The organism is Luteococcus japonicus (genome assembly GCF_003752415.1).
In the GTDB taxonomy this organism is placed as follows: Bacteria; Actinomycetota; Actinomycetes; order Propionibacteriales; family Propionibacteriaceae; genus Luteococcus; species Luteococcus japonicus.
On sequence record NZ_RKHG01000001.1, the window covers coordinates 1,131,138 to 1,245,694 of the forward strand.

The 114,557-nt window shown below is 67.9% G+C and carries 99 protein-coding genes, 3 tRNA genes and 1 pseudogene (1 of these 103 only partly in view); 36 read left to right on the forward strand and 67 right to left on the reverse strand.

Annotation, left to right across the window (positions count from 1 at the left end):
• A protein-coding gene (gene nhaC, locus EDD41_RS05550) for a Na+/H+ antiporter NhaC (protein WP_123575221.1) crosses the window boundary here: on the forward strand, positions 1–1,368 show its 3' portion. Its footprint begins 135 nt before the window's first position; 1,368 of the gene's 1,503 nt are visible here — the last part of the coding sequence; its start codon lies beyond the left edge, outside the window; its stop codon occupies positions 1,366–1,368.
• Positions 1,369–1,372: 4 nt separating this feature from the next.
• Here nhaC and EDD41_RS05555 read toward each other — a convergent pair whose 3' ends face one another.
• The 4 genes from EDD41_RS05555 to EDD41_RS05570 form a co-directional block, all read right to left on the reverse strand.
• Positions 1,373–2,626 (reverse strand): DUF2254 domain-containing protein, encoded by a 1,254-nt coding sequence (locus EDD41_RS05555; RefSeq protein WP_123575222.1) that lies wholly within the window; start codon positions 2,624–2,626, stop codon positions 1,373–1,375.
• 107 nt (positions 2,627–2,733) lie between these two features.
• Positions 2,734–2,904 (reverse strand): 50S ribosomal protein L33, encoded by a 171-nt coding sequence (gene rpmG / locus EDD41_RS05560; RefSeq protein WP_123575223.1) that lies wholly within the window; start codon positions 2,902–2,904, stop codon positions 2,734–2,736.
• Positions 2,905–2,961: 57 nt separating this feature from the next.
• Positions 2,962–3,036, reverse strand: a tRNA-Met gene (locus EDD41_RS05565).
• Positions 3,037–3,101: 65 nt separating this feature from the next.
• Positions 3,102–3,174 (reverse strand) — tRNA-Thr (locus tag EDD41_RS05570).
• A 248-nt stretch (positions 3,175–3,422) separates the two neighbouring features.
• On the opposite strand from EDD41_RS05570, the gene EDD41_RS05575 reads away from it, so the two are divergent.
• Both EDD41_RS05575 and EDD41_RS05580 read left to right on the forward strand, forming a co-directional pair.
• Positions 3,423–6,086 carry a GNAT family N-acetyltransferase gene (locus EDD41_RS05575; protein ID WP_123575224.1) on the forward strand — a complete coding sequence of 888 codons (2,664 nt, stop codon included), beginning with the start codon at positions 3,423–3,425 and terminating at the stop codon, positions 6,084–6,086.
• The gene (locus EDD41_RS05580) at positions 6,083–7,252 is read left to right on the forward strand and encodes an acetoin utilization protein AcuC (protein WP_123575225.1); all 1,170 of its coding nucleotides are present in this window, start codon (positions 6,083–6,085) and stop codon (positions 7,250–7,252) included. Before EDD41_RS05575 ends, EDD41_RS05580 begins: the two co-directional genes overlap by 4 nt.
• On the opposite strand, the gene EDD41_RS05585 is transcribed toward EDD41_RS05580, so the two are convergent.
• Together EDD41_RS05585 and EDD41_RS05590 are read right to left on the reverse strand one after the other, a co-directional pair.
• Positions 7,249–8,028 carry an SDR family NAD(P)-dependent oxidoreductase gene (locus EDD41_RS05585; protein ID WP_123575226.1) on the reverse strand — a complete coding sequence of 260 codons (780 nt, stop codon included), beginning with the start codon at positions 8,026–8,028 and terminating at the stop codon, positions 7,249–7,251. The genes EDD41_RS05580 and EDD41_RS05585 overlap by 4 nt on opposite strands.
• 28 nt (positions 8,029–8,056) lie before the next feature.
• The gene (locus EDD41_RS05590) at positions 8,057–9,253 is read right to left on the reverse strand and encodes an acyl-CoA dehydrogenase family protein (protein WP_123575227.1); all 1,197 of its coding nucleotides are present in this window, start codon (positions 9,251–9,253) and stop codon (positions 8,057–8,059) included.
• Positions 9,254–9,422: 169 nt separating this feature from the next.
• On the opposite strand from EDD41_RS05590, the gene EDD41_RS05595 reads away from it, so the two are divergent.
• The 4 genes from EDD41_RS05595 to EDD41_RS05610 all read left to right on the forward strand — a co-directional run bounded on the left by EDD41_RS05595 (position 9,423) and on the right by EDD41_RS05610 (position 13,441).
• A complete protein-coding gene (locus tag EDD41_RS05595) occupies positions 9,423–10,013 on the forward strand; it encodes a TetR/AcrR family transcriptional regulator (RefSeq protein WP_123575228.1) in 591 nt (196 codons plus the stop codon).
• 129 nt (positions 10,014–10,142) lie between these two features.
• On the forward strand, positions 10,143–11,882 hold the full coding sequence (locus EDD41_RS05600) for an AMP-binding protein (RefSeq protein WP_123575229.1): 1,740 nt from the start codon (positions 10,143–10,145) through the stop codon (positions 11,880–11,882).
• 85 nt (positions 11,883–11,967) lie between these two features.
• Positions 11,968–12,471 carry a MarR family winged helix-turn-helix transcriptional regulator gene (locus EDD41_RS05605; protein ID WP_123575230.1) on the forward strand — a complete coding sequence of 168 codons (504 nt, stop codon included), beginning with the start codon at positions 11,968–11,970 and terminating at the stop codon, positions 12,469–12,471.
• Positions 12,472–12,553: 82 nt separating this feature from the next.
• Entirely contained in the window at positions 12,554–13,441 is an 888-nt protein-coding gene (locus EDD41_RS05610) for a fructose bisphosphate aldolase (RefSeq protein ID WP_123575231.1), read from the forward strand.
• Positions 13,442–13,495: 54 nt separating this feature from the next.
• On the opposite strand, the gene EDD41_RS05615 is transcribed toward EDD41_RS05610, so the two are convergent.
• The 5 genes from EDD41_RS05615 to EDD41_RS05635 all read right to left on the reverse strand — a co-directional run bounded on the left by EDD41_RS05615 (position 13,496) and on the right by EDD41_RS05635 (position 19,162).
• Complete coding sequence (locus EDD41_RS05615) at positions 13,496–14,272, reverse strand: enoyl-CoA hydratase (RefSeq protein ID WP_123575232.1); 777 nt, start codon at positions 14,270–14,272, stop codon at positions 13,496–13,498.
• Positions 14,273–15,178 carry a 3-hydroxyisobutyrate dehydrogenase gene (gene mmsB, locus EDD41_RS05620; RefSeq protein WP_123575233.1) on the reverse strand — a complete coding sequence of 302 codons (906 nt, stop codon included), beginning with the start codon at positions 15,176–15,178 and terminating at the stop codon, positions 14,273–14,275.
• Between the two features lie 26 nt (positions 15,179–15,204).
• The gene (locus tag EDD41_RS05625) at positions 15,205–16,260 is read right to left on the reverse strand and encodes an enoyl-CoA hydratase/isomerase family protein (protein WP_123575234.1); all 1,056 of its coding nucleotides are present in this window, start codon (positions 16,258–16,260) and stop codon (positions 15,205–15,207) included.
• Positions 16,257–17,762 (reverse strand): CoA-acylating methylmalonate-semialdehyde dehydrogenase, encoded by a 1,506-nt coding sequence (locus tag EDD41_RS05630; RefSeq protein ID WP_123575235.1) that lies wholly within the window; start codon positions 17,760–17,762, stop codon positions 16,257–16,259. Before EDD41_RS05630 ends, EDD41_RS05625 begins: the two co-directional genes overlap by 4 nt.
• 176 nt (positions 17,763–17,938) lie before the next feature.
• Positions 17,939–19,162, reverse strand: a complete 1,224-nt coding sequence (locus tag EDD41_RS05635; RefSeq protein ID WP_123575236.1) for an acetyl-CoA C-acyltransferase — start codon at positions 19,160–19,162, stop codon at positions 17,939–17,941.
• Between the two features lie 158 nt (positions 19,163–19,320).
• Here EDD41_RS05635 and deoD point away from each other — a divergent pair, with 158 nt between their 5' ends.
• Positions 19,321–20,043, forward strand: a complete 723-nt coding sequence (gene deoD / locus EDD41_RS05640; RefSeq protein ID WP_094764138.1) for a purine-nucleoside phosphorylase — start codon at positions 19,321–19,323, stop codon at positions 20,041–20,043.
• Between the two features lie 198 nt (positions 20,044–20,241).
• On the opposite strand, the gene ahpF is transcribed toward deoD, so the two are convergent.
• The 4 genes from ahpF to EDD41_RS05660 all read right to left on the reverse strand — a co-directional run bounded on the left by ahpF (position 20,242) and on the right by EDD41_RS05660 (position 23,287).
• A complete protein-coding gene (gene ahpF, locus EDD41_RS05645) occupies positions 20,242–21,822 on the reverse strand; it encodes an alkyl hydroperoxide reductase subunit F (RefSeq protein WP_123575237.1) in 1,581 nt (526 codons plus the stop codon).
• Positions 21,823–21,960: 138 nt separating this feature from the next.
• Complete coding sequence (ahpC, locus tag EDD41_RS05650) at positions 21,961–22,524, reverse strand: alkyl hydroperoxide reductase subunit C (protein ID WP_094764136.1); 564 nt, start codon at positions 22,522–22,524, stop codon at positions 21,961–21,963.
• Positions 22,525–22,709: 185 nt separating this feature from the next.
• Positions 22,710–23,129, reverse strand: a complete 420-nt coding sequence (locus EDD41_RS05655; RefSeq protein ID WP_094764135.1) for a Fur family transcriptional regulator — start codon at positions 23,127–23,129, stop codon at positions 22,710–22,712.
• A gap of 75 nt (positions 23,130–23,204) precedes the next feature.
• Positions 23,205–23,287, reverse strand: a tRNA-Tyr gene (locus tag EDD41_RS05660).
• Positions 23,288–23,430: 143 nt separating this feature from the next.
• On the opposite strand from EDD41_RS05660, the gene EDD41_RS05665 reads away from it, so the two are divergent.
• The 3 genes from EDD41_RS05665 (at position 23,431) to EDD41_RS05680 (ending at position 25,469) form a co-directional block, all read left to right on the forward strand.
• Positions 23,431–23,925, forward strand: coding sequence for a YajQ family cyclic di-GMP-binding protein (locus tag EDD41_RS05665; protein ID WP_123575238.1), 495 nt, complete (start codon positions 23,431–23,433; stop codon positions 23,923–23,925).
• A gap of 257 nt (positions 23,926–24,182) precedes the next feature.
• Positions 24,183–24,473: a DUF2249 domain-containing protein gene (locus EDD41_RS05675; protein WP_094764133.1), complete on the forward strand. Its 291-nt coding sequence runs from the start codon at positions 24,183–24,185 to the stop codon at positions 24,471–24,473.
• A gap of 75 nt (positions 24,474–24,548) precedes the next feature.
• A complete protein-coding gene (locus EDD41_RS05680) occupies positions 24,549–25,469 on the forward strand; it encodes an exodeoxyribonuclease III (protein WP_123576878.1) in 921 nt (306 codons plus the stop codon).
• Here the strand turns inward: EDD41_RS05680 and EDD41_RS05685 are convergent.
• From EDD41_RS05685 to EDD41_RS05705, 5 genes are read right to left on the reverse strand one after another with little or no spacing between them, the layout of a single operon-like run.
• Entirely contained in the window at positions 25,457–26,395 is a 939-nt protein-coding gene (locus EDD41_RS05685; RefSeq protein WP_245995544.1) for an enoyl-CoA hydratase/isomerase family protein, read from the reverse strand. The genes EDD41_RS05680 and EDD41_RS05685 overlap by 13 nt on opposite strands.
• Before the next feature lie 23 nt (positions 26,396–26,418).
• Complete coding sequence (mptB, locus tag EDD41_RS05690) at positions 26,419–27,948, reverse strand: polyprenol phosphomannose-dependent alpha 1,6 mannosyltransferase MptB (protein WP_123575240.1); 1,530 nt, start codon at positions 27,946–27,948, stop codon at positions 26,419–26,421.
• The gene (locus tag EDD41_RS05695; RefSeq protein WP_094764131.1) at positions 27,945–28,340 is read right to left on the reverse strand and encodes an NADH-quinone oxidoreductase subunit I; all 396 of its coding nucleotides are present in this window, start codon (positions 28,338–28,340) and stop codon (positions 27,945–27,947) included. The genes mptB and EDD41_RS05695 overlap by 4 nt, the downstream gene beginning before the upstream one ends.
• A complete protein-coding gene (locus EDD41_RS05700) occupies positions 28,337–28,933 on the reverse strand; it encodes an NADH-quinone oxidoreductase subunit C (RefSeq protein WP_123575241.1) in 597 nt (198 codons plus the stop codon). The genes EDD41_RS05695 and EDD41_RS05700 overlap by 4 nt, the downstream gene beginning before the upstream one ends.
• The gene (locus EDD41_RS05705) at positions 28,930–29,325 is read right to left on the reverse strand and encodes an NADH-quinone oxidoreductase subunit B family protein (RefSeq protein ID WP_123575242.1); all 396 of its coding nucleotides are present in this window, start codon (positions 29,323–29,325) and stop codon (positions 28,930–28,932) included. Before EDD41_RS05705 ends, EDD41_RS05700 begins: the two co-directional genes overlap by 4 nt.
• A gap of 67 nt (positions 29,326–29,392) precedes the next feature.
• Here EDD41_RS05705 and EDD41_RS05710 point away from each other — a divergent pair, with 67 nt between their 5' ends.
• The 3 genes from EDD41_RS05710 (at position 29,393) to EDD41_RS05720 (ending at position 34,444) form a co-directional block, all read left to right on the forward strand.
• Positions 29,393–31,354, forward strand: a complete 1,962-nt coding sequence (locus EDD41_RS05710; RefSeq protein ID WP_245995545.1) for a 2-oxoacid:acceptor oxidoreductase subunit alpha — start codon at positions 29,393–29,395, stop codon at positions 31,352–31,354.
• A complete protein-coding gene (locus EDD41_RS05715) occupies positions 31,351–32,418 on the forward strand; it encodes a 2-oxoacid:ferredoxin oxidoreductase subunit beta (protein WP_094764128.1) in 1,068 nt (355 codons plus the stop codon). Before EDD41_RS05710 ends, EDD41_RS05715 begins: the two co-directional genes overlap by 4 nt.
• Positions 32,419–32,509: 91 nt before the next feature.
• Positions 32,510–34,444, forward strand: a complete 1,935-nt coding sequence (locus EDD41_RS05720; protein ID WP_123575243.1) for a M13 family metallopeptidase — start codon at positions 32,510–32,512, stop codon at positions 34,442–34,444.
• A gap of 68 nt (positions 34,445–34,512) precedes the next feature.
• Here the strand turns inward: EDD41_RS05720 and EDD41_RS05725 are convergent, their stop codons facing one another.
• The 17 genes from EDD41_RS05725 to EDD41_RS05805 form a co-directional block, all read right to left on the reverse strand.
• Positions 34,513–35,487 carry a polyprenyl synthetase family protein gene (locus EDD41_RS05725; RefSeq protein WP_370596989.1) on the reverse strand — a complete coding sequence of 325 codons (975 nt, stop codon included), beginning with the start codon at positions 35,485–35,487 and terminating at the stop codon, positions 34,513–34,515.
• 101 nt (positions 35,488–35,588) lie between these two features.
• Positions 35,589–36,527: a DUF2207 family protein gene (locus tag EDD41_RS05730; protein WP_094764125.1), complete on the reverse strand. Its 939-nt coding sequence runs from the start codon at positions 36,525–36,527 to the stop codon at positions 35,589–35,591.
• 88 nt (positions 36,528–36,615) lie between these two features.
• Complete coding sequence (gene nuoN / locus EDD41_RS05735; RefSeq protein ID WP_245995546.1) at positions 36,616–38,211, reverse strand: NADH-quinone oxidoreductase subunit NuoN; 1,596 nt, start codon at positions 38,209–38,211, stop codon at positions 36,616–36,618.
• Positions 38,211–39,713: an NADH-quinone oxidoreductase subunit M gene (locus tag EDD41_RS05740; RefSeq protein WP_094764124.1), complete on the reverse strand. Its 1,503-nt coding sequence runs from the start codon at positions 39,711–39,713 to the stop codon at positions 38,211–38,213. Before EDD41_RS05740 ends, nuoN begins: the two co-directional genes overlap by 1 nt.
• 14 nt (positions 39,714–39,727) lie before the next feature.
• Entirely contained in the window at positions 39,728–41,593 is a 1,866-nt protein-coding gene (gene nuoL / locus EDD41_RS05745) for an NADH-quinone oxidoreductase subunit L (protein WP_094764123.1), read from the reverse strand.
• Between the two features lie 52 nt (positions 41,594–41,645).
• Entirely contained in the window at positions 41,646–41,945 is a 300-nt protein-coding gene (gene nuoK / locus EDD41_RS05750; RefSeq protein WP_094764122.1) for an NADH-quinone oxidoreductase subunit NuoK, read from the reverse strand.
• Positions 41,942–42,754 carry an NADH-quinone oxidoreductase subunit J gene (locus tag EDD41_RS05755; RefSeq protein WP_094764121.1) on the reverse strand — a complete coding sequence of 271 codons (813 nt, stop codon included), beginning with the start codon at positions 42,752–42,754 and terminating at the stop codon, positions 41,942–41,944. The genes nuoK and EDD41_RS05755 overlap by 4 nt, the downstream gene beginning before the upstream one ends.
• Positions 42,751–43,311, reverse strand: coding sequence for an NADH-quinone oxidoreductase subunit NuoI (nuoI, locus tag EDD41_RS05760; protein WP_094764120.1), 561 nt, complete (start codon positions 43,309–43,311; stop codon positions 42,751–42,753). Before nuoI ends, EDD41_RS05755 begins: the two co-directional genes overlap by 4 nt.
• Positions 43,311–44,648 carry an NADH-quinone oxidoreductase subunit NuoH gene (gene nuoH / locus EDD41_RS05765; RefSeq protein WP_123575244.1) on the reverse strand — a complete coding sequence of 446 codons (1,338 nt, stop codon included), beginning with the start codon at positions 44,646–44,648 and terminating at the stop codon, positions 43,311–43,313. The genes nuoI and nuoH overlap by 1 nt, the downstream gene beginning before the upstream one ends.
• Entirely contained in the window at positions 44,645–47,062 is a 2,418-nt protein-coding gene (locus EDD41_RS05770) for an NADH-quinone oxidoreductase subunit G (RefSeq protein ID WP_123575245.1), read from the reverse strand. Before EDD41_RS05770 ends, nuoH begins: the two co-directional genes overlap by 4 nt.
• Entirely contained in the window at positions 47,059–48,396 is a 1,338-nt protein-coding gene (gene nuoF, locus EDD41_RS05775; RefSeq protein WP_094764117.1) for an NADH-quinone oxidoreductase subunit NuoF, read from the reverse strand. The genes EDD41_RS05770 and nuoF overlap by 4 nt, the downstream gene beginning before the upstream one ends.
• A complete protein-coding gene (gene nuoE / locus EDD41_RS05780; RefSeq protein WP_094764116.1) occupies positions 48,393–49,142 on the reverse strand; it encodes an NADH-quinone oxidoreductase subunit NuoE in 750 nt (249 codons plus the stop codon). Before nuoE ends, nuoF begins: the two co-directional genes overlap by 4 nt.
• A 37-nt stretch (positions 49,143–49,179) precedes the next feature.
• Complete coding sequence (locus tag EDD41_RS05785) at positions 49,180–50,532, reverse strand: NADH-quinone oxidoreductase subunit D (protein WP_094764115.1); 1,353 nt, start codon at positions 50,530–50,532, stop codon at positions 49,180–49,182.
• Positions 50,532–51,293, reverse strand: coding sequence for an NADH-quinone oxidoreductase subunit C (locus tag EDD41_RS05790; RefSeq protein WP_094764114.1), 762 nt, complete (start codon positions 51,291–51,293; stop codon positions 50,532–50,534). The genes EDD41_RS05785 and EDD41_RS05790 overlap by 1 nt, the downstream gene beginning before the upstream one ends.
• The gene (locus EDD41_RS05795) at positions 51,290–51,838 is read right to left on the reverse strand and encodes an NADH-quinone oxidoreductase subunit B (protein ID WP_094764113.1); all 549 of its coding nucleotides are present in this window, start codon (positions 51,836–51,838) and stop codon (positions 51,290–51,292) included. Before EDD41_RS05795 ends, EDD41_RS05790 begins: the two co-directional genes overlap by 4 nt.
• Before the next feature lie 31 nt (positions 51,839–51,869).
• Complete coding sequence (locus EDD41_RS05800) at positions 51,870–52,229, reverse strand: NADH-quinone oxidoreductase subunit A (RefSeq protein WP_094764112.1); 360 nt, start codon at positions 52,227–52,229, stop codon at positions 51,870–51,872.
• A 58-nt stretch (positions 52,230–52,287) separates the two neighbouring features.
• Complete coding sequence (locus EDD41_RS05805; RefSeq protein WP_123575246.1) at positions 52,288–53,628, reverse strand: geranylgeranyl reductase family protein; 1,341 nt, start codon at positions 53,626–53,628, stop codon at positions 52,288–52,290.
• Between the two features lie 242 nt (positions 53,629–53,870).
• Here EDD41_RS05805 and EDD41_RS05810 point away from each other — a divergent pair, with 242 nt between their 5' ends.
• A complete protein-coding gene (locus EDD41_RS05810; protein ID WP_123575247.1) occupies positions 53,871–55,118 on the forward strand; it encodes an isochorismate synthase in 1,248 nt (415 codons plus the stop codon).
• 9 nt (positions 55,119–55,127) lie between these two features.
• On the opposite strand, the gene EDD41_RS05815 is transcribed toward EDD41_RS05810, so the two are convergent.
• Together EDD41_RS05815 and EDD41_RS05820 are read right to left on the reverse strand one after the other, a co-directional pair.
• The gene (locus tag EDD41_RS05815; protein WP_179110609.1) at positions 55,128–56,843 is read right to left on the reverse strand and encodes a DUF6297 family protein; all 1,716 of its coding nucleotides are present in this window, start codon (positions 56,841–56,843) and stop codon (positions 55,128–55,130) included.
• Positions 56,840–57,493, reverse strand: coding sequence for an ABC transporter ATP-binding protein (locus EDD41_RS05820; RefSeq protein ID WP_179110608.1), 654 nt, complete (start codon positions 57,491–57,493; stop codon positions 56,840–56,842). Before EDD41_RS05820 ends, EDD41_RS05815 begins: the two co-directional genes overlap by 4 nt.
• Here EDD41_RS05820 and EDD41_RS05825 point away from each other — a divergent pair.
• The gene (locus EDD41_RS05825; RefSeq protein ID WP_425454329.1) at positions 57,425–58,225 is read left to right on the forward strand and encodes a demethylmenaquinone methyltransferase; all 801 of its coding nucleotides are present in this window, start codon (positions 57,425–57,427) and stop codon (positions 58,223–58,225) included. The genes EDD41_RS05820 and EDD41_RS05825 overlap by 69 nt on opposite strands.
• Before the next feature lie 10 nt (positions 58,226–58,235).
• Positions 58,236–59,933 (forward strand): TM0106 family RecB-like putative nuclease, encoded by a 1,698-nt coding sequence (locus EDD41_RS05830; RefSeq protein WP_123575249.1) that lies wholly within the window; start codon positions 58,236–58,238, stop codon positions 59,931–59,933.
• A gap of 7 nt (positions 59,934–59,940) precedes the next feature.
• Here EDD41_RS05830 and menD read toward each other — a convergent pair whose 3' ends face one another.
• The 5 genes from menD to EDD41_RS05855 form a co-directional block, all read right to left on the reverse strand.
• A complete protein-coding gene (gene menD / locus EDD41_RS05835; RefSeq protein WP_123575250.1) occupies positions 59,941–61,587 on the reverse strand; it encodes a 2-succinyl-5-enolpyruvyl-6-hydroxy-3-cyclohexene-1-carboxylic-acid synthase in 1,647 nt (548 codons plus the stop codon).
• On the reverse strand, positions 61,584–62,528 hold the full coding sequence (locus EDD41_RS05840; RefSeq protein ID WP_094764106.1) for an o-succinylbenzoate synthase: 945 nt from the start codon (positions 62,526–62,528) through the stop codon (positions 61,584–61,586). Before EDD41_RS05840 ends, menD begins: the two co-directional genes overlap by 4 nt.
• Positions 62,529–62,563: 35 nt before the next feature.
• Positions 62,564–64,042: a D-glucuronyl C5-epimerase family protein gene (locus tag EDD41_RS05845; RefSeq protein WP_123575251.1), complete on the reverse strand. Its 1,479-nt coding sequence runs from the start codon at positions 64,040–64,042 to the stop codon at positions 62,564–62,566.
• A gap of 67 nt (positions 64,043–64,109) precedes the next feature.
• Entirely contained in the window at positions 64,110–64,985 is an 876-nt protein-coding gene (locus tag EDD41_RS05850; protein WP_123575252.1) for a 1,4-dihydroxy-2-naphthoate polyprenyltransferase, read from the reverse strand.
• Positions 64,986–64,990: 5 nt separating this feature from the next.
• Entirely contained in the window at positions 64,991–66,070 is a 1,080-nt protein-coding gene (locus EDD41_RS05855) for an AMP-binding protein (RefSeq protein ID WP_123575253.1), read from the reverse strand.
• A gap of 40 nt (positions 66,071–66,110) precedes the next feature.
• On the opposite strand from EDD41_RS05855, the gene EDD41_RS05860 reads away from it, so the two are divergent.
• The 8 genes and pseudogenes from EDD41_RS05860 (at position 66,111) to EDD41_RS05890 (ending at position 73,784) form a co-directional block, all read left to right on the forward strand.
• Positions 66,111–67,400: an MFS transporter gene (locus tag EDD41_RS05860; RefSeq protein WP_123575254.1), complete on the forward strand. Its 1,290-nt coding sequence runs from the start codon at positions 66,111–66,113 to the stop codon at positions 67,398–67,400.
• 40 nt (positions 67,401–67,440) lie between these two features.
• Positions 67,441–68,982, forward strand: a complete 1,542-nt coding sequence (locus EDD41_RS05865; RefSeq protein ID WP_123575255.1) for an inositol monophosphatase family protein — start codon at positions 67,441–67,443, stop codon at positions 68,980–68,982.
• A gap of 43 nt (positions 68,983–69,025) precedes the next feature.
• A complete protein-coding gene (gene dhaK, locus EDD41_RS05870; RefSeq protein WP_123575256.1) occupies positions 69,026–70,027 on the forward strand; it encodes a dihydroxyacetone kinase subunit DhaK in 1,002 nt (333 codons plus the stop codon).
• Between the two features lie 28 nt (positions 70,028–70,055).
• The gene (gene dhaL / locus EDD41_RS05875) at positions 70,056–70,637 is read left to right on the forward strand and encodes a dihydroxyacetone kinase subunit DhaL (RefSeq protein ID WP_123576882.1); all 582 of its coding nucleotides are present in this window, start codon (positions 70,056–70,058) and stop codon (positions 70,635–70,637) included.
• Between the two features lie 25 nt (positions 70,638–70,662).
• Positions 70,663–71,064 (forward strand): annotated as a pseudogene (gene dhaM, locus EDD41_RS17430) (dihydroxyacetone kinase phosphoryl donor subunit DhaM); the annotation flags it as partial.
• Between the two features lie 39 nt (positions 71,065–71,103).
• The gene (locus EDD41_RS17435; protein ID WP_281273179.1) at positions 71,104–71,970 is read left to right on the forward strand and encodes an HPr family phosphocarrier protein; all 867 of its coding nucleotides are present in this window, start codon (positions 71,104–71,106) and stop codon (positions 71,968–71,970) included.
• 10 nt (positions 71,971–71,980) lie between these two features.
• Positions 71,981–72,916, forward strand: coding sequence for a 2,3,4,5-tetrahydropyridine-2,6-dicarboxylate N-succinyltransferase (gene dapD, locus EDD41_RS05885; RefSeq protein ID WP_123575258.1), 936 nt, complete (start codon positions 71,981–71,983; stop codon positions 72,914–72,916).
• Positions 72,917–72,920: 4 nt separating this feature from the next.
• Complete coding sequence (locus EDD41_RS05890) at positions 72,921–73,784, forward strand: hypothetical protein (protein WP_123575259.1); 864 nt, start codon at positions 72,921–72,923, stop codon at positions 73,782–73,784.
• Here the strand turns inward: EDD41_RS05890 and dapC are convergent, their stop codons facing one another.
• From dapC to EDD41_RS05910, 4 genes are all read right to left on the reverse strand, one after another.
• On the reverse strand, positions 73,785–74,915 hold the full coding sequence (dapC, locus tag EDD41_RS05895; RefSeq protein ID WP_281273095.1) for a succinyldiaminopimelate transaminase: 1,131 nt from the start codon (positions 74,913–74,915) through the stop codon (positions 73,785–73,787).
• The gene (gene fdxA, locus EDD41_RS05900) at positions 74,912–75,232 is read right to left on the reverse strand and encodes a ferredoxin (protein WP_094764094.1); all 321 of its coding nucleotides are present in this window, start codon (positions 75,230–75,232) and stop codon (positions 74,912–74,914) included. Before fdxA ends, dapC begins: the two co-directional genes overlap by 4 nt.
• 97 nt (positions 75,233–75,329) lie before the next feature.
• Positions 75,330–77,048 (reverse strand): VanW family protein, encoded by a 1,719-nt coding sequence (locus EDD41_RS05905; protein WP_123575260.1) that lies wholly within the window; start codon positions 77,046–77,048, stop codon positions 75,330–75,332.
• 60 nt (positions 77,049–77,108) lie between these two features.
• Positions 77,109–79,511: a M1 family aminopeptidase gene (locus EDD41_RS05910; RefSeq protein ID WP_170165258.1), complete on the reverse strand. Its 2,403-nt coding sequence runs from the start codon at positions 79,509–79,511 to the stop codon at positions 77,109–77,111.
• Between the two features lie 49 nt (positions 79,512–79,560).
• On the opposite strand from EDD41_RS05910, the gene EDD41_RS05915 reads away from it, so the two are divergent.
• Genes EDD41_RS05915 through EDD41_RS17770 form a run of 3 tightly spaced genes read left to right on the forward strand, consistent with a single transcriptional unit; the run spans position 79,561 to position 80,615 of the window.
• Complete coding sequence (locus EDD41_RS05915) at positions 79,561–80,142, forward strand: maleylpyruvate isomerase family mycothiol-dependent enzyme (RefSeq protein WP_094764157.1); 582 nt, start codon at positions 79,561–79,563, stop codon at positions 80,140–80,142.
• A gap of 51 nt (positions 80,143–80,193) precedes the next feature.
• On the forward strand, positions 80,194–80,475 hold the full coding sequence (locus EDD41_RS05920; RefSeq protein ID WP_123575262.1) for a hypothetical protein: 282 nt from the start codon (positions 80,194–80,196) through the stop codon (positions 80,473–80,475).
• A 5-nt stretch (positions 80,476–80,480) separates the two neighbouring features.
• Complete coding sequence (locus tag EDD41_RS17770) at positions 80,481–80,615, forward strand: hypothetical protein (protein WP_281273096.1); 135 nt, start codon at positions 80,481–80,483, stop codon at positions 80,613–80,615.
• Here EDD41_RS17770 and EDD41_RS05925 read toward each other — a convergent pair.
• Both EDD41_RS05925 and EDD41_RS05930 read right to left on the reverse strand, forming a co-directional pair.
• Positions 80,596–82,035 (reverse strand): HNH endonuclease signature motif containing protein, encoded by a 1,440-nt coding sequence (locus EDD41_RS05925; protein ID WP_123575263.1) that lies wholly within the window; start codon positions 82,033–82,035, stop codon positions 80,596–80,598. The genes EDD41_RS17770 and EDD41_RS05925 overlap by 20 nt on opposite strands.
• A gap of 248 nt (positions 82,036–82,283) precedes the next feature.
• The gene (locus tag EDD41_RS05930; RefSeq protein ID WP_123575264.1) at positions 82,284–84,530 is read right to left on the reverse strand and encodes a RecQ family ATP-dependent DNA helicase; all 2,247 of its coding nucleotides are present in this window, start codon (positions 84,528–84,530) and stop codon (positions 82,284–82,286) included.
• Between the two features lie 241 nt (positions 84,531–84,771).
• On the opposite strand from EDD41_RS05930, the gene EDD41_RS05935 reads away from it, so the two are divergent.
• The gene (locus tag EDD41_RS05935) at positions 84,772–85,977 is read left to right on the forward strand and encodes an IS110 family RNA-guided transposase (RefSeq protein WP_123575265.1); all 1,206 of its coding nucleotides are present in this window, start codon (positions 84,772–84,774) and stop codon (positions 85,975–85,977) included.
• Positions 85,978–86,072: 95 nt separating this feature from the next.
• Here the strand turns inward: EDD41_RS05935 and pntB are convergent, their stop codons facing one another.
• From pntB to sppA, 4 genes are all read right to left on the reverse strand, one after another.
• Positions 86,073–87,485: a Re/Si-specific NAD(P)(+) transhydrogenase subunit beta gene (gene pntB, locus EDD41_RS05940; protein WP_123575266.1), complete on the reverse strand. Its 1,413-nt coding sequence runs from the start codon at positions 87,483–87,485 to the stop codon at positions 86,073–86,075.
• Position 87,486: 1 nt separating this feature from the next.
• On the reverse strand, positions 87,487–89,031 hold the full coding sequence (locus tag EDD41_RS05945; RefSeq protein ID WP_094764087.1) for a Re/Si-specific NAD(P)(+) transhydrogenase subunit alpha: 1,545 nt from the start codon (positions 89,029–89,031) through the stop codon (positions 87,487–87,489).
• Between the two features lie 141 nt (positions 89,032–89,172).
• The gene (locus EDD41_RS05950) at positions 89,173–89,838 is read right to left on the reverse strand and encodes a hypothetical protein (protein ID WP_094764086.1); all 666 of its coding nucleotides are present in this window, start codon (positions 89,836–89,838) and stop codon (positions 89,173–89,175) included.
• Positions 89,839–89,906: 68 nt separating this feature from the next.
• Positions 89,907–91,661, reverse strand: coding sequence for a signal peptide peptidase SppA (gene sppA / locus EDD41_RS05955; protein WP_123575267.1), 1,755 nt, complete (start codon positions 91,659–91,661; stop codon positions 89,907–89,909).
• An 88-nt stretch (positions 91,662–91,749) separates the two neighbouring features.
• Here sppA and EDD41_RS05960 point away from each other — a divergent pair, with 88 nt between their 5' ends.
• Positions 91,750–92,862 carry a CapA family protein gene (locus EDD41_RS05960; protein ID WP_123575268.1) on the forward strand — a complete coding sequence of 371 codons (1,113 nt, stop codon included), beginning with the start codon at positions 91,750–91,752 and terminating at the stop codon, positions 92,860–92,862.
• An 80-nt stretch (positions 92,863–92,942) separates the two neighbouring features.
• Complete coding sequence (locus EDD41_RS05965) at positions 92,943–93,791, forward strand: pseudouridine synthase (RefSeq protein ID WP_211336705.1); 849 nt, start codon at positions 92,943–92,945, stop codon at positions 93,789–93,791.
• Between the two features lie 236 nt (positions 93,792–94,027).
• Here EDD41_RS05965 and EDD41_RS05970 read toward each other — a convergent pair whose 3' ends face one another.
• Together EDD41_RS05970 and rarD are read right to left on the reverse strand one after the other, a co-directional pair.
• Complete coding sequence (locus EDD41_RS05970) at positions 94,028–95,344, reverse strand: MFS transporter (RefSeq protein WP_094764082.1); 1,317 nt, start codon at positions 95,342–95,344, stop codon at positions 94,028–94,030.
• Entirely contained in the window at positions 95,341–96,231 is an 891-nt protein-coding gene (gene rarD / locus EDD41_RS05975; RefSeq protein ID WP_123575270.1) for an EamA family transporter RarD, read from the reverse strand. The genes EDD41_RS05970 and rarD overlap by 4 nt, the downstream gene beginning before the upstream one ends.
• A 71-nt stretch (positions 96,232–96,302) precedes the next feature.
• On the opposite strand from rarD, the gene EDD41_RS05980 reads away from it, so the two are divergent.
• Complete coding sequence (locus EDD41_RS05980) at positions 96,303–96,971, forward strand: HAD family hydrolase (protein WP_170165259.1); 669 nt, start codon at positions 96,303–96,305, stop codon at positions 96,969–96,971.
• Positions 96,972–97,051: 80 nt separating this feature from the next.
• Here EDD41_RS05980 and tkt read toward each other — a convergent pair whose 3' ends face one another.
• The 10 genes from tkt to EDD41_RS06030 all read right to left on the reverse strand — a co-directional run bounded on the left by tkt (position 97,052) and on the right by EDD41_RS06030 (position 110,111).
• Positions 97,052–99,121 carry a transketolase gene (gene tkt, locus EDD41_RS05985; protein ID WP_094764079.1) on the reverse strand — a complete coding sequence of 690 codons (2,070 nt, stop codon included), beginning with the start codon at positions 99,119–99,121 and terminating at the stop codon, positions 97,052–97,054.
• A gap of 16 nt (positions 99,122–99,137) precedes the next feature.
• A complete protein-coding gene (locus tag EDD41_RS05990) occupies positions 99,138–99,866 on the reverse strand; it encodes an L-ribulose-5-phosphate 4-epimerase (protein WP_123575271.1) in 729 nt (242 codons plus the stop codon).
• Positions 99,867–99,900: 34 nt separating this feature from the next.
• Positions 99,901–101,655: a ribulokinase gene (locus EDD41_RS05995; RefSeq protein ID WP_123575272.1), complete on the reverse strand. Its 1,755-nt coding sequence runs from the start codon at positions 101,653–101,655 to the stop codon at positions 99,901–99,903.
• A gap of 43 nt (positions 101,656–101,698) precedes the next feature.
• Complete coding sequence (locus tag EDD41_RS06000) at positions 101,699–103,264, reverse strand: FGGY-family carbohydrate kinase (RefSeq protein WP_123575273.1); 1,566 nt, start codon at positions 103,262–103,264, stop codon at positions 101,699–101,701.
• A gap of 125 nt (positions 103,265–103,389) precedes the next feature.
• Positions 103,390–104,259, reverse strand: a complete 870-nt coding sequence (locus EDD41_RS06005; protein WP_094764075.1) for an HAD-IIA family hydrolase — start codon at positions 104,257–104,259, stop codon at positions 103,390–103,392.
• A gap of 33 nt (positions 104,260–104,292) precedes the next feature.
• Positions 104,293–105,324, reverse strand: coding sequence for a DUF7973 family transport facilitator (locus EDD41_RS06010; protein WP_094764074.1), 1,032 nt, complete (start codon positions 105,322–105,324; stop codon positions 104,293–104,295).
• 86 nt (positions 105,325–105,410) lie between these two features.
• Positions 105,411–105,905 (reverse strand): ribose-5-phosphate isomerase, encoded by a 495-nt coding sequence (locus tag EDD41_RS06015; protein WP_123575274.1) that lies wholly within the window; start codon positions 105,903–105,905, stop codon positions 105,411–105,413.
• Between the two features lie 131 nt (positions 105,906–106,036).
• Entirely contained in the window at positions 106,037–106,864 is an 828-nt protein-coding gene (locus EDD41_RS06020) for a DeoR/GlpR family DNA-binding transcription regulator (RefSeq protein WP_094764072.1), read from the reverse strand.
• 73 nt (positions 106,865–106,937) lie between these two features.
• Entirely contained in the window at positions 106,938–108,695 is a 1,758-nt protein-coding gene (locus tag EDD41_RS06025) for an MBL fold metallo-hydrolase RNA specificity domain-containing protein (RefSeq protein ID WP_123575275.1), read from the reverse strand.
• A gap of 69 nt (positions 108,696–108,764) precedes the next feature.
• On the reverse strand, positions 108,765–110,111 hold the full coding sequence (locus tag EDD41_RS06030; protein ID WP_211336595.1) for an MFS transporter: 1,347 nt from the start codon (positions 110,109–110,111) through the stop codon (positions 108,765–108,767).
• Between the two features lie 74 nt (positions 110,112–110,185).
• Here EDD41_RS06030 and EDD41_RS06035 point away from each other — a divergent pair, with 74 nt between their 5' ends.
• From EDD41_RS06035 to EDD41_RS06050, 4 genes are all read left to right on the forward strand, one after another.
• Positions 110,186–110,737 (forward strand): GNAT family N-acetyltransferase, encoded by a 552-nt coding sequence (locus EDD41_RS06035; RefSeq protein ID WP_094764070.1) that lies wholly within the window; start codon positions 110,186–110,188, stop codon positions 110,735–110,737.
• Between the two features lie 11 nt (positions 110,738–110,748).
• The gene (locus EDD41_RS06040; RefSeq protein ID WP_123575276.1) at positions 110,749–111,255 is read left to right on the forward strand and encodes a phosphoribosyltransferase; all 507 of its coding nucleotides are present in this window, start codon (positions 110,749–110,751) and stop codon (positions 111,253–111,255) included.
• A gap of 93 nt (positions 111,256–111,348) precedes the next feature.
• Positions 111,349–112,836, forward strand: a complete 1,488-nt coding sequence (locus EDD41_RS06045) for a purine-cytosine permease family protein (RefSeq protein ID WP_094764068.1) — start codon at positions 111,349–111,351, stop codon at positions 112,834–112,836.
• Positions 112,833–113,384, forward strand: a complete 552-nt coding sequence (locus tag EDD41_RS06050; RefSeq protein WP_123575277.1) for a cysteine hydrolase family protein — start codon at positions 112,833–112,835, stop codon at positions 113,382–113,384. Before EDD41_RS06045 ends, EDD41_RS06050 begins: the two co-directional genes overlap by 4 nt.
• Before the next feature lie 264 nt (positions 113,385–113,648).
• On the opposite strand, the gene EDD41_RS06055 is transcribed toward EDD41_RS06050, so the two are convergent.
• On the reverse strand, positions 113,649–114,506 hold the full coding sequence (locus EDD41_RS06055; RefSeq protein WP_123575278.1) for an oxidoreductase: 858 nt from the start codon (positions 114,504–114,506) through the stop codon (positions 113,649–113,651).
• Positions 114,507–114,557: the final 51 nt, after the last annotated feature.

Sequence of the window (114,557 nt, forward strand, 5' to 3'; positions counted from 1 at the left end):
ATCCCGCTGCTGATCGGGATCGCCCTGACGGGTCTGCTGGGAGCCCATCTGGGCATGAAGTGGCTGGACGTGAGGGCCGGCATCTTCCACGTCATCCACGTCTCGATGCCCTCTCTGGCCATCCTGATCATCGTGGGCCTGCTGATCGGTGTGTGGATCGCGTCCGGTACCGTTCCGACGTTGATCTACTACGGGCTGACCATCCTGTCACCCAAGATCTTCCTGCCGGCCGCCATGCTCGTGTGCGCCCTGGTCTCCATCTCGCTGGGCACCAGCTGGGGCACCGTCGGCACTGTGGGGCTGGCGCTGATGGGCATCGGCGCTGGTTTCGAGGTGCCGATGGTGTGGACTGCCGGGGCTGTCGTCTCCGGCGCCTTCTTCGGCGACAAGATGAGCCCGCTGAGTGACACCACCAACCTCGCTCCCGCAGTCACGGGCATCACGGTCTTCGAGCACATCCGCAACATGATGCCCACCGCCATCCCGTCGATGTTGATTGCCCTGGTGATCTACTCCATCGCCGGCTGGAACATGGTCGGGGATGGCGATGCCTCCTTCGAGACCATCACGGTGCTCACCTCCACCTTGCAGGAGAACTTCGTCATCTCACCGATCACCCTGCTTCCCGTCGTCGTGGTGTTGGGCCTCGCCTTGGCCAAGAAGCCACCGCTCCCCTCCCTCTTCCTGGGCGGTGTGATCGGCGGCATCATCGCGATGGCCATGCAGGGTGCTGGGCTGCACGACGTCTTCGTCTATGCCCAGGATGGCTACACGATCGCCTCCGGCAATGACGACATCGACACCCTGCTGAACCGTGGTGGCATCCAGAGCATGATGCGGACCATCTCGCTGATGTTGCTGGCCCTGGGCTTCGGCGGCGCGCTGGAGAGCACGGGAGTGCTCGAGCGCATCCTCACCGCGGTGATCTCACCCATGAAGCGATTCGGTTCCCTGCAAGCCACCGCAATCGGCACGGCCTTCGCCACCAATGTCGTTGCTGGCGACCCGTACATCAGCATCGCGCTGCCCGGCCGGATGTATGCACCGGTCTATCGCGGCCTGGGCTACTCGACCAAGAACCTCGCACGTGCCGTCGAGGAGGGTGGCACCATGATGAGCCCGCTGATTCCCTGGAATGCGGGTGGCGCCTTCGTCATCACCGCGTTGGGGCTGGGGATCATGGACGGGCATCTGGAGAACCTGATGTACATCCCACTCTCCTTCGTGTGTTGGCTCTCCCCGGTGATCGGCATGTTCTACGGCTTCACCGGCCTGTTCAGCCCCAGGGCGACCGATGAGGAGAAGGCGGGATGGGCCGAGAACGACGAGAGCGTCAAGGACGTCGAGCTGGAGCTCGAGACCGCCTGAGTGCTCACTGGCCGGGCCACTGCCCCCGCACCACCTGCTGCTGTCGCTCGACGGTGGCTCGGTGCGGGGGCAGCGCCGTGCGACGCACGTCGGCCAACAGTTCATCGAGGCGACGACGCAACCGGGGGTCCTCACGGCCGTAGTGGGCAATTTCCTCGGTGGCAAGCGTCAGCATCCCCGCCAGCGTCGGCTGGGGCCGATGGACGCGCACCACGCCGTCCACGTCCGCCAGATGGCAGGCCGGGTCCCGCCGCGCCGCAACCGCCTTCAGGATTCGCTCCAGCTCGTTGACCACCTGGACGGCAGTGGTCGGGTCGTTGACGCCCGAGGAGAGGGCACGGTCGGCGATGTCAACCAGTTGTCGAATGCCGAAGTCCGGATCCTGGCGAAGACTGCGATCAGCGCCCAGACGCACCGCGGCATTGATCTGTGAGCAGAGGTCCTCACCGTCTCCCCAGACCAGGGCAAGAGGCTGCCCCTGCGTCAGGAACTCCCCAGGACTGACCGCGAGCTCAATCCGCAAGTCGTGCTCGTGGGCCAAGGAGACCAGGGCCTGTTCGTCCACCTCGACGACGTGACCGTGACGCCCGTCCAGTCCGACCTCCTGCGGATCACCCGACACCCGCCAGTCGCCCCTGCGCACCTCGGAATCGGCCTCAGTGAAGATCTTCTCCACCAGAGCCGTGGTGCGATCGCCCAGACGACTCACCACCTCGGAAACCTGGATCATCGAGGTCACCCGGTGGATGAAGACCAGGAACTGCCCCATCGACGCCAGCACCAGGACGTAGGCCAGCGAGACTGACATCGGGGGCACGAAGGCAGTTTGGCCGTCGAAACCGCCCCGCACCTCGCGCAGGACCGTGAGGGCGTACACGAAGGATCCGATGAAGATGCCCAGGGTGTACTGCGCAGCGCGGTCCGACAGGAATTCCTTCAGCACGCGCGGAGTGAACTGGCTGCTCGCCAGCTGCAACACCACCATCGTGATCGAGAAGACCAGCCCCGTCACCGAGATCATGGCCCCCGCGATGGTCGACAACACGCTGCGTGCACCGTCCGGGCCACCGGGGAAGATGAAACGCCATTGCGTCGGGAACAGGGCGTCGAGGCGCGGCAGCCCCAGACCCACTGCGAAGGAGATCAGTGTGACCATCGCGGGCAGGGCCCAGAAGTGGGATGTCAGGCGTTGCCAGGCTGTGGTCTGGGGGATGCTGTGGTGCTCGTCGCGCAGCGGCACGTCAGGGCTGGTCGACATCTGCCCATTGCATCACAGACACCATGGCCGTCCGTCCCACGCGGGCACAAAGAGCGACCGGCCGCCATCCCGAGGGATGACGGCCGGTCCAGAAGAACAGTTGCTGTTCAGCGAGTCTCGCGGTGAGCTGTGTGGCTGCTGCACTTGGGGCAGAACTTCTTCAGCTCGAGACGATCGGGCGAGTTGCGACGGTTCTTCTTGGTGATGTAGTTGCGCTCCTTGCACTCGGTGCAGGCAAGCGTGATCTTGGGACGAATGTCCCCGCCCTTCTTGGCCATGGTCTTTCCTTCGTGTGCTTGGAGCGTCCCTGTCGGTCAACAGGTCGGTGGTCTGTTTGGTAGCGGAGGCGGGAATCGAACCCGCGACACAGCGATTATGAGCCGCTTGCTCTACCCCTGAGCTACCCCGCCAAGTTGCCCTCGAACCTTCGGTTTCCCGATCACCGCTGGGTCAACGGTAGTTCTCGAACAATCAGAGCCCCCAAGCAGATTCGAACTGCTGACCTTCTCCTTACCATGGAGACGCTCTACCTACTGAGCTATAGGGGCTTGCCGACAACCAAATTTACAGGAACATTCGATTCCACACAAATCCGATTTCCGACGTGCCATCCGCTCCAGTCGGGCTGGCGCGGGCGACCCGGAAGACTCTAGAGGACACTCCGACGGGAACACAAATCGACCATGAGCCGTCGGGAGGGGGCCACGAGCCCGCCGAGAGGGCATCGAATGGTGCCCCGCACCACAGGATGGTCCGGGCTCTGGTCTGGGCTGCCGGACTCCCCTAGCGTGTGCACATGAACAGGCCCACCAGCTCACCTGGTGGTCCCGCCCAGTGGGAGGCCGATGTCGTCCTCGCCGACGGTGGGATCGCCCAGCTGCGACCGATCACCGCCGACGACCGCGCGAACATGATCGCCTTCTACTCGCGGGTCTCCGACCAGTCCAAGTACCTGCGCTTCTTCGCCACCCACCCAACACTGTCCGACCAGGAGCTGGACGAGTACACCAATCCGGACAACCACGACCGGGTGGCCCTCCTGCTTGCCGTCGACGGGGACGTGGTCGCCTTCGCTCACTACGAGATTCTCCCGGACCTGCTGCCGGACCGGGTGGCCAATGTCGCCTTCCTCGTGCAGGACGACCAGCAGGGCCGAGGCGTCGGCAACATCCTGCTCGAACACCTCGCCGAGGTGGGCCGCGAGTGTGGCGTCGAGCGCTTCACTGCGGAGATGCTCACCCAGAACCGTCGCATGGTGCAGGTCTTCACCCGGGCCGGGTACAGCGTTCGGCCGGAACTGGCCGACGGGTGCATCCTGGTCGACTTCCCCCTGGCCGCCACCCCGAAATCGCGCCAGGTGATGGAACAGCGCGAGCACAAGGCCGAGAGCAATGCCATCCGCGGGTTGCTCACCCCACGTCGGGTGGCGGTGGTGGGTGAGGTCTCCCAGACGGGTCCGATCCTCGCGTCGATTGCCGCGGCTGGCCTGCGTGGAGAGCTCCTGGCCGTCACCAGCACGGACACGTCGGCCGGGAGCCACGGCCTGCGACGGATCACCGGCGACGTGGACCTCGTGGTGGTGAGATCAGGAACCGATGACCTGGAGAGTCTCATCGTGGAGGCCTCGCGGAAGAATGCCCGCGGCATCCTCGTGCTTGCCGGGACGAGCCCCTCACCACTCGGGCAGGACGAGGCACGCCAGCTCGTCTCCTGGGCACGCACCCACGGGCTCAGGGCCCTGGGGCCCACAGCGCTCGGCATGATCAACACGGACCCGGACGTGCGCCTCAATGCGTCCCCGGCCCGCACCCCACGCCGCGGCGTCGTGGGGCTCTTCGCCCAGTCTGCAGGCGTCGCCACCATCGTGCTGGCACGCGCCCAGGATCTGGGGATCGGCCTGTCCTCCTTCATCGCCACCGGCGCCTTCGCCGACGTCACGGGCAACGACGTGATGCAGTACTGGACCGACGACGAGGCCACCCGGGTCTGCCTGCTGTCACTGGACTCTGTGGGCAACCCCCGCAAGTTCTTCCGCGTCCTGCGGCGGCTTGCACTGACCAAGCCAGTGGTCATCTTCACTCCGTCGCGGGCGCTGAACTCTGCACGGCACGACGAGCTGGATCTGCCCTCCGCCCCCGCCACCGCCCTGGACCAGGTGATCGCGCAGAGCGGGGCCATCGTGGTGGATCGCCGAGACATCATGTACGACATCGCACAGCTGATCGCCCGCCAACCGATGCCAGGCGGCCGCAGGGTCCGGGTGATCTCCAACTCTGCAGGCCTGACCCACCAGATGGCCCAGGCCGCCCTGCGCTTTGGTCTGGAACCAGGAGACGGGGTCGTGGTCCATGCCGAGCCCGCTGCCGAGGAGCTGGTGTCAGCCGCCGCGGCAGCCGTCGACTCCGGCGAGGTGGATGCCGTGGTCTGCGCGGTGGTCGAGGTGGTCGACCCTCTGCTCGAACAGGTGCATGCGGGGCTCGCGGAGATCGCCGCTCGCACCCGTACGGTGCCCGTCGTGGGCGTCTTCGTCAGCTTCCGCGGTGCACCTGCCGCTGGGCAGGAAGAGGACGACGGGATGGGCAGGCTGCCCACCTTCACCCACTACGCGGATGCACTGCAGGCCCTGTCCCTCGTGGCGGCCAACAGGGAGGACCGGGAGCGCCGGGCCCCCGACCCGGAGGCAGAACCGCTGCCGGTCGGCAGGGCCGAGGTGGCTCGCGAGATCATCGACCAGGTGCTCGCCGACAGCCCCGAGGGCCGCTGGGCCACCGACGACGAGTGTGCTTGCATCCTCGAGGCCTACGGCATCACGCTGGTCCCGTGGCGGGCCACCAACAGTCTGGACGAGGCCGTCGCGGCCGGCTCCGACCTCGGGTGGGACGTGGTGCTCAAGGCCACGGCCCGGCTGGTGCGGGGGCGCTCTGAACTGGCCACCAGCTTCTTCCACCTGGCCGACGCCGATGAGATGCGTCGCGCGTGGGAGTCGCTGGGGCGCACCGCCCGCGACCTCGGCCTCACGCAGGGGAATGACCCCACCCCGCTCGTCCCCGTGGTGCAGACCACAATGCAGCCGGGTACTCCACTGACGGTACGCGGCATCGAGGACGCGGTGCTGGGCCCGATGATCTGCGTCGGGGTGGCCGGCCCACCCTCCGACCTGCTCGGTGACCTGGCCTGGGGTGTGCCCCCGCTGGACCGGGGGGCGGCCCGGGCGATGCTCGACCAGCTGCAGGCAGCACCGCTGTTGCACGGCTACCGCGGTTCCCGACCCGTGGACATGACGGGGATCCAGGACATCCTGGTCCGGTTGGCACGGCTCAAGGACGACCAGGCGGCCGTCGCCGAGGTGGAACTGTCCCCCGCCCTTGCCTCTCCGCAAGGAACCGCCATCGTCGGTGGAAGGATCCGGATCGTGCCGATGCCCGCGGAGCGAGATCCACTCGCACGGAGGGCGACATGAGCACGCCACTGGCCCACCCGACGGCTCGCCCGGTGCTGGTCCACTCCGAGGAACTGACCCGCTACAGCTTCGGACCTGACCACCCCATGGGTCCCGGCAGGGTTCGCCTGGCCATGGAACTTGCCCAGCACGTCGGCGTCCTCGAGGCCTACGACGTCATCGAGCCCCGCCCTGCCATTGACGAGCTGTTGCGCATGGTGCATTCCCCGGCATACCTGGCCGCTTTGGCGGATGGTCGCGAGCATCCCGAGTACGGCATCGGCGGCGAGGACAATCCTGTCGTGACCGGTCTTCCCGCAGTCGCCTCGCGAATCGCCGCAGCCTCGGCGACGGCGGCAGAGATGGTCTGGACCGGGCGGGCGCGCCGAGCCGTCAACATTTCGGGCGGACTCCACCATGCCATGCCGTCCGCCGCCAATGGCTTCTGCCTGTACAACGACGCGGCCATCGCCATCGCCTGGCTGCTGGACCATGGCGCCAGCCGGGTGGCCTATGTGGACCTCGACGCACACCATGGCGACGGCGTGGAGCTGGCCTTCTGGAATGAGCCGAGGGTGCTGACCATCTCCGTTCACGAGACGGGTCTGAACCTGTTCCCCGGAACGGGCTATGCACACGAGATCGGCGGCCCCGACGCACTGGGCACCGCGGTCAATGTGCCCCTGCCCCCGCATGCCTGCGACCTGCAGTGGCTTCGCGCCGCCAAGGCGGTGATCCCGCCCCTGCTGGGAGCCTTCCGCCCGGAGATCCTGGTCAGCCAGCACGGAACCGACCCCCATGCGAGCGATCCCCTGACCCACCTCGACATCTCGATGGACGCAATGGCCGTGGCCCAGCGCCAGATGGGTGCCTGGGCGGACCGGCACTGTCAGGGGCGCTGGGTGGCCGTCGGAGGTGGGGGCTACCGCCGCGACGCCGCCGCGCGCGGCTGGACCCACCTCCTCGCCGAGGTCGCCGGGACAGGTCTGGACGCGTCCACGCCAACGCCCCAGGACTGGTCCGAGCGGCTCGGCGAGGAGGGTTCACCCACGATGGGAGACCCCCATGCAACGATCGGGGACCATGCGTTGGCAGGCGACCAGGTCTATCCGGACGAGCCGGACCCAGCACTGGTGGCCACCAGCCGAGCGGTCTTCCCGTGGTGGGGCCTTCAGCCCTATCACTAACGCGGCGGCATCCTCAGAGCCCCGTCAAGGCGGATCGTCTCGCCATTGATGTAGTCGTTCTCGACGATCGCGCCGACCAGCCGTGCATACTCCTCGGGACGGGCAAACCTGCCCGGGAAGGGGACGCGTGCCTCGAGCTCGGTCCGGAAGTCCTCGTTGATCGATTCCATCATGGGAGTCCAGACGACGCCGGGCGCGATGCTGTTCACCCGGATGCCCAGGCTCGACAGGTCACGGGCGGCGGCGATCGTCAACGAGTGGACCCCACCCTTCGAGGCAGCGTAGGCCACCTGCCCGACCTGCCCCTCGAAGGCCGCCACGGAGGCGGTGTTGACCACCACACCTCGCTGACCGTCATCGTCCAGGGGCTCGTTGGCCGCCATCGCCGCGACGGCATGGGTCAGTACGTGGAAGGTCCCGACGAGGTTCACCTGGATCGTGGTGGCGAAGAGCTGCGCATCATGGGTCCCCTTGCGCCCTACGATCCGCGCCGAGGGGCAGATGCCGGCACAGTTGACCGCCACCCTCAGCGGAGCGCCCTGCGCCGCACCGGCCACCGCGTCCGCGACGGCAGCGTCGTCCGTGACGTCCACCGCCACGTAGTTGATGTCCTCCCGGGTGGCGCCAGCGGCCCGGGCCTTCTCGAGCCCGGCGGCAAGGTCGAAGGCCGTGACCACCAGCCCCCGGTCTGCCAGATGAGCCGCCGTGGCGGCGCCCAGGCCGGATGCGCCACCCGTGACGATGGCGCCAGCTCCCGTGATTGTCTGCAGATCCATCCCAGTTCCCTCTCGTCGGTCGTACCGGTCAGCAGAAGGCCGAGACGCCGGTGATGGCGCGTCCGACGATCAGCGAGTTGATCTCGTAGGTGCCCTCATAGGTGTAGAGGATCTCCACGTCGTTGAAGAGCTTGGACATCTCGTGCTCGGTGATGATGCCGTTGCCACCCAACAGACCCCGCCCTGCGGCGGCAGATTCGCGGGCCAGTCGGGTGGTGGTGGCCTTCGCGAGCGCGGCGTGGGGCATCTCGAAATCGCCCGATTCCTGCAGGTGGGCTATCTGGCCCATCATCGCCAGACAACAGGCGGCATTGCCCGCGATGCGGCCGAGCTGCTCCTGCACCAGCTGGAAACGGGCCAGCTTCTTGCCGAACTGCTCCCGGGTGAGGACGTACTCCCGAGCCCTGTCCAGAATGGCCAGCTGCACGCCGGCACCCTGCCAACCAACCCACGCCCGCGAATTCCTCAGCATCTCGTTCGTCGCGGCGAAGGAGTCACAGCCGGGAATCAGGTTCTCGTGGGGTACCAGGACATCGTCCAGGACGATGTCCGCGTTCTGCATGATGCGAAGACCCATCTTGTTCTCGATCTTCTTCGCACGGAACCCATCCCGGTCGCTCTCCACGATGAACCCCTTGACCGTGGCATCAGCGGTGTCACGGGCGAAGACGATGGCAAAGTCACAGAAGGTCCCACCGCCGATCCACCGCTTCTCCCCCGTGATGACCCAGCCCTCGTCGGTCCTCGTGGCGCTCGTGGCGAGCCCACCAGCGATGTCCGAGCCGTGCTCCGGCTCCGTGAGCGCAAAGCAGCCCACCTTCTCGAAGCGGCGAAGGCCCGGCAGCCATGTCTCCTTCTGCTCCTGGGAGCCCAACTGGTTGAGCAGGTCAAGCACGAGTTCGTTGTGGATGCCCACCAGGGCGGACAGCGACACGTCAGCCCGGGTGACCTCCGCATAGGCCAGCCCCTTGAACAGACGGCTGGCGCCGGAGAACTCCAGCTCACCCAGACCGTGTTCCGCCAGCCGAGGCAGCAGATGGAATGGGAACTCCTCACGGTCCCAGTACTCGACCACCTCGGGACGAATCTCGGTCTGGAGGAAGTCATGCAGCACCTCCAGACGCTCCCGCTCTGCGGGCTCCAGACGGTTCGCGAGCATGAGCAGGTCTGCTTCGGGGAAGCCGACGCCGGACAGGTGTGCGGCGGAGCTGGCAACGGGTGACATGGTCTTTCCTCTCGTCAGCCGGGGAGCGCCGATGCACCCCGAGGAATTGCGTGCGCCGGGGCACACCGCAAATGCAGTACGATTACAGATCCAACCGTACTGTCCATTGCGACAGACCGGAAGTACCCAAAGTGATATTCCTCACATCAATTCCTGGACAGGAGCTGCGATGACCGACGACGCCAACGACACGCCACAACCCCTGGCGACACCCCGCCAGCGCGAGATCTTCGAGGCCCTGCTGGAGGACTTCCTGGCGCATGGTTTCGCCCACTTCACCATGGACGGAGCTGCCCACAGGCTGCACTGCTCCAAGTCCACGCTCTACTCCCTCGGCCACACCGGCGACGACGTGATCCGGCGTGTCCTGGTGAGCTTCTTCCGTGAAGTCACCCGCCGCACCGACCACGCCCTAACCAGCCAGCGTTCGCCAAGTGCCGCACTGCAGGCATATTTCGAGGCGATGGCCACCGCCATGGAACCCGCCACCCCCGTATTCATGCGGGACGTCATCTCCACACCGGTCGGTCGTCGCACCCATGAGACCAACACGCGTGCAGCAACGCAGAAGATCACCGCCCTGATGGAGGCCGGCATCATGGCTGGCGAGTTCCGCCCCCTCGACGTCACCGTGACCGCGCACCTGGTCGAGGTGATGCTCGAGCACATCCAGCAGGGTGGAGTGACCTCGACCACCCCGAGCGATGCCTACACCGAGCTCGGCCGACTGGTCCTCGGTGGGATCACCGTCGGACGCTGACGAGCCCGACCCCGCGGGCGTGAGATTTTTGGCACAGGGCTTCACAATTGCTTTGATGCTCAAGTACGGTCTTGTGACATAGCTCACAGTGGCAGCGCCGCCACGCCTCTCCGACCGGACAGGAGCATCATGACCACCACGAACAACGCCACCGAGACCTTCAGGGCCGCACGTGACCAGCTCGTCGGCTTCCAGCACGACTACGCAGGCGCACGCGCAAACTTCGAATGGCCCCGCTTCGAAGAATTCAACTTCGCCCTCGACTGGTTCGACCACTTGGCCACCGCCCCGGAGTCCAGGGATCGCAACGCCCTTGTCATCGTCGACCAGGATGGCCCGGAGACGCGCAGGACCTTCGCCGAGATGGCCGAACGCAGCAACCAGGTGGCCAATTGGCTGCGCTCGCTGGGCGTGAAGCGCCAGGACCGCGTGATGGTCATGCTGAACAACCAGGTGGAGCTGTGGGAGAGCATGCTGGCCTGCATCAAGCTCGGCGCCGTCATCGCCCCTACGACGGTCATGCTGGGCGCCGCGGACCTCGATGACCGCACCGAGCGCGCCGAGGTGAGCTGGGTGATTGCCAACACCGACGACGCCACCAAGTTCGGCGACGTCCCGCGGGAGCTCACCGTCATCCAGGTGGGAGAGGGCCCGGTTGCACAGGAGACCCATCCCACCCACTTCTGGGCGGACTCCTTCGAGGCTCCCACCACATTCACCCCGGACGCCCCCACCAGGGCGGACGAGACACTGCTGCTCTACTTCACTTCTGGCACATCCTCGAAGGCGAAGCTCGTGGAGCACACCCACACCAGCTATCCGGTCGGACACCTCACCACGATGTACTGGATCGGCCTCGAACCCGGTGACGTGCATCTCAACGTCGCCGCCCCCGGCTGGGCAAAGCACGCCTGGAGCAATTTCTTCGCGCCGTGGATCGCCGGTGCGACCGTCTTCCTCTACAACTACGGCCGTTTCGATGCCAAGGCGCTGATGCACCAGATGGGCAAGGAAGGCGTCACGAGCTTCTGCGCCCCGCCCACCGTGTGGCGCATGCTCATCCAGGCCGATCTCTCGCAGATGACCCACCCGCCGAAGAAGCTCGTCGCGGCCGGCGAACCGCTCAACCCGGAGGTGATCAGCCAGGTGGAGACGGCGTGGGGGACGCAGATCCGTGATGGCTTCGGGCAGACCGAGAGCTCCGTCCAGGTGGGCAACTCCCCCGGTCAGCCCGTCAAGGCCGGATCGATGGGCCGTCCGTTGCCCGGCATGGACGTCGTGCTGATCGACCCAGCCACCGACGAGATCGGTGACGTCGGCGAGATGTGTCTCGCACTGGACCCCCGTCCAGTGGGATTGACCCCCGGCTACTACGGGGACCCGGAGCGCAATGCCGATGCCTTCCGAGACGGCTACTACCACACCGGTGACATCGCCGAACGAGATGCCGATGGCTACCTGACCTATGTGGGACGCAGCGATGACGTCTTCAAGGCCAGCGACTACCGCCTGTCACCCTTCGAACTGGAGAGTGCCGTCATCGAGCACCCCGCCGTGGCAGAGGTCGCCGTGGTGCCCTCCCCTGACCCGATTCGTCTTGCCGTGCCGAAGGCCTATGTGGTGCTCGCCGGTGGCTGGGATCCCTCGGCCGAGACCGCAGAGTCGATCCTGAAGCACTGCCGCGAGACGCTCGCCCCCTACAAGCGCATCCGTCGCCTAGAATTCCACGACCTGCCCAAGACCGTGTCTGGCAAGATTCGACGCGTCGACCTGCGCAAACGAGAGAATGAGATCCACGCCGCCGACGGGGGTGCCAGCAACGCCAGCACCGAGTTCGCGGACACGGACTTCCCCTCCTTGCGCGGCTGACGCCTGCCCGCGAGCACCACGATGCCGCGCCCGGCCCCACGAAGTGATCCGGAGGCCGGGCGCGGCCCATTCACAGGAGGAGAGCATGCCCCAGGCGCGCAAGAACAGTGACCCGATTGCCGAGGCCGGCCGCCAGTGGGCCGCGCACGGCTGGGCCGAGGCCGCCACCGGGATGACCGCCGTCGTCTCCGTCGTGCGCGTCCACCAGCTGCTGATGGCGCGCATCGAGACGGCCCTCAAACCCTTCGGGATCACCTTCTCCCGCTTCGAGCTGCTCGCGCTGCTCACCTTCAGTCGCTCCCGGGCGCTGCCGATGAACAAGGTCTCCGCGCGGCTCCAGGTGCACCCGGCGTCGGTCACCAACACCGTCGACCGACTGGTGGCCGACGGCCTGGTGGAGCGTCGCCCCAATCCGGACGATGGCCGCGGAACCCTGGTGTCCGTCACGGACCAGGGCATCACGCTGGTGCACGAGGCCGCCAAGGCCCTCAACGAGGTCTTCACCGATCTGGGTCTGGACACGCCCCAGCAGGAGCAATTGCTGGACCTGTGCAGTGCCTATCGCCGCAGTGCGGGTGACCTGAACTGAAGCCTGTCCGGGCCAAGTGTCACAAAAGTCTCAGCTCCTTTCGCCGCCCGCTGGCTTAACGTGGTGGAAAGGAGGCAGGACAATGAACACCAAGCAGGCACAACGCATGTCCACCGGCCAGGGCTTCGTCGCGGCTCTCGACCAGAGCGGTGGTTCGACCCCCAAGGCCCTCAGGCTCTACGGCGTCGACGAGGACAAGTACTCCAGCGAACAGGAGATGTTCGACCTCGTCCACGAGATGCGCACCCGGATCATGACCTCCCCGTCCTTCACGGGGGACAAGATCCTGGCGGCGATCTTGTTCGAGAAGACGATGGACCGGCAGGTCGACGGCATGGACACCGCCAGTTACCTGTGGGAGAAGAAAGGCATCGTGCCCATCCTCAAGGTGGACAAGGGCCTGGCGGAGCAGGCCGACGGCGTGAAGCTGATGAAACCGATGCCGGACCTTGACACCCTGCTGGACAGGGCCGTCGCCAAGGGCATCTTCGGCACCAAGATGCGTTCCCTCATCGCCGAGGCTGACCCCGTCGGCATCGCGGCCATCGTGGACCAGCAGTTCCAGATGGGGGCGCTGATCGGCCACAAGGGGCTGGTCCCCATCATCGAACCGGAAGTGGACATCAACGCCGCCGACAAGGCGGAGGCGGAGCAGATCCTGCACGCCGAGCTGGTGCGTCACCTGGACTCGTTGCCCGACGAGTGCCCCGTGATGCTCAAGCTGACCATCCCCGACGTGGACGACCTGTACGCCGATGTCATCGCACACCCGAACGTGATGCGGGTGGTTGCCCTGTCCGGTGGCTATTCCCGGGAGGAGGCCAACGAGCGGCTGGCGAGGAACCACGGCCTGATCGCGTCCTTCTCCCGGGCGCTGACCGAGGGACTGTCGGCGCAGCAGAGCGATGAGGAGTTCGACCAGATGCTGGCCGGCTCGATCGACTCGATCTACCGGGCATCCATCACCTGATCGTCCCGACATGACGATGCCCGAGCCCTCCCCGGGCCCGGGCATCGTGCTGTTTCAGCGGTGCTGGAAGTTCGGCTCGCGCTTCTCGACGAAGGCGGCCATCCCTTCCTTCTGGTCCTCGGAGGCGAAGGCCGAGTGGAAGACCCGACGCTCGTACAACACGCCCTGCTGCAGGTTGGTCTCGTAGGCCGCGTTCACCACCTCCTTGACCATGGTGGCCGCCACCTTGGACTTGGAGGCGATCAGCTCGGCGGTGCTGATCGCCTCGTCCAGCAGCTCGGCGGCGGGCACGATCCGGGCCACCAGGCCCGAGCGCTCGGCCTCCTCGGCGTCGATCATCCGGCCGGTGAGGCACATCTCCATCGCCTTGGCCTTGCCGACCGCGCGGGTCAGGCGCTGCGAGCCGCCCATGCCGGGGATGATGCCCAGGTTGATCTCGGGCTGGCCGAACTTGGCCTTGTCACCGGCCAGGATGAAGTCGCACATCATCGCCAGCTCACAGCCACCACCGAGGGCGTAGCCGTTCACCGCGGCAATCACCGGGGTGCGACGGCTGGTGAACTGGTCCCAGCCGGCAAACCAGTCAAGCGTGTACATCTGGGTCGCCGACTTCTCCGACATCTCCTTGATGTCGGCGCCGGCAGCGAAGGCCTTCTCGGAGCCGGTCAGCACGAAGCAGCCGATCTCCGGGTTGGCGTCCAGCTCGGCGGTGGCTGCCACCACCTCACGCATGGTCAGGTCGTTCAGGGCATTCAGCGCCTTGGGCCGGTTGAGGGTGATGATGGCGACCCGTCCGCGGGTCTCCACCAGGATGTTCTCGTAGCTGCTCATTCACGCGTCCTTCGATGTATTGGCACGGATCTCGTTGATGATGGCCGAGAAGTCCTTGGTCGACCCGTCGCCCTCGTTGAAGTGACGGTAGACCTCGACGGCCAGCGAACCCATCTTGGCATCCGTCCCCGTCAGCTCGATCGCGGAGGCGGCCAGGCCCAGGTCCTTGGTCATCAGCGCGGTCATGAAACCGGGGGCGTAGTCCCGGTTGGCGGGACTGGTCGACACCGGACCGGGCACCGGGCAGTTGGTGTTCAGTGCCCAACAGGAGGCGGTGGCATTGGAAGCGACGTCGAAGAAGGCCTGGTGATCCACGCCCAGCGACTCGGCCAGCACGAAGGCCTCGCTGACGGCGATCATGTTGACCGCCAGCACCATGTTGTTGCACAGCTTCACCGCCTGGCCGGCCCCGGAACCGCCGCAGAGCACGATCTTCTTGCCCATCGCCTCCAGCACGGGGCGGGCCGACTCCAGATCCTGCGGCTCGGCGCCCACCATGAAGGTCAGGGTGCCGGCCTCGGCGCCGGTGGTGCCACCGGACATCGGCGACTCGATGGCGCGGTGACCCGCCGCCAGGGCCATCTCGCGGGCCTGGCGGGCATCCACCACGTCGACGGTGGAGCAGTCGATGAACAGGGTGTCCGCCGGGGCATTGCCCAGCAGACCCTCCGGGCCGTCGTAGGCGGCCTTCAGGATCTTGCCATTGGGCAGGCTGGTGACCACGAACTGCGCGCCTCGGACGGCCTCGGCCTGGGACTCACAAGGGCTCACCCCCGCGGCGGCGGCACGCTCGCGCGCCTCGGGCACCGGGTCGTAGCCGCGGACGGTGAAGCCGGCCTTGGCGAGGTTGGCGGCCATGTGGGCACCCATGTTGCCCAGGCCGATGAAGGCGACGGTGGAAGTCATGTCCTCATCCTTTTCGTGTCAGGTGGTCAGGCTCGGGCGGCCAGGTTGGGTTCGATGATCCGATCGTCGGCGATGGGAGCGAAGACAGCCTCCACTGTCGCCTCGTCCACCTCGGCGAGGGTGGCTGGCTGCCACTGCGGATTGCGGTCCTTGTCGACCAGTTGGGCACGGATGCCCTCGACGAAGTCATGGCCGCGCTGCATTTTCACCGAGACCCGGAATTCCGTGTCGAGGGCCTCGGCCAGGCTCTGACCCCGCGCCCGGCGCAGTGACTCGAGGGTCACCTTGAGCGCCAATGGGCTGTTGCGGCGAATGCGCTTCGCGGCATCTCGGGCCCAGTCGGCGTCCACCTCGTCCAGTCCCGACAGGATCTCCTCGACGCTCTGGCGGTCATAGACCTGCTCGACGAGGTCGTGCTGTGCGGTGAATCCGGCCGGGGCTGGCCGGGCGTGGACACCCACCGCCGCATCAGCGTCGCCGCTCTCGCAGAGTTCGTCCACCAGGGCCTCGAGCTGCTCGGCAGGGACGTACACGTCGGCCAGGCCGCACTCGATGGCCTCACCCGCTCCCACATGCGCGCCGGTGAGCGCCAGATGGGTTCCCAGGTGGCCGGGCACGTGCGTCAGCAGGTGCGACCCGCCGACGTCGGGGACGAAGCCAATGCCGGTCTCGGGCATGCCCACCCGGGTGTCGTCGGTGACGATCCGGTGCGAACCGTGGGCGGATACGCCGATGCCGCCGCCGAGCACGATGCCGTTCATGATGGCGACATAGGGCTTGGGGTACTGCGAGATGGTGAGGTTCAGGGCGTACTCGTCGGCCCAGAACTTCGCTCCGTCGGTGCCATGGGCCAACGCGTCGTGGTAGAGACTCACCACGTCGCCGCCGGCGCACAAGCCACGCTCGCCCGCCCCACGGAGCAGGACGACGGCAACCCGGCCATCCCCCCGCCATTGCTCGAGCACCTCGACCATGGCGTCGACCATGGTCTGGTTGAGCGCATTCATGGCCTTGGGACGGTTGAGGGTGATGATGCCGGCCCGGCCGCGGATCTCGGTGAGAACCTCGTCGGTACCGGTCACGACTGGTCACCCCGCGGCATCACGAATGCCGAGCCGTCCTTGGCGCCGGCTGCCCAGCGCGATGTGACGGTCTTGGTCTTGGTGTAGAAGCGGAAGGCGTCGGGGCCGTGCTGGTTCAGGTCACCGAAGCCGGAGGCCTTCCAGCCACCGAAGGTGTAGAAGCCGATAGGCACGGGGATCGGGACGTTGATGCCCACCATGCCGGTGTCGACGCGGGTGGCGAAGTCACGGGCGGCGTCTCCGTTGCGGGTCATGATCGAGGTGCCGTTGCCGTATTCGTGGTCGCTGACCAGGGCGAGGGCTTCCTCGTAGTCCTTGGCGCGTACGATGCACAGCACCGGGCCGAAGATCTCGTCGGTGTAGACCGACATGTCCTTGGTGACCTTGTCGAACAGGGTGGGGCCGATGAAGTAGCCCTTCTCGTGGCCCTCGAGGGTGAAGCCACGGCCGTCGACGACCAGCTCGGCCCCGGCGGCCTCGCCCTGGCCGATGTAGTCGACGACGCGGTCCAGTGCGGACTGGGCCACCAGCGGTCCGTAGTCGGCCTTGGGATCCTCGGACGAGCCGACGGTGAGCTTCTCCGCACGCTCCTTCATCTTCTGCACCAGGGCGTCGGCGGTCTCGTCCCCCACCGGGACGGCCACCGAGATGGCCATGCAGCGCTCACCGGCCGAACCGTAGGCGGCGCCCACCAAGGCGTCGGCCACCTGGTCGAGGTCTGCGTCGGGCATGATCACCATGTGGTTCTTGGCACCGCCGAAGCACTGGGCGCGCTTGCCAAGCTCTGCGGCGCGGGTGTAGATGCTCTGGGCGATCGGGGTGGAGCCGACGAAGCCGTAGGCCTTGACGCGCGGGTCCTCGAGCAGCGCGTCGACGGATTCCTTGTCGCCGTTGACGACCTGGAAGATGCCGGCCGGCAGCCCGGCCTCGATCCACAGCTCGGCCAGCCGCATCGGGACGCCGGGATCGCGCTCGGAGGGCTTGAGGATGAAGGCGTTCCCGGCGGCCAGCGCAGGGCCGCACTTCCACAGCGGGATCATCGCGGGGAAGTTGAAGGGCGTGATACCGGCCACCACGCCGAGCGGCTGGCGCATGGAGTAGGTGTCGATGCCCCTGCCGACGGTGTCGGAGTACTCACCCTTGAGCAGGTGCGGGGCGGCCATCGCGAACTCCACGACGTCCAGGCCACGCTCGATGTCCCCCATCGAGTCGGCGATCACCTTGCCGTGCTCACTGGAGAGCAGGGCGGCCAGCTCGTCGAGGTTCTCTCGCACCAGTTCGACAAAGCGGCCCAGGATGCGGGCTCGCTTCTGGGGGCTGGTGGCCGCCCAGGCGGGCTGGGCGGCGGCGGCCACGTCGACCGCCCGGGTCACCTCGTCGCGCGTGGCCAGGGCCACGCGGCCCTGCACCTCTCCCTTCGAGGGGTTGTAGATGTCCGCGAACCGGCCGGACGCGCCCTGCACGATCTCGCCGCCGATGTGGTGGTGCACTTCACGAGTCATTGTTGGCTCCTCCGCCGATTGTCTTCGTTGACCGCGTTGGTGTGGCATTAATCACACCCTAGATAGTTGGACATCCAAATACAAGCGTCCGGTTCCAGTCCGTGGAATCCAGGCCTCCGGCAGCCCTACGCTTCCAACAGCCCTACGCTTCCAACAGCCCTACGCTTCCAACAGCCCTACGCTTCCAACAGCAAGGCTTCACCCTGGCCTCCTCCCCCACACAGGCCGATCGCACCCCGCCGGGCCCGCCCATTGGCGATCTGGTGGGCCAGGTGGACGGCCAGCCGGCCACCCGACGCGCCGATCGGGTGCCCGATGGAGATGCCGCCACCACATTTGTTGACCTTCTCCAGGCCGACGCCCAGCTCCCGGGCGGAGTGGATGACGACGGCGGCGAAGGCCTCGTTGATCTCGACCAGGTCCAGGTCGTCGACGACCCACCCCTGGCGCTCCAGCGCCTGGGCGATGGCCCGGGCCGGCTGCGCCTGCAGGGAGGCATCGGGCCCGGCCACCTGGCCGCAGGCACGCACGGTGGCCATCACCGGCCACCACTCGCGCTCGGCACGCTCCCGCGTAGTGAGGACCACGGCGGCGGCGCCATCGCAGATGGCCGAGGCATTGGCTGCCGTGATGCCGCCGTCGGGCGTGAAGGCCGGCCGCAGCCTGGCCAAGTCCTCGACCCTCGATTCGGGGCGCAGACCCTCGTCCCGCTCGACCACGACGTCACCCTTGCGGCCCCTGACGACCACCGGGACCACCTCGCGGGCAAGGATTCCCTGCTCCCACGCCTGATGCGCACGACGATGGCTGTCCACGGCGAACTCGTCCTGCTCCCGACGAGTGACCGGGTAGCGGCCCGCATACTGCTCACTGAGTTCACCCATCGGGATGCCGAGGTCCGCGGCCGTGAGGCCATCGAAGGCCATGTGGTCCACCACACCACTGGCGCCATAGGACTTGCCCGCACGCAGGTCCGGGAGGAGATGAGGCGCGCGCGACATGGATTCCATGCCACCGGCCACCACCACCTCGGCCTCCCCACAGCGAAGCAACCTGGCGGCGTCGATGATGGCGGTCAGCCCGGACAGGCAGACCTTGTTCACGGTCACGGTGTGGGCACCGGCAGGGACACCTGCCCCCAGAGCCGCCTGCTTGGCGGGATTCTGGCCGGCTCCGGCCTGGAGCACCTGGCCGAGCACGACGGACTCAACCACGCCCGGATCGATGCCGCCGGCATCGAGGGCCCCCTTGATCGCCATCGCCCCCAGGTCCGTCGCGGAAATGCTCGACATCTGCCCCAGCAGGCGCCCCGACGGCGTCCTCCTGGCGCCGACCACCACCACGTCATCCGGCCGATCCTCGGCGCGGGCTGTGCGGGCCGCAGTGCTCGATCCAGACATGGGAACCTCTTCTCCTCATTGAGTACGGTTTTTCCTTGTATCGTACAGTCGATGTGTGACATAAGCCACAGATTGATGTGGCTGGGCACAGGCAGGGAGGGCAAACTAGGCTTGCGCTGCGGCCCCTCGCCGCCCACCAAGGACAGAACGGATTCACCATGGCCACACCCCACATCACCGCCGAACCGGGCGACATTGCCGAACTCGTGCTCATGCCCGGAGATCCCAAGCGTGCCCAGCGCATCGCCGAGACCTTCCTCGAGGACGCCCGACTGGTCAGCGATGTGCGCGGCATCGGCTGCTGGACCGGCACCTACCAGGGAACCCCGATGAGCGTGATGGCCTCCGGGATGGGTATCGCGTCGTTGAGCATCTACGCCACCGAGCTCTTCCGCTTCTACGGCGTCAAGCGGATCTGCCGCGTGGGCACCTGTGGCGGCATCTCGTCGTCGGTCAAGGTCCGCGATGTCATCATCGGCAATGCCGCCCACACCAATTCCAATGTCTCCACCCTCTACACCCCCGGCGTCACGATGAGCCTCGCCGCCAGCTTCGACATGTTGCGCGGCGCCGTGGACGAGGCCCGCTCCATGGATCTTGGGGGGGAAGCGAGGGTGCACGTCGGAGCTGTCTACTCGTCGGACTTCTTCTACCTGGGCCGCGCCGACGTGACGGAGGGCCTCGACCACGTCGGGACGCTCGGTGTGGAGATGGAGGCCGCGGGCCTCTACGCCTGTGCGGCTCTGGAGGGGGCCGAGGCACTGGCAGTGCTGACGGTCAGCGATCACCTCAAGGATGGATCCGGAGACATGTCGGCCGAGGAGCGCGAGACCACCTTCGGCACTGCCTTGCGGATCGCCGCAGCCGGCCTTCTCGCCTGAGGCAAGCACCCCAGCACACGGACAGCCCCGGCTCCCACTGAGAGGGAGCCGGGGCTGTCGGGTTTTGCGGACCTCAGGCCTCGGTCACTCCGCGAGGCTCAGGCCTCGGTCACACCGCGAGGCTCAGGCCTAGGTCACACCGCGAGGCTCAGACCTCGGTCACACCGCGAGGCTCAGGCCTCGGTCACACCGCGAGGCTCAGGCCTCGACGGCCTGCTTGGTGCGAATCAGGTAGTCAAAGGCGCTGAGGGCTGCGCTGGCACCGGAACCCTGGGCGACGACGATCTGCTTGTACGGAATAGTGGAGCAGTCACCGGCGGCGAAGACGCCGGGAACATTGGTCTCACCCCGGCCATTGACCGCGATCTCGCCCCGGGCGGCCAGCTCGACACCGGAGTCCCTCAGCCAGTCCGTGGTGGGCAGCAGGCCGATCTGCACGAAGATGCCGGACAGGGGCAGCTCCTTCAGCTCGCCGGTGGCGCGCACCTTGTACTTCAGGCCGGTCACCTGCGTGCCGTCGCCGACGACCTCGGTGGTCTGGGCGCCCAGGATCACGTCGACATTGGACATGGAGCGCAGCTTGTCCTGCAGGACACCGTCGGCACGCATCTCGTCCATGAACTCGATCACCGTGACGTGGTCGACGATGCCGGCCAGGTCAATGGCGGCCTCGACGCCGGAATTGCCGCCGCCGATCACCGCGATCCGCTTGCCCTTGAACAACGGACCGTCGCAGTGCGGGCAGAAGGTGACGCCCTTGTTGCGGTACTCCTCCTCGCCCGGCACCCCCATCAGGCGCCACTTGGCGCCGGTGGCGATGATGACGCTACGGGCCTTGAGGGCGGCATCCTCACCGAACGTGACGGTGTGCAGCCCACCTTCGGTCGTGGCAGGCACCAGGGCGGTGGCGCCCTGGTTCTTGATCACGTCGATCTCGTACTCCCCGACATGCTGCTCCAGGGCGGCAGCGAACTTGGGACCCTCGGTATGGGGCACCGAGATGAAGTTCTCGATGGCCATGGTGTCGAGCACCTGACCACCGAAGCGCTCCCCCACCAGACCGGTCCGGAAGCCCTTGCGGGCGGTGTAGATGCTGGCCGCGGCACCGGCGGGGCCCTGGCCGATGACCAGCACCTCGTAGGGTTCGCGCTCGTTGAGCTTGGCGGCAGCCTTGGCGCCGGCGCCGGCGTCCAGCTTGGCGGCGAAGTCCGCCATGTCCATCCGGCCAGTGGCGAAGGGCTCCCCGTTGAGGTAGACCTGCGGCACGGTGAGGATGTTCTTGGCCTTCACCTCGTCCTGGAAGAGCGAGCCCTCCACGGCGGTGTGCCTGATCCGCGGATTGAGCACGGACATCGCATTCAGGGCCTGGACGACCGTCGGGCAGTTCTGGCAGGTCAGCGACATGTAGGTGGTGAACTCGTAGTCACCGTCGATGTCCTTGACCTGCTGCATCAGGTCGGCGTCCTCCTTGACGGGATTGCCGCCCACCTGGACGAGCGCGAGCACCAGCGAGCTGAACTCGTGGCCGAGCGGGATGCCAGCGAAACGCACACCGACGTCGGTGCCGGTGCGGATGATCTCGAAGGAGGGCCTGCGCTCGTTAGTTCCGTCGGTTCGAACGGTGATCTTGTCCGAGAGCGCGGCGATCTCCTGGAGCAGGCCGAGCATCTCGGTGGACTTGGGACGCTCGTCGAGGCTGGCGACAAGCTCGATGGGCTCGACGACCTTGGTCAGCAACTGCGAGAGCTGCTCGGTGAGTGCGGAATCTAGAACGGCCATGGCTCCTACCAGGTAATGCTCGGTGTGGATGGATGTGTTGGATTTGGCGGAGGGCCGCCGGGAGCTGTCCCCGACGGCCCTCTCGATGGCGTCGCCTCGACTGACTCGGCCGACCCCGTGGGATGTGGTCCCCAGTGATCAGATCTTGCCCACGAGGTCAATGCCGGGCTTGAGGGTCTGCTCGCCCTCTTCCCACTTGGCGGGGCAGACCTCACCCGGGTGGTTGCGCACGTACTGGGCGGCCTTGATCTTGCGGATCAGCTGGCCGGCCTCGCGGCCGATGCCCTCGGCGGTGGTCTCGATGTACTGGATCACGCCGTCGGGGTCGACGAGGAAGGTGGCGCGGTCCGCGCGGCCCTCGTCCTCACGCAGGTTGTCGAAGTTCTTGGTGATCTGCCAGGTGGTGTCACCCAGCATGTAGTACTTGATCTGGCCGACCTCCTCGGAGGCCTCGGTCCAGGCCTTGTGGACGAAGTGGGAGTCGGTGCTGACCGCGTAGACCTCGACGTCGAGAGCCTTCAGCTCCTCGTAGTGGTCAGCCATGTCACCCAGCTCCGTGGGGCAGACAAAGGTGAAGTCGGCCGGGTAGAAGAAGAAGACGCCCCACTTGCCCAGAACGTCGGCCTCGGAGACCTCGAGGAACTGGCCATCCTTGTAGGCGTCGGTCTTGAAGGGGAGGATCTTGGTGTTCATGAGCGACATGCGGAGTCGACCTTTCGCTAGATCTTGGATGAGTTCCAAAAACTGGAACCTTTCAAGTTTGAGTCTAGGGGGCGGGGCTCGGCATTGCAACCGCCCCCATCGAAGGATCTACTCAGCGGAAGCGTGCAGGCACAGGGCAGTGACCGGATGGTGAAACATCAGACAGAACAGGGGTTCGCGGGCGCTCAGGCGCGCTGGCAAGCCTCGCAGAGGCCCCAGTAGATGACCTCCGCCTCGTCCAGCACGAAGCCGTGCTTCTCAGAGGGAGTCAGGCAGGGCATCTCCCCCACTATACAGGGCACGTCCTTCACCAGCCCACACTGCCGGCAGGCCATGTGGTGGTGGTTGTCATGCGCGTGGATCTCAAAGCGTGAGGGGTGGCCCGCCAGCTCGAAACGGCGCAGCACGCCGGCCTCCCGGAGGGCATGGAGGGCGTCGTAGACCGACTGGACGGAGACGGAGCCCAGGCGCTCGACCACCAGGGCACGCACCTCGTCGGCATCGGCATGCGGCCGCTCGGCCACGGCGTCGATCACGGCAGTGCGGATCGCGGTGACGCGCATGCCGGCCTGCTTGAGCAGTTCGGACGACCTCGTGGCTTCCATGCAGACCCCCTCCTGAGTGTCCCGCCATGATTCCAGATGCACGAAAGCCCCGGACGTGAATCCGGGGCTTTCGAGTGGCAGGTGTAGGGTTCGAACCTACGTAGGCGTACGCCGACAGATTTACAGTCTGCTCCCTTTGGCCACTCGGGCAACCTGCCATGCCGGGCAACCCGGCGAGGAGAAACACTAGCAGCCCATCTAGGCCGACGCCAATCCAGGGCACACCACTGGCAGAATGGGCGGCGACATCCGGCGTGCGAGGTGTGCACACACACCCAGACCCACAGACCCAAGGAGAGAGATGGCCGCGGACAGCTCGTTCGACATCGTCAGCAAGGTCGACCGCCAGGAGGTGGACAATGCCCTGGGCCAGGCGGCCCGCGAGGTGAGCCAGCGCTTCGACTTCAAGAACACCGAGTCGACCATCAAGTGGTCAGGCGAGGAGACCATCGAGATCGAGAGCAGCGGCGAGGAGCGCGCCAAGGCGGTGCTCGACGTCTTCCAGTCCAAGCTGGTCAAGCGCGGTGTCAGCCTCAAGGCGCTGGAGACCGGCGAGCCACGGATCAGCGGCAAGATGTGGAAGATCACCTGCTCCACCAAGCAGGGCATCAGCCAGGAGAATGCGAAGAAGATCAGCAAGCTGATCCGCGACGAGGGCCCCAAGGGCGTCAAGGCGCAGATCCAGGGCGACGAATTGCGCATCAGCTCCAAGAAGCGCGATGACCTGCAGGCGGTCCAGCACCTGGTCAAGGAGCAGGACTACGACTTCGCGGTCCAGTTCACCAACTACCGCTGAGGCCGGACCACGAGAAGTGTGGATGATGGCCACCACTGGCGATGGCTCCCGTCCACACTTCCGGCTCGCGGGAATAGAACACTGCGCGACGCGGTTGAGCGGTCACCCCAGCGGCTCGCCACCCGGACCCAAGGTGCCTCAGCACCTTCGGGGCCTCATCCGCATGGCCGACCATGCGGATGAGGCTCCCAAGGCGGGGATCGTATTCCAGAGGGCCCCGCTGTTTATCAACGGAATTATCCGGTTATATTTGCTCCATGACCACTGAACTGCCCCTTGCCAACCAGTCCGGAGGCTGCGGTTGCGGCCACGAGCACGAGATCGAGGTCCCCACGCTGGTGGCCGGCCAGATCCCGCACGCGGTGCGCCACGGCGCGATCATCGGGGCCCTGGGCCAGCTGCCCAGTGGCGGACGGATGGACCTCGTCGCACCGCACGTGCCCACTCCACTGCTGGACCAGATCGAACAGCTCTTCCCGGGCGTCTACTCCACCCAGGTGATCGATCCCACCCCGCAGGCCTACCGGATCCGCTTCACCAAGGCCTGATCCCCCGCTCCAGTGCCCGCCGGCCAGCCACACCGGCGGGCACTGTCATGCCCGGCGGCTAGGCTGGCCGCCATGCTGCGCGTTGCCACCTTCAATGTCAATGGAATCCGGGCCACCCAGAAGCGGGGCTTCACCGATTGGCTCGACGAGCGCGACTGTGACGTCGTCGCCCTGCAGGAGGTCCGCTGCCCCGTACCGATGCTCCCCGACGGCGTCTTCGGGCAGTACCACCTGTCCTACGACGCGGGGCAACTGGCCGGGCGCAATGGTGTGGCCATCCTGACCCGGGAGCAGCCCCTCGATGTACGTAGTTGGGGAGCCGGCGCCCTGGTCCGCGCACCCGGAGACGCCCACGTCGAGCTGCGCGAAGAGGGCGAACGCGATGCGCTGGCCCGCGAGCTCAAGGCCTTCACCACCGAGGGCCGCTACCTGGAGGTGGACCTCGCGGACAAGCCGCTGACTGTCGCCAGCCTCTACCTGCCCAAGGGCGGGCTGCCCGCCGAGCTGCAGGCCGATGGGAAGAATGGCCGGGACAAGCCCGATGGCGGCGCAAAGTACCAGCGCAAGATGCGATTCCTCAAGGGTTTCGCCCGGCACCTCACCAAGGCCCGCCGCACCGCCGCCGCCCAGGGCCGCGAATTCCTGGTGATGGGTGACTTCAACATCGCCCACACCGAGCACGACATCAAGAACTGGAAGGGCAACCTGAAGAGCGAGGGCTTCCTCCCGGAGGAACGCGCCTGGCTCGACGAGATCCTCTCCCCGCGCACGCTGGTGGACGTCGTGCGCCGCCTCCACCCCGACGAGGACGGCCCCTACTCCTGGTGGAGCTGGATGGGCCAGGCCTTCGTCAAGGACTCCGGCTGGCGGATCGACTACCACTTCGCGACGCCGAAGCTCGCCAAGCTCGCCACCAGCGGCGGCACGGACCGCGCCGAGACCTACGAGGCGCGGATGAGCGACCACGCGCCGGTGGTCGTCGACTACGACTTCTGAGCGAACATCGCCAGCACCAGCTCGCGCGGGACGTCCTCGACCCGGCCATGCCGCCAGCGCGGGTTGCGGTCCTTGTCGACGAGTTGGGCGCGCACGCCCTCGACGAAGTCGGAATCCTCCACGAAATGCGTGGCCAGGATCAGGTCCTGCGCCAGCACCTCGGAGACGCCGGACATCTCCTCGGCCCGTCGCACGGCCTCCAGCGCCACACAGACGCTCCACGGCGACTTGGTGCGAATCACCGTGGCGCAGTCGCGGGCCCGCTGGTCAGAGTGACTCTCCAACCGGCCAAGGATCTGGGCCGGGTCGTTGCCGTCGAAGCACTCGTCGATCCAGGTCCCCTCGACAGGCTCGGGGACCGTGGTGGACGCCCCGGGGACCAGGCCCATGTACCGGGCGGTCGCGAGGTCGATCGTCGTGCCCGTCATGGCCAGCCAGATGCCCGTCTGCCCGGGGGCGTGGGCGAGCTGCCAGGTGATGCCCACGTCGGGGAACAGCCCGATGCCCACCTCCGGCATCGCCAGTTGCAGGTTGTCAGCGGCCTCGATGCGCTGGCAGTGCAGGGCCAGGCCCAGACCGCCGCCCATCGAGATTCCGTGCAGGTAGGACGTGATCGGCTTGGGGCTCGTGGCGATCTTCTCGTTGACGCCGTACTCCTCGCGGAAGAAGCCGACGGCAGCCTGGGGCTCGTCCAGCACGAGCTGCCGGATGGCGCGCACATCGGCGCCGGCGCAGAAGCCCCGCTCCCCCTCGCCGTGGATCTCGATGGCCTGCACCGCCCCGTCAGCCAACCAGGAATCAAGGGCCACCGAGATGGTGTGCATCATCTCCGGACTCAGCGCGTTGATGGCACGTGGCCGGCTCAGCACCAGCCGGGCGATGCCATCGGCCAGTTCGGTGCGGACCTCGGGGGCGGGCATCTCCATGGGGACCTCCTGTGGATCGTCGTTCATGACCTGTGCCGGGAGCGCAGCCGGCGACGGGCATCGGTGGAACGTTCGTGCAGGTGCAGCTGCCAGCCAAACACGGCGACGGCGGTCACGCCAAGGGCCACGGCCGGGTTGAAGGCGTCGACCGCGCTGACGGAATTGCGATAGGCAAGGTTGATGGCGGCATAGCTGAGCAGCACGACCGTGGCCCAGACGGCGGATCTCACCATCCGCTGGGACGGGCGGGTCAGGGGCAGGAGCACGCCTCCCCACAGCACATACCAGGAGTGCAGGGCCGGGGAGCACAGTGCCACGGCCAGGAAGCTCCAGGCCAGGAAGGTGATCGGACGACGCCGGGCGATGGTCAGCGCGAAGGTAGCGATCAGCAGCACGGCGATCACCATGCCTGAGGTGCGGGCATAGCGGATCACGGTGTGTCCGCTGGGGTCCAGTCCCAGCATGTTGACCAGCAGCTGGCCGCTCTGCCCGATGATCGTGGACGGGGAGACCGTCACCACCATGCCGGGCACGTCGACGGCGTCGAGCCAGCCCCAGCCCAGCCCGGTCAGCCGGGTGATGCCGGCGAAGGTGGCGATGGAGATGGCGAAGCTGACCAGCACCCGCAGCACCGTCACCAGCAGTTCCCGCCACCGCCAACTGGCCCACGCACGCGGGATCAGCGGCAGCGCGTAGGCGGCGAGGATGGCCGGCTGCTTGATCGCAGCAGCCGCACCGATCAACACCGCAGACAGCAGCCAGGTCCAGCTGGCGCGGAAGGCCAGCCACAGGCCGGCCACCAGCAGCCCCACCATCAGGGCGTCGTTGTGGGCGCCACCGATGAAGTCGATCACCAGCACCGGGTTGAGGGTGGCCATCCAGGCTGCCTCGGCCGGATCGGTGCGCAGCAGGACGGCGATTCGCGGCACCAGCAGGCCGATCAGCACGACACCTATCAGGGCGGGGATCCGCATGGCCAACGCGGAGACATAGGGGTCGAAGCGGCAGGCGTCGACGATCAGGTGCTGCATCTGCAGGCTGAGCGGGCCGTAGGGCGCCGGGGTACGTCGCCAGACCCAGGCCACCTGGTCCGCGAAGGCACCGGGCAGCAGCATCACGTTGCCGTGGTAGGGGTTGATGCCGTTGTGGATCAGCCAGCCCTGCGCGGCATAGGAGTAGGCGTCATGGCTGAAGATGGGTGGGGCGAGCAGGAAGGGCGCACCCCAGATGGCCAGCACGGCCCAGTGCTTGAGGTTGACGTAGGCGACGGCCTCACCGTCGGGCTGGGCCCCCGGACGCATCCGGAACCAGGCATCCACCAGCAGCATCAGGCCGGCCATCACCAGCAGGGTGCCGACGATGCGCGCCGGGGTGCCGGTGAAGTGCAGGACACGAAGCATCCGCCACCAGGGCGAGTTCTGCGGCAGGTAGGCGGGGGTCAGGGATCCCAGGGTGATCAGGCCCGTGCCGTAGGCACCGCGCCGCACATGGCGCACCCGCCAGGCCCTGCGCAGACTGCTCCAGTGGAGCTCCAGGTCCTGCAGCGTGCTCACCGCAGCTGCTCGCGTCCCTGGACCAGGCCGTCGAGGCTCGGTGCACTGGACACGTGCGGGCCGGCCCACTCCAGGGCGTCGAAGGGACACTGCTCCACGCAGATGCCGCAGTACATGCACAGGGACCAGTCGATCTCGAATCGGTCCAGCACGTTGACCGAACGCTGCCGGGCCCGCGCATATCCCGACGTCGACGATGCCGCGGCGCCACCGATCGGGGCTCCGCCCTCGCCGGTGACCTGTTCGGTGTGCGAGTCGATCTGGATGCACCAGGCCGGGCACTCGCGGGCGCAGATCATGCAGGAGGTGCAGTTCTCCTCGACCAGGCGGATGGAACCGTGTGCCTCGACAGGCTCGGCCGACGAAATGGGCTGCTGGCTCTGATCGCTCATCGACGCCTCCTCACACGGCCACCCGCGACGGCGGCGGCGATCTCGGCGGGATCGGCCGGTCCGCAGGACGGGTCACGATCCCCCCAGACGACGGCATCGGGAACACCGGGCGGGGCCATCTTGCGACGGCTGGGGGCTGCGGCCCCCTCACCGGCTTCCTTGGCGCCGGGCCACGGCTGGGCGGCGCGCGCCCCCAGGACCACGTCCTTGCGGAGGATGCGCACCGGCGAGGCACCCTGCGGTGCATGGTTCAGCAGGGGCGCCTGGTCTCCCCCGTCGAAGACGACACCGAAGAAGTCATGCACCTCCCGCTCGTGCCAGGCGGCGCCTGCAAAGAGCCCGGTGCAGGTGGGCAGCCGCGCATCCTCACGCGGCACCCTGCAGTGCAGCTGCACGCCGTGCATCGGCTGGGCGTCGAAATCCACCAGCCGGGCGATGACACGCAGTTCGTCGGATCGGCCGACCTCGTCGACGCAGCCGATCCAGTCGAAGAAGCCGTGGCCCTCGTCACGGGCAACGGCAAGCGCGTCGAGCCACTGCTCGGGCGAGGCCTGACGGACCTCGTCATCAAGACCATGGGCATGCTGCGTCATCCGCGCACCTCCTCCAGGACGGCGTTCAGGGCCGACGGCGGCGGCGGGCAGCCGGCGATGTAGCGGTCCACGGCCACCAGCTGGTCCACGCCCTTGGTGACGCTGGGTGCATCCCAGTACGGACCACCGGCGCAGGCACAGGCACCGAAGCTCACCACAAAAGAGGCCTCGAGATTGTCAATTTCCTCCTTGACAATTCCGGACAAGGCGTCAGTCAGTGTCCCGGAGACCACAGCCACCAGACGGGCTCCCTGCGGTGGAGTGAGCAATCGTCGGGCCTGCTCGGGGACCGCGAACTCGGTCTCGACGGCGCAACAGGCCAGCGCGAGGTCCACAACGGCCACGCTGCCGTCGCCGAACCAGTCGATGAATTGCCGCTGCCCTGTCCCCATCACGCCCGCCAGCCTAACGTGACCGGGCCCACACGCCGTCGGGCAAGGGGTTAGGCTTGCCAATTGAGTGTTGTCTTCTGGTGAAAGAGGCCCCGTGGTGTCTGGTGTGCATGTGCTCGACCGAGTCGTGATCAGGTTTGCAGGCGATTCCGGTGACGGAATGCAGCTGACCGGCGACCGCTTCACCCATGACTCGGCCACGATGGGCAACGACATCTCCACCCTGCCCAACTTCCCGGCCGAGATCCGGGCGCCCCAGGGAACCCTGCCGGGTGTCTCCAGCTTCCAACTGCACTTCGCGAACTTCGACATCGTCACCCCGGGCGATCGGCCCGACGTGCTCGTCGCGATGAACCCCGCCGCCCTCAAGGCCAACCTGAAGGACGTCCCGCGCGGCGGTCTGCTGCTCGTGGACAGCGCCGAGTTCACCAAGCGCAACCTGACCAAGGTCGGCTACGAGGCCAACCCGCTCGAGGACGGCTCGCTGACCGACTACCACCTGGTGGCGCTGGACCTGACCGGCCTGGCTGTGGCATCGGTGAAGGACTTCGGCCTGGGCCGCAAGGACTCGGCCCGCAGCAAGAACATGTTCGCGCTGGGCCTGCTCAACTGGCTCTACAGCCGCCCGACGGAGGGCACCGAGGAATTCCTGGCGGAGAAGTTCGCGAAGAAGCCCGGGATCCGTGACGCCAACATCGCTGCCTTCAAGGCCGGCTATGCCTATGGCGAGACCACCGAGGACTTCGCGGTGCGCTACGAGGTGGCCAAGGCGCCGATGGCCGAGGGCAAGTACCGCCAGATCTCGGGCAACCTGGCCACCAGCTATGGCCTGATCGTCGGGGCCGACAAGGCCGGGCTGCAGCTCTTCCTGGGCTCCTACCCGATCACCCCGGCCTCCGACATCCTGCATGAGCTCAGCCGCCACAAGGCCGAGGGCGTGGTCACCTTCCAGGCCGAGGACGAGATCGCCGGCGTCGGTGCCGCCCTGGGCGCCTCCTTCGCCGGAGCGCTGGGCGTGACCTCCACCTCGGGCCCCGGCATCGCCCTGAAGGCCGAGACGATCGGCCTTGGCGTGATGACCGAGCTCCCCCTGGTAGTCGTCGACGTGCAGCGGGCCGGCCCCTCGACGGGCATGCCCACCAAGACCGAGCAGGCCGACCTCCTGCAGGTGATGTACGGGCGCAATGGCGAGGCCCCGGTGCCGGTGCTGGCCCCGGCCACCCCCGCGGACTGCTTCGACATGGCCGTGGAGGCCGTGCGGATCGCCGTGACCTACCGCACCCCGGTGGTCCTGCTCAGCGACGGCTACCTGGCCAATGGCGCCGAGCCGTGGAAGGTCCCCGTCCTCGACGAGATCCCCGCGATCGACCCCAACTTCGCCACCGGACCCAATGAGGGCGACGACTTCCTGCCCTACAAGCGTGATCCCGAGACCCTGGCCCGAGCCTGGGCCAAGCCCGGCACCCCGGGTCTGGAGCACCGCATCGGCGGCATCGAGAAGGCCGACGGCACCGGCAACATCTCCTATGACCCCGCCAACCACAACAAGATGGTGCGCCTGCGCCAGGCCAAGGTCGACGGGATCGTGCGCGACATCCCCGATGTCGTCGTCGAGGACCCCTCGGGCCAGGCCAAGGTGCTGGTGCTGGGCTGGGGATCCACCTACGGACCCATCACCGCCGCCGTGCGCCGGGTCCGCAAGACTGGCCGAAACGTCGCGCAGGCCCACGTGCGGCACCTGAACCCGTTGCCCGCCAACCTCGGCGAGGTGCTGAAGGCCTATGACCGCGTCGTGGTGCCGGAGATGAATCTCGGCCAGTTCGCCATGTTGCTTCGCGCCAAGTACCTCGTCGACGTGCACAGCTATTCCAAGGTCTTCGGCCTGCCGATCTCGCTCAGCGAGCTCGCCGCGGACCTGGAGATCGAGATCGACGCCATCGACCCGAACCATCCCGACGCGCCCATCGACCACGACATCGAGGAAAGCGCGGACGCGGTCGAGGCCACCACCTTGGAGGAGAACAAGTGACCGCCACCCAGAACCCCACCGAGTACCGCGGCCTGGCCGGCGTCCCGCTGAGCATCGAGCCGCTGAACCGCAAGGACTTCACCAGCGACCAGGAGGTGCGCTGGTGCCCCGGCTGCGGCGACTACGCCGTCCTGGCCGCCTTCCAGGGCATGATGCCCGAGCTCGGCATCAAGCGGGAGAACACCGTCATCGTCTCCGGCATCGGGTGCAGCTCGCGCTTCCCGTACTACGTGGACAGCTACGGCATGCACTCGATCCATGGCCGCGCCACGGCGATCGCCACCGGCGTCGCCGTGACCCGTCCGGATCTTGGCGTGTGGGTGGTCACCGGTGACGGCGATGCCCTGTCCATCGGTGGCAACCACCTGATCCACGCGCTGCGCCGCAATGTGAACATGACCATCATGCTGTTCAACAACCGGATCTACGGCCTCACCAAGGGCCAGTACTCCCCCACCTCGGAGGCTGGCAAGGTGACCAAGTCCAGCCCGCTGGGTTCGCTGGACACTCCCTTCAACCCGGTCTCGCTGGCACTGGGTGCGGAGGCCGGCTTCGTGGCCCGCACGGTCGACTCGGACCGCAAGCACCTGTCCGAGGTGCTGAAGGCCGCCGCCGACTACCGCGGTGCGGCCCTGGTGGAGATCTACCAGAACTGCCCGATCTTCAATGACGGCGCCTTCGACGCGATCAAGGGTCCGGAGTCCGAGGAGGCGATCATCCCACTGCGCCACGGCGAGCCGATCGTCTTCGGCGCGGACAACCACCTGGGCGTGGTGCAGAAGCGCGACGGCTCCGTGGAGGTCGTGGAGGTCTCCGAGGTGGGCCTGGACAGTATCCTGGTGCACGACGAGCACCACGCGGACCCGTCGCTGGCCTTCGCGCTGAGTCGGCTGACCGACGGTGGCGTGATGCACCGCTCCCCGATCGGCATCTTCCGCAATGTGGAACGCCCCGCCTACGACGACCTGGCCCGCGAGCAGGTGGCCCTGGCCCGTGGCAACAGCAGCGCGGCCGGACTGCAGGCGATGGTCGACGGCAAGGACACCTGGACCATCCAGCACTGAGGTCCACTGCCTGAACTGTGAACACTGGTCCCGTCCCTCGTAGAGGGACGGGACCAGTGATTTTGACGGAGCCGCTGGCTAGATTGGCCGGGTGACCGAGAACAACGCACCCCGCGCCGCCGTGCGCCCCCAGGACGATCTCTTCCGCCATGTCAACGGACACTGGCTGACCAGCACCACCATCGACGACGACAAGGCCTCAGCGGGCAGCTTCGTCACTCTGCGGGAGGAGGCGGAGAAGGCGGTCCGCAGCATCGTCGAGGAACTCGACCCGCAGCAGGAGGGCGAGCGCGGAAAGGTCGCCGCCCTGTATGCCGCCTTCATGGACGAGGCACGCATCGAGGAGCTGGGCGCGGCCCCGCTGCGTCCCCTGCTGACCCGCATCGACGCCATCGACGGGCCCGACGCGCTCGCCCGCCACTGGGGGTGGTGCCTGCGCCACGGCATCTCGGCGCTCTATGACGTCGGTGCGGATGCCGACGCGGACAATCCCACCCACCACACCCTGATGGTGGCCCAGGACGGGCTGGGCCTGCCCGACCGGGACTACTACGTCAGCGAGGAGAATGCCGAGTTGCGCCAGGCCTACCTGGCCCATGTGGAACGCAGCCTGGCCCTGGCGGGGATCGTGGACGCCCCTGCGCAGGCGGCGATGGTGCTGGACCTGGAGACGGCCATCGCCGAACAGCACTGGACCCGCGTGCAGACGCGTGACATCAAGGCCCGGCACAATCCGATGACCTGGCAGGAATTCAGCGCGCTGGCGCCGGCGCTGCGCGCCGACCTGGTGCTGGAGGGCGCCGAGACCAGCGAAGAGGCCATCGGCCGGTTGCAGGTCTTCCAGCCCAGCTTCCACACCGGTGTCGCACCTCTGGTCAACGAGGAGCGGATGGAGCAGTGGCGCGCCTGGGCTCGGTGGAGCCTGGTGCGCAGCCTGGCCCCCTACCTGTCCAGCAGCTTCGTGGACGAACGCTTCGCCTTCTACGGCCGGACCCTGCAGGGAACCCAGCAAATCACCGAGCGCTGGAAGCGGGGCGTCGGCCTGGCCGAAGGCTGTCTGGGTGAGGCCATCGGCAAGATCTACGTAGAACGTCACTTCCCGGCCGCCTCGAAGGAACGGATGGACGAGCTGGTGACCAACCTGCTGGCCGCCTACGGCGAGTCCATCGCAGACCTGGACTGGATGGGCGAACAGACCCGCGCCGAGGCGCTGCGCAAGCTGGAGAAGTTCCGTCCCAAGATCGGCTTCCCGGCCCACTGGCGGGACTACACGACGTTGGAGGTGCTTCCGGGCGACCTGGTGGGCAGTGTGCTGGCCGCGGGCCGTTTCTCCTTCGCCGAGCAGCTTGACAAGTTGCAGCGCCCCGTCGACCCCGACGAGTGGATGATGCTGCCGCAGACCGTCAACGCCTACTACCACGCGCTGCGCAACGAGATCGTCTTTCCCGCCGCCATCCTGCAGCCTCCCTTCTTCGACGCCGAGGCGAGCGATCCCGTCAACTACGGCGGCATCGGCTCGGTGATCGGGCACGAGATCGGCCACGGCTTCGATGACCAGGGTTCCAACTGCGACGGCGACGGAAGGCTTCGCAACTGGTGGACCGACCAGGACCACGAGGCCTTCACTGCCCGCACGTCGGCGCTGGTGGCACAGTACGAGGCCCTGACCCCGCAGGACCTGATGGATGACAACCCACGGCCCCACGTCAATGGCGAACTGACCATCGGGGAGAACATCGGGGACCTGGGCGGAGTCGGGATTGCGCTCAGGGCCCTGCGCATTGCGCATGACGGAGAGCTCACCGACGAGCAGGTGCGTGACTTCTTCACCGGCTACGCAACCATCTGGTGCTCCAAGGCGCGGCCCGAACGAGCCCGCCAGTTGCTGGTGATCGACCCACACTCCCCCGCGGAATTCCGCTGCAACCAGATCGCCCGCAATGTCGATGCCTTCCACGAGGCCTTCGGCACGGCGCCCGGGGACGGGATGTGGCTGGACCCCCAGCAGCGGGTCACCATCTGGTGATACCGCCAATACACGCACAGGGCGCCGCTTCCGTGAGGAGGCGGCGCCCTGTGCATATGGGCGGTGGTTCAGACCGAACGACTCACCAAGTCATTGCAGATCTTGGCCAGGGCCGTCTTGGCATGTCCCTCGGGCAGCGGAGCCAAGTGGCTCAGGGCAAGGTCGGCGTGCCGCTGGACCTCCCTGCGGGCCTGGTCGATCACCCGGTGGGCACGAAGCGCCGCCAGGGTCTCGGACAGCTTGTCGTCGTCCGACAGGTCGGAGGCGATCAGCTGCTTCAACGGCTCGTCGGCCGGATCCATCGAGGCCTGCAGCATCAGGGTGGGCAGTGTGGGCACACCCTCGCGGAGGTCGGTGCCGGGCGTCTTCCCGGTGACGGTGCTGGTGATGTCGATGATGTCGTCGCTGAGCTGGAAGACGACGCCGATCTCCTCGCCGAAGGCGTCCAGGGCCGTGAGCACCTCGTCGGAGGCGCCGGCGACCATACCCCCGAAGACGGCGGACGTGGCAATCAGGGAACCCGTCTTGTCGGCCACCACCTGCAGGTAGTGGTCCAGCGGGTCGTCGCCCTCCTGCGGGCCGCGCGTCTCCGCGATCTGTCCCTGCACGAGGCGCGCGAAGGTCTCGGCCTGGAGCCGCACGTAGTCGGTTCCCAGATCCGCGACGGTGGTCGAAGCCCGCGCGAACAGGTAGTCACCCACCAGGATGGCGATGGAATTGTCCCAGCGACGATTCGCGCTGGGCGCCCCGCGGCGCATGTCCGCATCGTCCATGACGTCGTCGTGGTACAGGCTGGCCACGTGGGTCAGCTCGACGACCAGGGCCGCACGCACCAGGTCCTTCTCGTCGACCTCTGCACCGAAATGGGATCCGAGGATCACCAGCAGCGGACGGAAGCGCTTGCCGCCGGCATCGATGATGTGACGGGCCGCCTCGGTGACGAAGGGGCTGTCGGCCACTGCCGCCTTGACCAGTTCTTCCTCGATGATGGCCAGACGATCGGTGACCGAGGCATCGAAGGCCTCGTCCACGACGTGGGTCACGGTTCTCCTCATTTCCTGCCGACAGGGCCTGTGCAGACCGCTCCCCAGCCTAGTGCGTGGCCGCGCCGCCGCCCAACTCCGGCTGAACCGTGGGCGGCGTGTCAGAAGTCGAAGAGGTCGAACAGGTCGAAGCCGTCGAAGAAGTCGCCCAGCCCGTCGAAGGCGTCGCCGATGCCTCCCAGACCAGCCCCCAGATCCAGCAGGCCGCCCATGTCCCCCAGCATGCCGGCAAGTTCGACACCGGCCGCCCCCAGTTCGGCCATGTCCACCAGTCCGTCGAGCAGGTACCAGGCCATCGGATCACTCGCGAACTCGGCGGCGACCGAGGCGGAGTCCACCAGCTGCTGACGACGCACCACCTCGCCGATCACGCCGGCCCAGCGGTCGGCGATGCCGAAGACCATGGCATAGGGCAGGTAGCGGCTGAACTGGTCGGCGGCCTCCTCGAAGCGGATCTGGCTGGCCTCAGCGGTCTCCAGATACCTGCGAAAACCGAGCGTCTGGATCCGCACGGCACTTCCGCGCGCCGTGCGGGGCACCCGTCCCTTGACCAGCCGCGCCAGGCGTCCTCGTCGGGGGTCACGGCGGTACCAGCCCTGCTGCACCACCTCGCGGTAGAGCTCGTCACGGCAGGCCCGCAGCGGCTGCGCCAGCCCCGGCTTCACCTGGCTGAGCAGGACCGTCTCTGCCTGGCCGGGGAAGAGCCCCTGGAGCAGGACCACCTCGGCGGGGCTCAGCTCGGAGGCGATGATGGCCCGCTGGAGTTCCAGCTGCCAGTCGTCGTCCTGCTTCCTGAGGCTGAACCAGCCCCGCAGGCTGAGGTCGATCATCATGGCCGCCAGGTCCCGCGGGTCGACCACACCGTCGAGCACCGTCCCGGACAGGGCTGGCGCCACCCCACGCGGCGGGTGGAACTGCACAGCGGCCTCGCCCTTCCACTCCCGGCCCCGGACCCGAGTGGTCGGGGCATCCCCCTCGGTCGGGACCAGCCCCGGTGTCACGTCCAAGTAGAGCTCGTCGCGCCCGCGTCGTGGAATCATGCCCTCGGTTCTACACCATCACCGGTTCCGGGCACGGCAATGGCCCGCCCCCGGTGGGGACGGGCCATTGACCGTTGGTGTGAACGGCTCAACGCAGGAAGACGCCGGCCTGCCCAGCCAGGTCCAGCAGCGGCTGGGCGTAGATGCCGAAGACCAGGGTGCCGACGGCACCGAGGATGACGACCAGCCAGGTCATCCACGACGGGCTGACGACCTCGACCTCGTCATCAACCGGGTTGCGGAAGAACATCACGACGATCATCCGGATGTAGATGAAGGCCGCAACCAGGCTCATCAGGATCGCGATGCCCACCAACCACGGGTAGCCGCCCTTCCATGCGGCGGTGAAGGCGAGCAGCTTGCCGATGAAGCCGGCCGTCGGCGGGACACCGGCGAAGCTCAGCAGGAAGAGCGCCATCAGGGCACCCAGTGCCGGGCTCTTGCGGCCGACGCCCTGCCATGCGGCGAGACTCGTGGCCTCACCACCGGCCTTGCGCACCATGGTCACCAGCCCGAAGGCACCCAGCGTTGCCAGGCCATAGGCGGCCAGGTAGACCAGTACGGCGCTGGTGGAGCCGATGCCGCCGGGCAGCAGGCCGTTGGCCGCGGTGTTGGCACCGACGATGGCCACCAGGATGAAACCTGCGTGGGCGATTGAGGAGTAGGCCAGCATGCGCTTGACGTCGGTCTGGGTCAGGGCAATCAGGGCACCCACGCACATGGTGAGCACGGCGATGACCGCCAGCAGCGGCTGCCAGTCCCAGCGGGCGGCACCGAGGCCCACGTAGAAGACGCGCATCAGCGCGACCACTGCGGCGAACTTGGTGCAGATGGCCATGAAGGCCGTGACGGGAGTCGGCGAGCCGGTGTACACGTCCGGGGTCCACGAGTGGAAGGGCACGGCACCGATCTTGAACAGCAGACCGACCGCCACCAGCCCCATGCCCGCCAGCAGCAGGCCCCGGCCCTGGCCACCCGCCGAGATGGCCTGGTCGATGGCGCGCAGCTGGAAGGAGCCCGCGTAGCCGTAGAGCAGTGCGGTGCCGTAGAGGAACATCGCGCTGGACAGGGCGCCCAGCAGGAAGTACTTCAGCGCGGCCTCCTGGCTCAGCATCCGGCGGCGACGCGCCAGACCGGCGAGCAGGTAGAGCGGCAGGGAGAAGATCTCCAGGGCCACGAACATGACCAGCAGGTCATTGGCACTGGCGAACAGCATCATGCCGAACAGGCTGAACAGCAGGAGCGGGAAGACCTCGGTGTGCTCGGCGCGGGCGGCGATGGCCTCCCGCTCCAGCGGCGAACCGGGAACCGACGAGCCCATCGCCGTGAACTGCGACTGGCCACCGGAGACCCGTCGCTCCGCGAACAGCAGCGCGGTCATCAGGCCGAAGACCAACAGGGCACCCCAGGCGAACCAGGTGGGGCCGTCGACGGCGATCGATCCGAGCATTGCGATCTGGGCGTTGCCGATGATCCAGTTGCGCACCAGCAGGGCCAGCGCCGCACCCAGGGTGACGATGCTGACGATCAGCTGCGCGCCGTAGCGGGGACCGCGCTTGCTGGTGGTCTCCACCAGGATTGACAGACAGGCACCCAGCAGCACCAGGATCAACGGGGCGAGCAGGCGGAACTCGGGCTTCGGGGCCGTGATCTCGAGGGGAATCATGACGTCGAGCAAGCTCATCACTTGACTCCCTTCGCGGCAGGTTCCGGATCAGTCATGCCAATTTGGGACATGGTGTCCTTCGCGGTGTTCTCGGTGACGTGCAGCATCGGCATCGGCAGGAAACCGAGCACCAGCAGCAGCGCGACGAGGGGGGCCATGACGGCCTTCTCGCGCACGTCGAGGTCATTGTTGGTGAAGTGTCTGTCCGCCTGCTCGGTGACCGGACCGGTCATCGTGCGCTGGTAGGCAAGCAGGATGTAGAGCGCGGCGAGCACCGTGCCCAGCGTGGAGATGGCGGTGACCACGGGGTGGCGCTGCCATGCCCCGGCCATCACCATGAACTCGCTGATGAAGCTGGACATGCCGGGCAGTGCCATCGCGGACAGGCCGGAGACCAGGAAGAGGCCGGCGGCCACCGGGGCCAGCTTCTGCACGCCGCCGAAGGCGTCGATGCTGGCGCTGCCGCGGCGTCGGATCAGGAATCCGACGACGAGGAAGAGCGCGGCTGTCGAGAAGCCGTGGTTGAGCATGTAGAAGATCGTGCCGTTCATCGACTGGCTGGTGAAGGCGAAGATGCCCAGCACCATGAAGCCGAAGTGGCTGACCGAGGTGTAGCTGACCAGCCGCAGCAGGTCCTTCGAGCCGATGGCCATCAGGGCGCCGTACAGGATGGACAGCACCGCCAGGCCCAGCACCACCGGAGTGGCCCACTTGCTGGCCTCCGGGAAGAGGGTCAGGCAGAAGCGGATCATGCCGAAGGTGCCGATCTTGTCCAGGATGCCGACCAGCAGCGTCGAGGCGCCCGGAGTGGCCTGCTCGGCCGTGTCCGGAAGCCAGGTGTGCACCGGGACCATGGGGGCCTTGATCGCGAAGGCGATGAAGAAGGCGGCCCACAGCCAACGGCCGATGCTGCCGTCGATGTGCAGGGCGGCCAGGTCGCTGATCAGGAAGCTCGGCTTGCCGCTGCCGGCGCTGTGTGCGCCCAGCCCGATGATGCCGAAGAGCAGCACCAGACCGCCGGCCAGCGAGTAGAGCAGGAACTTCAGGGCCGCCTGCCCACGCTTCGGGCCGCCCCAGCCACCGACGAGGAAGTACATCGGGATCAGGGTGGCCTCGAAGAAGAGGTAGAAAAGCAGCGCATCGGTGGCCATGAAGACGTACAGCGCGAGGCCCTCGAGAATGAGCGCCAGGGCGAAGAAGGTACTGGTGGACCAGGTGCCTTCCTGCTCCCCCACCTTCCACTCGGCGAGCAGGACGATGGGGACCAGGATGACGGTCAGCAGGACCATGGCCTTGGCCATGCCGTCCAGGCCCAGCGCATAGTGCGCGCCGATCGAGGAGATCCAGGTGTGCTGCTCGGCCAGGTCACCCGAGGCGAAGAAGGCCACAAGGCCCAGCGCCAGGGTAGCCAGGCTGATGCCGAGGCCGAGGAGCCGGCCAGCACCTCCCTTCACGAAGAACAGGAGAAGGCCACCGACCAGTGGCACGAGGGCCAGCGCGGTGAGCAAGGGGAAAGTCATTGTTTCTCCTCCCCTCAGGCCAGCTGGCCGAGGATCAGTGCCAACCCGACCAGGATCGCGCCAGCGACCATGGTGAGGGCGTAGCTGCGAACGTAACCGTTCTGCAGCTTGCGGACGACGGTGGACAGGCCACCCAGTGCAGTGGCGGTACCCATCACGGCACCGTCGACGACCCCGCGGTCGGTGTGGTCGAGAACCTCGACCAGCTTCTGGCCGGGACGCATGAAGACGGCCTCGTTGAAGTGGTCACCGTAGAGGTCATTGCGGCCTGCGATGGCGAACACATTGTTGGTGGCGGGCTGGAAGGACGGGATCTCCTTGCGGAAGAAGAACCAGCCGCAGAAGACGCCCAAGGCCACGACACCCATGGTCAGCATGCCGATCGGCGTGATGTGCGTGAGCGCGGTGTGGTGCACCTCGGCGCCCGTCGCCGGTTCCAGCCACTCCCCGATCCAGTTGTTCATCAGCGCACCGGCGACGATGGACAGCACCGCCAGCACCATCAGCGGGATGGTCATGGTCAGCGGGGACTCGTGCGGGTGCACGCCCTTCAGCCAACGCTTCTCGCCGAAGAAGGTCATCATCATCAGGCGAGTCATGTAGAAGGCGGTGACCAGGGCACCCAGCAGGGCCAGCGACCCGAAGACCGGGGACTTCTCGAAGGCGGCCTCAATGATGTGGTCCTTGGAGAAGTAGCCCGAGGTGAAGGGGAAGCCGATGATGGCCAGGTAGCCCATCGCGAAGGTCAGGAAGGTGATCGGCATCGCCTTGCGCAGGGCGCCGAAGTGGCGCATGTCCACGTCGTCGCTCATCCCGTGCATCACCGAACCGGCACCCAGGAACATGTTGGCCTTGAAGAAGCCGTGCGTGATCAAGTGGAAGATCGCGAAGGCGGCACCGATCGGGCCGAGGCCCGCGGCGAGCATCATGTAGCCGATCTGGCTCATGGTGGATCCGGCCAGCACCTTCTTGATGTCGTCCTTGCTGGTGCCGATCCACGCGCCGTAGAGCAGGGTGATCGTGCCGATCACCGCGACGGCGATCTGCGCGGTCTCGGTCTGCGCGTAGACGTGGTGGCTGCGCACGACGAGGTAGACGCCGGCGGTGACCATCGTCGCCGCGTGGATCAGGGCGGAGACCGGGGTCGGGCCCTCCATGGCGTCCAGCAGCCAGGCCTGCAGCGGGAACTGGGCGGACTTGCCGCAGGCGGCCACCAGGAGCAGCAGGCCGATCACGGTCGCCCAGAAGGGCGACAGCTTCGTGGCGTGCTCGTTGACGTCGACGAAGGCCGAACTGCCCAGCTGGGAGAGCATGGTGAAGATCGCCATGGTCAGGCCCAGGTCACCGACGCGGTTCATCACGAAGGCCTTCTTGCCGGCCAGGGCCGCGGAGGTCTTGTGCTGCCAGAAGGAGATCAGCAGGAAGGAGGCCAGACCGACGCCCTCCCAGCCGAAGAAGGTGATCAGGTAGTTGTCGCCCAGCACCAGGGTCAGCATCGCCGCCACGAACAGGTTCAGGTAGGCGAAGAAGCGACGACGGCGCTCGTCGTGGGCCATGTAGCCGATCGAGTAGATGTGGATCAGCGAACCCACACCGGTGATCAGCAGCACGAACAGGATCGACAGCTGGTCGACCAGCAGGCTGACGTCGACCTTCCACGAACCGGCCTCGAAGAGGGTCCACAGCTGGTTGGTGACGGCGCGCTGGCCGGGCTCGCGCCCGAGCATCTCACCGAACAGGCAGGCGCCGATGGAGAAGGAGTAGAGGGAGGCGAGGGTTGCCAGCAGGTGGCCCCACTTGTCCGTGACCCGGCCGGCCAGCAGCAGGAAGGCTGCAACCACGCCGGGGACGGCGATCATCGTCCACGCATAGCGGAACATACCGCTCGCGGCGATGGGAGTGACTGTCTCGAGAAGATTCACCGATGCCCCCTCAGAACTTCAGCAGGTTTGCGTCGTCGACCGAGGCCGAGCGTCGGGTACGGAACAGGGTCACGATGATGGCCAGGCCCACCACGACCTCGGCTGCCGCGACCACCATCACGAAGAAGGTGGCCACCTGCCCGTCGAGGTTGCCGTGCACGTGGGAGAAGTTCACCATCGCGAGATTTGCCGAGTTGAGCATCAGCTCGATCGACATGAAGGCCACCAGCGCATTGCGGCGCAGCAGGAAGCCCAGGACGCCGAGGCTGAACAGGATGGCACTCAGCACCAAGTAGTAGTTCGGGTTCATTCCCGGCCCTCCTCGGCCTTGACGGACTCGATGGCCTCGAAGGCGCGCTTCGTGGGGGCCCCGAGCTCTTCGGGATTGGTCACCACGCCGCGCTCGTACATGGCGTCGACCACCGAGTTGCGGGCGATGCTGCCGTCGGGCAGCAGGGCGGGCGACTGGATGGCATTGCTGCGTGCGTAGACACCGGGGTTCGGCAGGGCGCCGGGGTGGGCGCCCTCGGTGGCGTACTTGCGCATGCGGGCCTGCACCTGGCCGGCCTGGCGCACCTTCGGGCGCAGTTGCTCGCCGTGCGCCAGCACCATCGCGGCCAGCGCGGCGGTGATCAGCAGGGCGGCGGTGGCCTCGAAGATGAAGACGTACTTGGTGAAGACCAGTTCGGCCAGCCCGGGGACATTGCCGTCCTGGGCCTGGTTGGCGGCATCGAGCCCGACCGGGCTGCCGACCACCGCGTTGCCGATGGCCGTGATCAGCAGGGCACCGAAGCCGAGGGCCGCCAGGACCGAGGCGACGCGGTGACCCTTGATGGTCTCCATCAGGCTGTCGGTCGTGTTGACGCCGACCAGCATCATCACGAACAGGAAGAGCATCAGGATGGCGCCCATGTAGACGATGATCTGCACCACGAACAGGAAGGGTGCATCAAGCGAGGCGTAGAGCCCGGCGAGCGCGATCATCATGGCCGCGAGCCAGACCGCGGAATGCACGGGCTTGCGGCTCAGCACCATGCCCAGGGCACCCAGCACCGCAAGCGGCGCGAGCACCCAGAAGGCGACCGCCTGGGCGGTCACGAGCGGGACGAGGCTGATCATTTGGTGGCTCCCTGGGTCTTCGTGGAGGCGCTGCGCACGTCGGGTTGACCGGTGGCCGGCAGTCCGAGGAAGTAGTCCTTCTCGTCATCGCCGAGGCGACGCGGGTGCGGTGGCTGCTCCATGCCGGTCAGCAGCGGGGCCAACAGGCGGTCCTTCTCGTAGATCAGCACCTCGCGCGAGCGGTCCGCGAGCTTGAACTCGTTGGTCATGGTCAGGGCGCGCGTCGGGCACGCCTCGATGCACATGCCGCAGAAGATGCAGCGCAGGTAGTTGATCTGGTAGACGCGGCCGTAGCGCTCACCGGGGCTGTATCGCTGGTCCTCGGTGTTGTCACCGGCCTCGACGTAGATGGCGTCGGCCGGGCAGGCCCACGCGCAGAGCTCGCAGCCCACACACTTCTCCAGGCCGTCGGGCCAGCGGTTGAGCTGGTGACGCCCGTGGAAGCGGGGGGCGAAGACCTTCTCCTTGCCCTTCTGGGGGTAGCCCTGGGTGAAGGTCTTGCGGAACATGGTGCGGAAAGTGATGCCGAAGCCGGCCCACTGGTCGAAGAGGCCCATCAGGCGTCAACTCCGTTCTTGTCAGCAAGGTCGTCGTCGAGGCGAGCACGCTGGGCGCTCACGACGGGGGTTGCGGTGGGCAGTGCCTGACCGGGCATCGGGGGCACCGGGTATCCACCGGCGAAGGCGTCGAAGTCGCCCTCGTCGTCGATCTCGGTGGTGCGCTCCGGCTCACCGCCGAGCAGCAGCCAGGCCAGCAGCAGCAGGCACAGGACGCCCATGATGCCGGCGAGCACCACGCGGGCATTGCCCTCGGCGCCCATGGTGGCCTTCATCAGGGTGACCATCACGATCCACGCCAGGCTGAAGGGGATCAGCCGCTTCCAGCCGATGCCCATGAACTGGTCGTAGCGGAAGCGCGGCAGCGCACCACGGCACCAGATCAGGCAGAAGATCATGACCTGCGTCTTGAGGAAGAACCACAGCAGGCCCCACCAGCCCTGGTCGATGGACTCGATCATGTTGAAGGGGAAGGGGGCGCGGTAGCCGCCGAAGAAGAGCGTGACCGCGAGCGCCGACAGGGTGGCCATGTGGATGAACTCGGCGAGGTAGTAGGTGCCGTAGCGGAAGCCCGTGTACTCGGTGGAGTAACCACTGACCAGCTCCTGCTCGCACTCCGACAGGTCGAAGGGCGGGGTGTTGGACTCGGCCAGGATCGAGATGAAGTAGACACAGAAGCTCGGGAAGAGCACCAGCGCGTACCAGCTGGGCAGCGGGACGCTCATCCCGAAGAAGTTCAGGTGAGCCGCCTGCGCCTCGACGATCTGCGAGGTGGACATGGTGCCGGACATCAGGAAGACCGCCACCAGGGACAAGCCCATCGCGACCTCGTATGAGATCATCTGCGCGCTGGCTCGCAGGCCACCGAGCAGCGAGTAGGAGTTGTCCGAGCTCCAGCCGGCCAGCACCAGGCCGTAGACGGCCATCGAGCCGGTGGCCAGCGTGAACAGCACCGCGACGGGCAGGTCGGTGACCTGCAGGTGGGTGGTCTGGCCGAACATCCTGACCTCACCGGCGAGCGGGATGACCGCCCACGGGGTGAAGGCGCAGACGCCGGCGATGACCGGGGCCAGCTTGAAGATCAGCTTGTCCGTGCCGTTCGGGACGAAGGTCTCCTTGAAGAGGAGCTTCATGCCGTCGCCGATGGCCTGCAGCAGGCCGCCGGGCGAGTTCATGATGGGGCCCTTGCGGTTCTGCATCTTGCCCAGAACGCGGCGCATGAACCACACATTGAACAGGCACCACAGGAGCTGCAGCATGAACACGCCCAGCACCTTGATCAGCGTGATCCACCACACGTCATTCGGGTGGATCGACGATGCGTTGAGTGGCGTCATGCCACACCTCCTGCGATGTCGGAGTTGTTGGAGACGGCCGTGAGGCCGACCGGGCTGCCGACGGCCGCGCCGATCGAGCGACGGCTGGCCGAGGACGAGTTGGTGGGGATCCACACGACGCCGTCGACCATCGTCTCCTCGACGACGACCGGCAGCGCCAGGCTGCCCGTGGGTCCCTGCACGATGACGGATCCGCCCGGGACCAAACCGGCCTGGGCTGCGGTGGCCGGCGAGACGCGGGCCACGCCGGCCGGGGCGACGGCCTTGAGGTGGTCGGCTCCGTCGAGGCCGGCGGCCTCGTCGTTCATCAGGCGCCAGCTGTCCAGCAGCACACCGTCGGCGGGCTGCTGCGGCTGGGCGGGCACCAGGTTGGCGCGCTGGCCTTCCCATGCGCCGAGCTCGGCGATCTCGGCGGCGGCCTGCTTGCCGCCACGCACGCCGAGGTCACTGCCCATGGCGTCGGCCAGCGCGGCCAGCACGCGGATCTCGGTCATCGGGGCATTGTTCTGGCGGTTCACGACGTTCACGACGCGCTTGCGGTGCTCCCAGTTGGTGAAGCTGCCCGCCTGCTCCTCGACCAGGGAGACCGGGAAGACGACGTCGGCCCGCTCGCTGACCTGGGACAGGCGGTTCTCCAGGGAGACCACGAAGCCCGCGGACTCGACGGCGGCCCGTGCCGCGGCCGGATCGGCGAAGTCGGCCAGCTGCACACCCGAGACGACCAGCGCCTTGAGCTGCCCGGCCGCCGTGGCGGCGAGCATCTCGTCGGCGGACAGGCCGATCTGGCTGGGGAGCCGGTCGACGCCCCAGGCAGCCTGCAGGTCCACGCGAGCGGTGGCATCCTCCACGGGACGTCCACCCGGGAGCAGGTTCGGCAGGCAACCAGCCTCGATGGCGCCCAGGTCACCGGCTCGACGCGGGATCCAGGCCAGACGTGCGCCGGTGCTGTCGGCCAGCTCGGCGACGGCGGACAGGGTGCCGGCCGACTGCGCGGCCCGCTCCCCCACCAGGATGATCGTGTCGGCGCCCAGCTCGGTCTGCTGCGGCAGCGCCTGCACGGTGAGGGCCTCGTGGCCGGGCAGGGCGGGCACCAGACGGGCACCCATCTTGCGCGAACCATTCGACAGGTGGCTGGCGACGCTGAGCACCTCGAGCTTGTTCTTGCGGACGGCCTTGCGCAACCGCAGGAAGACGATCGGGCTCTCCTCCTCCGGCTCGAAGTTCACCAGGATGACCCGCTTGGCCTTCTCCAGTTCGGTGTAGGTCACCGATTCGGCCAGTGTGCGGCCAGCGACCCGGGCGGCCAGGAAGCTGGCCTCCTCGGCGCTGTGCGGGCGCGAGCGGAAGTCGATGTTGTTGGTGCCGAGCACCGCGCGCGCGAAGCGGCCGTAAGCATATGAGGTCTCGTCGAGCAGGCGGCCACCGGTGAGCACGCCCACCTGCTGGCCGGCGGCCTTCAGGCCAACCACCGCCGCGTCGATCGCCTCGTGCCAGCTGGCCGGGACCAGCTTGCCGTCGCGACGCACCAGCGGTGTGGTCAGGCGGTCGGTGCCGCGAGCGGACAGGAAGCCGAAGCGGCCCTTGTCACAGCTCCACTCCTCGTTGACCTCCGGGTCGAGCCCGGCCAGACGACGCTTGACCTGGTAGTGACGGTGGTCCGTGCGCAGGGCGCAACCGGCGGCGCAGTGCTCGCAGCTGGTCTCCGTGCTGACCAGGTCGAAGGGGCGGCTCTGGAAGCGGTAGTCGGAGCTGGTCAGGGCACCCACCGGGCAGATCTGGATGACATTGCCGCTGAAGTTCGACTCGAAGGGACGCTCGGCGAACTCGCCGACCTGCTGCAGCGCACCGCGCTCCACCAGGGCGATGAAGGGGTCACCGGCGATCTGCTCCGCGAACCGGGTGCACCGCGCACACAGCACACAGCGCTCACGGTCCAGCAGCACCAGCTGGGAGACGTTGACCGGCTTCGGGAAGGTCCGCTTCAGGTCGTGGAAGCGGGACTCCCCCTGGCCGTGGCTCATCGCCTGGTTCTGCAGGGGGCACTCGCCGCCCTTGTCGCAGATCGGGCAGTCCAGCGGGTGGTTGACGAGCAGGAACTCGATGTTGCCCCGCTGCGCCTTGGCGGCAACCTCATTGGTGGCCGCCGTCTCGACGCGCATGCCGGGCATCACCTCGGTGGTGCAGGCGGCCTGGGGCTTGGGCATCCCGCGGCCATTGCCCATGTCCGGGATCTCCACCAGGCACTGTCGGCAGGATCCGGCGGGCTCGAGCAGCGGGTGGTCGCAGAAGCGCGGGATCTCGATGCCGACGCTCTCGGCGGCGCGGATCAGCAGCGAACCCTTGGGCACGCTGACCTGGACGCCATCGATGGTGAGGGTGACTTCCTCGGGCTTGGGAGCGATGTCGGTGCTCATGCGTGGGCTCCTTCGGACGTGCCGTGGCTGGATGCAACGGGGAAGATGGCCGACTTCTCGTACGGGAACAGCTCCCAGGCCGGCGTGCCATTGCAGCCGGCCTCGAACTCGTCGCGGAAATGCTTGATGTAGCCGTTGAGCATCATGCAGAAGGAGTCGCCCAGCAGGCAGAAGCTGCGGCCGGCCACATTGCTGGTGATGTCGATCAGCTTGTCGACGTCGCCGGGCTCACCCTCGCCGCGCTCGATGCGCTGCATGATCTGGGTGGTCCACCACGAGCCCTCACGGCACGGGGAGCACTTGCCGCACGACTCGTGCTTGAAGAACTCCATGTAGCGCAGTGCGGCGCGCACGGCGGAGGTGGTCTCGTCGAAGATCTGGATGGCCTTGGAACCCAGCATGGTGCCCTTGGCCGCCAGCCCCTCGTAGTCCATCGTGACGTCGACGTCGGCCGGCGTCAGGATGGGTGCGGAGGCGCCGCCGGGGCAGAAGAACTTGAGTTCGTGGCCCTCGCGGATGCCGCCGGCCAGGTCGATCAGCTGGCGCATCGTGATCCCCATCGGGGCCTCGAAGCAGCCGGGATTCTTCACGTGGCCGGAGACGTTGTAGAGCGTGAAGCCCTTGCTCTTCTCCGTACCCATCGCGTTGAACCAGGCCGGGCCGTTGTTGATGATCGACGGGACGCTGGCGATGGTCTCGACATTGTTGACGATCGTCGGGCAGGCGTAGAGGCCCGCGACGGCCGGGAAGGGGGGCTTGAGGCGCGGTTGGCCGCGGGTGCCCTCCAGGGCGCTGAGCAGTGCCGTCTCCTCACCGCAGATGTAGGCACCCGCGCCGGCGTGGACGGTGATGTCCAGGTCGAAGCCGGTGCCCAGCACGTTCTTGCCCGCATAGCCGGCCGAGTAGGCCTCGCGGACGGCCTGCTGCAGGCGACGGATGGGCTGGAGCACCTCACCGCGGCAGTAGATGAAGGCGTGATTGCTGTTGAAGGCGTAGCACGCGATGATGATGCCCTCAATGAGGGTGTGCGGGCTGGCCATCATCAGCGGGATGTCCTTGCAGGTACCCGGCTCGGACTCGTCGGCGTTCACGACGAGGTAACGAGGATTCGGGTTGTCCTTGGGCAGGAAGCCCCACTTGACGCCCGTCGGGAAGCCGGCGCCTCCACGGCCCCGCAGGTTGGCGTCCTTGACGGTGGCGATCACGGCGTCGGGCTCCATGGCCATCGCCTTGCGCAGCGCCTGGTAGCCGCCCTGCGACTCGTAGACGTTGATCTTCCAGGACCGGTCCTGACCCCAGTTGGCGGTCAGGACGGGGGCGAGCAGGTCACTCACTTCTGCTCCTCCTGCTTCGGCTCGGGCGCCGGGAGGTTGGCCGGGTCGGGAGCCGACCAGCCCTTCTCCGCCGCAATGTTGAGGCCGGTCAGTGACGCGTGGCCCGCGGTGGGCCCCTCGTCGGCGCGGCCGTCGGAGAAGCCGGCGAGAACTCGCTCGGCCTCCTTCCAGCTGGTGATGGTGGCACCGCGGGTGGACTGGACGGGCTCGTCGGCGCGCAGCTTGTCGATCAGCTCGACGGCCGTGTCAGGGGTCATGTTGTCCATGAACTCCCAGTTGACCATCATCACCGGCGCGAAGTCGCAGGCCGCATTGCACTCGACGGCCTCCAGGGAGACCGAACCGTCGGGCGTGGTCTCGCCGGCCTTGATGCCCAGGTGCTTCTCACAGGCATCGAGGATGTAGTCGCCGCCCATGATGGCGCACAGGCTGGTGACGCAGACGCCGACGTGCTGCTTGCCGGCGGGACGACGCTTGTACATCGTGTAGAAGGTGGCGACGCCGTTGACCTGCGCCTCGCTGACACCGACCAGCTCGGCGGTGACCTTCACGCCGGCCGGGCTGATCCGGCCGTCGACGGACTGGACGTAGTGCAGCATCGGCATGATCGCCGAACGCGGCTGGGGGTAGCGGTCCAGGATGTAGCGCATCTCCTGGACATTCTCCTCGGTCAGGTTGGTCGACTTGTCAGTGTGGTCGACGTCGCCCGAGACCTCGAAGTGGGACTGGAACTCGTGGCCGCTCATGCGGTGGCCTCCTGGCTCGTGCTGTGGGTGGTGGTCATCAGCGGTCCACACCGCCCATGACGGGGTCGATGGATGCGATGGCCGGGACGACGTCGGAGAGCATGCCGCCCTCGGTCAGCGCCGGCAGCGCCTGCATGTGGTTGAAGCCTGGGTCACGAAGGTGCGCGCGGAAGGGCCGCGTGCCGCCATCGCTGACCAGGTGCATGCCGAGCTCGCCACAGGGATTCTCGATCGCCACGTAGACCTGTCCGGCGGGCACCTTGAAGCCCTCGGTCACGATCTTGAAGTGGTGGATCAGCGCCTCCATGGACTCGCCCATGATGTGCTTGATGTGCTCATTCGAGTTGCCCTGGCCGTCGGGGCCCAGCGCCAGCTGCGCGGGCCACTTGATGTGCGGGTCCTCCACCATCACCGGCTGGCCCATGGTGGCCTCCAGCTTGGTGATGCACTGCTTGAGGATGCGCACGGACTGGTTCATCTCCTCGAGGCGGATGCGGAAGCGTCCGTAGCAGTCGGGGGTGTCCCAGGTGACGACGTCGAAGTCGTAGTTCTCGTAGCCGCAGTAGGGCTGCGTCTTGCGCAGGTCCCACGGGTAGCCGGCCGCACGCAGCGCCGGGCCGGAGACGCCGAGCGCCATGCAGGCGGTCAGGTCCATGGTGCCGACGTCGACGGTGCGGGCGCGGAAGACCGGGTTGGTGTTGCAGAACTGGGCCAGCTCCGGCAGGTACTTCTCCATCCGCGCCACCAGGGCCCGCAGGCGGTCCAGGCCGTCGTCGGGCAGGTCCACCGAGACGCCACCGGGGCGGATGTAGGAGTTGTTCATCCGCAGGCCGGTGACGGCCTGCAGGAATTCCAGGGTGATCTCGCGCTCACGCAGGGCCACCTCGGCCACCGAGGAGGCGCCGAGCTCGAGACCTCCGGTGCCCACCGCGATCAGGTGGGAGCCGATCCGGTTGACCTCCATCGCCATCACGCGCAGGACGTCCGCGCGCTCGGGAGCCTGGATGCCCAGCAGCTTCTCCACGCCGAGGCAGTAGACGGCCTCGTTGAAGATGCTCGCCACGTAGTTGGCGCGGGTGACGTAGGCCACGCCCTGCGTCCAGGTGCGGTACTCCATGTTCTTCTCGATGCCGGTGTGCAGGAAGCCGATGCCGGGGCGCAACGAGACGACCGTCTCGCCGTCGAGCTCCAGGATCAGGCGCAGCACGCCGTGCGTCGACGGGTGGTGCGGGCCGAAGTTGATGACGATGGTCTCGTCGCCGCGCTCTGCGTGCTCGGCGACGATCTCGTCCCAGTCGGCACCCTGGGTCAGGTAGACGTGGTCGACGGGGGCCTCGCCCGGGGCCGCGTAGAGGTCAGTCACGGTTTCCTCATTGCTGTAGTGGCTCATCAGTAGCTCCTGCGCTGGTCCGGCGGCGGCACCGTCGCACCCTTGTACTCCACCGGGATGCCACCCAGCGGGTAGTCCTTGCGCTGGGGGTGGCCGGACCAGTCGTCCGGCATCAGCACGCGGGTCAGGCCCGGGTGTCCGTCGAAGATGATCCCGAACATGTCCCAGGCCTCGCGCTCGTGGAAGTCCGCCATCGGGTAGGTGGAGACCACCGAGTCGACGTGCGGGTGACCGTCCGGCAGGACGACCTCCAGGCGCAGGCGACGGTTGTGGGTGATCGAGAGCAGCTGGTAGACGACGTGCAGTTCCTCGCCGGTCTGCTGCGGGTAGTGCACGCCGGAGATGACGCTGAGCACCTCGAAGCGCAGGGCCGGGTCGTCGCGCAGCTGGCGGCAGACCTGGGCGATGGCCTCGGGCCTGACGAACAGGGTCAGCTCGTCACGGTGCACGATCACGCGGCCGGTGCCGAAGCCCGGGGTGAGCTCCTCCAGCCGGTCGGCCACCTCGTCGAACCAGCCGCCGAAGGGGCGGACGGCCACGCCGGGGGCCCCGACGGTGCGCTGCATCCCGGCATAGCCGGAGGTGTCGGGCGTGCCGCCCTTGCCCCACATGCCGGTGCTGCGGCCCACCACATAGGGGGTCGGCTGGGCGTCCTCGCGCTCCAGGCCGCCCGTGGGGGCGGTGTCCTGGGAGGCGGGCACCTTCTCGTCGATGGTCTTCTCCGCCTGGGGCTTCGCCTCGGGTGTCTTCTCGTCGTTCATCGCATGAGGCCCTTCATCTCATGGGTGGGGGTGGCCACCAGTGCGGCCGCCTCTTCCCGCTCCTGCTTGCGCTTCATGTCACCGAGCAGCGGGTAGTGCTGGATGTCCGAACGCAGCTTGAAGACGGCGTCGATCAGCTGGTCCGGGTTCGGCGGGCAACCGGGCAGGTAGTAGTCCACCGGCACGATGTGGTCCACGCCCTGGACGATGGCGTAGTTGTTGAAGATGCCGCCCGAGGAGGCGCAGGCGCCCATCGAGATGACCCACTTGGGGTTGGGCATCTGGTCGTAGAGCTGGCGCACGACGGGGGCCATCTTCTGGCTCAGGCGGCCGGAGACGATCATCAGGTCCGCCTGGCGCGGCGAGGCGCGGAAGACCTCGTGCCCCCAGCGGGCGGCGTCGTGACGAGGACCGCCGTAGCTGATCATCTCGATGGCGCAGCAGGCCAGGCCCATGGTCAGGGGCCAGAAAGAGGTCTTGCGCAGCCAGCCGACCACGGCTTCGGAGGAGGCGAGCAGGACGCTGCCGTCTTCTTCGGTGCTCATGTGTTTGGTTTCCCTTCGATCAGCTGGGAGGTCAGTCCCAGTCCAGGCCGCCGCGGCGGTAGACGTAGAAGTAGGCGATGAAGACCGTCACCATGAACAGCAGCATCTCGATGACGGCGAACAGGCCGAGCTTGCCGTAGCTGACGGCCCACGGGTACAGGAAGACGATCTCGATGTCGAAGATGATGTAGAGCATCGCGATGACGTAGTACTTCACCGGAAAGCGGCCACCGCCCGCGGCCTGGGGCGTCGGGTCGATGCCGCACTCATAGGTCTCGTGCTTGGTGCGGTTTGCCTGTGTGGGGCTGAACAGCAGGTTCAGTGCCACCATCACCAGCACGAAGATGGCGCCCAAGGCTGCCAGACCGGTGATCGCAATATAGGGATTCATGCCCTTGCGCCCTTCCTGAGGAGTTCCTGCTTGATTCTTGCCGTGAAATCGCTGTTCGTCATGCCTTGGGGGCCAGACGGGTCAGCGTGTTGATGATGTGGTCGTCGAGGTCTCCCCCGCGCTGGTCGGTCAGGTTGGCGAGCAGCTTGTGCACCAACCGCATCAGACGCTTGCGGGGAAGTCCGTACTTGATGCAGACGTGCATCACGGCCGGCTTGCCGATCAGCCACGCGAAGACGTGGCCCAACCGGAAGTAGCCGCCGAAGGCCTTCTGCAGGCTGGAGGCGTATCCCTCCAGCGCTCGCTCCGCGGACTCGCTGCCGAATCCGCGGGCGTGGGCCAGCGCGATGGCATCCGCCGCGATCTCGGCGGCCTCGAGGGCGTAGTCGATGCCCTCACCGTTGAAGGGGTTCACCATGCCGCCGGCGTCGCCCACCAGGAGCAGGCCCCGGGAATAGGCGGGCTTGCGGTTGAAGCCCATCGGGAGCGCGGCACCACGGATCGGGCCCAGCTGGTTGGCCTCGGTCAGCTCCCACTCGGCCGGGGTGGCCGCGAGCCAGGTGCGCATCAGGTCCTTGTAGTCGGTCTTGCCGAAGGCCTCGGAGCTGTCCAGCATCCCCAGCCCGACGTTGACCACCGCGTTGCCCTGGGCGTCGGTGCCCATCGGGAAGATCCAGCCATAGCCGGGCAGGACATTGGACTTGCCGGGCTCGCCGTCCCACAGCTCCAGCCAGGACTCCATGAAGTCGTCGGCACCGCGGGGGCTCTTGTAGTAGGCGCGGACCGCGACGCCCATGGGCCGCTCGTCCAGCTTGTGGACGCCCATCGCGACGCCGAGCCGGGAGCTGACGCCGTCGGCGGCCACCACGACCGGGGCACGGAACTCACGGCCGTCCTTGAGACGCACGCCGACGATGCGGTCGCCCTTCTCGTCGAGGATGGGCTCGCTGACATTCGCGCCCTCGACCAGTTCGACGCCCAGGCTCGCGGCATGGCGGGCCAGCTTCTCATCGAGCTCCATCCGGGCGCAGGTCAACCCGAAGTCCGGGAAGTCCGCCAGGTCCGGCCATGGCATGAACAGGTCCTTGCCATTGGCAGCGGTCAGCTCCCCGCCGTAGATCTTGAGACCCTCGTTGCGGTGGAAGCCATTGGCCTCGCTGATGTCCATGCCCAGCTTGACCAGGGCACGCACCGCCCGCGGGGTCAGGCCGTCGCCGCAGATCTTGTCCCGCGGGAAGGTGGCCTTCTCCAGCAGCACGACATCAAGGCCGCGTCGGGCCAGGTGGGCCGCGGTGGCCGACCCTCCGGGACCAGCACCAACCACGACGACATCAGCTCGGCGCTCGACAGCACCGCTTTCGACGTCGTCGGATGGCCTGGAGGACGCAGTCTGCGGCATCTATTCTCCTGACCTGCACACGAACCCGGGCTGGCGGCCGAGTGGCGCACCACGACGGACCTCGGGGTCCTTATGGGCTGAGTCTAGGGGCTTTCAAGAGATGCGCCCAACGCACCCCCACCAATCTCCAATCCCCATGCGGACTAGGGGAAATGCGCCGACATTACGCAACCTGTTTGTTGCGCAAATAGCCACTCGGCTGGAGGTGAGCCATTCAGGCGGTCAACGGATACCATGCTGCGGTGATTGTGAACCCCGGCTCCGAACGTCTGCGCGCCCGGACTGTGTCCATTCCGGACCCTGGGAACCTCGAGCGATTCCTGGCTCCCGGACGGGCAAGCGCCTTCCTTCGACGGGGTGACGGGATCGTCGGCATCGGCGAGGTGGCCCGCTTCAGCACCGACTCGCTGGACGCGGCAGACGTCTGGTGGAACCAGTTCGTCGCCGACCTCGAGAACGAGACCGAACTGCCGGGCGTCTCCGGCACTGGCCCCCTGGCCTTCGGCACCTTCTGCTTCGACGCGGACCACTCCGAGCAGCAGTCGGTGCTGGTGGTGCCCGAGGTGATCGTCGGACGGCGCCGGGGCCAGGCCTGGATGACCAGGATCAGCCAAGGCGACGCGAACGACCGGATGCCCGCCCTGCAGGCCCCGCCCGTGGGCCCGGGCAGGGTCGAGTTGCAGGACAGCACCCTGAGCGCACAGGAATGGGAACAGGTCGTTGCCCAGGCCGTCGAGATGATCCGCCGGGGCGAGGTGGACAAGGTGGTGCTGGCCCGCGACGTGCGAGCCCGGGCCGAGCAGCCGATCGACCCACGCTGGCTGGTGAACCAGCTGGTGAACCGCTACCGGGACTGCTGGACCTATCTGGTGGACCGCACCGTCGGTGCCTCCCCCGAGATGCTGGTGCGCACCGAGGGCGGACTGGCCACCTCTCGTGTGCTCGCCGGCACCATCCGTCGCCCCTACGCGGCCGACACCTCGGAGCTGGCGACCATCCTGAACGGCTCGATGAAGGACCTGCGCGAGCACGAGTACGCGGTGGAGAGTGTGGCCCGCGGCCTTGAGGACTGGTGCACCGGGATGAATGTCCCCGACGCCCCCTATGTCCTGGAACTGCCCAATGTGCTGCATTTGGCCACGGACATCACCGGTGTCCTGCGGCCCGGCGCGTCGTCCCTGGCGCTGGCAGCCACCCTGCACCCGTCCGCAGCCGTCTGCGGCACGCCGACGCCGGTGGCACGCGAGCTCATCGCCGCGCTGGAGGGCATGGACCGCGGCCACTATGCCGGGCCGGTCGGCTGGATCGACTCCTCCGGCGACGGCGAATGGGCCATCGCCCTGCGCGGCGGGCAGCTGTCCGCCGTCGACGAGCACGAGATGCAGCTCTTCGCCGGCTGCGGCATCGTGCGGGACTCCGTGCCCGCCGACGAGGTGGCCGAGACCCTCGCGAAGTTCGCCCCGATGAGGCAGGCCCTCACCGGGGAGTGAGGGCGCCGCTCAGCGCTTGCGCTTGACCACCTTCTTCGGCTGGTTGCGCTGCTGGGCCTTGGGGGCTGCGCTGGATCCCGACGACTTCTTCGGGGTCACCACCTGCTTGGCCGGCGCCTTCTCGCCCTTGCGCTCGGTGCGGGCCTGCTCCAGCTGACGCTTCTGCTCCTCCTGCTGCTCCAGGATGGCCTGCTGGTCGATGCCGCCCATCCGCAGGATGCTGAAGGCGATCGCCGCCAGGACCAGGGAGATCCAGGGGCTCAGGTTCAGCACCACCGGCAAGGTGATCAGGGCCACCATGTCGAAGCCGCGCACCAGGTTCAGCGCCAGGCCCGGAGGCAACGCACCGGCACTGGTGGACACCATCGGAGCACCGTAGTCCGCCGGCTTGGCGGATACCCAGCGCACCGCGGCCACCAGCCCCGCCACGGCACAGACCACCGCCACCAGGAAGCTGCGCACCGGGTCGTGCCGGGCCTCCACACCGATCCCGATGAAGGCAGGCGTGACGGCCAGGCACCACAAGGCGGTCAGCACGGCGGGCACGATGGTGGCCGCCGTGCGGATCTCCGAGGTGCTCCATGGCAGGCTGCGGGCCAGCCCCTTGGTGCGGGAGAGCACACGCAGCGTCCCGAAGAAGGGGATCAGCGCGGCCATCAGGACCAGCGCCGAGATGGCGGCATTCAGCGAGCCGAGACCCAGGGCCTGCACCGCATAGGGAACCACGACGCTGACGGCCAACAGGGCCAGCGGCTTCGGGAAACGCACCAGCCGCTGGACGTCACGCCAGACCAGGGCCTGGATGCCCGTGCCACGGCCCCGGGTGGGGCGCACATGGCCGCGCTGCTGGGCCTCCCGCTCCACCAGGATGTCGCGCATCAGCCCGAAGTCCAGGGCGAACATGGCACCCTGCATACCGCTGGCCAGGGAACCACCGCTCAGCAGGCGGGCGCGCCGGATCTGCCCCAACCGGGCCCGCGCCAGCAGGCCGGCCCCGATGATCAGGACCAGACCCAGACCCGCGACGAGGGCCGCGAGCTGCACGGTTCGTGACTGGGCGATGTGGAGTGAGGCGTACCCGGTGGCCGTCGCGACGACGGCCAGCAGGGTGGCGACCGCGGCAAGGGAGACCAGCAGGTGCAGGAGGCGCACGGCCCAGGTGCGTTCGGCCCCCTGTTCCGCCGCGGCCAGCGCCACGAGGCCACCGGAACCCAGGCCGGCGGCGGCAGCCCAGGCCAGCACGGCGCTACCGGGCGAACCGGTGAGCGCGGCAACCAGCGCGCCCATGGCGGCGCCGCCCACCACTGCCAACACGATCGCCAGCACCAGCCGCTTGGCGAGCAGCCGAGCACGGTGTACCGGGGCGTCCATCAACCAGAATCCCTCGGCCGCGGAGGCGAGGACCGGTCCGAACATCCGGCTGGCGGTCAGTGCGAGGGCCAGGCAGCCGAAGAGCGCCGCCCAGGGCAGCAGGCCACGGCCGGACAGGCAGGCCTCGGTGCCGCACGTGCTGGCAACCTTCTGGGCGCTGATGATGACGTTGACCACCATGGCGGCGATCATCACGACGGCGAAGACGGCGATGTAGGCGTCGGAGAGCGCCTGGCGGACATTGCGGGTGGCACGGCCCTGGCGCCAGTCCTTCATCAGCAGCAGGAGCTGGCGTTCGTCGGCCTCGCCCTGGACGGGCAGCGGAGCGGCGAACTCGTCGGTGGTGCTGCTCATCCGCGCGGACCGCCCAGCTCGACGCTGCGGGCCCGCACGGCCTCGACCAGGGAGGGTTCGTGGGAGGCCATCACGATGGCAAGGCCCTGGTCCAGGTCTGCGCGAAGGCGACGCCCCAGCCACGCGATGCCCTCGACGTCGAGGCGCTGCTCCGGCTCGTCGAGCACCAGCAGCTTGCGGGGACGCACGAAGGCGGTGGCCAGGGCCAGGCGGCGGCGCTGACCGGAGCTCAGGGTGCCGGGCAACTGACCGGACTGCGGCACCAGCTGCACCTCCTCCAGCACCTCGTCGACCAGTGCGTCGGGATCGTCCATCCCATGGGCACGGGCCAGCAGGTCGAGGTGCTCCACGACCGACAGGTCCGGGAAGAAGTCGAGGTCATCGATGACGGTGGCCACATTGCGCCGCACGTCGGGGTTGGTCTCCCGCATCGGCATGCCGCAGACCTCCACGGTTCCCTCCGTGGGGCGATCGGCGCCGATGATGCAGCGCAGCACGGTGGACTTGCCCGCACCATTGCGACCCGTGAGGGCCACCGCCTCGCCTTCACCGACCTCGAGGTTGAACTTGTCGACGATCACGTGGTCGCCATAGGACTTGGTGAGGTCACTCACCTTGAGGACGGTCTTGCGTTTGGCCATGGTTCCCATTCTGCGCCATTGGCGACGTGTGGAAAACTGTGGGACGTGTTCGAGACCCGTGCCACCCTTACCAAGCGACGTGCCGACGTCGCCCAGATGTTCGACGGCGTAGCCCAGCGCTACGACCTGATGAACGACGTGATGACCTTCGGGCTGCAGCGCCAGTGGCGCCGTGACACCGTCGAGGCGGTCGATCCCAAGCCGGGTGACCTCATCCTGGACCTGGCCGGCGGCACCGGGACGTCCGCGGCAACCTTCGCCGAGAAGGGCGCCGAGGTCTTCCCCACCGACCTGAGCCTGGGGATGCTGCGGGTGGGCCGGGAACGCCAGCCGGGCCTGCAATTCGTCGCCGGTGACGCCCTGCAACTGCCCTACGCCGACAACACCTTCGACACGGTGACGATCAGCTACGGCCTGCGCAATGTCGAGGACACCCTTGCCGCCCTCCAGGAAATGCTTCGTGTCACGAAGGCGGGGGGTCAAGTGGTGATCTGTGAGATGAGTCACCCCACCAACAAGGCCTTCGAGTTCGTCTACGACCGTTGGTTGCCGCGAGTGATCCCCGCCCTGAGCCGGATCTCCAGCAACCCGGCGGCCTACGAGTACCTCTTCGAGTCCGTCCTCACCTGGAAGCACCAGGAGGAGCTGGCCGACCTGATGGCGCAGGCCGGATGGCAGGCCGTCGGATGGCGCAACCTGAGCCAGGGCATCATTGCGCTGCACCGTGGCTGGAAGGCCTGAGCCAACCGCAATGGCCATCATCCTGGATCCCTATGCGGCTCGGTCCTGCCCGGTCAAGACCCAGAACCGATACGACCCGACGCTGCAGACCCCCCAGAGCCAGCCCGATGAGGCCCTCCAGGAACTCTTCGCCGGAGGCAAGGCCTTCGAGGACGAGGCGCTGGCCGGCCTCGCCGGCACCAGCGACGTGCTGGACCTGCGCGAGCAGACCGATCGCGAGGTGGCCGAGCGCTGGACCCTCGACGCCCTCGCCGCCGGACGCGCCGTCGTGATCGGTCCCCAGTTGCCCATCGACGTCGCCGGCCACCGCAAGGGCCAGCCCGATGCGCTGGTCCGCGGCCAGGACCAGGCCGACGGGCGCCCCGGGTACCGCCCGGTGGAGGCCAAGCGGCACCGGGTGCTGGAGATGACCAGCGCCGAATGGCTCTGCCAGTTCAGCCGACTGGATGCTCCCACCGTGGACTTCGCCCACAGCGGCCTGACCTTGCGCGGCTCCCGCGAGGGTGACCTGCTGCAGATGGCGCACTACTGGCGACTGCTGGAGGCCTCGCGCTGGGCCACTGGAGGGGCCCCCACTGCCGGGGTCATCGGTACGGACCAACCCTTCGGTGGGCACCAGGTGGTGATCAGCTGGGTGGACCTGTCCCGCAAGTTCCTGCGCACCTTCTCCCGCACCTCCTCGACGGGCTGGAAGCTGCGCAGTGCTCTGGAGCGCTATGACCATGAGTTCGGCTTCCGGGTGAAGGTGGCGCAGGTGGCCAGCCGTCGATGCGGCGGCGAGGACGACCCGCGCGGCATGGTGGCACCGATCGTGATCCGCGAGTGCGACCACTGCACCTGGTGGGAGGCCTGCAAGCCACAGCTGCTGGATGACGACCTGAGCCTTCGGATCAGCAAGTCCCCGCTGGACGTACGCGAGATCAGCGTCTTGCGCAGCCGGGGCATCAACACGCTGGCGGACCTGGCGCACACCGATGTCGACGAGCTGCTGCCGGACTACCTGCCCGAGGTGGCCCACCGGCAAGGTGCCGAGTCCCGGCTGCGGCTGGCGGCACGCCGCGCCTCCCTCATGCTGGCGGGGGTTGAGCTGGAGCGGCTGACCACCGAGCCCATCGACCTGCCCGAGGTCAGCCTGGAGATCGACTTCGACATCGAGACCTCCGCCGGGGACAGGGTCTACCTGTGGGGCTTCCTGGTCGACGACCGCAGCACCGAGTCATCACCCTTCTACAAGGCCTTCAGCCGCTTCGAGAAATTGGACAACCATTCCGAGGCCGAACTGGCCGCAGAGGCGATCCACTGGCTGGACCGGGTGCTGGCGGAACGCCCCGACTGCTTGGTCTACCACTACTCGGACTACGAGGTGGTGCACCTGATGCGGCTGTCCAAGCGAACCGGGGACCCCGAACTGGTGGCCGCGGCGAACCGGGTCCGGGAACACTTCGTGGACATGTTCACCCTGATGAAGGGCCAGTTCTTCGGCACCAACGGGCTGGGCCTGAAGGTCGTCGCCCGCAGCGGGCCCGGCTTCGAGTGGCGCGACGAGGACCCGGGCGGTCTGAACTCCCAGAAGTGGTTCCGCGACGCGGTCAGCGGCCCCGACGAGCTGACCCGTACCGAGGCCACCACCCGGGTGCTGGAGTACAACGAGGACGACGTGCGCGCCACGCACCAGCTGCGGGCCTGGCTGCGCGGGCTCGACGACTGAGGCCAGCTCACAACGCGGCGAGGCGCTGCGCCCAGGCCCGGCGGCCGTCACGGCTGACCGGGACGACGACAAGCTCGGGGCCGCGCACCGGGACCCGGATCCGTTGGCCCAGTTCCTCCAGGTCCGTGACGGTGGCCACCTTCCAGCCGTGCGCCGCGGCCAACGCAGCAAGATCAACATCATGCGGGGTCGCGAAGACCCTCTCGAAGCCCGCCTCGTGGGCCGGCCCGCCCTGTTCCAGGGTGTGGAAGATGCTGCCGCCCCGATCATCGGGAACCACCAGCCGCACGAGCGGCCTGTCCTCGAGCCGGCCCAGCCACAGGCCGCCGGCATCGTGCAGGAAGGTGAGGTCCCCCAACAGGCAGGTGGTGGGCTCCCCCAGCGCCAGCGCGATACCGGCCGCGGTGGAGACCACCCCGTCGATGCCGGCCAGGCCACGGTTGGCGTAGACCCGGGTGCCCGGCACCTGCCCGGAGAAGAGGGCATCGGGGACGGGCGCCAGGTCCGCGTCACGGATCGGGTTGGAGGAGCCCAGCACCAGCACCTGCCCAGCAGTGCGCTCGACGACGAGCGTGGCGACCTGTTGGGGTGTGACCACCGGGTCCTCCCCGACGGCAGGACGGGCGGCCAGTTCAATGCGAGTCTGCATGTCCAGGTCCGCCGTCAGCCAGTGGTTGAGCCAGTGGTCATCCTGACAGGGAGCAAGATCAACATCGTCGACGACCCGACCGGCGGTGAAGCCGGGGTCCGACCATCCGGCCCCGTCGGCGACCATGATCACCTCGACGTCATCGCGGCGAAGGAGTCTGGTGACGGGACGCGACAGCGTCGGATGTCCGAAGACGAGGACGCGCTGGATGCGGCCTCCAAGATCATCCTTGCCCAGCAGCAGCCGATAGGTGCTGATCGCCCGCCCGACCCGGGCATTGCTGGACGGTTCGGCGAGCAGCGGCACCTGGCCGTGTTCCGCGACGGCGGCGGCGAGCCTGCCCACCTCGGGGCGGGCATCACCCGCCAGGACGACGGTGCGCAGATCACCATCCAGGCTCAGCGTCGGCCCAGCCCCGGAGGGCTCGAGGTGCCACGGCCCGGGCGCGTCGAGCACCTCGTCGGTGGGCATCAGGGGCTCGTCGAAGTGCAGGTTGACCTGCACAGGTCCCGGCATCCGGGTCCGCTCCCCCACGGCCCGGGCGAGGGCCATCCGCAGCTGGAAGCGCCAGGCCGCCGGCTGCGCGTCGCTGGTCAGCTGCACCTGGTGGCGCACCTGCCCGGCGAACAGGCCGAACTGGTTCCCGGTCTGGTTGGCGCCCGAGTTGATCATGGTCAACGGGCGGTCTGCGGACAGCACCACCAACGGGATGCCAGCCTGGTTGGCCTCCATCACCGCCGGGGCCAGGTTGGCGACGGCGGTGCCGGAGGTGGTGACCACGGCCACCGGTTCCTGCATGGCCTTGGCCATCCCCAGCGCGAGGAAGCCCGCCGACCGCTCATCGATGCGCACGTGCAGGGACAGTACCGGGTCCGCTTCCTGTGCCGCGGCGTGCAGGGCCAGGGAGAGCGGTGCATTGCGGGAGCCGGGGGCCAGCACCACATGCCGCACCCCCGCCTGGCGCAACTGTTCGACGACGCACTGTGCCAGCAGCCAGGAGCTCATCGAGTGGCCTCGGCCATCCGCAATGCCCACGCCTCGACCCGGTCCGTGGGGGCACTGCACGCGGCCATCCGCACGGGATCGACGGCGACATCGGGCACGGGCAGGTGCCCGTCGACGGCCACCAGGGAATCCGTCACCACGTCGTCCTGGAAGAGGCGCAGGGTGTTCAGCCCGCAAGCGTGGGGAAGCTCGGGCAGGGCCGCGGCCAGCGCGAGGCCCATCCGGATGCCGATGCTGGTCTCCAGTGCGGAGCTGACCACCACGGGCATGCCGAGGTCCTCGGCGAGTTGCAGGCAGCGACGGACACCGCCCAGCGGCTGCACCTTGAGCACGGCGACGTCGGCGGCCTCCAGGCGCTTGACGCGCTCCGGGTCGCCGCTGCGCCGGATGGACTCGTCGGCGGCAATCGGGACATCGATCCCCCGGCGGGCAAGGTCGCGTCGCAGGCGGGCCAGGTCCTCGGTGTCCATCACGGGCTGCTCGGCGTATTCAAGATCGAATCGTCCCAGCTGGCGCAGGTTGTCGGCCGCCTCGTCCAGCGGCCAGCCGCCGTTCGCGTCGATCCGGACCCTGCCGTCGGGACCGAGCGCGTCACGCACGGCCTCGACGCGCGCCAGGTCGTCAGCCAGAGCCTGGTCCTTCTCGGCAACCTTCACCTTGGCCGTGCTGCAGCCGGATTCGACGACGATCCGGTGTGCCTGCTGGGGCCCCACTGCGGGCACGGTGCAGTTCACCGGGATGCGGTCGCGCACAGGGGCGGGGAAACCCAGGTCTGCCGCCTCGCGGGCGGCCTGCAGCCACGGCACGATCTCTTCGCCGGCGTAGTCCAGGAAGGGACTGAACTCGCCCCAGCCCGCGTCGCCGGAGAAGACGACGCCCTCCCGCACCGTGATGCCGCGAAAGCGGGTGCGCAAACCGATCTGGAAGACGTGCGTGGCCATGCCCACGACCTTAGCGGCCCGGCCCCGGGGCAGGGTCAGCGCTGCCGTGCCGCGCTCAGGCTTGCTCGTGAGGACGGCCGGTGGGAGGTGAAGTGCGCTCCCCTGACTTCCTCGGGAATCCAGAGACCCGCGAACTGGCCGCTGGTGGCACGAATGTACTGACGCCCTCCGAGATTGGCCCTGGCGTCGGCCAGGAAGGCGCTGTCGCGCGTCATGCGGGCGCGGCGCCTCTCCTTGCGAACGCCTGCCTCGTTGATCTCGTAGCCCACCAGGAGTGCTCCCTTTCCGATCACCGCCCTGCGGTCCCACCGGTAGTCGAAGCGGTCCGTGGCGTATCCGGTGCGGTACGCGTCCGGGCTCTCCTCGATGTGCCAACCGGAACGCGGACCCGAACTCATCAGGGACCACACGACCCCATTGGCACCCGTGAGAGTGTCCCGTGCCGAGGAGCTGACCTCCAGCGTCGATGTCGGCTTCCAGACGGCGGTGCTGCTTCCCTTCCTGAGCCGGTGGGGCCGGCCGCCGGTGACGCGCAGGGTGCCGGCCTCCCGCCCGGGGCAGGCGTCCCGGACCATCCGGTCGGTGACCTTGGCGAAGTCGTCGTACTGGGTCATGTTGTAGAGCCTGTTGTACAGCTTCGCGTGCACCGCATGGTAGACGTTCGACTGGTGGGTCTCATCCTTGTAGTAGTAGGACAGCCCCGCCGGCTTGCGGCACAGGTCAGCGTTGAACAGGGACGTGTAGATCGCTCCCCTCACCAGCTCGTACGCGCGTTGGTCCTGGGCGAATTCGGCGTAGCGCAGCAGGTCCCCCACGGCATAGATCTGTCCGTTGTGCACATGGCTCGCGTGTCCATCGGCAAAGGGATACTCCTCGAGCCACAGCATGCCGTACCGGTCCACGTCTACAATCCAGGGACGGCCCTTGGTTCGAGGCTGGAAGAAGGCATTGAGCAGCAGCTCACGGGCCTTCAGATACTTCCGGTCCCCGGTCAGCCGGTAGAGGCGCTCCGCCCCGAGCGGGAACTGGGACTGGCCGAAGGAGCTGTACCACGGGTCCGGCAACTTGCCGTGGGAGACCTCCCACGGGAACTCGTACTTGACGAAGGCCGAGCCACGATCCTTCGCTGCCCGGGACATCATGATGTCCATCACCTGGGCGGCGCGCGTGAGGTTGCCCCTGTTCCCGGTGTTCTCGAAGCTGGAGATGTGGTTGTTGATGTACCACCCGAGACGGCTTGGGTGCGCCCCCCAGTTGCCTCGCAACAGGCTGAGTGGCAGTCCCTCTGCATCATTCTTGAACCCGACATTCCAGTCGGGGGCCTGGGTGGTGGTGCGTCCCGGATCGGGGACGGGCCACCATGGGTCCGCGTGGAGCAACTTGGGCGTGACGAGACGCCGAAATGGAGGCAAGGAGGCCTCGGCCGTGGACGTGTCCAGACCGGTCAGGAATGCCGCACCAGTGGCCGCGGCACCCGCGGTGAGCAGGCCACGACGAGACAGCGCTGTCTTCATGACTCTCCCAGAGGGATGGTGACTGTGGACCACAACTTACCACCGGCGGCGGTCAGACGATGCCGATTCAGCGCAGCAAGCACCCGAGGAAGAGGCCGAGGGAGCAGGCGAGCTCGGCGAAGCCCGTCTGCTTGAGCACCGCGATCAGGGCCTTGCCCGTGGCACCGGACAGCACCGTGCGGGTGGCGGGCACCAGGAAGACGAGCATCAGCAGGCTGAGCAGCGCCCACCAGGTGGTGAGCACGGCCACGGCGACGCAACAGGCGACGTTCAGCACGCTCAACAGGGCGAAGAAGCGCCGGGTGCCGGCATCGCCCAGCCGGGTGGCCAGGGTGCGCTTGCCCACCTCTCGGTCCCCCACGATGTCCCTCAGGTTGTTTGCGACGAGAATCTGGCAGGCCAGGATGCCGATGGCGACGCTCGCCGCCAGCGTCGCCCAGGTCATGCGGCCGAGCTGCACATAGGTGGTGCCACACACCGCCACCAGACCGAAGAAGACGAAGACGAAGACCTCCCCCAGCCCGGCATAGCCATAGGGGTGCTCCCCACCGGTGTAGAACCAGGCCGCGAGGATGCAGGCGGCACCGACCAGAACCAGCCACCAGTGGCCGGTAAACGCGACCAGCACCAGCCCGGCCAAGGCCCCCAGAGCGAAGCAGCCGAAGGCTGCGGCCTTCACGGCCGCCGGGGTGGCGGCTCCGGAACCGACCAGCCGCATCGGCCCGACGCGGTCCTCGTCGGTGCCGCGGATGCCGTCGGAGTAGTCATTGGCGAAGTTGACGCCGATCTGCAGGGCCAGTGCGACGAGGAAGGCCAGCAGGGCGTATCCCAGCCGGAAGCCGCCCTCGTACCAGGCCGTCGCGGAACCGGCCAGCACCGGCGCCAGCGCCGCCGGAAGGGTACGCGGACGGGCACCCTCGATCCATTCACCAACAGTTGCCACGAGGCTCAGTCCTTCTGTTCCAGCAGCGCACCCAGCAGCGCCTGACGGTCAATCTTTCCACTACTGGTGCGGGGCACCACATCACACCTTGTCAACGCCTTGGGCAGGGCGGTCTTCCCCAGGCTTCCAGCCAGCTGCGTACGCCACCAGGCAAGGTCCTGCTCGGCGGTGGAAAGCAGGACCACCTTCTGCCCCCATTCCTCATCGGGCACCGCGACGACGGCGCTGGTGCCGGGAGCGAGGGCGTCGACGGCGCGCTGCACGTCGGCGAGGTCCACATTGACACCGCCGCTGATCACCACGTCGTCCATCCGCCCCAGCACGCGTAGCCGGCCGTCGATCCACTGGCCCCGGTCATGGGTGCGAACGGTCCTCCCGGACAGGGTGGCGGCCGTCAGCTCGGGGGCCAGCCGGTAGCCGCTGAAGGCCATGTCGCCATGGAGGTCGATCCGGCCGTCGTCGAGCTCCACCGTGACGCCGGGCAGCGGCTCGCCGTCCCAGACGCAGCCGCCGCAGGTCTCGCTCATCCCGTAGGTGGTCACCAGATTGAGGCCCTCGTCGCGGGCCGAACGCAGCAGGTCCGCATCCACGGCCGCGCCGCCCAGCAGGATCGCGTCGTACCGGGCCAGGGAGCGCAGCACCTCGGGGCGCTCCATCGCGCGGAAGAGCTGGGTGGGGACGATGGAGATGGCATTCGCGCCCGGGGCCGGGTCCAGGTCCGACAGGTCACTGGACGCGAAACGCACCTGACGGCCCGCGATGTGCGCACGCACCAGCACCATCAGGCCCGCGACGTAGCCGGTGGGCAGCACGCAGGTCCAGCTCATCGGGCCCAGACGCTGCTGGGAGGACTCGGCGGCCGCGAGCAGCGCCCGCCGGGAGAGCACGACGCCCTTGGGCACGCCTGTGGAACCGCTCGTTGACACCACCACCGCCGCGTCCGGCTCGGTCACCGGGAGCTCCGGCCGCAGCATCGTCAGGGTTCGCTCGGGATGCTCCCCCACGGGGGCGAGCACACGGCGCCCGGCGAGCGCATCGGGCAGCAGTCCGGGAACCTCGTCGGCTGTGCAGGTGGTCAACTTCACGCCCCGACGTTAGCGCTGACTGGTCGGTTAGTGTGGCGACGTGAGCCAGACCTTCTCCTCCCTCGCCAATCCGAACTACCGCACATGGTTCCTGGGAGGCCTGGTGAGCAATGTCGGCGGGTGGATGGCGCGCACGGCCCAGGCATGGCTGGTGCTGGTGGTGCTGACCGACGGCAATGCCCAGGCCCTGGGTTACCAGACGGCGCTGATCTTCCTGCCGGGCCTGCTGCTCAGCCCCGTGGCCGGCACGGTGGCGGACCGCTTCAACAAGCGTCACATCCTGCTCGCGAGCAGCACCCTGGGAATGCTCAGTGCCCTGGTGCTGTCGACGCTGACCATCACCGGGCACGTCCGGCTCTGGCATGTCTTCACCCTGTCCCTCGTCGACGGGCTGGCGATGGCCTTCGACAATCCCGCCCGTCAGGCCTTCGTCAGCGAGGTGGTGCCCTTCGAACACCTGCCGAATGCGATCAGCCTGAACTCGGCCAGCTTCAACGCGGCCCGTCTGCTGGGCCCCGGCATCGGCGGCGCGTTGATCGCCTGGGTTGGCACCGGCTGGGTGATCGCCGCCAATGTGGTGGCCTTCGCCGCCATGATCACCGCCCTGCTCAGCATGGACGCCGCGCTGTTGCACCCCGCGAAACCCACATCCGGCAAGGGTGGCGGATTCGTGGCAGGGCTCAAGTACGTGCGTCGCCGCCCGGACCTGATGGCCCTGCTCACGGTGGGCCTCGCCGTGGGCGGACTGGGCTTCAACTACAACATCTCCAATGCCGTGATGGCCACCGAGGCCTTCCACCGTGGCGCCGGGGACTACGGCATCATCGGCTCCTTCATGGGCATCGGTGCCCTGGTGGCAGCCCTGTGGAGCGCCCGACGCGGCAGCCCCCGGTTGCGGCACGTGCTGATGGGCATGGTGGGCTACTGCGTCTTCAACCTTGCCAGCGCGCTGAGCGGGAACTTCTGGCTCTTCGTCCTGCTGCAGATCCCGGTCGGCTTCTTCACCATCACCGCCCTGGTCACCGGCAACTCCCTGCTGCAGACGGCCACCACGCCCCAGATGCGCGGCCGGGTGATGGCGCTGTGGGGCCTGACCATCATGGGCATGGCTCCGATGATCTCGCCCCTGGTTGGCTGGATCGGTGACCGCTTCGGGCCCCGGTCCACCATTCTGTTCGGCGTCATCGCCGTCAGCATCATGTTCGCCCTGTTGACCGCGACGATCATGCGCCATGACCGGATCCGGGTGCGACTGGACTGGCACAAGCGAGCGCCGTGGATGCGGATCGAGCGCCTGATCAGCCAGGACGTGAGCGAGGTCCGTCGCTGAGTTCACCGGCTGGTCACCCGTGCCGCGTAGCGTGCCCTGCATGATCACCGTCGTGGCCCACCGGGGCGACTCCGAATCTGCCAGGGAGAACACCGCGGAGGCCTTCGCAGCCGCCGTGGAGGCCGGTGCGGACGTGGTGGAACTGGACATCCGGACCACCGGCGACGGGACCAGCGTGGTGCTGCACGATGCCACCCTGCTGCGACTGTGGGGCGTCGCGAACCGAGCGGACGAGATGGTCATCGGCCGGGGCATCCCGGTCCCCACCCTGGCGGAGACCCTGACACAGTTCGCCGAGCTCAACCGGAAGCGCCGTCACCCCGTCACGATGCTGATCGACACGGTCAGCATCCACGACGTGCGGGGGGCCCTCCAGGTGGTGCAGCGCTTCCAGCAGGGCCCCGATGCCGAGCTGGTGCCGATCAGCTGGTGCGGGGACACCGACGCGTTGCTGCTGGTGCGCGAGCAGTTGCCACAGGCCGATCTGGCCTACAACCACGATGGTGGGGAGTTGGACCTGGCGATGGTGCACCGGCTGCAGCCGTCGGCCATCAACGTCGAGTGGGTGCACCTGACCGAGCCGCTGGTGGACCAGGTGCACCGGATGGGCCTGGAGCTGGCCTGCTGGACGATCAACGACGCCGAGGCGATGAGCCTGGCGATCGACTTGGGGGTGGACCGGATCACCACCGACCGGCCCCGCCTGCTCCGACGCCTGCTCACGGGAGGCACCAGCCCGCTGGCGCTGGCCGGGCTGGAGACCCACGGCTTCGCCACGCAGGCAGGCATCTCGCTCGAGGCGGCGCGCTGGATCCGGGTGGCTCGCGACCTGGCGCAGTGGACCAATGCCTTCACCCGCACCGCCCCACTGGGCAACATCGGCAGCAAGGCGCACGCGGCGGACCTGGTCACCGAGGTGGACCTGGCCGTGGAAGGCCATGTGCGCGAGGTGATCGCTGAGGCCTTCGGCGGGGAGCACCTGGTGGTCGGCGAGGAGATGGGCGGAAGCACGCAGGACGGGCGGCCCACCTGGTACCTCGATCCCGTCGACGGCACCACCAACCTGGCCAATGGTCTGCCGTGGACGTCGATGAGCCTCGCGCTGGCCATCGAGGGCGAACCGGTGGTGGGCAGCGTCGCCCAGCCGGCCATGGGCCACGTCTTCCTGGCCGCCCGGGGCCTGGGCGCCACCCTCGACGGGGAGCCGCTGGAGCTGTCCCCGGTGCAGGCCCTGGCCGGGCGCACCCTGCTCACCGAACTGGACGCGCACCGCCGGTGGCCCGGCATGGACGGTTTCCTCGACGCCCTGGCCGCCGAGCACTGCACGGCCCGCATCATGGGCTCCGGAACGCTGACCCTGACCGGCATCGCCGCTGGCTGGGGCGCCGCGGGGGTGGTGCATCGTTTCAACCCGATCGACCACCTGGCCGGTGTCCTGATTGCCCACGAGGCGGGTGCCGAGGTGGTCGACTTGCAGGGGCAACCGACCCTCTTCCCCGCCACCGGCGGCGTGGTGGTGGCAGCCCCCGGCGCCGCACGAATGGTCGTGGATCTCCTGGAGCCCGCACGACTTACCAGCTGAGGGGACTCCCCGGGGGCCCCCGGACGGTGCTTTGATGAGGGGCATGAAGAAGCTCATCAACTCGGTGGACAATGTGGTCTCCGAAGCCCTGCTGGGCATGGAGGCTGCGCACCCCGACAGGTTGCGGATCGACCACGCCAACCGCGTCGTGCTGCGCAAGGACGGACCGGTGTCCGGCAAGGTGGGTCTGGTCTCCGGTGGTGGCTCCGGCCATGAGCCGATGCACGGTGGTTTCGTCGGGATGGGCATGCTGGACGCGGCCTGTGCCGGTGAGGTCTTCACCTCCCCTGTCCCGGACCAGATCATGGCCGCCACGCACGCCGTCGATGGCGGTGCCGGGGTGCTGCACATCGTGAAGAACTACACGGGTGACGTGATGAACTTCGAGATGGCCGCGGAGATGGCGGCCGCCGAACGGGGCATCCGGGTGGAGGCCGTCGTGGTGGACGACGACGTCGCCGTCACCGACTCCCTCTACACCGCGGGGCGTCGCGGGGTGGGCACCACGGTGCTGCTGGAAAAGATCGTCGGGGCCGCGGCCGAGGCCGGCCGGGACCTGGACGCACTCACCGAAATCGCCACCCGGGTCAACGGCCAGGGTCGCTCGATGGGTCTGGCCCTGACCAGCTGCACCGTGCCCGCCGCCGGCAAGCCCACCTTCGAGCTGGCCGACGACGAGATGGAGCTCGGCATCGGCATCCACGGCGAGCCCGGCCGCGAACGGCTTCCGATGGCCAGCGCCGCCCAGGCGGCCCAGATGCTGGTCGAACCGGTGCTGGCGGATCTGGACTTCACCGGTTCCCCGGTGATCTGCTTCGTCAACGGCATGGGTGGCACTCCGCTGCTGGAGCAGTACCTGATGTACGGCGAGATTGCCAAGGTCCTGCAGGCCAAGGGCGTGACGGTGGCGCGCAGCCTGGTGGGCAGCTACATCACGTCGCTGGAGATGGCCGGCCTGTCCCTCACGCTGCTGAAGGCCGACGAGGACATGCTCACCCTGTGGGATGCACCGGTGAACACCCCCGGTCTGCGGTGGGGTTGCTGACGTGGAACTCACCAAAGCGCAGGCCTGGATGGCCGACTTCGCCGCGACGATCTCCCAGAACGCCGCCCTGCTCACGGACCTGGACCGCCAGATCGGCGATGCCGACCACGGTTCCAACATGAACCGAGGCATGCAGGCCGTCATCGCCCTGGATCGCGACTTCCCGGACGCCGCCAGCTACCTCAAGAAGGCCGGCATGACGCTGGTCAGCACCGTCGGGGGTGCCTCCGGACCGCTGTACGGCACCTTCCTGCTCCGTTTTGCGGGAGCCCTGACCGGGCAGACCACCCACGACGCGGACGGCATGGCCCGCGCCTGGCGGGCCGGGCTGGAGGGCGTCATCTCCCGCGGCAAAGCCGGGCTGGGTGACAAGACCATGGTCGACGCCCTGCAACCCGCCGTCGAGGCGATGGAGGCCGAGACCTCCGATCTTGCCGTCTGCCTGACCTCAGGGCTCGCGGCCGGCGAGCAAGGACGCGACGCGACCACCCCGATGGTGGCCCGCAAGGGCCGGGCGTCGTACCTTGGAGAACGCAGCGCTGGACATCAGGATCCCGGTGCCACGAGCATCGTCCTGCTGCTCGAGGCTGCTGCACGCACACTCGCCTGACATCTCTCTCCTCGGGGGTTCTTCAGTGATCTCGATCGTCGTCGTCTCGCACAGCCGTGACCTGGCCGAGGCTGCCATTGACCTGGCCAGCCAGATGATGCAGGGCACGGGCCCCCGGATGGTTCCTGCCGCGGGTCTGGACGGCGGCGTGCTGGGCACCGACGCCGCCACCATCGCCGCCGCACTGGAGGAGGTCGACGGACCCGACGGAACCCTGGTGCTGATGGACCTGGGCAGTGCCGTCCTGTCCGGGGAGATGGCGCTGGACTTCGTGGATCCCGACGTCGCCTCCCGGGTACGACTCTCGCCGGCTCCGTTGGTGGAGGGCCTGGTGATGGCCGCCGTGACGGCCGCCAGCGGTGCCACCCTGGACGCGGTGGCCGCCGAGGCCGACCAGGCACTCACGGGCAAGCAGCAGCACCTGGCCGAGCGGGAGGATGCGCCGCAGGCCCCCCGCACCCCGGTGATGGAGACCGATCAGGCCCTGCAGTTCACCACCGTGATGCGTGCCAAGCACGGGCTGCACGCCCGCCCCTCGGCCCTCGTGGTGACGGCCCTGGCCCCCTTCGACGCCGAGGTGGAGTTCGTCGCCCCCAGCGGCGACTCCTGCGACGCCAGCTCCATCACCCAACTGCAGGGTCTCGACCTGGGGCAGGGCGACGCTCTCCTGGTTCGCGCCAGCGGACCCCAGGCACGCGAGGCCCTGGCCGCCATTCAGGAACTCGCGGATCGTGACTTCGGCGATGCTCCGGACGCGCCGGAACCTCAGCAGCTCGCCTACCTGGAGCTCGACCCGGACGTCGAGGCCTATGAACCGGCCGGCAACCGCGAGGAGGAGCTGCTGCGGCTGGAGAATGCCCTGGCCAATGCCGACGGCTTCATCGAGGGACTGGCCGCCAAGATGCCCGAACAGGGGGTGACCGGGGCGGTGCTGGGAGCCATCCGCGCGATGCTGCACGACCCGGTGATCGAGAAGGGCTGCAAGGAACGGATCGGCGAGGGACGCACCGCCATGGATGCCGTCCAGACCACCTTCGATCAGACGATTGCCGTCTTCGCGGAGATGGAGAATGAGTACCTGCGGGAACGCGCGACGGATCTGCGTTCACTGGAGCGGCTGCTGGTGAAGTCCCTGATGGACTTCGAACTCGCACTGCCGGAGATCCCCGCCGGACAGGCCCTGGTGCTGGAAGAGTTGGATGCGCTCACCGCCGCGCAGATCGACCCGGGCCAGGTGCCGCTGGTGGTGGTCCGGGCCCACGGAACCACCGGCCACGGCATCATCATCGCGCAGGACCGCGGCCTCCCCGTCCGGCTGGGCGCATCCGGCTAGGCTGGGGCGCATGACTGACGCGACTCGTGCTGCCTGGGGCTGGGGCCTCGCCACCATCCATTCCTCCGGACAGGTGCTGGACACCTGGTTCCCCTCGCCCGCACTGGGCACCCCCGCCGAGGATGCGAAGGCACCGTCGTCGATGATTGCCGCGCGGACCACCGACGGCGACCGTCAGGTGCGCATCGAGCTGGTCAAGACGGTCATCGACCTCGAGGCCGCTCCGGCCGACGTCAGTGATGCCTACCTGCGCCTGCACCTGCTGAGCCACCGCCTGGTCCAGCCGCACGGCCAGAACCTTGACGGCCTGTTCGGGGTGCTGCCCAATGTGGTGTGGACCTCGGCCGGCCCGTGTGCGGTGGAGGGCTTCGAGCAGGTGCGCCTTCAGCTGCGCAACACGCGCGGCATCGTGAACATCCTGGGCGTGGACAAGTTCCCGCGGATGGTGGACTACGTGCTGCCCTCCGGCGTGCGAATCGGCGACGCGGACCGGGTGCGCCTGGGTGCCCACCTGGCCGAGGGCACCACCGTCATGCACGAGGGCTTCGTGAACTTCAATGCCGGCACCCTGGGCCACTCGATGGTGGAGGGCCGGATCTCGGCCGGGGTCACCGTCGACGAGGGCTCCGACGTGGGTGGCGGCGCCTCCATCATGGGCACCCTGTCCGGCGGCGGCAAGCAGGTCATCTCCATCGGCAAGGGCTGTCTGCTGGGCGCCGAGGCCGGCGTGGGCATCTCGCTGGGCGACAACTGCGTCGTGGAGGCCGGCCTGTACGTGACGGCCGGCACCAAGGTGCAGCTGCCCGACGGCCAGGTGGTCAAGGCCAGCGAGCTGAGCGGTGCCAACGACATCCTGTTCATCCGCGACTCGCAGACCGGCGCCGTGATCGCCAAGGCGCGCGGGGAGCACAAGATCGAGCTCAACTCCGCCCTGCACAAGAACTGAGCCCGTGGCCCGTCCCCGCAGATCCGCCGCCACGCTGGTGAGCCTGGTCGTCGCCGTCGTGCTGCTGGTGGCCGGCTTCGGCTGGCTGTGGAGCAAGATCACCGGCTCCGGACCCACGCTGATGCCACCGTCCGAGCAGTGCGTCGTCACCGTCGGTGAGGTGAGCGACGAGTTGACCCTGGAACAGGCCAGCAATGCGTCGGTGATCGTCGCCGAGGGGCTGCGACGCGGTCTGCCGGCCCGTGCCGCGTCGATTGCGCTGGCCACCGCCCTCCAGGAGTCGAACCTGCGCAACATCGACTACGGGGACCGGGACTCGGTGGGCCTGTTCCAGCAGCGCCCCAGCCAGGGCTGGGGCACGGTGCATCAGATCATGGACCCCTGGTATTCGTCGGGGAAGTTCTACGAGCACCTGGTGCAGGTGAACGGCTGGCAGGCGGGCGACATCAATGACGTCGCGCAGAAGGTGCAGAGGTCTGGGGTGCCCGACGGCTACCGAAAGCACGTCGAGGTCTCCAGGGCGTGGGCCAGTGCGCTGACCGGCCACTCCCCCGCGGCGGTGCGATGCATCGACCGAGGCGGAGACTCTCCGGACACCAAGCGGGCGACGGCCATCGTGCAGCGGGCCTTCAATGGTTCCGTGAAGGCCAGCCAGGGCCAGGCGCAGATCACACTGAACTCGTCGGATCCGACGAAGTTGTGGGCCGCCACCCAACTGGTGCTTTCCACCACGGAGACCACTGGGGTGACCGCGGTGAGCGTCGGGGACCGGACGCTGCATCTCAGCGCCACCGAGCTGGCCCAGTGGAGTGCCGCCTCGGCCGGCACGAAGAAGCCCACCGAGGCGACGATCACCCTGCGTGCGTGATCAGGCCTTCAGACGCTCGGCCGCCGCGTTGATCCGCTCGTCGGTGGCGGTCAGGGCGATCCGGACGTACTGGCCACTCTGGGTGCCGTAGAAGTCGCCCGGGGCGGCCAGGATCCCGCGCTCGGCCAGCCAATCGACGGTGGCCCGGCAGTCCTCGCCGCGCGTCGCCCACAGGTAGAGCGACCCCTCGGAGTGGTCGATGGTGAAACCGGCCTCCTCCAGCGCGGGGCGCAGGATGGCGCGGCGCGCCAGGTAGCGCCTTCGCTGCTCCTCGACGTGCGCGTGGTCGTCCAGCGCCGCGGCCATCGCGTCCTGCACCGGGCCCGGCAGCATCATGCCGCCGTGCTTGCGCAACTCCAGCAGTTCCATGCAGAGCTTCTCGTCGCCGGCGACGAAGCCGCCACGGTAGCCGGCCATGTTGGACCGCTTGCTCAACGAGTGCACCGCCAGCAGGCCGTCGGCCGAGCCACCACAGATGTCCGCGTCCAGCACGCTGTACGGCTCCGCGTCCCACGCGAACTCGCCGTAGCACTCATCACTGGCCAGCACCGCACCGGTCTGGCGGGCGTACTCCACCCAGGCGCGCAGCTGGTCCTTGGACAGGATTGCGCCGTGCGGATTGGCCGGGGAATTGATCCAGACCAAGGCGGGTGTGCCCTCAATCTGCGACGGGTCTTCGCAGCGCTGGATCTTCGCGCCGACGATCGCGGCACCCACCTCATAGGTCGGGTAGGCGGTGCTGGGGATGACGACCAGGTCGTCGGGGCCCAGGCCCAGCTGGGTGGGAATCCAGGCGACGAGCTCCTTGGTGCCCACCACGGGCAGCACATTGCGCTCGGTCAGGCCCGACGCCTTCCAGCGTCGCTCCAGGTAGCCCAGGATGGAGGCCCGCAGCGCGGGGGTGCCCCAGACCGTGGGGTAGCCGGCCCAGCGGGTTGCGGCTGCCGTGAGCGCGTCGACGGCGACGGCGGGCGTCGGGTCCACCGGGGTGCCGACACTCAGGTCACAGATGCCACCGGGATGCGACTGGGCCGTCTTCTTGGCCCCGGCCAGGCTGTCCCACGGAAAATCGGGCAGGCGAGACGCCACCGGCGCCCGCCTGCCCGATTCCATGGCAGGTTCGGTGCTCATTCGCCCTGGGGCGGGAGAGCGGCGACCACGGGGTGGTCCTTGTCGATGGTGCCCAACTTCGAGGCGCCGCCGGGCGACCCGACACCGTCGAAGAAGTTCACGTTGACGTCGTAGTACTCCTTGAACTCCGCGGGAACGTCATCCTCGTAGAAGATGGCCTCCACCGGGCAGACCGGCTCACAGGCACCACAGTCCACGCACTCCTCGGGGTGGATGTAGAGCATGCGGTTGCCCTCGTAGATGCAGTCGACGGGGCATTCCTCGACGCAGGCACGGTCCTTGATGTCCACACAGGGCTGCGCAATGACGTAGGTCACTGGGGTCTCCTCAAAATCATGAAGTTCGTGGGATGAAACTCGCGGTCGGCGCCGCATTCCAGCGTCGATGGACCAACTCTACAACGCTGTCACAGCGTCACTTGCAGGTGATCTCGTCCGTGGGCGAGTAGGTCCAACTGTAGGGTTCGCGCTTGACAACGCTGCCGCCCTTGTAGAAGAGGCGGGAGTAGTTGACGGTGAAACCGGGCGATGCGGCCTGGGCGTGGCAGTTGTCACCCGAGCGCTCCAGCTTGCGTCCCGTGGTGAAGTTCGACTTGTTCAGCGCAGTGGACTCCACCTTGTCGTAGACCGGTGTGGACCACACCTTCACGGTGATGGAACCCTTGTTGCCGGGCGTGGCCTTGTTCACATAGGCCTGCATGATGGCGCCATAGGGGCTGTCGTTCTTGAACTTCACGTCGATGCTGCCGTAGTAGAGCGTCGCCTCGCGGCCCGCCGGGTAACGGTCGAAGTACATCGTGTGGGGCTGGTGCTCCACGTGCTCCAGCCCGGAGAAGAACAGGGCGTTGAAGACGGTGGTACCGCTCTGGGAGATGCCGCCGGCATTCTCCTTGACCATGTGGTCGCCCGAGATCACCCAGCCGTCGACGAAGCCCGAACCGGCGGTGCGCGGCCCGATCGTGTCGTTCATGCTGAAGGTCTCACCGGGCGCGATGTAGGTGTTGTTCACCCGCGCGGCAGCCACCGAGAGGTTGGTGTTGCGGTACTCGGCGTAGGGGAAGGTGGTGGTGAACTCGCCCGTGACCTTGGTGACCTTCGCCTTCTGGGCCGCCGCTGTGGTGTGCTCCGGCTCCTTCTTGGTCACCGGCATCTTCAGGGTGCGCTCGGCGCCGGTCTTGGTCATGGCCGGAGGCACGAGCTTGTCGAAGGCCTTGCGGTCGATGCCCTCCCCCGGCTTGCCGGGGACCAGCGTCGGCTTGCCACCGGAGAGTTGCCACTTGGCGTCCTGCGGTGCCTTGAGACCCAGCGGTTCGGCCTTGCGCTCGGCGGCCTTGAAGAGCTTGTCCAGGTTGGGGGTGGCGACGAAGTTGCCGTCCTTGGTGCTGATGGTGGTCAGCTCACCGATGCCGGGGCCGGTCAGCTCCACCTTCTTGTCCTTGCCGACGTCGAGCAGCAGCGGTGCGCTGACCCGCGGCTTGAGGTCCTTCTCCGCGAAGGTCTTGGCCTCCGCGGTGGTCAGCTCGGGTTCGGCCCTCGTGATCGGCGCCTCGACGGTGGTGCTGGTCAGCCAGGCCTTCTTGACGGCCTTGGTTGCGGCGTCCAGGTCCAGCTCGGTGCCGGTCACCCCGTCGGTGACGGTGATCTTCTCGCGCTGCATCTCCACCGTGGCGTCGACGGGCTTGGCGGCGAAGGTCTTGGCCTGGGCATTCACGGCGGCCTGCAGGGCCTTGTCGTCGACGTCGGTGACGAGCTTCATCTCGCCGCCGCCGCGCAACACATTCCAGATGTGCGAGGGGTTCAAGGACTTCCCAGCGCCCGCCTGCTCGATCGTGGCGGCGTAGTCCACGCGCATCCCGGCCTGCGCAGGGGTGATGGTGGCCTTCTTCGCTCCAGCCGCGAGGGTGATGGGAGCGTCGGCGCGCTTCTGCAGCGCGTCCTTGAGGGTGGCGGTGGCCTGCTCGGCATTCTGTCCGCCGACGGAGACACCCTCGACGGAGGCATTGCGCGGCAGGTCGTCGCCCGCCATGGCGTAGCCAGCGCCGTAGACGCCGGCCGCGAGAACGGCCAGCGAGCCCAGCCCGAGGGCGGCCCAACGGCCACCGCGGCCCTTGCGTTCAACGTCGGTGGAAGTCACAGATCGGTCCCCTGACCAGCCGGGGGCGCGCACCTGGATCGCGCCACAGTGTCCACCAGTCTACGACGCACAACACACTTTCCAGCTGACGGACTGACGGACCAGGTCGTCGAATCCGTCGGCCAGGGTGCGCCGCACCGTCGGGTGGACTTCTGGATCGGCCAGCGTGCGGCGGGCAGCGTCGAGTACATGTTCGTCGGCGACACCGTGTGGGAAGCCGGCGCGGACGGTGCCCGTCAGCCCCCACCCCTGGCGCAGCCGCGAGGTCTGGCTGATCCCGGCGAACCACTCGACGGCCAGTGGCTGGACCAGGGCGTACTGGCCGGGCAGGAAGATGCCGGCGGCGATGGCGGAGACCTGGTACGCACTGGCCTGCGCGTCGTGCAGCACCCGGTCCAGGGCGGCCCGCTTGACCGACGACGCCGGGGCGCTGGCGCGGGCGGTGAGGGCATGCAGCTGGCCTGAACTGGACGGGTCCCGGGCCAGTTCGTCATCGACGAGCCGGGCGTCCTCCCCCAGGGCCACCAGGCTCTGGATGGCTCGCCAACGTTCCTCCGGGCCCAACGGCCGCGGCGTCTCGCCCGCCAGCAGTCCGTGGAGCACGTCGGTGTGAGTGGTGCTGGCGATCACGGCGCGCTGGGCCAGCAGGTGGTGGTCGCCCTTCGGCTCGGCCCCCTCCAGCAGGTGCAGGGCGGCGTCAGCCAGCCGCGCGCCCCGTGCCGGGCGCACATCTGGCGGTGACCAGACGGTGGCGCAGGCGTGGGCCAGGTCCAGTGCAGCCGCCAGCAGGGTGGCATCCGGCTCGACAGCTGCCATGGCCAGCAGCTGGTCCTGCAGCGCGCCGGGTGCCACCCGCGCATCGCGCAGGGCGTCATGCAGCAGGCCGAGCAGTGCGGCCCGCGGGGTGGTGGGCAGCCGATGGGCCGCGACGCTGGTCAGATCCGCCCCACCGACGACCAGCGGCCTGATGCTGGCCCAGGCGGTGTCATCGGCGTCGGGAAGCACCAGGTCACCCGGCTCGTGCCGCAGGTCCAGCGGCGTGAGGTCGTCATGGGCGACGGCGCGACGCTCGTCGCGCAGGCTTCCTTGCGGGGTGCGAACCTCGACGTGCAGGGCGTGTGGCCGGGGCTTGGGGGTGCCGACGCGTTCCAGCCGCAGCGGCCCGTCGAGAACCTGGATGCGGTCGGGTCCGCTGGTGGTCAGCCAGGCGTCCCACCAGTTGTCGAGGCCGTCGACGCCCTGCGCCCGCCACGCATCGACCAGGTCTGCCCTCGAGGCGTTGCCGTGGGCATGGGTGGAGATGTGGTGGCGCAGACCCGCGAAGAAGGCCTGGTCGCCCATCCAGGCGGCCAGCTGGCGCAACACGGCCGCGCCCTTGGCGTAGCTGATCCCGTCGAAGTTGGCCAGCGCCGCGGTGGTGTCCTCGGCGCCATTGCCCGCGACGGGGTGGGTGTTGGGGCCCTTGTCGGCGGCCAGCCCCCAGGTCTTGCGTCGCAGTCCGAAGTCCGCCCACAAGGGGTACTGCGTGTGCTCGGTGCAGATCCGGTGGCCCAGGTATTCGGCGAAGGACTCGTTCAGCCACAGGTCATCCCACCAACGCATCGTCACCAGGTCCCCGAACCACTGGTGGGCCAGCTCATGGGCGATGGTCCCGGCGCGGGAGGCCCGCTGGGCCTGCGTGGCCTGGCCGCGGTGCAGGAACTGTTCGCGCAGCACCACGCAGCCGGGGTTCTCCATGGCGCCGGCGTTGAAGTCGGGGGCGAAGACCTGGAGGTAGTCACCGAAGGCATAGGGGATGCCGATCAGGTCTTCGTAGGCCGCCAGGCACGCGTTGGTCACCTCGAACAGGTCCTCGGCGTCACGGTGCAGTTCGTCGGACAGGCCACGACGGGCAAGCAGACCGAGCCTGCCCCTGGTGATTTCCACCCAGGGTCCCGCGACCAGGGTCACGAGATAGCTGGCCAGCGGCTTGTCGGTGTCGTTGCCGCGCACGATCCAGCCGTCGGGGGCCTGGACGTCGAAGCTGTGCCGTGCCTTCTGGTCGGGCTGGTCGACGGTACAGAACCAGCGCGGTGCGGCATCCAGGAAGCTCATCGCGTACAGGTAGGTCCCGTCGCCGGCCGCGTGGTGGCGGTGCAGGCCTTCCCCGTCGCTGGAGAAGCGCATCGTGGCCGTGACCTCGACGATGTTGTGTTCCGCGAGGTCGCTGAGCCGCAGGCGATTGCCGTCCCAGTCGGGTTGTTCGACGAGCACGCCGTTGACGCGAACCTCGTGCAGGCTTTCGGCCTTGAGGTCCAGGAAGGTGCCAGCGCCGGGTTCGTGGCAGTCGATCTCCAGGCGGCTGCGGCTGCCGAAGGTGGGGATGTCCAGGTTGTCTGCGGAACTCAGGTCCAGTTCCACCTGCACGCTGCGCAGCGTGATGGTGCGGGAGCGTTCGAGGGCCTCGTCGTGGCGCAGAGTCATGGCACCATGCTCGCACCACTGGGCTTGCAGTATGGGGCAGACTGGCGGCATGAGCGAGAACCGCAAGGACGTGGCCGCGCGACACGAGGCCGTCTGCAAGAACTTCTCCCGGATCGTTGACGGGGTGCGTGACTGGAGCGCGCCCACGCCCGTCGAGGGCTGGCAGGCCGTTGACGTCGTGCGCCACCTGGTGGAGTGGTCCCGGGGAATGTTCGGTTCGGTGGAGGGCGTGACCTTTGGCCAGATCGGCAGCGTCGACGCCGACCCGGCCGACGTGTGGCGCCACCACTGCGAGCAGATGCAGATGCTGCTCGAGAACTCCAAGGCCGACAACCTGGTGCTGGAGAACGAGCACTTCGGCAAGCAGCCGCTGGTGGATGCGGTCGCCAACTACTACGTGCCCGACGTGTTCATGCACAGCTGGGACCTGGCCACCGCGACCGGGCAGGAGTCCGGGCTGGATTCCGCCATCTGCCACCAGATGCTTGAGGGCATGGAGAAGCAGGAGGAGATGCTGCGCGCCTCGGGCCAGTTCGGCACCCGCCAGCCGGTGGCCGACGACGTCTCCAGCGAGCAGCGGCTCGCCGCCTTCATCGGCCGCGACCCATACTGGGCCCCGCCGGCCGAGTGACCGACGAGGTGGCGCTGGCCGGCGGGAACATGGTGTCCGTGCGCCGGGTGGGTGACCGGGTTCTGCGTCCCGCTGGTCCGCTGGGTCTGGGGCGAGGCCGCACTGGTCTCCAGTGCCACCCTGCTCCGGGCCTTCCACGAGGCGTCGCGGCACTGCCCCACCGACGGTACGTGGCAACAGGTGACGCGTGAGCCGACAGAGGTGGTGTGCCACAACGACTTCGCGCCCTACAACCTGGTCTTCCGTGAAGGGATGGCCGTCGCAGTGATCGACTCGCCCGGCTTGACCGGCTGGTGGCCGCCTACGGGGCGGACTTCTCCCACGACGAGGTGATGCGGATGGTGGCGCAACGCCTTGAGTACCTCGCCGATTTGAGCGCCGCGAAGGCCGTCGAACTGGGCAAGCCCCACCTCGCCGAGCACGCCTCGGCCTACCGAGCGGACTTGGAGTGGGTCAGGCGATGCTTGGGGTGACCGGGTTGTGGATCACCCAGGAGCGTGAGGGCGTGACCAGGTAGGCGAAACCGTCGGGGGAACGCCAGAAGAACATGCCCGGAGCGAGTTGTCTCAACAACCAGCCACCGTGGGTCTTGGCCCGGTGCACCGTCCGGGAGAGTGGACCGAGGTTGTCCGGCCGAGTCAGCCCTTCCCCGTTCCCGGAGTTCGGTTTCCCGTTCCCCGAGTGTGGTTTCTCGTTCCCCGAGCTTGTCGAGGGGGCCCGCCAGGGATCGGTGTGGTCCAAATCACACACCCGGGCGGGCTTCTTCGAGCCGGGGAAGACCTCATACGGATTCCGCGCGGTCACGACCTGACGCATCCGGGCAGAAATCTCATAGCTGTCACTCGGAGTGATGGTGGAAGCGTCGATCACCGGCTTCACCGTGACCCGAGTGCTCTGCAGCAGCTCGGCCATCCACTGCGCCAACACCGGACCACACCGCTCGACCCGCGCGATGCCATCCAGCTCCGCGACCGTGTTCTCCTCCACATGCACCACCACCGTCGCCTTCGGCAACAGCAGCTCCGGATCAACCGTGATGGTCCCGCAGGTGTGACCCCGGGAACCCTTCGCCGGACACCCAGCATCCTCGGGGCCCTCGTCGTCGAACGGCAGTTCGGGATCATCCGCGGCATCCAGCAGGCTGGCCTGCAGCAACTGCAACACCCGCGCCGGAGTGGCGAGGATCCCCAACGCGGTCGAGCGCCGCACATCACGGGAATCGGTGGACCCACCCTGGGCAAGGATCCCCGCCACCCGGTCCAACTGCGCATCCAGGAAGATCCCATCAGCAGCATTCACCACCGCCGACACGTCGGTGACACCATGCCCGGACTGCCCGATCCACACACCCCGGGACGACTGTGCCTTCTCGTAGTCGTCCTGGGCCTGCTCCGGTGGCGTCAACGCGAGGACCAGGCCTTCGGCGGTCTTGATCAACCGATACGCCGAGACACCCTCCACCAACGGAGCGAGTTCACGATCCACCACCAGAGCCTGCTTCAAGGGGAGACTGGCGGTCTTGGCGACGATTGCCCGGGCGACGCCGACCCGCAGGAACCCGTCGCGCATCTTCTGCCACAACAGGGGCAGCCGGTGTCGCAAGGACAACGCATCCCCGATCAGGCAGTCCGCCGCCTCCCGGGCGATGTTCAACGCCGCCGCAATCTCCAACGACGCGAACTCCGCAACCTCCGGCGTCCCGTCATGACCCAAGCTGACTGCTCGTTCCCCGAACAGCACCGCTGTGGATCCGCTGGGCTGGTCAGCAGGATCAGCGGCGTGGAGGTCTGCGAAGTGGGCTGCGAGTTCGAAGGCTTCGGCCTCGGCCATCCAGGCTCTGCGGCGGGCGGACAGCATCGCATCGACCGTCTGTGCCGAGGTCAACTCCTGCATCACGCACCTCCCCCGAGAGCGTCGAAACCAGTTCGAATGATGGTTCTATTCTAGGCTCTCCAAAGAGACTATGACAAGGTATTTCTTTCGAAGAACTGTGCGCAGGGAAAGCCCTCGACAGGCTCGGGGACCGGGGTCGAGATCCTGCCTCGGGGACCGGGGTCGAGATCCTGCCTCGGGGACCGGGGACGAGATCCTGCCTCGGAACCGGGGTCGAGATCCCCCTCGGGGGCCGGAGCGGGCCCCCGCTACGCCTGCAGAGCCAGGGCGAAGGGCAAGACCGCGGAAGCGCCGGCCTCGCGCAGAGCGACGGCGGCGACGGTCATCGTCCATCGGGAGTCCACCAGGTCATCCACCAGCAGCACCGGTCCGTTGATGCCGGCCAGCTGCCGGGACAGATGCTCGTCGACGACGATCCGCCCCCACACCCCCGCCAGCCGGAAGGCGGAATTGCCACCGTGCTCCCCCGTCGGGCCACCCTCGGCCAATGCCAACGCACCCAGGTCCGTCATCCGCCCCAGCCGCGCCAGTCCGCTGGCCAGCGAAGAGACCAGCTCCGGATGCGAACGCGAGGGGATGTGCGCAACGGCCACCGGACGCTCGGCCCAGTCCCAGTCCCGCAGCACCGGGATGCAGGCCTTGAGCACGTCGTCGGGCACCGGCGCATCGGGCTGCGCCAGCAGGGTGCGCAGCCGCTGCCCCGTGCCCAGGTCCGTGAGCCGGGCCAGCACCCGTCCATTCTGTGGCCCGGTCTTGATCTTGCCCTTCAGCGGCACTCCCAGCCGGTCCATGCCGGTGGGCCACATGCCACGGGGCTCCAGCAGGACGCCCGGACGGTCCAGCGCGCTGCGCGCCGCCACCACGGCTGCCTCGGGCAACGACTCGTCGTACCACTGCCCGGCGCAGACATCACACCTGCCGCAGTCGGCGGCCTCGGGATCATCAAGGGACGAGGTCAGGAAGGCCATCCGGCACCGGTCGCCCTTCTGGTAGTCCAGCATCAACTGTTGCTCGCGCTGCCTGGCCTCGGCCACCCGGGCATAACGCTCGGCGTCATAGGTCCACGGCCGCCCCGTGGCGGTCCAGCCACCCTTGACCCGCTGCACCGCACCGTCCACGTCGAGCACCTTCAGCAGCAGTTCCAGCCGGGTGCGCCGCACGTCGACGATGGTCTCCAGGGCCGCCGTCGACAAGGGCTTGCCCGCAGCGGCCAGCGCGTCGATCACGGTGGCGGCCTGCTGCTCGTCGGGCATCGAGGAGGTGGCGAAGTAGTGCCAGATGTCACGGTCCTGCGCGCTGGGAAGCAGCAGCACGTCGGCATTGATCGCACCACGGCCAGCGCGGCCCACGTGCTGGTAGTAGGCGACGGGTGAACTGGGCGCGCCCAGGTGGATCACGAAGCCAAGGTCAGGCTTGTCGAAGCCCATGCCTAGCGCGGAGGTGGCCACCAGCGCCTTCAACTCATTGCCGCGCAACGCATTCTCCAGCTGCTCACGCTCGGCGACGTCGGTGCGTCCGGTGTAGGCCTTGACCGCATAGCCCGCGTCGGTCAGGGCACGGGCCACGTCCTCGGCGGCGGAGACGGTGAGGGTGTAGATGATGCCGGAGCCGTCGAAGTCGCCCAGGTGGGCACTCAGCCAGGCGAGCTGCGTCTCCGCATGCGGCAGCTTAAGCACGCCCAGCCGCAGCGACTCGCGCGCCAGCGGGCCACGGATGGTGAGCACCTCATACCCGCCGGCACCCAGTTGCTCCGCGACGTCGGCCACCACCCGGGAATTGGCCGTGGCCGTGGTGGCCAGCACCGGGGTGTCGGCGGGCAGCTCCGTCAACAGGTCCTTGATCCGGCGGTAGTCCGGGCGGAAGTCGTGCCCCCAGTCGGAGATGCAGTGCGCCTCGTCCACCACCAGCAGGCCACACCGTGCGGCAAGATCCGGCAGCTGCTCGGCCCGGAAGGACGGGTTGTTCAGCCGTTCGGGGCTGATCAGCAGCACGTCCACCTCGTCGCGAGCCAGCGCCCCGGAGACCTCGGCCCAGTCCGTCGCATTGGCGGAGTTCATGGTGACGGCCTTCACCCCGGCGCGCTCCGCGGCGGCGATCTGGTCCCGCATCAGGGCCAGCAGCGGGGAGACGATCACCGTCGGGCCAGCGCCCTGGGCCCGCCGCAGTGCGGTGGCCACGAAGTAGACCGCCGACTTGCCCCAGCCGGTGCGCTGCACCACCAGAGCACGTTGCCGCTGCTCCACCAGCGCCAGCACGGCCTCCAGCTGCCCGTCGTGGAAGGTGGCGTCCTCACGCCCCACCAGACGTCGCAGGACGGTCAGGGCCTGCTCGGCCACCGAATCCCCCGCAATCCGTTCCGGCTCACGCACGCGACGCACCGGGGCGGCCTGCGTCAGGTCCTCGGGCGGCAACCACTCGTCGTCGGGCGGCGGGGACAGCTCGTCCCACGGGTCGACGGGTGCCTCGTCGGGCAGCGGGGGCAGGTTCGAGGTCATGGCTCCACCATAGGAGCCACCACCGACAAACATGATGGTAGGAGTCTCGTGGAGTCGTGACCCTGCCTCTGACTGGTGCCCTGCTGGGCTACCGACAAACTGATCAGTCCGGCTCCACGAGGCCCAGGGGCGACGACCGCCCGGCCATGACCTAATACGAGCCTGATCGCGAGTCCGGTGTATGTCCTGTCTGGTCGAAGCGGCCGCCGCCTGACCCACTCACCGAGTCCAGGAGCAGGCCATGACCATCATCCCAGAGCCCCACCACCACGTCGCAGGAATCGACTCCCACACCGAGACCATCCACATCGCGGTCATCACCGCCACCGGGCTCGAGGTCGACGACCACGAGTTCACCACCACTACCGGCTACCGCAAGGCAGTGGCCTGGCTGGTCGAGCACGGACCTATTGCAGCTGTCGGCATCGAGGGCACCTCCAGCTACGGCATCGGCATCACAGCAGCACTACGAGCCGCGGGCATCACCGTCATCGAGGTCAACCGCACCCGCCCCGCCGAACGCCGCAAGCACGGCAAGACCGACCGCCTCGACGCCTACCGCGCCGCCCGCTGCGTGATCTCTGGAGAAGCGGCCACCCATCCCAAACACGACTCCATCGAGCCCCTTCGAGCCCTGCTGGTCACTCGACGCAGCGCCAACAAGGCCCTCCAAGCCTGCTGGCGCCAAATCCGCAGCCTCTTGGTCAACGCACCCGCCACGCTCCGAGACAAATACCGCCAAACCAGCCGCGACAAGCTCATCCGTCATCTCGCTGCCAGCCGCCCCGACCAGATCCATGACGCCGCCCAGGCCCTCACCATGCGAGCCCTGCGATCCCTGGCCCGACGCCACCAGTTCCTGCACGACGAACTGGTCGACCTGGAAGCCCAGCTCGACGAACTCACCACAACCAAGAACCCCGGGCTGCGCGCCATGCACGGAGTCGGGCCGGTCACTGCCGCTGTCCTGCTGGTCACGGCCGGCGACAATCCCGCCCGCCTGACCACCCCTGCCGGGTTCGCGGCGCTCTGCGGTACCAGCCCGATCCCCGTGTCCTCGGGCAAGACCCAACGCCACCGCCTCTCACGCGGCGGCGACAGGCAGGCCAACTGGGCGCTCCACCAAATCGTGAAGGTCCGCATGGTCCACGACCAACGCACCCGCGACTATCGCGACAAGCACCTCGACGCGGGCTGGACCCTCGCAGCGGTCTACCGGGCACTGAAACGCGCCGTCGCCAGAGAAGTGTTCCGCGCACTCACCGGCAACTGCGAGATCCCGAACTACACAGACCTGCGACCAGCCCGCCAGGCCAAGAAACTCACCCTCACCCACGCCGCCCAGCACTTCAACGTCTGGCCCGCCCACATCTCCGAGATCGAACTCGGCAAACGCCGAGACGACACCCTGGCCCAGAACTACCGAGAATGGCTCCAAGCCGCTTGACGGGAGATAGGAGCATCAGTTCTCACCACACGGAAACCGACCCCCGCTCCCTATCGGGAGCGAGGGCCGGCCTGCGCAACAGAGGTCCGACGGGATCAGCCGCCGATCGCCGTTCGCTCCCCCGACGGCAGCGCCGCCAGGATCGACTGCACGGTGGCCTTGGCATCGCCGAAGCACATCGAGGTGTTCTCCCGGAAGAAGAGCGGGTTCTGCACGCCGGCGTAACCCGCGCTCATCGAGCGCTTGAAGACGACCACCTTGCGGGCCTCCCACACCTTCAGCACCGGCATGCCGGAGATCGGCGAACCGGGCTCCATGGCGGCCGGGTTGACGGTGTCATTGGCGCCAATCACCAGCACCACGTCGGTGTCGGCGAAGTCGTCGTTGATCTCGTCCATCTCCATCACGATGTCGTACGACACGTGGGCCTCTGCCAGCAGCACATTCATGTGCCCGGGCAGGCGTCCCGCGACGGGGTGGATGGCGAAGCGCACCTGGGTGCCATTGGCCTCCATCGCCTTGGTGAGCTCCGCGACGGGGTACTGCGCCTGGGCGACGGCCATGCCGTAGCCGGGGGCGATGATGACGCTCTTCGCATCGGCCAGGGCGGCCGCCACCTCGGCGGCACTCATCTCCGTGTGCTCACCCTCCACGACGGGGCCGGTGGAGGTGGAGTCACCGAAGCCACCCAGGATCACCGAGATGAAGGACCGGTTCATCGCCTTGCACATGATGTAGCTCAGGATGGCGCCGGAGGCACCCACCAGGGCACCGGTGATGATCAGCACATTCATGTTCAGCATGAAGCCACTGAAGGCCGCCGCCCAGCCGGAGTAGGAGTTCAGCATCGAGATGACCACGGGCATGTCCGCGCCGCCGATCGAGGCCACCAGATGGATTCCCAGCAGCAGGGAGACGACGGTGATCAGCACCAGCGGCACCAGCGACGGTGCCTGCACGAACCAGACCGTCATCACGATGATCGCCACCAGGGCGGCCAGGTTCAGCAGGTTGCGGCCCGGCAGGGCCAGCGGCTTGGAGGCGATCTTGCCGTTCAGCTTGCCCCACGCGATGATCGAGCCGGTGAAGGTGACGGCGCCGATGAAGATGCCCAGCGCCACCTCGGTGAGGTGGAAGGCATTGGAGTGCGGGGCGTCGAGGTAGGAGTTGAAACCCACCAGCACCGCCGCGGCACCCACGAAGGAGTGCAGCAGGGCGATCAGCTCGGGCATGCCGGTCATCTCGACCTTCAGCGCCTTGCGCACACCAATGGCCCCGCCGGCCACGACGGCCACCAGGAGCAGGGCCAGCGCACCCAGGTCCGCACCGTCGCCCTTGATGTCGGTCCAGCCCATGTAGAAGTTGGTGGCCACCAGGGCCAGCACCATGCCGAGCACACCCAGCGCATTGCCGCGCTTGGCCGTCTCGTGCTTGCTCAGGCCCTGCAGCGCCATGATGAACAGCAGGCCGGAGACGATGTACGTGGCCGTGACGAAGTTGTGCAACATGTCAGGCCTCCTTCCGGAACATCTGGAGCATGCGGTGGGTGACGGTGAAGCCGCCGAAGACGTTGATGCTGGCAATCAGCACCGCGACGAAGCTGATGATCTTCACGGCCCAGTTGTCACTGCCCAGCTGCGTGATGGCACCGACGACGATGATGCCGCTGACCGCATTGGTCACGCTCATCAGCGGGGTGTGCAACGCGTGGGTGACATTCCAGACCACGTAGTAGCCCACCACCACGGCCAGGGCGAAGATGCCGAACAGCGAGACGAAGCTGGTGGGCGCCACCGTCAGCAGCGCGATCAGCGCCAGGGAGGCGATGCCGATGGTCACCACCGGCTGCCACCAGGGCTTTGGCTTCTTGGGAGCCTCCACGACGGCCGGCACCGCGGCGGCCGTAGCAGGAGCTGCGGAGGCCGCGGAGACCTGGATGGGCGGCGGCGGGAAGGTGATCTCGCCATTGCGCACCGTCGTCATGGTGCGCACCACCTCGTCGTCGAAGTCGACCACGAACTGGCCGTCCTTCTCGGGCGTCATCAGCTTCAACGCGTTGACCAGGTTGGTGCCGTAGAGCTGCGAGCTCTGGCCCGGCAGCCGGCTGGCGAGGTCCGTGTAGCCGATGATCGTGACGCCGTTGTCCGTCGTGTACTTCTCGCCGGGGCGGGTCAGTTCACAGTTGCCACCGCCGAGCGCGGCCAGGTCAACGATGACCGAACCGTCCTTCATGCTGGCCACCATCTCGCGGGTGATCAGCTTGGGCGACGGGCGGCCGGGGATGGCCGCGGTGGTGATGATGATGTCGCAGTCCATGCACTGCTCGGCGTACAGCTCGGCGGCGCGGGCGGCGAAGTCGTCGCTGGCCTCCTTGGCGTAGCCGTCGGTGCTGATCTCCTGCGAGGGGCCCTTGACGTGCAGGAAGGTGGCGCCCATGGACTCCACCTGCTCCGCGGTCTCGGGACGCACGTCGGTGGCCCGCACGATGGCGCCCATCGAGTTGGCGGCGCCGATGGCGGCCAGACCGGCGACGCCGGTTCCGGCGACGAGCACCTTGGCCGGCGGCACCTTGCCCGCGGCGGTCACCTGGCCGGTGAAGAAACGGCCGAAGGCGTGGGAGGCCTCCACCACGGCACGGTAGCCGGAGATGTTGGCCATGGAGCTCAGCGCATCAAGGGCCTGGGCACGGCTGGTGCGCGGCACCATGTCCATGCTCATCGCGGTGATGCCCTGCTGGGCGAGCCGCTGGGTCAGTGCCTCGTTCTGGCGCGGGAAGAGGAAGCTGATCAGCGTCGCGCCCGGACGCATCATGGACAGTTGGGACTCATCGGGCTCGTTGACACCCAGGACTATGTCGCTGGTCCAGACCGTCTGGGCATCCACTGACTGTGCGCCTGCAGCCTCGAAGGCGGCATCAGTGGCACTGGATCGGTCACCTGCCCCGTGCTCGACGACGACGTCGTAGCCGAGCTTGATCAGGTCCTGGACGGTTCTAGGTGTGGCGGCGGCCCGGTTCTCCCCCGGCTTTGATTCTCGTGGGATACCAATTCGCATGGCACGAATCTAACCGTCGGCTCCCGGCAATTCTGCGGCGGGGTAGCTCTTCGTCAAGAGATCTGTGCGCGGCACGACGGAGGGCCATGACGGCACCGCCTCCGCGGCACGTCACGGCCCTCCCTACAGGGGACGCTGCCGTCAGCGCAGGGTCCTCACGGTGCGCTGAAGGGTGCTGACCATGTCCCTGGTGTCATGGACGGCCTGCATCTCGTCGAAGCCCATCGTGACCAGCTCGACGTGGGTTCCGGTGACCGTCACACCGGTGGTGACGAAGAGATGGTTGCCGGTCTCACCATCGGTGACGTTCAGCGCATTCACGCGGGCCCGCTCCCCGCTGCGCAGGGTGACGGTGCGGTTGTACTCGCGGAAGTTGGTCAGCAGGTCCGGGTTGGAACGCACCATCCGCTTGCCGCAACCGGGCAAGGCCTTGCCCATTGCCTCGGCGGCAGCCACGGCCTGCTTGTGGGTCCTGAAGGACGCGATGATGGCGGCGGCCCGGTTGCCGTCGCGGGTGGCGTAGGTGCGGGTCAGGATGGTGTTGGGCTTGAACTTCTTCCAGCCGAACTGCATGCACGGGCTGACCGGGTACTGCCCGTCGCCCTTGTACGTGCTGGTGGTGCGGAAGCCTGCATTGCGGCCGTCGAGCAACAGGTCGTGGTGGCGGGGCAGGTCCGCCTTGACCACGGGCGTGGCCTTGAGGGTGTACTGCGGTGCGGTTCCGGCGTGGCTTTCGCCCGCCCCCAGCGCGGCGCTGCCCGCGACGAGGACGAACGTGGTGACGGTGGCGAGGTGCTTGCGGTTCATGATGACTCCTCTGTCCGGGTCCGACGCACCCGGTCTGGGTGGCCTCCTGACTGGAATACGCGTGACCCCTACGCGCTGGTTGCACCGCTTCCCCAAGAAATCTGCGGGATTTCCAGGATGCCGCTGGACAGCGGCAGCCCCACCCGCACCGAGAGCTGCTTCAGGACCGCCTCCGGAGTCCACGCCGAAGCCAGCGAGGCGGCCGTCGGCTGCTCGGTGCTCTGCGCCGGGCGCACCCGGTCCAGGATGCCGATGCCGGCATGACTCTTGAGCTGGACCTTGTCCCGGTCCAGGCCGGCCAAGGCACAGGCACGTTCGACGGCCAGCTCCAGGCCACCCAGGTGGTCCACCAGGCCGCGCTCGTGGGCATCGCGCCCGGTCCACACCCGCCCGCGAGCCAACGGCTCCAACTGGGCGTGGTCCATCCCCCGGTCCGCGGCGGCCTTGCGGGTGAAGTCGTCGTAGATCCGGTCCAGCCAGGCATTCAGCCGCGCCCACTGCTCCTCGGTGAAGTGCTGGTCACTGGCGAGCATGCCCGCATTGGGGCCACTGTCGATGGCCTCGTGCACCAGGCCCAGCTTGTCGTACAGGCCGGTGGTGACCATCTTCCCCGCCAGCACACCGATGGAACCGGTCAGCGTCGCGGGAAGGGCGACGATCTCGTCAGCCCCCATGGAGACGTAGTAACCGCCCGAGGCGGCGTAGTTGCCCATCTGGGAGACCACCGGGAGGCCGGATTCGCGCACCTGGTGGACGGCACGCCAGATGGTGTCCGAGGCCACGGCCGAGCCACCGGGCGAGTCCACCCGCAGCACGACGGCCTTGACCTTGTCATCACGGCTTGCGGCGCGCAGCTGCTCCGCGACCACGTCGGCCCCGGTCTCCGGCTCCCCCATGCCCGACGGGCGACCGCGCCCCATCACGATCCCACCCCGCACCGGCACCACGGCGATGGTGGGCTGGCGACGGGAGTTCAGCTGGGTGACCGCTTGTCCCGCCGGGCCGCCGGGGGTCCAACGATGCGCGAAACGCAACTGCTCCGGCTTGAGTTCGTCATCGCCGCCCCACTCGGCCAGCAGGTGGGCGACCGCCTCGTCGCGGTATCCGACCCGGTCCACCAGACGCCACTCCAGGGCCTGCTCCGGTGTCAACGGGGACTCGTCGACGGCCCGCCACACCGCCTCACGGTCAACCCCGCGCCGCTCGGCGACCGTGTCGACGAAGTCGTGGGTGAAGGAATTGGCGATCGCCTGCATCATCTCGCGGTTTGCGTCGCTGACCTGGTCTGCGGCGAACTGGTCCGCGGCCGTCTTGTACTCGTGCCGCTTGCCGAACTGGGGTTCGATGGCGGCCTTGCCCAGAAGACCCTTGAACAGGGTGATGCCCAGGTGCACGCCACCGATGCCGAGCTGCCCCGAGGGCTGCAGCCAGATCTGGTGGCAGGAGCTGGCCAGCAGGTAGCTGGCCAGGTCATTGGACAACTCACCCAGCGCCGGGGCGAAGGCGAGCGTCGGCTTCTGCTGGCCGAAGTCCGCGATGGCCAAGCCAAGCTCCTGGGCCTGCGGCAGGGTCAGGGGCGCACTGCCGGCATACAGCACCAACCCCGCGACGTCCTCGTCGCCGGCTGCCTCACGCAGCTTCTGCGCGAGGGTGGTGAGGGTGGGGGCGTTCATCGCCTTCATCGCCGCCCACGGGGTCTCCGGCGGATGACTCAACAACCCCCGCCCCAGGTCGATCTCCAGCACCACCTTGCCTCCCGGCACCTTGCCGGCCAGCGGGGTGCGGGAAAGGACGCGATCGATCACCAGTGACTTGAGATCCATGGCTCCACCGTAGGGGCGTCCTTTGACAAATTCACGGGAGTCGGCTGAGGGCGGAAGCCAGCGCACCCCAACCCACTACCGTGGTCCCATGCCCCGTCGCCTCATGGCCTGCCTGCTGACCACCACCTCCTTGACCCTGGCGGCCTGTGGCGGTCCGGAACCGGCGGCCAGCACCGCACCGGCTGCCCCCGCACCGGCAACCACTGCCGCCGCTCCGGCAACCAGCGATGCCCCCGCCACGAAGCCCTTGACCGCCACCCCCGTCGCCATCCCACAACGTCAGGGCGACGAACTGCTGCTGGCCTTCGCGGGCGACGCCAATGCCTTCAAGGCAGCCGCAGACTCCACCGAACAGGGCCTGGGAGAAGCCGGACGCCTGCTCAAGGCCGCCGACTGGAGCATGGTGAACCTGGAGACCGCACTCGCCGACGACCAGGAAGGCCTCACCAAGCAGCCCAAGCTCTACACCTTCCTCACCGGGCGCGCCTTCCCGCAGATGCTGCAGCGCGAAGGGGTGGACCTGGTCAGCCTGGCCAACAACCACGCCATGGACTTCGGAGTGGAGGGCATGAAGCGCACCCTGAAGATCCGTCAGGACAGTGAGCTCCCGATGATCGGCGTGGGTGCCAGCCAGGACGACGCCTTCCGCCCGTGGACGGGCGAAGTGCACGGCCGGCAGGTCGTGGCGCTGGTGGGCAATGACATCCTCGAGTCGAACATGGACTGGCGTCCGCGCGACGGGCGCCCCGGCGTCGCCATGGTCAAGACCGAGGAGGGCTTCCAGACCCTCGTCGACGGCGTGGCCGCCCAGCGTCGCGAGCACCCGGAGGCCGTCGTCGTGGTCTTCATGCACTGGGGCGTCGACTACCAGGTGTGCACCACGGGCCGGCAGGAGAAGATGGCGAAGAAGCTCGCCGACGCGGGAGCGAGCATCGTCGTCGGGACCCATGCGCACCGGGTGCAGCGCGCCGAGACCATCGGCAGCACCTACGTGGCCTACGGGCTGGGCAACTTCAACTTCTACTCCGACCGGGCCAGCACCCGGGAGACCGGCGTGCTCACCGTGCACGTCCCTCGGTCCGGCGCACCGACGGCCGAATGGGCCCCCGGCCGGATCGTCGACGGCCGCCCGGTGATGCTCACCGGCGCCGAGGCCGAAGCCGCCCGGGAGCGCTGGGCCGGCCTGCGGGGAGGCTGCTGATGCCCCGCTCCCCCCTGCCGGTGCGCCACGGCTTGAATGCCGCGTGGGTGGGAACCCCGCGAGAGGAGAACTGGGCCACGATGCGGGACTTCCTGGTCTGGAAGATCCCGCGGCTGACACCCGAGCGGATCGACGAGATGTTCGCCGAGGAACGCTTCGTCGACGAGAAGGGCACCGTCCTGCCCCTCGACGCCCCCTACAAGCACCACTCCTTCATCTTCTTCCACCGCGACCTCCCCGACGAGACCGAGCCACCGGGCGAGCTGCTGGTGCTGCACCGCGACGAGCGGCTCGTCGTGCTGGACAAGCCCCATTTCACCTCCACCATTCCCCGCGGACAGCACATCATCCACTCCGCCGTGGTGCGCGCCCGACGCGAACTGGACCTGCCGGACCTGTCGCCGGCCCACCGGCTGGACCGGGCCACCGCCGGCATCCTGCTGTGCACCACCCGGCGGGAACACCGTCGCGCCTACCAGATGATGTTCGAGCAGCGGGTGCCGCAGAAGACCTATGAGGCCATCGGCCGGCTGCGCCCGGAGCTGGACTTCCCGCTGGACCTGTCCAGTCACATGACCAAGACCCGAGGCGTGATGCAGGCCGAGGAGGTCCCGGGCCGCGATCCCAATGCCCACACCCGCATTGAGCTGCTGGACCGCGCGGAGCATCCGGTTCATGGGCCGATCGGCCGCTACCTGGTCAAGCCCACCACCGGCAAGACGCACCAGATCCGGCTGCACATGAGCTCCGCCGGGATCCCCATCGTCAATGACCCCTTCTACCCCGAGGTCCTGGACCGTTCCCTGGACGACTTCACCCTGCCGCTGCAGCTGCTGGCCAAGGAGTTGCGCTTCGTGGATCCGGTGGACGGCAGCGAGCGGGTCTTCACCAGCGCCCGGACCCTGAGCGTCTGGGACGAGGCCCGCTGACTTCCCCAGACAACATTGAGTGGGCGGGGTGGCCCAGAACTGAGAGCCCACGGACCGTCTGGACAGAACTGGAACGATCCAATGCCGGGTTTGGCTCTCATTTTTCGGTTGTCCACAGGTTTGTTGGCCCCTCCCCGGGAAAACTGAGAGCCCACAGCCCTGCTGGATGAAGTTGGAACGTGCCAAGCTCCATTTTGGCTCTCAGTTTCGGTTCCCACGCCCCCGACGCAGGAGGATCAGTCGGCCTCGGCGGAGGCCTGGGCGGCGCGGACCTCGTCGACGGTCCAGACGCGCAGCCGGGGAGGCCAGCCGCGGCGAAGACGGACCCGAACCCCGCGGTGCACCATGAACCAGGCGCTGACCCCGGCGAAGGTCACCCCGGTGGCCAGAGAGCCGGCCCAGATGGTCCACCGGGGACCGAAGACGTCACCCACCCAGCCGATCAACGGAGCACCAAGCGGGGTGCCACCCATGAATATCGCCATGTACAGGGCCATCACCCGGCCGCGCACCTCGGGGTCGCTGGCCAACTGCACCGAAGCGTTGGCGCAGGTCATCATCGTCAGGGCGCACAACCCGGTGGGCACCAGGAGCGCGGCGAAGACCGTGTAGCTGGGGGCGGCCCCCAGCAGGCCCGTGCACAGGGCAAAACCGCCCAGGGCCAGCAGCAGCACCCGCAGCCGGGGACGCTCCCGACGAGCGGCGATCAGGGCGGCGGCCAAGGTTCCGATGGCCATGATGGAGCCGAGCAGGCCGTACTCCCCCGGCCCCTTGCCAAAGACCTTGGTGGCCATCAGTGCATTGGTGATCTGGAAGTTCATACCGAAGGTGCCCAGCATGAAGACCATCAGCAGGATCACCAGGATGTCGGGCCGTCGCCAGACATAGCGCAGCCCCTCGCGCACCGCACCCTTGCCGTTCTTGCGCATGGGTGCCGGGGTGAGTTCGGCGGCACGCATCCGGGCCAGTGAGAGCAGCACCGCGCCGAAGCTCAGCGCATTGAGGGCCATGGCCGGCGCCACTCCCCAGGCGGCGATCATCAACCCGGCGAGCCCGGGCCCCAGCAGGCGCGCGCTGTTGAAGGAGGCGGAGTTGAGCCCCACGGCATTGGGCACGAGCCCGCGCGGAACCATCTCGCTCACGAAGGCCTGGCGGGTCGGATTGTCGAAGGCGGTCACCACACCGGTCAGGAAGGCCAGCACGAAGACGTGCCACAGCTCCACCCAGCCGCTGACCACCAGCAGGAACATCACCAACGCGTTCAGCCCCAGCAGGCTCTGGCTGAGCATCAGGATCCGACGCTTGGGGAAGCGGTCCGCGATCGAGCCGGCATAGGGCGCCAGGAAGGGGATCGGCAGGAACTGCAGCCCGGTCACCAGGCCCAGCGCCGACGAGGAGTGGTCCGTGAGGATGGTGAGCACCAGCCAGTCCTGCGCCACCCGGTACATCCAGGTGCCGACATTGCTGACGACAGCGCCGGTGAAGAAGATCCGGTAGTTGGGGACCCGCAGGCTGGCGAAGGTGCCCGTGGGCGCCTCGTGGGCGACGCTCATCGTGTGGCCCGACGAATGTTCAGCACCGCCCCGGCCAGATAGACCACCGAGCCGATCCAGACCAGCACCAACCCGGCCCAGAAACGCGGCGAGACGGGCTGGCCGAAGACGAACAGGCCGAGCAGGAACTGCATCGTGGGGGTCATGTACTGCAGGACGCCCAGGGTTCCCAGCGGGATCCCCGGGGCGGCGACGGCGAAGAGCCACAGCGGCACCGCGGTGAAGATGCCAGCCACCACCAGCAGCGCCGCCACCCGGCCGGAGTGGGGCCAGGCAGCCCTCCCCTGACCGGCGCTCCAGGCCATCCACGCCAGGGCCAGCGGGGTGAGTACGGCGGACTCGAGGAAGAGGCCCTGCAAGGCAGTCACCTTGACCCGCTTCTTGACCATACCGTAGAAGCCGAAGCTGAAGGCCAGCAGGAGGGGGACCCACACCGTGCGCCAGGCCTGGGAGGCAATCACGCACACCCCCAGGGCGGCCAGGGCGCAGCCGATCTTCCCGGGGCGTCCCATCCGTTCGCCGAAGAAGATCATCCCCAGCGCGATGCTGACCAGCGGATTGGTGAAGTAGCCCAGGGATGCCTCCACGACGTGGTTGGAATTGACCGCCCAGATGTAGGTCAGCCAGTTCACCGCGATCAAGACCGCCGCCACGGCCAGGAGCCGCCAGGCACCACTGCTCCAGACCTCGCGCAACCATCCCCAGGGCTTGCGCTGCACGGCCAGCACCAATGCCACGAAGGCCAGGCTGAACAGCACCCGACCGGACAGGATCTCCAGCGAACCGGCTGGCTTGAGCAGGGGGAAGAAGAGCGGAAATCCGCCCCACAGGAGATAACACAGGATGCCGGCGAACAGGGAGGTCTGGCTGGCGGATCGGGTGCGCATCTGGCTCCTACGGGCAGGCTGTGGGGGTTCGGATTGTCCAGTCTGCCGCGCCGGGCGACACAATGGGCGTCATGTCCAGCCAAGCATCACTGCCCGCCGCCGTCATCTTCGACGTGGACGGCACCCTGACCGACACCGAACCGGCCTGGGAACGGGTCCGGGCCGGGCTCGCCGCCGCCGACGGGGCCGACTACGGGCCCGACCATGCCCTGGCGATGATGGGGATGAGCACTCGCGAGTGGAGCACCTATCTCAGCGAGGTCGTCGGCCTCAACGGATCCCCCGAGGACTGTGCGCGGCGCACCATCGACGGGATGCGCAAGCTCTACCACGGCGGAGTCGGCATCCTTCCCGGCGCCCGGGAGGCCGTGCGAGCGATGGCCGAGCTGGTCCCGGTGGGGATCGCATCGTCCTCGCCGGTGGTGCTGATCGAGGCGGCCATCGAGGAGCTGGGAGTCGGCGACGTGGTCAGCGCACACGTGTCCACCGAGCAAGTGGAACGCGGCAAGCCCGCCCCGGACGGCTACCTGCGCTGCTGTGAACTGCTCGGGGTGGACCCGACGCAGTGCCTTGCCATCGAGGACTCCACCGCCGGTATCCGCTCCGCGCTGGCCGCGGGGATGGGCGTCGTCGCCATCCCGCAGCCCTTCCACCAGCCCTCCGACGAGCTGCTCGCCCGGTGCACTGTCCTGCAGGACCTGACGCAGCTCACGCCGCAGCGACTGCGCGAGCTGTGGTGAGGGTCTGAGGATCCAGAGACGCGAGCGGCCCGCCCCATTCACATGGGACGGGCCGCGTCTGCTTCTGTGCGAGCTGTGGCTCAGCCGAGGACCTTCTTGGCGGTCTCGACGACGTTGTCCACGGTGAAGCCGAGCTTCTCGAACATCACATTGCCGCTGGCCGAGGCGCCGAAGGTCTCGATGGAGACCGAGTCCCCCTCGAATCCGACGTACTTGGTCCAGCCCTGGGCGATGCCGGCCTCGATGGAGACGCGCTTGGTGACGGCCTTGGGCAGCACCGACTCCTTGTAGGCGTCGTCCTGCTCGTCGAACCATTCCTGGCACGGCATGGAGACGACGCGGGTGGCGACACCCTGCTCCTCCAGCACCTTCTGCGCCTCGACGGCCAGCGCCACCTCGGAACCCGTGGCGATCAGGATCAGCTGCGGGGTGCCGTTGGCGGCATCCTTGAGCACGTAGGCACCCTTGAGCACACCCTCGGCGGAGGCACAGGCGCCCTCGCCACGCTCGACGATCGGCAGGTCCTGACGGCTCAGCACGAGGCCACTGGGCTGGTCGGTGTGCAGCAGGGCACCCTTCCACGCGTAGCTGGTCTCGTTGGCATCGGCCGGGCGCACCATCGCCAGGTTCGGGATGGCCCGGTAGGCGGCCATGTGCTCGATCGGCTGGTGGGTGGGGCCGTCCTCACCGACGCCGACCGAGTCGTGCGTCCACACGAAGATGCTCGGGACACCCATCAGGGCGGCCAGGCGCACCGGCGGGCGCATGTAGTCGGCGAAGACGAAGAAGGTGCCGCCATAGCTGCGGGTGAGGCCGGACAGGTTGATGCCGTTGACCACACCGCCCATGGCGTGCTCGCGGATGCCGAAGTGCAGCGTGCGGCCGTAGGGGTTGCCCGTGAACTCCTTGGAGCTGCGCTCCTCCGGGAGGAAGGAGGGCTGGCCCTTCATGGTGGTGTTGTTCGAGCCGGCGAGGTCGGCGGAGCCGCCCCACAGTTCGGGCAACTGGTCGGCCAGGGCCGTCAGGACCTCGCCGGAGGCGGCGCGGGTGGACTTCTTGCCGGGCTCGAAGACCGGGAACTCGATGCCCTCCGGGAGCTTGCGCTCGGCGACGCGGGCCAGCAGTTCCGCCTTGTCCGCGTTGGCGGCCTTCCACGCCTCGAACTTCTGGTTCCACTCGTCGCGGGCCTGCTTGCCGCGTTCGGCGGCATTGGCGCGGGCGTGGTCGACGGCGGTCTGGTCCACGGCGAAGGGGCTGTCCTCGAAGCCGAGTTCCTTCTTGAGGGCGCCGATCTCCTCGGCGCCGATCTTGGCGCCGTGCACCGAGTGCTTGCCCTGCAGGTTGGGCAGCGGCCAGCCGATCACGGTGGTGAGCTTGATGAAGGAGGGCTTGTCCGTGACGGCCTTGGCGGCCTCGATCGCGGCGTACAGCTCCTCGACCTTCTCCTCGTACCTGGTGCCGCCATTGGTGAAGTCCACGTGCTGGACGTGCCAGCCGTAGGCCTCGTAACGGGCGGCGACGTCCTCGCTGAAGGCGATCTTGGTGTCGCCCTCGATGGAGATGCGGTTGTCGTCGTAGAACAGGATCAGGTTGCCCAGGTTCTGCGTGGCGGCCAGCGAGGAGGCCTCGGAGGAGACGCCCTCCTGCATGCAGCCGTCACCGGCGATGGAGTAGACGAAGCGGTCGAAGGGGCTCTGTCCGGCGGGAGCCTCGGGGTCGTACAGGCCACGCTCCTTGCGTGCGGCCATGGCCATGCCGACGGCCATCGAGATGCCGGCACCCAAGGGGCCGGTGGTGGCCTCGATGAACTTGGTGTGGTGGTACTCGGGGTGGCCGGGGGTCTTGGAGCCCCAGGTGCGCAGCTGCTTCAGGTCGTCGAGCTCCAGGTCACAGCCGGCCAGGTAGAGCTGGGTGTACTGGGTCAGCGACGAGTGACCGGCGCTCAGCACGAAGCGGTCGCGGCCCAGCCACAGCGAATCGGTCGGGTCCGTCTTCATGACCTTCTGGTACAACAGGTAGGCCAGGGGTGCCAGCGAGATGGCGGTGCCGGGGTGTCCGTTGCCGACCTTCTCCACGGCGTCGGCGGCGAGGATTCGCGCCACGTCAACGGCGCGAGCGTCCTGCTCGGTCCAGTTCAGGGTGTTGTTCACATTTGCCTCTCGTGCGTCAGTGCTGTCCGTAGACATTCTGGTATCGATCGTAGAGCCCGTCCACGAGGGAGGGATCAAGGGCTTGCACGTTCTTGCCACCGTCCTGCCCCTCACGGGCGATCTGGACGGTGCGTGCGACTTCTTCGCACATCACGGCGGCCTTGACCGCCTGGCGGGCATCGGCCCCGATGGTGAAGGGACCGTGGTTGGCCATCAGGACTGCCGGGGAGCGGTGTCCGTCCAACACCTCGACGATACCGCGCCCGATGGAGTCGTCGCCGATCACGGCCACCGGCCCGACGGGAATCTCGCCGCCGAACTCGTCGGCCATCATCGTCAGGACGCAAGGGATGGGCTCGCGCCGAGCCGCCCAGGCCGTCGCATAGGTGGAATGGGTGTGCACCACTCCCCCGACCCGGTCCATGTGGGCGTAGACATAGGCGTGGGCGGCGGTGTCCGAGGACGGTGTCAGCCGCTCGGGTGTGCCGTCGACGATCTTGCGCCCCTGGAGGTCACAGACCACCATCCGCTCCGGCGACAGGTCGTCGTAGCTGACGCCCGACGGCTTGATCACCATCAGGTCGGTCCCGATCTGCTCGGCGCACCGGACCCGGGCGGAGACATTTCCCGCCGTCCACACCACCAGCCCCCAGCGGGGCAGTTCCGCGTGCAGGGCCGAGACCTCGGCCCTGCACACGGCAACCTGCTCCTGGACCTCGACGGGTAGTTCGTCGAGCACCAGCATGTTCTTCCTTTCGTTCCCCGAGCCTGTCGAGGGGTCAGGCGACCGGGTAGTAGTCCGTGCCGCCGCCGGCGATCTGCTCCCGGGTGGTGTCGAGGTCCTCGTAACGGCCCTCGTGCTTGGCGGCGCGGCGCTTCACACCGTCGCGACGCATGTCCTTGAGGCGGTAGAGCAGGCTGCTGCCACCACGGCCGAAGACGTCGTGCAGCAGGGTGTACTCGTAGAAGAGCTTGTCGTACAGCGCGCTGGCCTCCGGATTCGGGAGATAGGCGTTCTCCTGGCGTGCACCCATCGCCATCGAGGCGGCCTTGACGTCCGGGTAGACACCCGCGGCGACGGCGGCGAAGACGGCCGAGCCCAGGGCACCGGGCTGGGTGGTCAGGCCCACCGAGATCGGCAGCTTGCACACGTCGGCGTACATCTGCATCAGGAACTTGTTCTTGATCAGGCCGCCGGCGGCGACGATCTCCGTGATCTCCACGCCATTCTTCGCAAAGGTCTCGATGATGGTGCGGGCACCGAAGGCGGTTGCCTCCAGCAGCGCGCGGTAGGTGTCCTCCGGTCGGGTGCCCAGGGTCTGGCCCACCACCAGTGCCGACAGGTTCGGGTCATTGAGCACCGAACGGTTGCCGTTGTGCCAGTCCAGCGCCACCAGTCCGTGCTCGCCGATCTCCTGGTCGGCGGCCAGGCGCGTCAGCCAGTCGTGGATGCTGACCCCCGCGGCCTCGGCGTCGCGGTAGTAGCCCGCGTTGACACTGGTGTTGACGAACCAGGCGAAGATGTCGCCCACGGCGGTCTGGCCGCACTCGAAGGCCCACAGTCCGTCGACTATGCCGCCGTCGACGACGCCGAACATGCCGGGAACCTCCTTGAGCTCATTGCCCAGCACGATGTGGCAGCTGGAGGTACCCATGATGGCGGTCATCTGCCCGGCCTCGACGGCCTGCACCGCGGCGGCGGTGACGTGGGCGTCGATGTTGCCGACGGCCACGCTGATCCCCTCCGGCAGGCCCATCCAACCGGCGGCCTCCGCGGTCAACTTGCCGGCCTCGGCGCCCAGCGGCAGCACCTCGCCGGGCATCTTCTCCTCGAAGACACCCCCGAAGGCCGGGTTCAGCTGCTCGAGGTATTCGCGGCTGGGGTACTTGCCGTCCTGGAAGTTGCGCTTGTAGCCCGAGTCGCCGGCCGCGTAGACCTCATTGCCGGTCATCCGGAAGGTGATCCAGTCCAGCGCGTTGAAGAAGCGCTCGGTGGCCTGGTAGACCTCGGGATCCTTCTCCAGGGTCTCCAGCACCTTGGGCAGCAGCATCTCGGCGGACAGGGTGCCGCCGTAGCGGGCCAGCCAGTCCTCATTGCGCTGTTTGGCGACCTCGACGATCCGCTCGGCCTGTTCGAAGGCGCCGTGGTGCTTCCACAGCTTCACATAGGCGTGCGGGCGGTTCTTGAACTCGGGCAGCTCGCACAGCGGGGTGCCGTCAGCCTTGGCAGCCACCACGGTGGCAGAGGTGAAGTCGATGCCGATGCCGACGATCTGCGACGGGTCCACCCCGGCGCTCTTGATCGCCTCGGGCACTGCGGTCTGGAGCACCTCGATGTAGTCGGCGGGCACCTGCAGCGCGAAGTCCGGCGGCAGCGCCTGGCCGTCGCCGGCCGTCAGGCCGCGGTCCATCACCTGGTGGGTGTAGTCCTTCACACCGTGACCGAGTTCCTGACCGTCGGCGACGCTGACGACGGCCGCACGGCCGCTCAGCGTGCCGAAGTCGATTCCGACCACGTACTTGTCGTTGCTCATGGGTTTGTCCTTCGAGGCATTGGATCTGTTGTCAGCGGGTCGTTCAGGCCTTGGCGGCTTCGTGGTCCACCAGGTCATGGGTCATGGACTGCATCTGCGGGTAGCTGTCGCAGTACTTGTCGACGTAGTACTGGTACTCCTCGTGACGGGCCTGGTCGGGCTCGATCTGGTCCAGGGTGTGCACCATGTTCTGGGCCGCGGTCTGGATGTCCGGGTACAGGTTGGCGCCGACGGCGGCCAGCATGCAGGAGCCGAGCACCACCGCGTCCCCCACCTCGGTCAGGGTGATCGGGACGCCGGTGACGTCGGAGTGCATCTGCATCCACTCGCGGCTCTTGGTGGCACCGCCGCAGGCGACGATCTCCTTCACCTCGAAGCCGGCCGCGGTCATCGCGCGCAGGTTGTGGGCGGTGCCGTAGCAGACACTTTCCTGGATGGCGTGGTACATGTGCGCCGGGGTGTGCATCAGGGACAGGCCCCAGATGATGCCGCGCGCCTTGGAATCGGTGTATGGGGTGCGGTTGCCCTGGAAGTACTCGTTGATGATCAGGCCGTCGGAGCCGATCGGGATCTCCTTCGCCTTGGCATTGAGCAGGTCATAGGCATTGAGTCCGGTGGTGTCGGCGGCCTGCACGATGTCCGGGCAGAAGCTGTCCTTGAACCACTTCAGCACGCTGCCGGTGGAGACCTGGCCGCCCTCGACGGTGTACTGGCCCTTCACGACGCCGTCGGTGTAGGCACCGAAGAAGCCCGTGCCGTGGATCTCCTTCTCGCTCTGGCCGGTGAGCACGTGGGAGGAGCCGGTGATCAGCGCCATCTTTCCGGGCTCCACCACGCCCAGGCCGATCTGTCCGGCCCACGCGTCGGCGGGGCCCTGGGCAACGGGCGTGCCCGCGCGCAGCCCCAGGAGCTGGGCGGCGACGGTGCTCAGGCCGGCGACGGGGGTGCCGAGGTCCAGGACGCGCTCGGGGATCTTGTCGAAGACGTCGCCACAGCCGACGTGCTCGTAGAAGTCCGTGGGCCACCCGCCCTTGTTGCGGTTGTAGTACATCCGCAGGGCGGCGGAGTTGATGTTGGTGGTCCACTCGCCGGTCAGTTTGAAGTTGATCCAGTCGGGCGCGTCGACCAGCTTGGTGGCCTCGTTGTAGGTCTCCGGCTCGTGCTCCTTCAGCCAGGCGGCCTTGAAGGGGTACCACTCGGCGGTGGCAGGGGCGGTGCCGGCACCGTTGTAGAGGCGCGCGACGGAGTCGCTGGTCTCGGCGCGAGCGGCCTGCTCGGTGGCCCGCACGTCCATCCACATGATGGCCGGACGCAGCTCCTCGCCCTTGTCGTTCATGGCGACGACGGTCATGGTCGTCGCGTCGTAGCTGATCCCGGCAATCTCGTGGGCCTGGATGCCGGCGCTGGCCATCGCCTTGTGGCACGAGGCCTGCAGTGCCTCCCACCAGTCCTGTGGGTTCTGCTCGGCCCAGCCCGGGCGCGGGTGGCTGGTCTTGTAGGCGGTGGCGGCGAAGGTGACTGGGCGGCCCTGCATGTCGAAGATGGCAACCCGGCAGCTCTCGGTGCCGTAGTCGATGCCCATCAGGTAGGGGCCGGTGCTGGTGCTCATGGTGCCTCCTCGACGCATCCTTGCGTCTGGTTCAGGGTGTGCTGGGATGTCCCCTCGACAGGCTCGGGGACCGGGGTTTGGTTGCTCGGGTTGCTCGGGGACCGGGTTGGCTTGCTCGGGGCTGGTCAGTGGGTGTCGGGATCGTTGTCCTCGGTCCAACCCAGCTCGTCCCAGACGAACTGCGGCAGCAGCCGGTCGATCCGATCCATCACATAGCTGGGCTGGTGGGCCTCTTCGAGAGCGCGCACATCGTCGGCCGTGGCCTCACCGGTCAGCACCAAGGCGGAGCGCATGTTGGTGTCCAGCGCCATCTGGATGTCCGTCTGGAGCCGGTCCCCCACCATCACCGAGTTCTCCACGGCGACGTCGAGACCGGCCAGGGCCTCGGTGAGCATGATCGGCGACGGCTTGCCCAGGCTGACCTGGCACTTCGTGCTGGTGCATGCCTCGATGGCGGCGGTGATGGCGGCGCAGTCCGGCTCCCCCCGTCCGCCCGGGAAGGGGCAGAAGCGGTCCGGATTGGTCTGGATCAGGAAGGCGCGCTTGTGGAACCAGATGGCGTCGAAGGCGATCTGCAGCTTGCGGTAGTCAAAGGTGCGATCGTAGGAGGCGATCACGATGTCGATCTCCTCCGGATCCTCCGTGAGGGTGAAGCCCGCGGTGCGCAGGGCATTCTTCAGCGGCTCCTCGCTGATGCAGAAGAGCTTGGCGTCAGGGTGGTGCGACTGGAGCCACCGGGTGGTCGTGACCACGGTGTTGGAGATGTCGCTGATGTCGGTGGGCACGCCGAGCTTGGCCAGCTTCTCGACGTACTGCTGGGGATCCTTGGTGGGGTTGTTGCTCAGGAAGCGCACCGGGATGTCACGACGACGCAGTTCGTGGACCATCCGGGCCGCGCCGGGCAACAGGTGGTCGCCCAGGTAGATGGTGCCGTCCATGTCGAAGACATAGGCATCGTGCAGCTCGGTCGGATTGACGATCACGTCGTGGGACATCCCGGTGCTCCTGTGGTGAGGGGTTTGGGTTGCTCAGGCGAGCAGGGCGCCGGCGCCCAGGACCAGGGTGGTCATGATCCAGATGCCGGAGGCCGGCGGATCGATGTGGGTGGTGCCGCGGTCGTACCAGACCCGGGCCCAGAACTCGACGAGCCAGGCGGACAGCACACCGACCACGCCGCAGACCAGGACGGTGAAGAAGGCGCTCATCCACTGGCCGGACTCCCAGACACCATTCCATTCGAAACCGCTGCCCGCGATGATGGGCAGGAAGGTGACGGCTGCCACGCCGGAGACCACGGTGATGTGGTGCTGCACCGGCATGTTGAAGCCCATGATCAGGAACAGGATGATGATGGCCGAGATGCCGAAGGGAAGGCTGCTGGCGAAGGCGGAACCGCCCTTGACGGCGTGGCCCACCACGATGGACAAAGCGCCGGCCGCCGCACCGAAGAAGAAGCCGAGGCTGACCAGGTAGCCCCACTTCTCCTGCCAGGGCAGCCACTGGGCGTCCTCGCGGGGAGCGATCTTGCCCATGAAGCCGGAGGCTCCCTTGTTGAACTTGTCGCTGCCGATCAGCGAACCGGAGCCCACCCCGTCCTTGCGCTTGCCGAACAGGACACGCGCCAGCAGTGCGGAGGTGACGACCGTGAAGGCGACACCGTCGGTGTGGGTGCCGAACCACGGGATGTTGTCCACGACGAAGGCCTTGAAGAGGTAGCCGAAGACACCGAAGGCCGCACCGACGTGCATCACATCGGACTTGCCCAGACCGGCCAGGGCGGAGTTGATGTCCTTGCCGGACTCCAGGTAGCCCTTGTGCCAGGCATAGGCCGCGGCCGCGGCGCCGCCCGCGAACATCACGTACGGACCGGCGAAGGGTCCGAAGGCGACGTAGTTGAAGCCCCAGTCGGTACCGGTACCGGCGTACAGACCCCAGGAGAGCAGGACGCAGAAGCCGGTGAGGACGAAGGCGAAGTTGCCGCCGATGGCGGCGCCGATGTATCCACCTGCTGCTGCGGCCAACAGGCCGAACAGGAAGATACCCAGTGAAGCAGTGAACATCATTGTTCCTTCTGGAAGTGGCCGCGGTGCGGCGGGTTTTTCTTGACCGGGGAAGGAGCTCCCGCCGGCCGGGATGAAGGTGCCGGTCAGCAGCTCGTGGGAGCGGACGGGCTGTTGTCCGAGCCGAGTCGTGACTCGTACTCGGTGATGGCAGCCACCTTGGGGGCCGAGGCGGAGGAGGCGTCGAAGGTGTAGCCGAAGAACTCCTTGACCAGGCGTCGGGCCAGGTAGGGGCCGATCACCCGGGCGCCCAGGCAGAGCGCCTGTGCGTCATTGGACAGGACGAGGCGCTCGACGCTGAAGGAGTCGTGCGCGGTGCAGGCACGGACCCCGGGAACCTTGTTGGCGCTGATCGCCATGCCCATGCCGGTCCCGCAGATCAGGACGGCCCGGTCCACGGTGCCGTCGGCCACCATCTTGGCGGCCTTGACCCCGACGTGCGGATAGTCGATGTCCTCACCGACGGCCACGCCCACGTCGATCACCTCGTCGATGCGTTCGTCAGCCTCCAGATCGGCCTTGATCAGGTCCTTGTACTCGACGCCGGCGATGTCGGCGCCAACCACAACACGAAAGCCCATGGATCCGTCCTCCCAGCAGCATTGCCTCGTGACGCCGAGGGGCGCCACCTGCGCTCGAAACTACCAGCGACGACGGGCAGAGTTAACAGAAAGCGTGTGAATTTATGTGCAATCGGTCACGGGGCCCATGGTCAGATTCCCGACACGAGCACCTGAACGCCAAGATCCTGTAGTTCTTGGCGTGATTCCTGCGGGGTCTGCGCGTCCACGACCACGACGTCGAAGTCCGCCAGCCTGGCGAAGCTGTGCAGGGCCTGCCGGCGGAACTTGGTGTGGTCCAGCATCAGGACCTTGGTGGCTGCGGCGGCGAGCATGGCCTGCTTCACGCTGACCACGTCGCCATAGGGGTGCATGCAGTTCCCGTCGACGACGCCCGAGGCACTCAGCACGCACATGTCCGCGTTCATGGAACTCAGCGTCTGGACCGTCGTCGGCCCCATCAGCGCCTGGGCCCAGGCCTGGTACTCGCCACCGGCGACGATCAGACGGAGGTCATCGCGCCGCTCCACCTCCTGGGCCACCAGCAGCGAATTGGTCACCACCGTCAGCGGGGAGACGTCCTCCAGTGCGCGCAGCAACCAGACGCCCGAGGTGGAGTCATCCAGCATCAGGGAGCTGCCCGGCTTGACCAGGGGCGCCAGCACCGCGGACATCGACGCCTTGACCTCGGCATTCTGCTCCAGCCGGAATCCGGCCGAGGCCTCCTGCAGGGAGCTGGCGACGGCCAGCACCTGTCCCCGCTGCCGCTGGACGATACCGGCCTCCTCCAGGGCGGCCACGTCACGGTAGACGGTCATCAGGCTGACGCCCGTGGCCTGGACGAGGTCCTCGACGCGCAGGGACCCGCGCTTGATGACCGCCTCCGCGATGGCCTGGTGCCGCGCGCGCTGGGCACTCTGGCTCCCGCGGCCCACATGACTGGACAGCGACGGGCTCTCGACGCGGCTCGGGTCGGTCATGGACGCATCATTGCACCCACACCTCGCTCTGGCGACCCGGCGGTCCACACTTTGGTCTGACCACCAGCGGAGCTCAGCCTCCCACCTCCTCGACGGCAGACAGCGTCTCCCCCGCCGTGGTGAGGAAGAGGACCACGTCGCGCCCCTGCACGGTGCCTCGAGCCACTGCCCGCGGTCCGGCATCCACCAGGTCCACCAGCTCGAAACCATGGGCCCGGGCCATCCACTCGGCCGGGTCCTGGACCTGCCCACCGCGGGTGATGGGGCCACTGACCACTTGGGCCAGCTGCTCTGCATCTCCCGCATCCAGGGCACGTGCCAGACGATTGGCGAGCTGCAGCATGGTCAGGCCCCGGGTGGGCGGCATCGGCAGCGGCGACGGCCTGCTGGGCAACTGGACGGGGCTTCCCACCTGCTCCGGCGCGCTGGGCCGTGGCTCGTCGGCACCCTCGGTGGCCTCGATGCTGACCACCTCGCCGAAGCGGGGCACGACGCACGTGATGCCGAACTCGGTGATGATCTTCTCCCGCAGCGCCTCGGCGGAGTCCTGCTCTCCATGCACCAGGAAGACGGTGCGCGGCTTTCGTGGCAGGTCACGCAGCCAGTCCAGCAGGTCCGAGCAGTCGGCGTGCACGCTGAACTCGCTGTCCTGCACGATCGTCGCCCGCACCGGGACGTAGCGGCCGTGCATCTTGAGCTGCTTGGCGCCCTCCAGCAGCGAGCGTCCGCGGGTCCCGACGCCCTGGTAGCCGGTCAGCACCACCGAGTGCTTGGGATCGGGCAGCATCTTCTCCAGGTGGTGCACCACGCGTCCACCGGTGGCCATCCCCGACGAGCTGATGATGATGCAGGGAAACTTCGGGTTGTTCAGCGCCTTGGACTCCTCGACGCTGGTCACCTCGCGCAGGTTGGGCAGGTCCGCGAAGTCCTCGGGCCGCATGTCGTCGCGCAATTCCTCCGAGCCCTGGTAGACCTTGAGCGCGGCCAGGGCCATCGGGGAGTTCACGAAGACGGGTACCTCCGGGATCCGGCCCGCCTTGCGCATCTGTGTGATCTCCTTCAGCACGGCCTCGGTGCGGTCGACGGCGAAGGCCGGCACCAGCACCGAGCCACCCCTGCCGACCGTCTTGCGGATGGTCTCGGCGAAGAGCTCGTGCGGCAGGCCGTCCGGCTCCGGGTGCTCCCGGTCTCCGTAGGTGGATTCCATCAGCACGTGGTCGGCCCCCTGGGGGATCCCCCGCGGCTTGAGCACCGGGTGGTCTTGACGCCCCAGGTCCCCGCTGAACAGGACGGTGCGGCCCTCATGGGTCAGGTTGGCGCAGGCGGAACCCAGGATGTGCCCGGCACGGGTGAAGCGGAGCACCAGGCCGTCACGCAGGTCCGTGTCCACGTCGAAGCCGACGGGCCGGAACAGGCGCATGGTCTGCTGCACGTCCTCCTGGGTGTACAGCGCCAATGGTGGGTTGTGCTTGGACCAGCCACCCGCGGCCGCGTCCTTGGCGTCCTGTTCCTGCAGGTGGGCAGAGTCCATCATCACGATCTCGGCCAGCTCGATGGTGTCGGGTGTGCACCAGATGGTTCCGGTGAAGCCGTGCTTGACCAGTGCGGGAATGTAGCCGCAGTGGTCGAGGTGGGCATGGGTGAGCACCAGGTCACTGATGCTGCCGGGCTCCACGGGGAACTTGGCCCAGTTCTGCTCGCGCCACTTCTTCTCCCCCTGGAAGAGGCCCGCATCGACCAGGACGCGTCGCTCCCCGATGGTCAGGAGGTGCTTGGATCCGGTGACGGTGCCCGCAGCACCGAGGAAGGTGACTGTCATCTGCTGTCCCATGACCCCACTCTGCCCCTCTTGCGTGGTCTTGGGGCGGGTTGTGACCCACTCGTCAGCCAGCGTTCACCCTCAGACCCGGCCCAGGCTGCGGTTGCGGGCCTCGGGCAGGCCGAAGCAGGCGACGGCGGCCAGGGCGAAGGCGATGCTGAAGACCGTGAAGGCCAACCCATTGCCTCCGCGGGCGATCAGCACCGGCACCAGCAGCGGCGCGACGATGGAGGCGATCCGCCCGAAGGCGGCGGCCGCCCCGGTGCCCGTCCCGCGGATCGACGTCGGATAGATCTCCGGACCGATCGCGTACAGGGCACCCCAGGCACCCAGGTTGGCGAAGCTCAGCGCGCAGCCCGCCGTCAGGATCTCGGACGTGCTGCTGGCGTGCCCATAGGCCAGCGCCGCCAGCGCCGATCCGGCCAGGAAGCTGGCCAGCGTCGCCCGACGGCCCCAGACCTCGATCAGCCATCCGGCCAGGGCATAGCCGGGGAGCTGGGCCAGGGTCATGATCAGGGTGAACTCGAAGGACTTCACGATGCTGAAACCCTGCTTGACCAGCAGCGACGGGATCCAGATGAAGGCGCCGTAGTAGCTCAGGTTGATGCAGAACCAGACCGCCCACAAGGCCGCCGTGCGCACCCGGAGCCGGGCCGACCAGATGTGCTGGTGGCCGCTCGGCTCCAGGTCCTCCACTGGGGCCTCGACAGGCTCGCCCGCCGCCTTCGCCGTTCCCCGAGCCTGTCGAGGGGCCTCCGCCTCGAAACTGCGCACGGCCGCCTCGGCCTCCTCCTCGCGCCCCTTGGACTCGAGGAAGCGCACGCTCTCCGGCAGCCTCGCGCGGATCACCGCCGCGTACAGCGTGGGGACGATGCCGACGGCCAGGGCCCAGCGCCACCCGTCGTGGCTCTGCGGGATCACGAGGTAGCCGAGCAGGGCGGCCATCATCCAACCCACCGCCCAGAAGGCCTCCAGGGCCACCACCATCCGCCCGCGGATCTTCGCAGGCGCGAACTCGCTCACCAGGGTGGAGGCGACGGGCAGTTCCGCCCCCAGGCCAAGCCCGACGATGAAGCGCAGCACCATCAGAGCCGCCAGCGAGGTGACCAGCGCGGAGGCGGCCGTTGCCAGGCCATAGACCAGCAGCGTGGCGGCGAAGACCTGGCGTCGGCCGATCCGGTCCGCCAGCAGCCCGCCCAGCGAGGCACCCAGGGCCATCCCGACGAAGCCGATCGAACCCAGCCAGCTGGTCTGGTGCAGCGAGAGCTTCCACTGGACGGTGAGGGCCGCCATCACGAAGCTGATCAGGCCGACGTCCATCGCGTCCAGCGCCCAGCCCACGCCGGAGCCCAGCAGCAGACGGCGATGTGCCGGGTTGAAGTCCAGCCGTTCGAGGCGCTGCGAGCGAGTCAACGGGGGCTGTGACACGGGGGGCTCCGTCCTTTGTTCCGGCCATCGGTTGGCCTGCCGGAACGCTATCGCGCGGCACTAGGGTGGGCCACATGTCAGCCCACGGCGTCCCGCCCAGTGCAACCGTCACCATCCGCCCGGCCACCGAGGCGGACCTAGAGGCAATCACCCGGATCTACAACGACGCGGGAGTCGGCACCACGGCAAGCTATGACCTGGAGCCGGTCAGCGTCGACGAGCGTCGCGAGTGGCTGGAGCGGCACACGTCCAGCAACCACCCGGTACTGGTGGCCGTGGCCGACGGTGAGGTGCTGGGTTTCGCGGGCTACGGGAGCTTCCGCGACAAGGCGGGATATGGCCAGACGGTGGAGCACTCGGTCTACGTCGCCGACGGGGCCCGGGCGCTGGGTGTGGGCCGGATGCTGATGCTGGCCCTGATCGACCGGGCGCGCGGTGACGGCATCCACGTGATGGTGGGGGTCCTGGATGCCGACAACGACGCCTCCGTCGCCTTCCACCGCAAGCTCGGATTCGTCGAGGTGGGGCGGATGCCGCAGGTGGGGCGCAAGTTCGACCGCTGGCTGGATGCCCTGCTGATGCAGCTCACCTTCCCCGCCGACGGCAACGAGCTGCGGACTCAGTAGGCTGTGGAACCATGACTGCCTATCACGCCGACTCCAGTGACCTCGTCGAGAAGGAGGTCCTCACCTGGCAGGGCTTCGGAGACGCCATGCGCGAGCTCGCCCAGACCATCGCGGACTCGGGCTTCGCGCCCGACATCGTCATCGCGGTGGCACGCGGCGGCATGCTGCCGGGCGGCGCCCTCACCTATGCGCTGGGCACCAAGCTGACCGATGCCATCAACGTCGAGTTCTACACCGACGTGCACGAGACCCTGCCGGACCCGGTGTTGCTGGCCCCGCTGCTGGACACCGAATCCATCAAGGGCAAGAAGCTGCTGGTGGTGGACGATGTCGTGGACTCGGGCCGCACCCTAGAGCTGGTGGTCAAGTTGCTGCAGGAGTACGACGCCGACGTGCGCAGCGCGGTCATCTACGAGAAGCCCACCACCGTGATCCACCCCGAGTACGTGTGGGCGAGGACCGACCAGTGGATCGTCTTCCCCTGGTCCGCCGAGCCGCCGGTGACCCGCAGCAACTGAGCCCCTCAAGGACTGGGGCCCGGCGAGTCCCCCTACAACACTCGCCCCACAGGCCTCCACGGATCTGTCGGCGGTAGGTGCCATGATGCTGCCATGTCATCCACACCGCCGGTTGCCGAGCAGGCGACGACCCCGCGCCGTCTCATCGAGATGCAGGGCATCGACGTCGTGCCCGATTCGCAGCGCACCGCCAGGCCCAGTGACCTGTTCTGGCCGTGGTTCGCGGCCAATGTCAGCGTCTTCGGCCTGACCTACGGTTCCTACCTGTTCGGCTTCGGTATCTCCTTCTGGCAGGCGAGCGTCGTCGCGGTGCTGGGCATCGTGCTCAGCTTTGCCTTGTGCGGCGTCATTGCCATCAGTGGCAAGCGCGGTTCAGTGCCCACCATGGTGCTCTCCCGGGCTGCCTTCGGCGTCGACGGGCAGAAGGTGCCCGGCCTGATCAGCTGGCTGACCTCCATCGGCTGGGAGACCTCGCTGACAATCACGGCGACGCTGGCCACCGCCACCATCTTCGACCGGCTGGGCTGGAGCTCCGGCACTGCCACCAAGATCATCGCCTGCGTCGTGATCGCGGCGATCATCGTGGTCTGCTCGGTGCTGGGCTACCACACCATCATGAAGGTGCAGTCCATCCTGACCTGGGTGACCGGCGCCTTCACCCTGGTCTTCATGGCCATGACCATCAGCCACATCCACTGGGCCGCCGTCAGCGCCATGCCGTCCGGATCCATCGCGGCCTGCATCGGCGCCCTGGTGATGGTGATGACGGGCTTCGGACTGGGCTGGATCAACATCGCCGCCGACTGGTCGCGCTACCAGCGCCGCGACGCCAGCAATGGCGCCATCGTCTTCTGGAACACCTTCGGTGGTTCGGTGGCCCCGCTGCTGCTGGTGGTCTTCGGTCTGTTGCTGGCCGGCTCCGACGAGAAGCTGGCGGCCGCCATCCCGGTGGACCCGATCGGTGCCCTGGCCGGCATCCTGCCCACCTGGATCCTGCTGCCCTTCCTGGTGGTGGCGGTGCTCACCCTGATCTCCGGAGCGGTACTGGGCATCTATTCCTCCGGGTTGACGCTGCTGAGCCTGGGCATCAACATCCCGCGGCCAGCCGCCGCCGCCATCGACGGCATCATCCTGACGCTGGGCACCATCTACGTCGTCTTCTTCGCCAAGAGCTTCCTGGCGCCCTTCCAGTCCTTCCTGGTCACCCTGGGCGTGCCGCTGGCCGCCTGGGCCGGGGTCATGTGCGCGGACATCGTCGCCCGCAAGGGCCCCTACGACGAGGAGGGCCTGTTCGACCGCAACGGCCGTTACGGCGCGGTCAACTGGGCCTCCATCGGCGTCATGGTGGTCTGCTCGGTGATCGGCTGGGGCCTGGTGATCAACCAGTTCAGCGATGCCACCTACAACAACTGGCAGGGCTACCTGCTGGAGCCGCTGAAGCTCGGCCACCATGGCCCCGACGGCTGGGAGGGCACCTGGCCCTGGGCCAATCTGGGCGTCATCGTGAGCCTGCTGCTCGGTTTCGTGGGTCACCTGGTGCTGAACGGCGGCACCATCAAGCGGCAGGAGGACCGGGCATGAGCATTGCCTCGGACGCCTGGCTGGTGGTGATCGACCACCAGCGGATCTTCGCGGACCCCGCCAGCAACTGGTGCGCACCCCGCTTCGCGGAGACCGCCCCGGTGGTGGCGCGGTTGGCCGCCCATTTCGACGACCGTGTGGTGCTCACCCGCTGGCTCCCGGGCACCGACCGTCACGGCTCCTGGCGCGCCTACTTCGACAAGTGGACCTTCGCCGACCGGCCCGACAGCGCCGAGGTCTTCTCGCTGGTGCCGACTGCCACCGACCTGACCGAGCGTGCCACGGTGGATGTGAGCACCTTCGGCAAGTGGGGCCCGCAGCTGGCCACCGTCACCGGTGAGCACGCCCACCTGGTACTGGTGGGGGTCGCGACCGACTGCTGCGTCATCTCCACGGCCCTGGCCGCCGCCGACGCGGGCTGCACCGTGACCGTGGTCAGTGATGGCTGCGCCGGCTCCTCCGACGAGAACCAGGCCGCCGCGCTGCAGGTGATGGGGCTCTACGCGCCACAGATCACCGTCGTCGACTCCGCGGAACTGCTGGGCTGAACCCGCTCGGTCCCGGCCCGAGACCCGGACATGCTTCAGGCCCGCCGGCTGAATGGCGGGCCTGAAGTCAGTTCAGCCGGGCTCCCCCGAGTCCAGCTGTACACATCGCCCGAGATCTTCTGGTGAAGGTTTCGGTGGGCCTCGATCCCCCGATGCGGGCGGCCTGCGATGGGCTCCACATTCCTGTGAACTGCCTTTGAAGACAAGTTAAGTTGTCTGAGGACAGGGCGCCCTTCAGGTGACATTCAGGAATGGGCTCCTTGCCTATCGAAGTCCACCCAGCAGACCGTCCATCGCCCGGTCCGGGAGCACGCGTCGCGCGGTGACGGCGGCGCGGGCCCCAGCTCCCACGACATAGCGGGTGCGCGGCTTGCCGGCCAGCGCCGCCGCCACGATGGTGTGGGCCACCAGGGTGGACTCCGAACCCAGCGAACGACGGTCGGCCAGCGCCAGCACGCGCGCCATCCGGCGGGCTGCCTTCTCATAGGCGCCACCCTTGCTGACCTCCACCAGGTTCTTGCGCGCCACCTGGTTACACTCGCTGACGATCACACCCGGTTCCACCAGGCAGACGTCGATCCCGAAGGGCCTGACCTCTAGGCGCAGGCTGTCGCTGAAACCCTCGACGGCATGCTTCGACGCGTGGTACCAGGCAGCGAAGGGCTGGTAGATCTTGGCGCCGATCGAGGAGATGTTGATGATGCGCCCGTCGCCGCGCTCCCGCATTCCCGGCAGGACCAGCTGGATCATCCGAGCCATGCCGAAGACATTGACCTCGAACTGGGCGCGCCCCTCGGCCAGTGGAAGGTCCTCCACCGCGCCATAACCGCAGATGCCGGCATTGTTGACCAGCACGTCCACCCTCCCGGCGCCGGCCAGGACAGCATCGACGAAGTGCACCATCGAGGCCTCGTCGGTGACGTCGAGGGGCAGGACCTTGATGCCGTACTGCCCCAGATCGGCCATCCGGCCGGTCCGTCGTGCACCGGCCCACACGTCGAAACCGGCCTCGGCCAGTTCGATGGCGGCTGCACGGCCGATGCCGGAGGAGGCGCCGGTGACGATGGCGACCCGCCCCTGGCCGGACAAAGACGGGGTGGCATGACTGGCGATCTGTGACATGGCGCCCAGCCTAGTGAGTGGGACAATGGTGTCATCCCCGATGAATCCCCT

What these genes read in the sequence shown, in the direction of transcription:
- EDD41_RS05555 (WP_123575222.1), bottom strand. Translation starts at nt 2,626, where the DNA reads ATGTCGACCAGCCCTGACGTGCCGCTGCGCGACGAGCACCACAGCATC.
- rpmG (WP_123575223.1), bottom strand. Translation starts at nt 2,904, where the DNA reads ATGGCCAAGAAGGGCGGGGACATTCGTCCCAAGATCACGCTTGCCTGC.
- EDD41_RS05575 (WP_123575224.1), top strand. Translation starts at nt 3,423, where the DNA reads ATGAACAGGCCCACCAGCTCACCTGGTGGTCCCGCCCAGTGGGAGGCC.
- EDD41_RS05580 (WP_123575225.1), top strand. Translation starts at nt 6,083, where the DNA reads ATGAGCACGCCACTGGCCCACCCGACGGCTCGCCCGGTGCTGGTCCAC.
- EDD41_RS05585 (WP_123575226.1), bottom strand. Translation starts at nt 8,028, where the DNA reads ATGGATCTGCAGACAATCACGGGAGCTGGCGCCATCGTCACGGGTGGC.
- EDD41_RS05590 (WP_123575227.1), bottom strand. Translation starts at nt 9,253, where the DNA reads ATGTCACCCGTTGCCAGCTCCGCCGCACACCTGTCCGGCGTCGGCTTC.
- EDD41_RS05595 (WP_123575228.1), top strand. Translation starts at nt 9,423, where the DNA reads ATGACCGACGACGCCAACGACACGCCACAACCCCTGGCGACACCCCGC.
- EDD41_RS05600 (WP_123575229.1), top strand. Translation starts at nt 10,143, where the DNA reads ATGACCACCACGAACAACGCCACCGAGACCTTCAGGGCCGCACGTGAC.
- EDD41_RS05605 (WP_123575230.1), top strand. Translation starts at nt 11,968, where the DNA reads ATGCCCCAGGCGCGCAAGAACAGTGACCCGATTGCCGAGGCCGGCCGC.
- EDD41_RS05610 (WP_123575231.1), top strand. Translation starts at nt 12,554, where the DNA reads ATGAACACCAAGCAGGCACAACGCATGTCCACCGGCCAGGGCTTCGTC.
- EDD41_RS05615 (WP_123575232.1), bottom strand. Translation starts at nt 14,272, where the DNA reads ATGAGCAGCTACGAGAACATCCTGGTGGAGACCCGCGGACGGGTCGCC.
- mmsB (WP_123575233.1), bottom strand. Translation starts at nt 15,178, where the DNA reads ATGACTTCCACCGTCGCCTTCATCGGCCTGGGCAACATGGGTGCCCAC.
- EDD41_RS05630 (WP_123575235.1), bottom strand. Translation starts at nt 17,762, where the DNA reads ATGACTCGTGAAGTGCACCACCACATCGGCGGCGAGATCGTGCAGGGC.
- EDD41_RS05635 (WP_123575236.1), bottom strand. Translation starts at nt 19,162, where the DNA reads ATGTCTGGATCGAGCACTGCGGCCCGCACAGCCCGCGCCGAGGATCGG.
- deoD (WP_094764138.1), top strand. Translation starts at nt 19,321, where the DNA reads ATGGCCACACCCCACATCACCGCCGAACCGGGCGACATTGCCGAACTC.
- ahpF (WP_123575237.1), bottom strand. Translation starts at nt 21,822, where the DNA reads ATGGCCGTTCTAGATTCCGCACTCACCGAGCAGCTCTCGCAGTTGCTG.
- ahpC (WP_094764136.1), bottom strand. Translation starts at nt 22,524, where the DNA reads ATGTCGCTCATGAACACCAAGATCCTCCCCTTCAAGACCGACGCCTAC.
- EDD41_RS05655 (WP_094764135.1), bottom strand. Translation starts at nt 23,129, where the DNA reads ATGGAAGCCACGAGGTCGTCCGAACTGCTCAAGCAGGCCGGCATGCGC.
- EDD41_RS05665 (WP_123575238.1), top strand. Translation starts at nt 23,431, where the DNA reads ATGGCCGCGGACAGCTCGTTCGACATCGTCAGCAAGGTCGACCGCCAG.
- EDD41_RS05675 (WP_094764133.1), top strand. Translation starts at nt 24,183, where the DNA reads ATGACCACTGAACTGCCCCTTGCCAACCAGTCCGGAGGCTGCGGTTGC.
- EDD41_RS05685 (WP_245995544.1), bottom strand. Translation starts at nt 26,395, where the DNA reads ATGGAGATGCCCGCCCCCGAGGTCCGCACCGAACTGGCCGATGGCATC.
- EDD41_RS05695 (WP_094764131.1), bottom strand. Translation starts at nt 28,340, where the DNA reads ATGAGCGATCAGAGCCAGCAGCCCATTTCGTCGGCCGAGCCTGTCGAG.
- EDD41_RS05700 (WP_123575241.1), bottom strand. Translation starts at nt 28,933, where the DNA reads ATGACGCAGCATGCCCATGGTCTTGATGACGAGGTCCGTCAGGCCTCG.
- EDD41_RS05705 (WP_123575242.1), bottom strand. Translation starts at nt 29,325, where the DNA reads ATGGGGACAGGGCAGCGGCAATTCATCGACTGGTTCGGCGACGGCAGC.
- EDD41_RS05730 (WP_094764125.1), bottom strand. Translation starts at nt 36,527, where the DNA reads ATGATTCCACGACGCGGGCGCGACGAGCTCTACTTGGACGTGACACCG.
- nuoN (WP_245995546.1), bottom strand. Translation starts at nt 38,211, where the DNA reads ATGAGCTTGCTCGACGTCATGATTCCCCTCGAGATCACGGCCCCGAAG.
- EDD41_RS05740 (WP_094764124.1), bottom strand. Translation starts at nt 39,713, where the DNA reads ATGACTTTCCCCTTGCTCACCGCGCTGGCCCTCGTGCCACTGGTCGGT.
- nuoL (WP_094764123.1), bottom strand. Translation starts at nt 41,593, where the DNA reads ATGTTCCGCTATGCGTGGACGATGATCGCCGTCCCCGGCGTGGTTGCA.
- nuoK (WP_094764122.1), bottom strand. Translation starts at nt 41,945, where the DNA reads ATGAACCCGAACTACTACTTGGTGCTGAGTGCCATCCTGTTCAGCCTC.
- EDD41_RS05755 (WP_094764121.1), bottom strand. Translation starts at nt 42,754, where the DNA reads ATGATCAGCCTCGTCCCGCTCGTGACCGCCCAGGCGGTCGCCTTCTGG.
- nuoI (WP_094764120.1), bottom strand. Translation starts at nt 43,311, where the DNA reads ATGGGCCTCTTCGACCAGTGGGCCGGCTTCGGCATCACTTTCCGCACC.
- nuoH (WP_123575244.1), bottom strand. Translation starts at nt 44,648, where the DNA reads ATGACGCCACTCAACGCATCGTCGATCCACCCGAATGACGTGTGGTGG.
- EDD41_RS05770 (WP_123575245.1), bottom strand. Translation starts at nt 47,062, where the DNA reads ATGAGCACCGACATCGCTCCCAAGCCCGAGGAAGTCACCCTCACCATC.
- nuoE (WP_094764116.1), bottom strand. Translation starts at nt 49,142, where the DNA reads ATGAGCGGCCACGAGTTCCAGTCCCACTTCGAGGTCTCGGGCGACGTC.
- EDD41_RS05785 (WP_094764115.1), bottom strand. Translation starts at nt 50,532, where the DNA reads ATGAGCCACTACAGCAATGAGGAAACCGTGACTGACCTCTACGCGGCC.
- EDD41_RS05790 (WP_094764114.1), bottom strand. Translation starts at nt 51,293, where the DNA reads ATGAACGACGAGAAGACACCCGAGGCGAAGCCCCAGGCGGAGAAGACC.
- EDD41_RS05795 (WP_094764113.1), bottom strand. Translation starts at nt 51,838, where the DNA reads ATGAGCACCGAAGAAGACGGCAGCGTCCTGCTCGCCTCCTCCGAAGCC.
- EDD41_RS05800 (WP_094764112.1), bottom strand. Translation starts at nt 52,229, where the DNA reads ATGAATCCCTATATTGCGATCACCGGTCTGGCAGCCTTGGGCGCCATC.
- EDD41_RS05805 (WP_123575246.1), bottom strand. Translation starts at nt 53,628, where the DNA reads ATGCCGCAGACTGCGTCCTCCAGGCCATCCGACGACGTCGAAAGCGGT.
- EDD41_RS05815 (WP_179110609.1), bottom strand. Translation starts at nt 56,843, where the DNA reads ATGAGCAGCACCACCGACGAGTTCGCCGCTCCGCTGCCCGTCCAGGGC.
- EDD41_RS05820 (WP_179110608.1), bottom strand. Translation starts at nt 57,493, where the DNA reads ATGGGAACCATGGCCAAACGCAAGACCGTCCTCAAGGTGAGTGACCTC.
- EDD41_RS05830 (WP_123575249.1), top strand. Translation starts at nt 58,236, where the DNA reads ATGGCCATCATCCTGGATCCCTATGCGGCTCGGTCCTGCCCGGTCAAG.
- menD (WP_123575250.1), bottom strand. Translation starts at nt 61,587, where the DNA reads ATGAGCTCCTGGCTGCTGGCACAGTGCGTCGTCGAACAGTTGCGCCAG.
- EDD41_RS05840 (WP_094764106.1), bottom strand. Translation starts at nt 62,528, where the DNA reads ATGGCCACGCACGTCTTCCAGATCGGTTTGCGCACCCGCTTTCGCGGC.
- EDD41_RS05845 (WP_123575251.1), bottom strand. Translation starts at nt 64,042, where the DNA reads ATGAAGACAGCGCTGTCTCGTCGTGGCCTGCTCACCGCGGGTGCCGCG.
- EDD41_RS05865 (WP_123575255.1), top strand. Translation starts at nt 67,441, where the DNA reads ATGATCACCGTCGTGGCCCACCGGGGCGACTCCGAATCTGCCAGGGAG.
- dhaK (WP_123575256.1), top strand. Translation starts at nt 69,026, where the DNA reads ATGAAGAAGCTCATCAACTCGGTGGACAATGTGGTCTCCGAAGCCCTG.
- dhaL (WP_123576882.1), top strand. Translation starts at nt 70,056, where the DNA reads ATGGCCGACTTCGCCGCGACGATCTCCCAGAACGCCGCCCTGCTCACG.
- EDD41_RS17435 (WP_281273179.1), top strand. Translation starts at nt 71,104, where the DNA reads ATGGAGACCGATCAGGCCCTGCAGTTCACCACCGTGATGCGTGCCAAG.
- dapD (WP_123575258.1), top strand. Translation starts at nt 71,981, where the DNA reads ATGACTGACGCGACTCGTGCTGCCTGGGGCTGGGGCCTCGCCACCATC.
- dapC (WP_281273095.1), bottom strand. Translation starts at nt 74,915, where the DNA reads ATGAGCACCGAACCTGCCATGGAATCGGGCAGGCGGGCGCCGGTGGCG.
- EDD41_RS05910 (WP_170165258.1), bottom strand. Translation starts at nt 79,511, where the DNA reads ATGACTCTGCGCCACGACGAGGCCCTCGAACGCTCCCGCACCATCACG.
- EDD41_RS05915 (WP_094764157.1), top strand. Translation starts at nt 79,561, where the DNA reads ATGAGCGAGAACCGCAAGGACGTGGCCGCGCGACACGAGGCCGTCTGC.
- EDD41_RS17770 (WP_281273096.1), top strand. Translation starts at nt 80,481, where the DNA reads ATGGTGGCGCAACGCCTTGAGTACCTCGCCGATTTGAGCGCCGCGAAG.
- EDD41_RS05925 (WP_123575263.1), bottom strand. Translation starts at nt 82,035, where the DNA reads ATGCAGGAGTTGACCTCGGCACAGACGGTCGATGCGATGCTGTCCGCC.
- EDD41_RS05930 (WP_123575264.1), bottom strand. Translation starts at nt 84,530, where the DNA reads ATGACCTCGAACCTGCCCCCGCTGCCCGACGAGGCACCCGTCGACCCG.
- EDD41_RS05935 (WP_123575265.1), top strand. Translation starts at nt 84,772, where the DNA reads ATGACCATCATCCCAGAGCCCCACCACCACGTCGCAGGAATCGACTCC.
- pntB (WP_123575266.1), bottom strand. Translation starts at nt 87,485, where the DNA reads ATGTTGCACAACTTCGTCACGGCCACGTACATCGTCTCCGGCCTGCTG.
- EDD41_RS05945 (WP_094764087.1), bottom strand. Translation starts at nt 89,031, where the DNA reads ATGCGAATTGGTATCCCACGAGAATCAAAGCCGGGGGAGAACCGGGCC.
- EDD41_RS05950 (WP_094764086.1), bottom strand. Translation starts at nt 89,838, where the DNA reads ATGAACCGCAAGCACCTCGCCACCGTCACCACGTTCGTCCTCGTCGCG.
- sppA (WP_123575267.1), bottom strand. Translation starts at nt 91,661, where the DNA reads ATGGATCTCAAGTCACTGGTGATCGATCGCGTCCTTTCCCGCACCCCG.
- EDD41_RS05960 (WP_123575268.1), top strand. Translation starts at nt 91,750, where the DNA reads ATGCCCCGTCGCCTCATGGCCTGCCTGCTGACCACCACCTCCTTGACC.
- EDD41_RS05965 (WP_211336705.1), top strand. Translation starts at nt 92,943, where the DNA reads ATGCGGGACTTCCTGGTCTGGAAGATCCCGCGGCTGACACCCGAGCGG.
- EDD41_RS05970 (WP_094764082.1), bottom strand. Translation starts at nt 95,344, where the DNA reads ATGAGCGTCGCCCACGAGGCGCCCACGGGCACCTTCGCCAGCCTGCGG.
- rarD (WP_123575270.1), bottom strand. Translation starts at nt 96,231, where the DNA reads ATGCGCACCCGATCCGCCAGCCAGACCTCCCTGTTCGCCGGCATCCTG.
- EDD41_RS05980 (WP_170165259.1), top strand. Translation starts at nt 96,303, where the DNA reads ATGTCCAGCCAAGCATCACTGCCCGCCGCCGTCATCTTCGACGTGGAC.
- EDD41_RS05990 (WP_123575271.1), bottom strand. Translation starts at nt 99,866, where the DNA reads ATGCTGGTGCTCGACGAACTACCCGTCGAGGTCCAGGAGCAGGTTGCC.
- EDD41_RS05995 (WP_123575272.1), bottom strand. Translation starts at nt 101,655, where the DNA reads ATGAGCAACGACAAGTACGTGGTCGGAATCGACTTCGGCACGCTGAGC.
- EDD41_RS06000 (WP_123575273.1), bottom strand. Translation starts at nt 103,264, where the DNA reads ATGAGCACCAGCACCGGCCCCTACCTGATGGGCATCGACTACGGCACC.
- EDD41_RS06005 (WP_094764075.1), bottom strand. Translation starts at nt 104,259, where the DNA reads ATGTCCCACGACGTGATCGTCAATCCGACCGAGCTGCACGATGCCTAT.
- EDD41_RS06010 (WP_094764074.1), bottom strand. Translation starts at nt 105,324, where the DNA reads ATGTTCACTGCTTCACTGGGTATCTTCCTGTTCGGCCTGTTGGCCGCA.
- EDD41_RS06015 (WP_123575274.1), bottom strand. Translation starts at nt 105,905, where the DNA reads ATGGGCTTTCGTGTTGTGGTTGGCGCCGACATCGCCGGCGTCGAGTAC.
- EDD41_RS06020 (WP_094764072.1), bottom strand. Translation starts at nt 106,864, where the DNA reads ATGACCGACCCGAGCCGCGTCGAGAGCCCGTCGCTGTCCAGTCATGTG.
- EDD41_RS06025 (WP_123575275.1), bottom strand. Translation starts at nt 108,695, where the DNA reads ATGGGACAGCAGATGACAGTCACCTTCCTCGGTGCTGCGGGCACCGTC.
- EDD41_RS06035 (WP_094764070.1), top strand. Translation starts at nt 110,186, where the DNA reads ATGTCAGCCCACGGCGTCCCGCCCAGTGCAACCGTCACCATCCGCCCG.
- EDD41_RS06040 (WP_123575276.1), top strand. Translation starts at nt 110,749, where the DNA reads ATGACTGCCTATCACGCCGACTCCAGTGACCTCGTCGAGAAGGAGGTC.
- EDD41_RS06045 (WP_094764068.1), top strand. Translation starts at nt 111,349, where the DNA reads ATGTCATCCACACCGCCGGTTGCCGAGCAGGCGACGACCCCGCGCCGT.
- EDD41_RS06050 (WP_123575277.1), top strand. Translation starts at nt 112,833, where the DNA reads ATGAGCATTGCCTCGGACGCCTGGCTGGTGGTGATCGACCACCAGCGG.
- EDD41_RS06055 (WP_123575278.1), bottom strand. Translation starts at nt 114,506, where the DNA reads ATGTCACAGATCGCCAGTCATGCCACCCCGTCTTTGTCCGGCCAGGGG.